The organism is Pseudomonas sp. HN11, assembly GCF_021390155.1.
Classification (GTDB): Bacteria; Pseudomonadota; Gammaproteobacteria; order Pseudomonadales; family Pseudomonadaceae; genus Aquipseudomonas.
The window spans coordinates 1-114,324 of record NZ_CP089985.1 but is presented as its reverse complement, the minus strand read 5'-3'; the positions used below and the strand labels follow the sequence as shown (position 1 = coordinate 114,324).

Below are 114,324 nucleotides of genomic sequence, written 5' to 3'. Positions count from 1 at the left end.
CTTGGGCGACGCTATCCCAGCCGGTAACCGCCTGGAACTGTTCCTCGGCGCAGCCATCGGAGCCATCACCTTCTCCGGTTCGGTGATCGCCTTCGGCAAACTGTCGGGCAAATACAAGTTCCGCCTGTTTCAGGGCGCACCGGTACAGTTCGGCGGCCAGCACAAGCTGAATCTGGTGCTCGGCCTCGCTACGCTGGGCCTGGGCCTTGCGTTCATGTTCACCGGCAACCTCACGGCCTTCGCGCTGATGCTGGCCATGGCCTTCGTGCTTGGCGTGCTGATCATCATCCCGATCGGCGGCGCGGATATGCCTGTGGTCGTTTCGATGCTCAACAGTTACTCCGGCTGGGCAGCAGCGGGCATCGGCTTCTCGCTGAACAACTCGATGCTGATCATCGCCGGCTCCCTGGTGGGCTCCAGCGGCGCGATCCTGTCGTACATCATGTGCAAGGCGATGAACCGCTCCTTCTTTAATGTACTGCTCGGCGGTTTCGGCAATGCGCCGGATGCGGGCGCAGCGGCTGGCTCTAAAGAAGCACGCCCGGTCAAATCCGGCTCGGCCGACGATGCAACCTTCCTGCTGACCAACGCCGATACCGTGATCATTGTCCCGGGTTATGGCCTGGCGGTGGCGCGAGCACAACACGCGCTCAAGGAACTGACCGAGAAGCTGACTCACCACGGCGTCACCGTGAAATACGCGATCCACCCGGTGGCGGGCCGTATGCCTGGCCACATGAACGTGCTGCTCGCCGAGGCCGAAGTGCCTTACGACCAGGTGTTCGAGATGGAAGACATCAACTCCGAGTTCGGCCAGGCCGACGTGGTGCTGGTGCTAGGCGCCAACGACGTGGTCAACCCGGCAGCCAAGAACGATCCGAATTCACCGATCGCCGGCATGCCGATTCTCGAAGCGTTCAAGGCCAAGACGATCATCGTCAACAAGCGCTCGATGGCCAGCGGCTACGCCGGCCTGGATAACGAATTGTTCTACCTGGACAAGACCATGATGGTCTTCGGTGATGCCAAAAAGGTCATCGAAGACATGGTCAAAGCCGTCGAGTAACACTGCTTCAGCGCAATACTCGAAACCCCGGCCTGCGATAGGCTGGGGTTTTTTATTACCGTATGAAACCCGACCAAAGGCTCTAAATCGCTGCCTGGCATTCGACCATGGTAGCGGGCCGAATTTTTTTGAAGTCACTAAACTGCGCACCTTGCTTCCGTAGCCTGAGATAACAATCCATGTACCGTGATCGTATCCGCTTGCCTTCGTTGTTGAACAAGGTCATGAGCGCGGCAGACGCCGCCGCACTGATCAAGGACGGCATGACCGTCGGCATGAGCGGCTTCACCCGTGCCGGTGAAGCCAAGGCCGTCCCCCACGCTCTGGCCGAACGGGCCAAGACTTCCCCACTGAAAATCACCCTGATGACCGGCGCCAGCCTGGGCAATGACCTGGACAAGCAACTGACTGAAGCGGGCGTGCTGTCGCGACGCATGCCGTTTCAGGTCGACAGCACCCTGCGCAAGGCGATCAACGCCGGCGAGGTGATGTTTATCGACCAGCACCTGTCGGAAACCGTCGAGCAACTGCGCAACAACCAGCTCAAGCTGCCGGATATTGCCGTGATTGAAGCGGTCGCGATCACTGAGCAAGGCCACATTGTGCCGACAACCTCCGTGGGCAACTCGGCCAGCTTTGCGATTTTCGCCAAGCAGGTGATCGTCGAGATCAACTTGGCGCACAACCCGAACCTGGAAGGGCTGCACGACATCTATATCCCGACGTACCGGCCAACCCGTACGCCGATCCCGCTGGTGAAGGTCGATGACCGGATTGGCAGCACTGCGATTCCGATCCCACCGGAAAAGATCGCCGCGATCGTCATCACCAACCAGGCCGATTCCGCCTCGACCGTGACGCCACCCGACAGCGACACCCAAGGCATCGCCAATCACCTGATCAATTTCCTCAAGCAGGAAGTCGACGCCGGCCGCATGACCAACAAACTCGGCCCGTTGCAGGCCGGCATCGGCAATATCGCCAACGCAGTGATGTGTGGCTTGATCGAGTCGCCGTTCGAAGACCTGACCATGTATTCGGAAGTGTTGCAGGATTCGACCTTTGACCTGATCGATGCGGGCAAGCTGAGTTTCGCTTCGGGCAGCTCGATCACCTTGTCCGAACGGCGCAATGCCGACGTATTCGGCAACCTGGAGAAGTACAAGGAAAAACTGGTACTGCGCCCACAAGAGATCTCCAACCATCCGGAAGTGGTGCGTCGTCTGGGCATCATCGGCATCAACACCGCGCTGGAGTTCGACATCTACGGCAACGTCAATTCCACCCATGTCTGCGGCACGCGGATGATGAACGGTATTGGCGGCTCCGGAGACTTCGCGCGCAACGCGCACTTGGCAATCTTCGTGACCAAATCGATTGCCAAGGGCGGGGCAATTTCCAGTGTGGTGCCGATGGTCAGCCATGTGGACCACACCGAACATGACGTCGACATCCTGGTCACCGAGGTGGGGCTTGCGGACCTGCGCGGCCTGGCGCCACGGGAAAGGGCCCGGATGATCATCGATAACTGTGTGCACCCAGCTTACCGGGAGGCCCTGAACAGTTACTTCAACGCTGCGTGCGCCCTCGGCGGGCACACGCCGCACATTCTGCGAGACGCACTGAGCTGGCATATTAACTTGGAAGAAACCGGGCATATGCTCAAGGCGTGATTGATACAGAGCCGAGCTGATGCGAACACAGTTTCATCAGCCCGGCATCCTCAACGGTATTCCTGCAAAAAACTGTACTGCTGTACCGGTCATTTCCTACCGAAATATCCTACGCACCACTTCTAAAACACCTATTTCGCACCAATTAAGTGCATACAGGTACAGTTGCCCCATTTCTGTACAGTACAGCACCTATAAACAGTTAACTGGCCCCTCACAATACAGGCGAACTGTATCTAGAGAGTCTTGTGCCGGAGGAGGATCATTGGCATCAGTTAAACCACTACCTAATCCCGCCACAAGCGGAAGGATGTCATCATGGAACGTACACTCAGTTCCGAACTGTTCTCTGAAAAAGCTGTAAACAACCAAGCCGCCATGCCTCTGCGTGTTCTGGCCAACCTGATGTTGTGGCAGCGCCGCATTTCCAGCCGCCACCAACTGGCTCGTCTGGATTCGCGTCTGCTGGCTGACGCAGGCATCAGCGAAGCTCAACGCTACGAAGAGCTGAGCAAGCCGTTCTGGCGCTGATTTAGCGCTCGCTGGCCCTGACCTACCGGGTCCACCGCCAGCACCCTGATTTGTCAAAGCAAAGCCCGCCCCGGGAAATCGGAGGCGGGCTTTGTTGTTTACGGGGTTAGGGTTTACAACGAGAAAGCAGCGGCTTTTACGAATACAGGTACAGTTAATAAAAAACCAACCTTAAGCAGTACACTTTGGCTTCTCTATAATTTGATAGGGCTTTCCAAACCATTCTGGCGTGACTAGGCAGTCAAGACGCTTCCCGAACGGATAAACGGCGGCTTAATATCCGGTCACCACGTGGCGAACCGCGTAGTACAGGCGTCTGATCCCAAATGGCTGCCCCTGCGCCACCTTATCCGTTCATCTACAGGAGTCATCCCATGTCCCGTCTTCGCCTGCTGAGTGCCGCCGCCCTGTTGACCCTGGCCGCCAACGCCAACGCGTCCAGCTTCATCGTGACCACCGACTCCATCGTTGGCGCGTTGAAGGCCACCTCCGACGCCAGCTCCGATGCCACTTCGTCCCTGCGCGACAACAAAGTCGTGCGTGCAGCCCGTGACGACGCCGCCAGCTTTGTCGCCACCGAAGGCGCCATTCGTGGTGTGAAACTGGAAAGCGCCCTGGCACAGATCCGCCAACAAGCGCCGCAACTGAACACCGCGACTGACGCACAGCTGGCCCAGGCCATCCTGGCTATCTGAGTGCAGGGCTGATACCTGGGCGCTAGCTCTCGCCCGGGCATTACGCTAGCCTTGGCGCTCGTTTTCAGTTGTCGAGTCCCATGGCTTTTTCCTACCGCCTTTTACTAGTACCTGTATTGCTTTGCGCCGCCTGGTCGCCCGAGGCTTCGGCCTTCGACCTGACAACCCAAAGCACCGTCGTCAGTGCGTACGCCACCAGCAAGGTGACGTCCGCGCCTTTCGACAGAAAAGTGATAATGGCCGCCCAGGATGACGCTGCCGCGTTTATCGCCACTGATGGCCAATGGCGGGGTGCACGGCTGGAGTCAGCGCTGGATTATCTGCGCCGTAGCCAACCAAAACTTAACGCCAGCGACCTTGAACTGGCACAAGCAATTCTCGTCCAATAATCATCTTTGTATTTCCATCTTTGTATTTGGAGTCATCTCATGCGTAGCCCGCTGATCGCTGCCACTCTAGGCCTGCTGTTGTTGGCCGACGTTGCCCAGGCGCAAACCCTGGTGGCCACCAGTAACATCATTGTTCGCGCCTCTGGTCGCACTATTGATTTCACCTCGGACACCACCACCTCCATCCGCGACTCCAAGGTCGTGCGCGAAGCCCACGACGACGCTGCCAGCTTCGTCGCTACCAACGGCGGGATCCGTGGCGCACGCCTGGAAGCCGCCTTCGATACCCTGCGCACACGTCTGCCGGAAGCCCGCGACGCCAGTGACCAGACTCTCGCCGAAGCTATCCTCGCACTGTGAGGCGCATTGCCGCCTGGCTCCTGGCCGGGGCTGTGCTGCTGTGTGCAAGCGCAGCCCAGGCCGGCCTGCAACTGCGGCTCAAGACCGATGGCTTGAGCCCGGCTGAACAGCAGGCCAGCCAGGCGTTGCTCGATGAAGCGATGCGCGCTTTGCCGCCACGCTTCATCGAGCAGTTGGACCGGCGTATCGATGTCGGCTGGACCGACAAGATGCCCGAGAACGCCTACGGGCAAGCCTCCCTGGTGTCCGAGCTGGACCTCAACCGCAACCTGCTCGCCAGCCTGACCGACGGCAGCGCCGCCACCCAAAAAACCAATCGCCCCCACGGCACCGTGCGCCGGGAAATGCTTGCCACCGTGCTGCATGAACTGACCCACATCTATGACCGTGCGCGCCTGTGGTCCAAAGAAGATCGCGCGCTGATCAACCGTTGCAGCCGCCAGAACAACCTCACTGGCCTGATCGGCCTGCCTGATCAATGTCGTGGCCAAAACGGCCGACGCTTCACCCTCAGCGATGACCCGCGTCTGCTGGACCTTGCCGGCTGGCCGCAATACGTCGGTCGCCGCGGCGAGCGTGAACAAAACAACCATCAGGTCGCCCGCAGCCCGGACATCTACGAAACTACCAGCCCGTTGGAATTCGTCGCGGTCAACATGGAGTACTTCCTGCTTGACCCGAGCTACGCCTGCCGCCGCCCCTCGCTGTTCCGTTACTACAAAGAACACTTTGGCTGGGCGCCGCCGAATCAAGACGCCTGCGCCAACACCTACGCATTCCTGAACGCCGGCAACGATTTCGCCAAGACGCCGCTGGGCCATGTGGATCCGGAGCGCGTCTACGAAATCGATTACTTGCTGGCCGAAGCCAACCAGAACCTGGTGAGCCGCTGGGGCCACAGCATGTTGCGCCTGGTGATCTGCGCACCAGGTCGCCCGCGTGGGCCGGACTGTCGGCTGGACCTGGACCAGCACCTGGTGTTGTCCTACCGCGCGTTCGTCGGCGACGTACAGCTCTCAAGCTGGGACGGACTGGTCGGCAAGTACCCATCACGCCTGTTTGTCCTGCCGTTGGCGCAAGTGATCGACGAGTACACCAAGACCGAATTGCGCGGCCTGGCCTCGGTCCCTTTGAAACTGACCCGCCAGGAAATCAACGACACCGTCGAGCATACCGCCGAAATGCATTGGAGCTACGACGGCAACTATTTCTTTATCTCCAACAACTGCGCGGTGGAGAGCCTCAAGCTGTTACGCAGCGGCAGCGCCAACCCGCAACTGACCGGCCTGGACAACATCACCCCCAACGGTTTGCTCGAAGTGTTGAGTGCCCGCGGCCTGGCCGACACCAGCGTGTTGGACGACAAACGCAGGGCATTGCGCCTGGGCTATCACTTCGACTCCTTCCGCGAGCGTTACCAGGCCATGTTCGATGTGCTGCGCAAACACTTGCCGATCAAACAGACCCAGGTCGAAGATTGGCTGGCCCTCAGCGCGGAGGAGCGCCGACAGTGGTTCGGCCAGGCCGACCTGCGCACCAGCGCCGCATTGTTGTTGCTTGAGCAGGCAAGCTTTCGCAAGCAGTTGATGCTGGCCCAGGACGAAGTCAAACAACGCTACCTCGGTGCCCGCGAGCTGAAAAACGGCGGCATGGAAAAGGCCAACGCCACGCTGCAACAGATCCTCGCCAACAGCGGCTTCCTCAGCCGCCCGGCGGAACTGCTGGGCAGTGGCGGCTATGGCCTGCCGCAACCTTCGGAGGCCACACGCCTGGAATCGGAAAGCGCCGAACGCCAGAAGCAACTGCAATCGCTTACCGGCGAACTGGATAAAGAGGTGAGGGCGCTGCTGGAGCCTTCCCGCTCCGCCGAAATTGCCGCCTGTGAAGCCAACCTAAAGCTGGTTGGCGAGCATTTGCGGACGTTGCACAAAGCGGCTGGCGGCCTGGAGCTCCCCTGACATTTTGCAGTAAAGACCGTCAAATGTGGGCTTGCTCGCGAATGCAGGAATGCAGCCTGCCAGTTGATGATGCATCGACTGATACTCCGCTTTCGCGAGCAAACCCGCTCCCACATTTAGATCTCCATACATCCAAAGACTGCGCGTCTACCCTCCATCAGCTGTTTGCTCAGCGAAAGCTGGCTGAAAGCTTACCCGTCTAGGATCGCCCCACTGCCGGCAATAGACCGGCTGTTAACAACAACAATGGTGATTCCCGATGTCCGCCCGTACCCGCCTGTTCGCCCCAACTCCACCCGTACGCCTCGTGCCTTTCGTTCTGCGCTGACCCCCACCCGGTTCGCCATTCCCTAGCCGCGCTACGCCTGGAGTATTCCTATGCTGACTTTCCTTGGCTTTGCCATGGTCATCACGTTCATGTTCCTGATCATGACCAAGCGCCTGTCCGCGCTGATCGCCTTGATCATCGTGCCGATCCTGTTCGCGCTGTTCGGCGGTTTTGGGCCGCAAATCGGTCCGATGATGCTTGCGGGCATCACCAAGCTCGCACCGACCGGCGTGATGCTGATGTTCGCCATCCTTTACTTTGCCTTGATGATCGACTCCGGCCTGTTCGACCCGGCCGTGCGCAAGATCCTCAAGATGGTCAAGGGCGACCCGCTGAAAGTATCGGTCGGCACCGCCGTGCTGGCCCTGGTCGTGTCCCTCGACGGTGACGGCGCTACCACCTACATGATCTGCGTCGCCGCCATGCTGCCGCTGTACCAGCGCATCGGCATGAGTCCGCGGATCATGGCCGGCCTGATCATCCTCGCCGGTGGCGTGATGAACATGACCCCTTGGGGCGGCCCGACCGCCCGCGCTGCCAGTGCGCTGCATGTGGACCCGTCGGACATTTTCGTGCCGATGATCCCGGCGATGGTGGCCGGTGTAGTCGCGATCCTGGTGATCGCCTATATGTACGGCAAACGTGAACGTGCGCGCCTGGGTGAACTGCACCTGCAAGGCGATGAGATCGACCACAGCGAAATCAGCGTGTCGCAATTCCCGGACGCCCGCCGTCCGAAACTGATCTGGTTCAACGGCGCCCTGACCTTCGCCCTGATGTGCACACTGATCGCCGGCCTGTTGCCGCTGCCGGTGCTGTTCATGGTGGCGTTCAGTATCGCCATGATCGTTAACTACCCGTGCCTGCAGATGCAGAAAGACCGCATTGCCGCCCACTCCGGCAGCGTACTGGCGGTCACCGGCCTGATCTTCGCCGCCGGTATTTTCACCGGCATCCTGTCGGGCACCGGCATGGTCGATGCCATGTCCAAGAGCCTGCTGGCAGTCATCCCTGATGCATTGGGCCCGTACCTGGCGGTAATCACGGCACTGGTGAGCATGCCGTTCACCTTCTTCATGTCCAACGATGCGTTCTACTACGGCGTACTGCCCGTACTCGCCGAGGCCGCCAGCCACTACGGTATCACCGCCGTGGAAATGGCACGCGCTTCCATCGTTGGCCAGCCTGTGCACTTGCTCAGCCCACTGGTTCCTTCGACTTACCTGCTGGTCGCCCTGGCCGGTATCGAATTTGGCGATCACCAGCGCTTCACCCTGAAGTGGGCAGTGCTGGTATGCCTGTGCATAATGGTCGCTGCATTGCTGATGGGGATTTTTCCGCTGTTCAGCACTCTATAATCGTACCGACTCATTCACCGCGCGGCGCTGCAGCTTGCGCGGTTTAACACTTGCTCAAAGGAATACACATGGAATGGCTGACCAATCCGGAAATCTGGATTGCCTTCTTCACCCTGACGGCCCTCGAGATCGTCCTGGGCATCGATAACATCATCATGATTTCGATCCTGGTCAGCCGCATGCCCAAACACATGCAGGCACGCACCCGGATCTTCGGCCTGGCGCTGGCCATGGTCACCCGTATCCTGTTGCTGCTATCGATCACCTGGGTGATGCAACTCACCGCCGACCTGTTCGTGGTCTTTGGCCAGGGTATTTCCGGTCGCGACCTGATCCTGTTCTTCGGTGGCCTGTTCCTGCTGTGGAAAAGCTCCCAGGAGATGTACCACGCGCTGGAAGGCGAGGACGAAAGCCACGACGAGCCCAAGGGCGCCGGTGGCAAGTTCATCTACACCATCATCCAGATCGCGATCATCGACATCGTGTTCTCCCTGGACTCGGTCATCACTGCCGTCGGCATGGTTTCCCATGTACCGGTCATGGTCGCCGCGATTATCGTGGCGGTACTGGTAATGATGCTGGCCGCCGGCACCATCAGCGCGTTCATCGACAAGCATCCGTCGCTGAAGATGCTGGCGCTGTCGTTCCTGCTGGTCGTGGGTACCGTGCTGATCGCCGAATCCTTCGATGTGCACGTGCCAAAAGGCTACGTCTACTTCGCCATGGCGTTCTCGCTGGCGGTGGAAGCGGTGAACATCAAGATGCGTACTGCCATCGCGAAAAAGAAAAAACAGCAGGATCCTGTGAAACTGCGCAAGGACATCCCAGGTCAATAAACGTGACCCGCTGCTGACAAGGGGCTTTCGAGCCCCTTTTTTTCATGCGCAAAAAACTGATTTCATGACAGTTTTGTTTCAATCCCCACTTTAGCTATGCGATGCTGGCGTAGAGCCCATTCGCCAACTACAGCTTAACTACAAGACGTAGAACGGCACGCGGCAACTTTCCTTCGCTCCTGCTGGAGCGCACCCACACGGGGGGCCGAGCATGCTGACCTTGCTCAATCTGCTTTCCGCCGTGACCCTGCTGATCTGGGGCACGCACATCGTCCGTACCGGCATTTTGCGGGTCTACGGTTCCAACTTGCGCCAAGTCATCGGGCAGAACATGTCCAAGCGCTGGCTGGCGTTTATCGCCGGTATCCTGGTGACGGCCATGGTGCAGAGCAGCAACGCCACGGCAATGCTGGTGACGTCCTTTGTCGGCCAGGGCCTGATGGGCCTGATGCCTGCCCTGGCAACCATGCTCGGCGCCGACGTCGGTACCGCGCTGATGGCGCGGGTGCTGACGTTCGACCTGTCCTGGCTGTCGCCGCTGCTGATCTTTCTCGGGGTGATTTTCTTCCTGTCGCGCAAACAGACGCGGGCAGGACAATTGGGACGCGTGGGGATCGGTCTCGGGCTGATCATCCTGGCGCTGCAACTGATCGTCGAAGCCGCCGGGCCCATCACCCACGCCCAAGGCGTGAAAGTACTGTTCGCTTCGTTGACTGGAGACATCCTGCTCGACGCCCTCGTCGGCGCTCTGTTCGCGATGATTTCCTACTCCAGCCTGGCGGCCGTCCTACTCACCGCTACCTTGGCGGGCGCCGGCGTGATCGGTTTGCATGTGGCGATCGGCCTAGTGATCGGTGCCAACATCGGCAGCGGCGTACTGGCCTTTCTCAGCACCAGCATGCAGAACGCCGCAGGGCGCCAAGTCGCGCTGGGCAGCTTGCTGTACAAGTTGATCGGCCTGTTGCTGATCATCCCGGTGCTGGACCCGCTAGTGCTGTGGATGGATGGTTTGGACTACAGCGCCCAAGGCATGGTCATCACCTTCCACCTGCTCTACAACGTCAGCCGTTGCCTGATTCTGTTGCCCACCATCGGCCCGATGGCAAAACTGTGCGCCTGGCTGCTGCCCGAGCGTGAAGAGATCAACGGCAAAGCCAAGCCGCGCCATCTGGACCTGACGGCACTCAGCACCCCAAGCCTGGCCCTGGCCAACGCCGCCCGTGAAACCCTGCGCCTGGGCGACCTGATCGACAACATGCTGACTGCCATGCAGGAAGTGCTGCGCGGCAAACAGACCGCCATCACCCAGGAAATGCGCAGCCTCAGCGACGACGTTGAGTCACTCTATAGCGCGATCAAGCTCTACCTGGCGCAAATGCCCCGCGAGGACCTCAGTGAGCAGGACAGCCGGCGCTGGGCCGAAATCATCGAGCTGTCGATCAACCTGAAACTGGCCGGCGACCTGATCGAACGCATGCTGCGCAAAGTTCAGCAGCAGAAAACTTCCCAGCGTCGCCAGTTTTCGGAAGTGGGCCTGGAAGAACTCACTGGCCTGCACAGTCAGTTGATCGCCAACCTGCGCCTGGGCCTGTCAGTGTTCCTCAGCGCCGACCCGGAAAGTGCCCGCCAATTGCTGCGCGAAAAACGCCGATTCCGCGCCCAGGAACGCCGTCTGGCCCACGCGCACGTGAGTCGCCTGCAGAGAAAAATCGTACAGAGCCTGGAGACCAGCTCCCTACACTTGGAGCTGATTGCCGACATGAAACGCCTCAACTCGTTGTTTTGCAGCAGTGCTTATGTAGTGTTGGAAACGTCCGACACCGGCGCGCTTTCCGCCGAAGATATTGCCGACATCACACATTCGCCCTGAACGTACGATGGCCTGTGAAGTCAGTTAAAGCTGACCTCACTCGCCAGGAAGCTTGTTATGCGTCGCCTGTTATTCGCCTGCCTGCTCATGGGGTCTGCCCATGCCTTTGCCTTTGACCGCCTGCAAGTCGAGGGCTACACCTTGCCCAACGGCCTGCAATTGCTGATCAAACCGGGGACCGAACGCGGGCATGTAGCGATCCGCCTGGTGGTGGGCGTGGGCCTGGACGACTTCAGTTGCGAGGACAAAGAACTGCCGCACCTGCTGGAACACCTGCTGTTCAGCGGCATCGACGGCGGCGGTGAGGGTGAACTGGAAGATCGCATGCAGGCGCTGGGCGGGGAGTGGAACGCCTACACCAGCAACGCCGACACCACCTTCGTGATCGAGGCACCCGCGCAAAACCAGCGCAAGGTGCTGGACCTGCTGCTGGCGATCATCACCCGCACCGAATTGACCGACGCCAATATCGACGCCGCCAAGCGAGTGGTGGAGCGCGAAGATGGCGGCCACTACTCACACCTGCAACGCCTGCTGGACCGCCAAGACCTGGGCCACTCCGCCAGTAATCAACTGGCCGTCGAGCTGGGTCTCAAATGCGCCGAACGCGCCGAGGTCGGCCACCTGACCCGCGACCAGTTGGAGAACCTGCGCAAAAACTGGTACGCCCCCAACAACATGACCCTGATCATCGTCGGTGATCTAGATAAACTGCTGCCGGCCTATCTGGAACGCACCTATGGCCAGCTCGAGCCGGTCGATCCCACGGAGCATCCGGCACTCCCGGAAATACAGCACGCAGCCGCCAGCCACCGCGAACTGATCCATGGCTGGGTCGGCGACGGCGCCAAGTTGCATTGGCTGTTCCCGGAGCCGGTACTGGACGACGGTCATGACGAAACCTACGACCTGCTCAAGGACTACCTCGATTGGGCGCTGTACCGCCAACTGCGCCTCAAGCACGGTTTGTCCTACGGCCCCTGGAGCGAACGCGAAGTCCTCGGCGGCGTCGGTTTCCTCAGCCTGAATGCCGACTTGGAGCGGGAAAATCTCCCCGAAGCCGAGCAGGTACTCCAGGACCTCAAGGCGCAACTGCTCAAGGACGGCCTCGACCCGGCGGTATTCGCCCGCCTGCAACAAGCCGCCATCGCCCGCCAGGCCTGGGCCGTACAGGGCAACAGCGCGTTGGCCGACTATTACTGGAGTGCATCCGGCGACTACAACAACGGGCATTTCAGCGATCCGGTCAAACGCATCAAGGCCGTGAGCCTGGACCAAACTAACCGGGCCATGCGCCAAGTGTTCAAGCAGCCGGGCTATTGGCGCATCGAGAAACCGTTGCTCAGTTACGATCTGTTGAGCTGGATCGGCGCCGGCCTACTCGGTCTGATTGCCATTGTGTTGATCGGCGTGCGGCTTTATCGCAAACGGATCGCGTAATGACGCAACGGACGACGGGCTAAGACGTTATTCTGTCTAGGATTTTTTCCTACAAAGACTGCGAACCGCCAGATGCCAAACCTGACCCACGTAATCCAGCGCATTCTCGAGCTGATGAAGCGCTACCCAGGGGTGATTGCACTCGGCGGCTTTATCTCGGGTGTGGGCAGCTTCATCCTGGTTGACCGCCAACAGGGCATGGCCAGCTGGATCGCGGTGATCATGCTGGTGAGCTGGCTGTGGCTGATGTTGGAAAACAGCTTCACCCAGCTGTTTACCAAAGTCTTCAAGCGCGAAATCCCCGAACCGCTGCTGCGCTACGCGACCCAGATGATCCATCAGGAAAGTCTGTTTTTCGTATTGCCGTTCTTTTTCATCACCACGGCGTGGAACAGCGGCCAATCGATTTTTACCGGCCTGCTCGGCGCGGCGGCGCTGGTGTCGATCGTCGACCCGCTGTACTACAAATGGCTGGCGCCCAAACGTTCACTGTTCCTGGCGCTGCACACCTTCACCTTGTTCGCCGCACTGCTCACCGCGCTGCCGATCATCCTGCACCTGACCACCGCGGAGAGTTACAAACTCGCGTTAGGCGTGGCCATGGCCTTGTCGATTCCAAGCCTGGCCGTGAGCATGCCGCTGCGCAGCCTTAAAGGCTGGGCGATGTTACTCGGGGTCACGGCCGCCATTGGCTGCGCTGGGTGGCTCCTGCGCAGTTGGGTGCCACCGGCCACATTGTGGATGACCGAAGTGGCCATCAGCACTCAGTTGCAAGACCGCACGCCGGGCGACGATCTCAAGGAAGTCAGCGCCGCCCAACTGCGCAGCGGCGGGCTGTACGCCTACACCGCGATCAACGCGCCGCGCGGGTTGGATGAGCGCATCTACCACGTGTGGCAATTCAACGGCAAAGAAGTCGACCGGATCGCCTTGGATATCCACGGCGGGCGCAAAGAGGGCTATCGCGCCTGGACCCACAAACAGAACTTCCCCGGCGACGCCGTGGGACGCTGGCAGGTGAGGGTGCTGACCGAAGACGGGCAGGTAATCGGTGTGCTGCGCTTCAAAGTCACGGACTCAGCACAAACGGACAACCCAAAGTAGGCAGGTTCGTGCTATTACGTAGGAATTGTGGATAGCCAAACAAGCTCGGAGCTTATGACCCCCCCTACGACGGCCGGTGCAGCCCACCTCGACACGTCCACCACCCCGCCAAAGTTGAGGATTACGGGGGACTGGACGCTTGCCCACTATGCCAACCTGAAGAAGCTGTCGGACAAGCTCGACGGCCAATACGACGCTGGCGCGCGCATCGACCTCAACGGCCTCGGCGCCCTGGATACCGCCGGCGCATCGCTGCTCGTGGAATTACTGGGACCAAGCCGCATCGAGCAATCCGCCGAACAGACCGATTGCAGCCTGTCTGCCGCTGACCGCGCATTGCTCAAGACCGTCTACCGCTCCCTGAATGATTTTTGCGTGCCGGACAAGGCGCCGGAAGAAGCCGCTGGCATTCAGGTGCTGGCGCGCATCGGCCGGGCGGTGGACACCGTCTGGCAGGACAGCAAGAAACTGCTGGGTTTTATCGGCCTGATCCTCGAAACCTTTGCCCGCGGCATGTTCCGTCCCAAGCGCTGGCGCATCACGCCCATGGTCGCGCATATCGAACAGACCGGCCTGGACGCTGCGCCGATCGTGGCCTTGCTGACTTTTTTGGTGGGCGCGGTGGTGGCGTTTCTCGGCGCCACGGTGCTGGAAAGCTTTGGCGCCACCATCTTTACCGTCGACTTGGTAGCATTCTCTTTCCTGCGCGAATTCGGCGTACTGCTCACCGCCATCCTCATGGCCGGTCGTACCGCCAGTGCCTTTACCGCGCAAATCGGCTCAATGAAGGCCAACGAAGAAATCGATGCGATCCGCACCCTGGGCCTGGACCCGATGGAGCTGCTGGTGTTGCCGCGCGTGCTGGCGCTGCTGGTGGCGCTGCCGATGCTGACGTTCCTGGCGATGCTCTCGGGGATTGTCGGTGGCGGCGTGGTCTGCGCCGTGGCCCTGGATATTTCGCCGGCGATGTTCCTCTCGCTGCTGCAATCGGACATTGGCGTGCAGCACTTCCTGGTGGGCATGGTGAAAGCGCCGATCTTCGCGTTCCTGATCGCCGCCATTGGCTGCCTGGAAGGCTTTAAGGTCAGCGGCAGTGCCGAGTCGGTGGGCGCTCACACGACCTCCAGCGTGGTGCAATCGATTTTTGTGGTGATCGTGCTGGATGCGGTCGCTGCGCTGTTCTTCATGGAGATGGGCTGGTGAGTCATCTACACCGAGCGCCCGCCGAGGCGGTGATTGAAGTGCGCGGCCTGTGCAATCGTTTTGGCAGCCAGAGCGTGCACGAGAACCTCGACCTGGATTTGTACAAAGGCGAAATCCTCGCCGTGGTCGGCGGCTCCGGCAGCGGCAAGTCGGTGCTGCTGCGCAGCATCGTCGGCCTGCGTCGCCCCAGCGAAGGTGAGGTGCGGGTGTTCGGCAAGAACCTGCCGCGCCTGCCGGAACATGAGCGTTCCCTGGTGGAACGGCGATTTGGCGTGTTGTTCCAGAAGGGCGCGCTGTTTTCCTCGCTGACCGTCACCGAAAACGTCGCGCTGCCGTTGATTGAACACGCCGGCCTCAGCCGCCGCGACGCCGAGCACCTGGCCGCAGTCAAGCTGGCCCTGGCCGGGCTACCACTGTCAGCGGCCGACAAGTACCCGTCGTCGCTGTCCGGCGGCATGATCAAGCGCGCCGCTCTGGCCCGCGCGCTGGCGCTGGACCCGGACATCCTGTTCCTCGATGAACCCACCGCCGGCCTCGACCCGATTGGCGCGGCGCAATTCGACCAACTGATCCTGACCCTGCGCGATGCACTGGGCCTGAGTGTGTTCCTGGTCACCCACGACCTGGACACGCTGTACACCATCACCGACCGTGTGGCGGTGCTGGCGCAGAAAAAAGTGTTGGTGGCCGACGCCATCGATGTCGTCTCGGAAACGGACGATGCATGGATTCACGAATATTTTCACGGCCCCCGTGGCCGCGCGGCATTGGATGCCGCTCAATCGCTAGACGAGGTATGACATGGAAACTCGAGCCCATCATGTGATGATCGGTCTGTTCAGCGTGATCGTGGTGGTCGGCGCGATGCTGTTCGGCCTGTGGCTGGCCAAGTCCAGCGTCGACAGCGCCTTCCAGGATTACGAAGTGATCTTTAACGAGGCAGTCAGCGGCCTGTCCCAGGGCAGCGCGGTGCAGTACAGCGGGATCAAGGTGGGTGATGTCACCAGCCTGCGCCTGGACCCTAAGGATCCGCGCCGCGTATTGGCGCGCATCCGCCTGGCCGGGCAGACGCCGATCAAGGAAGACACCCAGGCCAAGCTGGCACTGACCGGTATCACCGGCACCTCGATCATCCAGCTCAGCGGTGGCACACCGCAAAGCGCCGAGCTCAAGGGCAAGAACGGCGAGCTGCCGCAGATCATCGCCTCGCCATCGCCCATCGCGCGCCTGCTGAACAACAGCAACGACCTGATGACCAGCGTCAACCTGTTGCTGCACAACGCCAACCACCTGTTCTCCCGCGAGAACGTCGAGCGCCTGAGCAACACCTTGGACAACCTGCAACAGACCACCGGCGCCATCGCCGACCAGCGCGGCGATATCAAGGTGGTGATGCAGCAATTGATGCAGGTAAGCAAACAGGCGAGCGCCGCTCTTGAGCAGACGACCGTGCTGATGCGCAACGCCAACGGCTTACTCAACGAACAAGGCAAGCAGGCTTTCGGCAGTGCCGAGCAGGCCATGAAATCCCTTGAACACAGTACCGCGACCATCAACACCTTGTTGACAGACAACAAGGACTCGGTAAACAGCGGCATGCAAGGCCTCAACGAACTGGCGCCGGCCGTGCGCGAATTGCGCGAAACCCTCGGTTCGCTGCGCGCCATCTCCCGCCGACTGGAAGCCAACCCCAGCGGTTACCTGCTGGGCAGCGACAAGAATAAGGAGTTCACGCCATGAAGCGTGCTTACCAAATGATCGCCCCTGTAGCTCTGGCGCTGGTGAGCGCGTGCTCGATCCTGCCCAAGGCCGACCCTTCGGACGTGTATCGCCTGGCCGCGGCGCAGACCGCCAGCCAGGGCGCACCGGTCAGTTGGTCACTGCGTGTGAACAAGCCGCAGACCAGCGAATTTCTCGACAGCCCGCGCATTGCCGTGGTGCCCAAGGGTGACTTGATCAGCAGCTATGCCAACTCGCGCTGGAGCGACCCGTCGCCGGTGCTGCTGCGCAACCGTTTCATGGATGGCTTCCAGCGCGATGGCCGGGTGACGCTGCTGAGCACCGACGATACCAATCTGCAGTCCGACTATGAGCTGGGCGGGCAATTGCAGGCGTTTCAGAGTGAGTATCACGGCAGTGCGCTGGAAGTGGTGATCCGCCTGGATGCGCGGCTGGTGCGCGGCAGTGATCAGCGGATCGTGGCCAGCCGACGGTTTGAGGTGAGGCAGCCGGTGAGCGACACCAAAGTGCCGGCGGTGGTTGCCGGGTTTGGGCAGGCGGGGGATCAGTTGAACAAGCAGGTGGTGGATTGGGTGGTGCAGCAAGGCAATACAGCGCCGAAACGCTGAGGGCCTCTTCGCGAGCAAGCCCGCTTGTGTCTTGAGACAGGATTAAGCTGAAGGTGAGAGGGTGAGTGGCAAGCTGAATGCCCGAAGTGCTTAAAGCACGTGTGGGAGCCCATGCTGCCACTCACTTCTCCGCTCTGGACATGAGCCCGAACAGTTGAACGAGCCCACCTCGAACAGTTACAAGCGTGGGCCAAGCCAGAGCGCTCTCACTTTGAGTGTAAGAGGGTTTGGCTATGTTTTCCTATCCAGCAGGCATTGATGTTTCCAAGGACAGCCTTGAGGCTCGAGTTAATCTGATTGACGTTGGGGTAAGTTGCGCTAACGCCGAAGATGATTTCCCTGGGTTGATTGGGTGGCTATTGCTTCACCAGGTCGGTCGCGTGCTGTTGGAGGCCACTGGCGGTTACGAGCGCAAAGTCATGAAGGCGCTCCAGGCTGCGGGCCTCAACTGCATCAATCCCCGTCGAGCCAAGAGTTTTTCCACGGCGATGGGCCAACAAGCCAAAACCGACCCGATAGATGCAAAGTCCCTTGCGCAGTTCGCAGCGGTACTCGACTCGCCTAACAGCCGAATCACCAGCCCGAAACATGACGAGTTGCGCGCGTTAGTCCAACAGCGAGAAAACTTTATTCAGCAGAGAGACGATGACAAAAGGCGCCTGAAAACGGCCTCATGTGACGTAGTAAAGCCAGCGTTGCAGAGTCATATCGACTACCTGATCAAAGCTGTGAACGCGATAGACCAGTTGATTCGTCAAAGCGCCAACGTGCTAGACCACGAAAAAGTCGAACGCCTGTGTTCAGTTAAGGGCATCGGGCTCATTACGGCGGCTAGCCTTATGGCATACCTGCCGGAGTTGGGTGAGGTTGGCAAGCGTCCGATCGCGGCCCTAGCGGGCCTCGCGCCGTATAACAACGACAGTGGGAAGCACATAGGCGCGCGTCACATTCGTGGCGGAAGGTTTTCCGCACGTCGCTCGCTATACATGGCCTGCTGGGTAGTCATTCGGGACCAGCCTGAATTCCAGGCCCGCTATAAAGCACTGCGTGGCAAAGGAAAATGCGCAAAAGTTGCGCTAATCGCATGCATGCGTGTTTTGTTAATCCGGCTGAACGCAATGCTGCGTGATAGGACTGAATGGAAAGAACACGCTGCCTAGATCGGCAGCGATGTGTCGTTGAAGGTCACACGGCTTGAAGCTGTGGGAGTTTGGCTGTCTTTGAAATCGATGGCCAAGTTATGGTCATCAAGACAGTTGCTCCCACATTCGACCACGTTTATCCTGACGAAACACGGTCGAATGTGGGAGCCGGCTTGCTCGCGAATACGGTCGAAGCCTCAACCAAAGAACCAGTAGCACACCGCAATAGCCGCCACGACGCCGGCCAACTCCGCCAGCAACGCACACCCCACGGCATGCCTGGCGCGCTGGATCCCCACCGACCCAAAGTACACCGCCAACACATAGAAGGTGGTCTCGGTACTGCCCTGAATCGTCGCCGCGACCAGCGCCGGGAAGCTGTCCACTCCCTGGGTCTGCATGGTCTCGATCAACATCGCCCGTGCGGCGCTGCCGGAGAACGGCTTGACCATCGCAGTCGGCAAGGCGTCGACAAAGCGTGTGTCCATGCCGGTCCAGGCGATCACATGGCGAATGCCTTCAAGGCCCAGGTCCAGTGCGCCAGAAGCACGCAATACACCTACGGCACACAGCATCGCAACAAGGTAGGGCAGCAGGTTCTTCGCAACGTCGAAGCCTTCTTTGGCCCCTTCGACGAACGCCTCGTACACCTTCACCTTACGCAGCGCACCGATCACCAGGAACAACATGATCAAGCCGAACAGCGTGAGGTTGCCGAGGATCGACGACAAGCCAGCCAGCGCCGTCGCGGAAAGGGTCGCCAACAACGCCATGAAGCCGCCCAACACCAGTGCGCCCGGAATCAGATAGGCCAGCACCACCGGGTCCCACAGCCGCAGGCGCTGCATGATCGCCACCGAGAGCAGGCCGACCAGCGTTGAGGCGCTGGTCGCCAGCAGGATTGGCAGGAATACCAGCGTAGGGTCCGCCGCACCTTGCTGCGCGCGGTACATGAAGATGGTCACCGGCAACAGCGTCAGCGAAGACGCGTTAAGCACCAGGAACAGGATCTGCGCGTTACTCGCGGTGTTGGGGATAGGGTTGAGTTCCTGCAGCGCCTTCATGGCTTTCAGGCCAATCGGCGTGGCCGCGTTATCCAGGCCCAGGCCGTTGGCGGCGAAGTTGAGGGTGATCAACCCTATGGCGGGGTGGCCGGCGGGCACTTCCGGCATCAGGCGGCGGAACAACGGCCCGAGGGCCTTGGCCAGCCAATCGACGATCCCGGCTTTTTCGGCAATGCGCAAAAAGCCCAGCCATAGCGTCAGGGTGCCGAACAGCAGCACCATCACTTCCACCGACAGTTTAGCCATGGCGAAGATGCTTTCGACCATCGCTGCGAAAATCCCGGCGTTACCGCCGACCAGCCATTGCGCCAGTGCCGACACCATTGCCACGACAAAGAAGCCAAGCCACAGGCCATTGAGCATCAGTTAACCCCCTCGAAGAATGCAGCGAATGATAGCGGGGCTGGCAGAAACGACAAACCCGGAATTATTCCGGGGTTTGTCTTAGCGCTGTGGTGCTATCAGCTGCGGGTCGCTTGGGCGACCGGGGCGGCTTCCTTGCTGCGCCAGTGTGGCAGCGAGTTCCAATAGCGCTCACCCTTGGCGTCGTCGTACATGCCTTCCCAGCGGGAGATGACCAACACGGCCAGGGCGTTGCCGATCACGTTCAAGGCGGTACGCGCCATATCCATGATGCGGTCGACACCGGCGATGAATGCCAGGCCTTCCAACGGAATGCCCACGCTGCCCAGGGTCGCCAGCAGTACCACGAAGGACACACCCGGTACACCAGCGATGCCTTTGGAGGTGACCATCAGGGTCAATACCAGCATCAGTTGCTGGCCGATCGACAGATCAATGCCATACAGCTGGGCAATGAAGATTGCCGCAATGCTCTGGTACAGGGTCGAACCGTCAAGGTTGAACGAGTAACCGGTCGGTACCACAAAGCTGCAGATGGCCTTTGGCGCGCCGTAGGCTTCCATTTTCTCGATCACGCGCGGCAGTACGGTTTCAGAGCTGGCGGTGGAGTAGGCCAGTACCAGCTCATCCTTGAAGATGCGCATCAGCTTGATCACCGAGAAGCCGAACAGGCGGGCGATCAGGCCGAGGATCACAAAGGCGAAGAACAGAATGGCCACGTAAACCAGGATCACCAGCTTGGCCAGGGGCAGCAGCGAGGCGAAGCCGAAGTTCGCGACGGTCACGGCGATCAGTGCGAATACGCCGATCGGGGCGTACTTCATGATCATGTGCGTGACTTTGAACATGCTCTCGGACACACCCTGGAACATGGTCACCAGCGGCTCACGCAGCTCAGGCTTGAGGCTCGACAAGCCCAGGCCGAACAGCACCGAGAAGAAGATGATCGGCAGCATTTCACCACGGGCCACGGCGGCAAAGATGTTCGACGGGATCAGGTTGAGGATGGTTTCGATGAACGCATGCTCATGCTGCACTTCGGCGGCAGTGGCGGTGTATTTGGAGATGTCGACGGTACCCAGGGTACTCATGTCGATGCCAGCGCCCGGGTGGAAGAGGTTGGCCAACAGCAAGCCGACCACAATGGCGATGGTGGTGACGATTTCGAAGTAAAGGATGGTTTTGACGCCGATACGCCCAAGTTTCTTCGCGTCACCGACACCGGCAATGCCGACGATCAGCGAGGAGATCACAATCGGGATCACGATCATCTTGATCAGGCGGATAAAGATATCGCCCGCTGGCTGCAACACATTGCTGATCCACCAGGCCTTTTCAGCACTGAAATGGTTGAGCACTGCACCGATTGCGATCCCCAGCACCAAACCGATGAGGATCTGCCAGGCGAGGCTTAGCTTTGCCTTCTTCATGTCATTACCCTTACTTCAAGTGAACTTAAGGCAAATGCGCCAGCCGCAACGCTCGAAAGCGAAAAAGTGTGTGCATCTGCCTCCATGGAAGGTCACCGCAGCGTGGCCGAAATGGCTTACTGGCAGGCGAAAAAAGGCGCAACTATTCCCATGCAGGGGAGCGGCGTCTAATGCCGTAAACGCCTACCCCATGCCGAATCGGCATGGCCTTTTCTCATAATAACTGCCCGAACGGTCAGTTCAAATGTGACATTTTGCCCGACAAACATGCCGTGAACCTGCCAAACCCGGCTCGCTCAGAGAATCAGGACGTCTGTGGTGAGCTGGCAGAAATGCCTGAGAATTCCGTTGTTTAGTGTCGGAAATATCCTATTGGCCGCGCTGGATTTTATCGATAGATGGTCGGCCCGAAACACCAAGTAATGGTTTGAAGGGCGCAATAAAGAAATTGGCGGCTATAGGAGGTATAGGAAGAGGGGATATAAGCTCGCCGCAGGTTCGCAAGCCGTAGACTTGTGAACCTGCGTCGCAGCTTTTCGCCTGACCCGGCCCTTGCGCAGGCACTCCCTGTACCCGTAGGTCACGCCGATCCTAATCGATCAGAACAACCCGGCCCCTTGGTCATGCACCCCCCTTGGCGAGCGGTGCAAACAGAAAGAAGCGAGTGGGCTTCTTTCTATGGACGCAGGTTCCGCAGACGACAGATGCGTCAAACGGAACCTAATACCAATTCGGATCTTTCTTCAGCTGCTCCATGAGCAACTTTTGCATGCCTTCGTCCGGCTTACCAATAAAGCGGTAATCGGCGTGGCGCGTCGGCGACTTGTCCGCCGGCAGGCCGGCTGGGACTTCTACCAACATGGCGTAGGCATCTTCCTTGTCGAGGCTGAAAGCAACGATCAGGCGTTTGTTCAGGCAAGTATCTGCGGTTTCGCAGAGGGGCCCGACCAAGTACTTGTCGCCGTCTTCTTCCACGGCATTCATCTGTTCAGCCGTACCTGACAGGTTCATTACCCATTCCGGCAGGCGCTCTTCCTTCTTCACTACGCTTTGCCAGGTTTCGCGGTATTGCGGGTCCGCGCTGAGCAATTCATTGGCTCGGGATTGGCCGTCATTGGCGGCCATCGCCAAGCCGCTGCCGCCCAAGAGCAGGGCGGCAGCAATAGCTTTAAGGAACAGAATGGTCATGTTCAGCCTCGGCCGCGACGACCAAAGAAGAAGGAAGCGATGAACATCACCAGAAAGACCACAAACAGAATTTTTGCGATACCCGTGGCGGTGCCCGCGATACCACCAAAGCCCAGGACTGCAGCCACAATGGCGATGATCAGAAATGTGATTGCCCAACTCAACATGGTGATTCTCCTTACGCTTCTATTAGAGGTAACAGCGGTAGTGCCGTGCTGCCGCTAAACGCGAGCAGCTCGTTGGTGCCTAGAACACCCAACGCTCTTGGGATGGCAGTTCACTCAGGGCGGATGCCTGGTCAACCATCCGCAACTGCGGGGCTGTTGCATCGGCAGCGACACTGCCAACGGAACGGAAATGGGTTTGGGTCATGGCCGGACGTTCAAACTGGGGGATCTGCTGCTGACTCTGCTGCCAATGTTGCAACTGCTGGCCGCCAATCAACGTGACTATCAGCGCCAGGCTGGCACACAGACCTTGCTGCAAGCGCAGTGGCGATACACGCAATTGGTTGAGGCTTTGGCGAGTCATGCTGCTGTTCTCCCGCATTTTGATTATTCGTTGGGAGGGGTATTGCAGAGTGCATGCCAGTTTTTTTACAAAATAAAACTCAATAAAATCAACAAGTTAAATATTATCGATCAAACCAACCCCCAGCATCCTGCACGATGCCTCCCTGGACGCCGTGCGAAATGCACGATAGCCAACGGTCGGATGAAGGGATAGAAAGCAGATCGGGCGTTGCCGAAGGGCAAGATGGCATGAAAACGCTATCAGCCGGGGCTTCGTACGAAGCGATGCAGATACCTGCACGACGTTGCCTTTTATCGATCAGAATAAACCATGCAACTTGCCCGATTATTCCGGGACTAAACACCATCATTCATAGTTTAAGGAGCGCGGGACAGATGGAATCAGCCAAGGAACTTCAAGGCCGCATTCTTTTAGTGGATGACGAATCCGCGATCCTCCGCACCTTCCGATATTGCCTGGAAGATGAAGGCTACACCGTTGCCACCGCCAACAGCGCGGCCCAGGCCGATGCCTTGATGCAACGCCAGGTATTCGACCTGTGCTTCCTCGACCTGCGCCTGGGCGAAGATAATGGCCTGGATGTACTGGCCCAGATGCGCATTCAGGCGCCGTGGATGCGCGTGGTGATTGTCACCGCCCATTCGGCGGTCGACACCGCCGTTGATGCCATCCAGGCCGGCGCGGCCGATTATCTGGTCAAGCCTTGCAGCCCTGATCAACTGCGCCTCGCCACCGCCAAGCAACTGGAAGTGCGCCAACTCTCCGCGCGCCTCGAAGCCCTTGAAGGCGAAGTACGCCAGCCGAAAGACGGCCTCGATTCCCACAGCCCGTCGATGATGGTGGTGCTGGAAACTGCGCGCCAGGTGGCCGGCACAGATGCCAACATTCTGATTCTGGGCGAATCCGGCACGGGTAAAGGTGAACTGGCCCGGGCTATTCACGGCTGGAGCAAGCGCTCGAAAAAATCCTGCGTCACTATCAACTGCCCGTCGCTGACGGCAGAGCTGATGGAAAGTGAGTTGTTTGGTCATAGCCGCGGTGCGTTTACCGGTGCCAGTGAAAGCACCTTGGGTCGCGTCAACCAGGCGGACGGTGGCACGCTGTTTCTCGACGAAATCGGCGACTTTCCACTTACATTGCAACCCAAGTTGCTGCGCTTTATCCAGGACAAGGAATACGAGCGCGTCGGCGACCCGGTCACCCGCCGCGCCGATGTACGCATCCTGGCAGCCACCAACTTGAACCTGGAGGACATGGTGCGCGACGGTCGCTTCCGCGAGGACTTGCTGTACCGCCTCAACGTGATCACCTTGCACCTGCCGCCGTTGCGCGAGCGTAGTGAAGACATCCTGACCCTGGCTGACCGCTTCCTCGCACGCTTCGTCAAGGAATATGCCCGACCGGCACGCGGCTTCAGCGATGAAGCACGTGAAGCGCTGCTCAACTACCGCTGGCCGGGCAATATTCGCGAGCTGCGCAACGTGGTTGAGCGCGCGAGCATCATTTGCCCGCAGGAGAAGGTGGAGATCAGTCATCTGGGCATGGCCGAACAGCCGGGCAACAATGCTCCACGCATTGGCGCGGCGCTGAGCCTGGACCAGTTGGAAAAAGCCCATATCGGCGCCGTACTCGCCACCAGCGATACCCTCGACCAGGCAGCCCGCACCCTGGGCATCGACGCGTCGACCCTGTATCGCAAACGCAAACAGTACAACCTGTGAGCTGTACCTTATGAAGTTAGCGATGAAGCTGCGTACCCGGTTATTCCTGAGCATCTCAGCGTTGATCACCGTCGCCCTGCTGGGTTTGATCCTGGGCCTGGTCAGCGTCATGCAAATGGCCAAGACCCAGGAATCCCTGATTCGCAGCAACTTCATCACGTTGGACCTGGGGCTCAAGCTGCGTCAGAGCCTGGGCGATCAATTGATCATGATGCTTGAGGAGCGCCCCGACCCCGATGCACTGCAAGCCTCCAAGCAGCGCTACTTCGACCTACTGGACCAAGGCATCGCCCATGAACAGCGCGATAATAGTGGGACCGGATTCAGCCAGGCCCGAAGTCAGTATCAGGATCTACTGGATGCGTTTGACGAATCCCAGCAACCGACGCCTCCTCCAGGCGCCAAGGAAAAGCTCACCGAAACCTTCAATACGCTGCGTAATGGCCTGATCAACGAGCATAAGCAGGCACTGGAAAACATCAGCAACAGTGAGCACAAGTCTCGCGAGCGCGCTTTGCTGATCGCCGGCTTGCTGGGGTTGGTGGGGCTTGCGGTGCTGATCATCGGGTTTGTCACAGCCCATGGCATCGCCCGGCGTTTTGGCGGGCCGATCGAAGCGCTGGCCAAAGCCGCCGACAAGATCGGCCAGGGCGATTTTGAAGTGACGCTGCCGATCTCGTCCGCAGCAGAGATGAACCAACTGACTCGCCGCTTCGGCATCATGGCCGAAGCTTTGCGCCAGCATCAGGCGACCAATGTCGATGAACTGCTGGCCGGTCAACAGCGCCTGCAAGCCGTACTCGACAGTATCGACGATGGCCTGCTGATGATCGACCGTCAGGGCCGCCTGGAACACCTCAACCCTGTGGCTCAGCGACAATTGGGCTGGGATGAGGAAAGGCTCGGTCAAGGTCTTGGGGAAGCCCTGGTGCGCCCCGAACTGGATGAGCAGCTGCAACTGGTACTGCGTGGCGGCAATCTGGAGCGGGCGCCGGACGATCTGGAAGTGGAAGTCGAAGGTGAATTGCGCCTACTGACTTACAGCCTGACCCCCGTGAGCCATACCCAGGGGCATATCCTCGGCGCAGTGATGGTGCTGCATGACGTAACCGAACAACGCGCCTTCGAACGGGTGCGTAGCGAGTTTGTATTGCGCGCCTCCCATGAGCTGCGTACGCCGGTGACCGGCATGCACATGGCGTTCGGGCTGTTTCGCGAGCGTGCGAAATTTCCGGCGGAGTCCCGTGAAGCGGACCTGCTGGATACCGTCAATGAAGAGATGCAACGCTTGATGCAGTTGATCAACGACCTGCTCAACTTCTCGCGCTACCAGAACGGCCTGCAGAAGCTCACCTTGGGACCGTGCGATGTGAATGATCTGCTGGAACATGCGCGTGCGCGCTTCGTCGAGCCGGCCAAAGCACAAAACATCGAATTGCTGGTAGAAGCTCAATCCGACCTGCCTCGGTTGTATGCAGATCAGGCACAGCTTGAGCGGGTGTTGGACAACCTGCTGGGCAACGCGCTGCGTCACACGGCGACCGGTGGCCAGATTCGCCTGCAAGCGCGCCGCCATGGTGAGCGAGTGATTGTCAGCGTCGAAGACAATGGCGAAGGCATCGCTTATGGGCAGCAGGGACGGATCTTCGAACCCTTTGTCCAGGTGGGCCGCAAGAAAGGCGGCGCCGGCCTTGGCTTGGCGCTGTGCAAGGAAATCGTGCAACTGCACGGCGGCCGCATGGGTGTGTATTCGCGGCCGGGGCAGGGTACTCAGTTCTATATGGCGCTGCCGCTTTAAGTTCGGTTCAACGCCCGCAGGATTGCAGCGCTTTCCGCATCCGGAGTGCCGTCAAACAGCGATGGCCGGAAATGCATCTGGAACGCCGCAATGACATGGCGCGTGGCAACATCCAGCTCACCGGTCTGAGGCGTCTGGTAGCCCAGACGGGCCAATTCTTCCTGGAACCAGGTAATGCTCGGCAGTTGCGTGGCGTATTGCACCTGGAATCGTGCTACGGCCTGAGCATCCGGCCAAACACCTAGCCCCTCTGCGGCCAGGCGTTTCCAGGGAAACAAGGGGCCTGGGTCCAACTTGCGCAGGGGTGCGATGTCACTGTGGCCAATGATGTTCTTGGGATCGATGCCGTTGCGCTTGCTGATGTCTTTTAGCAACACCACCAGGGATTTAACCTGCGCTTCAGAATAGGGATACCACAAGCGTCCTGTTGGCGTGTCCGTGTAGCCAGGGTTCACTATTTCGATACCGATGGAGCTGGAGTTGAGCCAGGTGCGGCCCATCCATTCGCTTTCGCCGGCATGCCAGGCGCGCTGGCTCTCATCCACCAGCTTGTAGATGGTGCCGGAGGCGTCGTCGCCGATCAGATAATGGCTGCTGACCTGGCCGTGGGTAAGCAAAGCCAGGGAGCGTTCAAGGTTGGTGGAGGTGTAATGGACAATCACGAACTGCACGCGGTTGTCGTGATTCATCGAAGGATGGCGGGTGTCCAGGCGCGGGCCGCTGGCGCAACCTGCGAGCAGAAGAAACACAAACGCGAAGTACAAGGATTTCATGGCGGAAGACATTACACTGAAGACGATAATGCAACAGTGTAACGTACCGTTTGCGACCCAGCCGTCAAATTACAAAATGGAACATCTTTTAGGCGGCCTGCACCTGATTGCGCCCCGCCGCCTTGGCTCGGTACAACGCTTCATCGGCACGCTTGAGCGCCATGTCACTGCGCTCTCCCGGCTGGAACTGCGCCACGCCCATTGAAACGGTGATCGTCACCGGCTCGCCCTTGAAGTGAAACGGGCACGCTTCAATCGCTGCACGCAACACTTCGCCCGCCGCCAATGCATCCGTCAGGGATGAGTTCGGCATCAACAACACAAACTCTTCACCACCAAAGCGCGCGATAAAATCGGTCGGACGCAGGCGCTTGCGCAGCACGTTGGCGATGATCTTCAGCACCTTGTCGCCAGCCAGGTGGCCGTAACCATCGTTGATGCGTTTGAAGTGATCCAGGTCAAGCATCGCCAGCGACAGGCTGTTGCCGCGCTGGTGCCAGGCGTTGACCTCCTGATCCAGGCGCTCACTCCAGGCTGCGCGGTTGGACAGCCCAGTGAGCGGGTCGATCAGAGCTTTCTGGCGCTGCACTTCCAGGTGCTCGCGATAGCCCTGAGCTTCCTGCTCCATATTGGCGACGCGCTCGGCCAAGCCTTTCAAACGCGCCGCGGTTTCCTGCTCGCGCTGGTCGCGTTGCTGCTGGTGCTCGTCCATGGTGCCGAGCAGGCCTTCAAGATGGCTTTCCAATACGTGCTTGAGGCTGTCCAAGTCAGCCGCTTCCTGCATGCTGCTTTGCAGGCCATCGACCTGTTCGCGGATCTGCGTGTCCAGTTCGCGCGCGGCGGAACGGCTATCAGCGTGGCCATCGCTGGCGACCTGCAAATGCCCCTGGAATGCTTCGAGGCGCTCGTTGAGTTGCTTTAGGTAAGCCTCGAATTCATGCTGGCCACTGTCGGTGATCGCCAGCATCAACACGGCCAAGTCGTCGAGGATCGGCAGCAGTTCGTACCAGTTCAGACCATGGGCCAGGCGCTCGCGCATGGCTTCTGCCTGGGGCCGGTGGCGCTCGGGCAACGAGAGTTCTTCCAGCAGACCAAGCAGGGTGTCCTCGATGTGCTTGGCCACGGAACTGTAGGAAGGCTCCGGTGAATCGGGTAAGGCATAGGTGCCATCCGCTTGCAGCTCGTCGGGATCAGGCTCCTCCAGAACCGGAGGAAGCGACAGGCTGCCGATGACGGTCTCATCCAGCGTTTTGACCTGAACGTCAGGCGTTTCGATGAAGGCCGCGAGGGCGCTTTCCGGTGCCGGCTCTTCGACTTGAGGCTCAGGCTTAACGCGCACTACAGGCGTATCGACGGGTGCGGTTTGAGGCGGGGCTTCGTAGACGAATATTTCGCTGGAGGCTTCGGCAACCTTGGCGGGCGCTAGGGGCTCAATGACAGGAGCGACCGTTTCTTGAGGCTGCGGTGCAAAGGCACGCAACGCTTGCGTCAGTTCCTCGGATTGCTCGGGCGGTTGCGGCTCGGCAGTGACTGGCTTGGCTGCCACAGGCTGTGGTACGGGGCGGGGGGCCGCCTCGTTCTCCACCGCCTCATTCGCGACTTCCTTGGCACCAAACAAGCGCTGTAAAAGCCCTGGCCCCGGACGCGGGGTTTCGCCGTCGGGCTCCAGGTTATTCAACGCCAGACTTTGCAGGCCGCTCAATTCGCTGAGCAACAACGGTATTTCACGTGCCTGGCTGACGCGACCGTCCAACTGCTTGGCAAACGTTTTGAGCGGCCGAGCCACCTCACGGGGCAGCGGCAGTTTTTGCAGTTGAGTGACCAGTGAAGTCAGCGCGGTGCTGATCTGGTCGACCCGGGTTTCGCGGCGCTGCTCGGAATCGAGCACGGCTTTTTCCAAGCGCGGCAGCAAGGCGGCGAGGGCGGCGTCCATATCATCGGTGCGGACAACGTCGCGCATTTCCTTCATGCATTGGTCAACCGCGCGGTCAGTGCCTTCAGCGGCCAAAGTGCTACGCACCAGCCCACGGCGCAGCAGGTCGAGACGGGCGGCCCAACGGCGCTCGAGTTTTTCTTGTTGCTCGATACTTTTAAGGTATTTCTCTTTCCAGCGCTGGGCGTCGTCGCTCATGCAGGAGGTCCGCTGGTGCCTGGGCTCAACGCGGGTAATGCATCAGCCGTGAGCGAACCCGGCAGACGAATCTCTACCGCGACCGGCAGGTGATCGGAGATGGGCTGCGCCAGCACCTGCACACTTTCGAGTGTAAGGGTAGGACTGAGCAGAATATGGTCTAGACAGCGTTGCGGACGCCAGCTGGGAAACGTGGCTTCGGCTTGCGGCGCCAGCAGCCCGAGGTCGCGCAACGGAGAATTCTGCAACAGGTCGCTGGCGTGGGTATTCATGTCACCCATCAGCACCTGGTGTTTGTAATTGCCGATCAGTTCTCGGATGTAGGCCAGTTGCATGGTGCGGGTGCGGGCACCGAGCGCCAGATGCATCATCACCACCACCAAGGCCTCAGGACCTTCGCCAAACCGCACAAGGATCGCCCCCCGGCCCTTCGGGCCCGGAAGCGGGTGATCTTCGATAGCGGAGGGCTTCAAGCGGCTGAGCACGCCATTGCTGTGCTGTGCCAGGCGACCGAGGTTGCGATTGAGTTGCTGATACCAATAAGGGAAGGAACCCAGCTGGGCCAGGTGCTCCACTTGGTTGATATAGCCGGAGCGCATGCTGCCGCCGTCGGCTTCCTGCAAGGCGACCAGATCGAAGTCGTTCAGCAGATTGCCGATCTTCTGCAAGTTGCCGGCACGCCCATTGTGGGGCAGCAGATGCTGCCAGCCACGGGTGAGGTAATGCCGGTACTTTTCGGTACTGATACCCACCTGGATGTTGAAGCTCAACAACCGCAAGCGGCTATCCGGCGGCAAACCTGTGGATTCCAGGTGATGTTCGTTGACCCGCGGATCATGCAGGCCAACCACACGTTCGGTACCCCAGCGGCGCATGACGGGCCCCTTACTTGGCTGCGCGCTCTTTGGCGATCAGTTGGTCGGCAACATTGAGAGTCTGCTCAGGACCACCGGAGGTGCCCAGGTCGAAACGGTATTTACCATTGACGATCATGGTCGGTACGCCCTGCACGCCATACTTCTGCGCCAGCTCTTTAGCCTGTTTGATCTGGCCCTGGATCGCGAAGGAGTTGAAGGTGGCCAGGAACTTGTCCTTGTCGACACCTTGGGTGGCCACGAAGTCAGCCATTTCGTCTGGTTTGGTGAGGCGCTTGCCCTGCTTCTGGATCGCGTCGAATACCGCGTTGTGGACCTTATGCTCTACACCCATGGCTTCCAGGGTCAGGAACAGTTGGCCGTGGGCATCCCATGGGCCGCCGAACATGGCCGGGATACGCTTGAAGTTCACGTCCTTGGGCAGTTTCTCAACCCATGGGTTGATGGTCGGTTCAAAGGCGTAGCAATGCGGGCAGCCGTACCAGAACAGCTCTACCACTTCGATCTTGCCGGGTTCCGAAACCGGAACCGGGTTGGCCAATTCGACGTAGGTTTTACCGGCTTCAAGCGGCACGTCGGCAGCTTGTGCGGTCATGCCGAAGAGGCTGGCAGTGACGAGAGCGGCGCTGAGGATCAGTTTACGCATGCTTTACTCCTGGACAAATAAAGTCGCCTCACGCGACCTTTGTTGTGACAGGTCTACGCGGGCATGAGTTCGTTAGTGTAACGGCACCGGCCACAAAAAAGGGCGGCCTGGGCCACCCTTTTTATGCTTGCATCAACGGATTAATCGAGTGTTAACGTTGCATGCACTTTAGTGCAGGCCCTGGATGTAGCTGGAGACCGCCGCAATGTCTTCATCACTCAGCTTGCGGGCGATGGTGCGCATGATCGCCGTGTCGCCGTCGTTGGCTCGTCCTGCTTCTTCCCTACGGAAATCGGTCAGCTGTTTGGCGATGTAGGTCGCGTGCTGGCCGCTCAGGTGCGGGAAACCGGCGGCGGCTATACCGGCGCCATTAGGCGAATGGCAGCCGGTGCAGGCAGGCAGGCCTTTTTCCAGGTCGCCGCCGCGAAACAGTTTCTCACCACGGGCCACCAGTTTCGGATCAGCAGCTCCCACACTGCCCTTCTGGCTGGCAAAATACGCCGCGAGGTCTGCCAGGTCCTGATCACTGAGGTTAGTCAGCAAGCCGGTCATTTCCAGGACCGTACGCTTGCCATCCTTGATGTCGTGCAGTTGCTTGGTCAGGTAACGCTCACCCTGGCCGGCCAATTTGGGGAAGTTCGGCGCCGGGCTGTTACCATCCGGTCCATGGCAGGCACCACATACGGCGGCTTTCGCTTGACCGGCAGTGGCATCACCTTTGAGGGGGCCCTCTGCAGCGACGGCGGCGCCTGTGATGCCCAAGGTCAACAGCAGACTCACGATCAGTTTGTTCATCAGCTAATCCAACTACGGCTAAGGGGTTTAAGAGTTATCTACCGGGTTTACTCACCATCAACTCAATGATGGCCTGGTAATCCTCAGTACTGCAGTCCATGCACAAACCACGCGGCGGCATCGCCTTGAAACCCTGGGTCACGTGTTGCACCGGCGTGACCACATAAACTCGGTTGTACACCGCCTCCAGATCCTGTGTAGCCTGAGCGCCGTAAAGCGGAACCAGGACACCGAAGCGAACAACCATCTGGTCATACGTCGACCATTTCAGGGTTTGAGAGCGTTTTGCGTTCTAATGCGCAATAAAGGTCTATCGCTCCCGTGAGCCTTATCCTTCGCTGGGACAAAGCACACACAAAATCTGCGGCATTATATACTGGCGCTACTGAAACGGAAACGACACCGCTTGCCGCACCCTTTTTCGGCACCGCCCACATCGGAAATCTCATGCAACTCAAGAATCCCATCCTCGGTCTGTGCCAACAGTCCACCTTCATGCTCAGCGCCGCCAAAGTTGACCAATGCCCCGATGACGAAGGTTTTGAAGTCGCCTTTGCCGGCCGCTCCAACGCCGGTAAATCCAGCGCGCTGAACACCCTGACCCACGCCAGCCTGGCACGCACCTCGAAAACCCCGGGCCGCACGCAACTCCTCAATTTCTTCAAGCTAGACGATGATCGGCGTCTGGTCGACCTGCCGGGCTACGGATACGCAAAAGTCCCTATCCCGTTGAAGCTGCACTGGCAGCGCCACCTGGAGGCTTACCTGGGTGGCCGCGAGAGTTTGAAGGGTTTGATTCTGATGATGGATATCCGCCATCCGATGACCGACTTCGACCTGTTGATGCTTGATTGGGCCGTCGCCAGCGGCATGCCGATGCACATCCTGCTGACCAAGGCCGACAAGCTGACCTACGGCGCGGCCAAGAACACGCTGCTCAAAGTGCAGTCAGAAATCCGTAAGGGTTGGGGTGATGCGATCACTATCCAGCTGTTCTCGGCGCCAAAACGCATGGGCCTGGAAGAGGCCTACACGGTGCTGGCGGGCTGGATGGAATTGGCGGACAAGGGCGCGGAGCTGGCGGAATAACTTTTTTGCAGGCAAAAAAAACCCCGGACTTCGTATGGGGAGGGGAAGTTCGGGGTTCAAGTTCCGGACCGCTAGGGCGGGGTCCAGATATCTGCCAACACTTAACACAACATAGGAGCATTGAAGGGCTTCACCACCCATTCAGTTACTCTGAGTAGCAGTTCACAGGTTAAGTTCCGGCAGGTTCGAAAAACTATTCGAAATACCTGACAGCGATTTCCGCACTAAAGCACTCTGCCACCACGCAATGTGGCGGCAGAGCCCGGAAATCAGTGGGCTTCGTCCCAGTTATCGCCCACGCCCACCTCCACCAGCAGCGGTACGTCCAACTGCGCGGCAGCGCTCATGTGCTCGCGAATCTTCTCGCTGACATCTGGTACCAGATCCTCACGCACTTCCAGTACCAATTCGTCGTGTACCTGCAGGATCACCTTGGCATCCAGGCCTGAGTCGGTTAGCCAATTGTCCACCCGCACCATGGCTTTCTTGATGATGTCCGCCGCGGTGCCCTGCATCGGTGCGTTGATCGCGGTGCGTTCAGCGGCCGCGCGCTCCTGAGGCTTGTTGGAGTTGATATCCGGCAAATATAGACGACGGCCGAAGAACGTCTCGACATAACCCTGATCAGCCGCCTTGGCACGGGTGCGCTCCATATATTCGCGAACCCCGGGATAACGGGCGAAATACACATCGATATACGCCTTGGCCGTTTTGGTATCGACGCCAATGTCCTTGCCCAGCTTCTGCGCGCCCATGCCGTAGATCAGGCCGAAGTTGATCGCCTTAGCGCTGCGGCGCTGATCCGAAGTGACCTCGCTCAGCTCGACTTTGAACACTTCGGCGGCCGTGGCCGTGTGGACGTCCAGGTTGTCGCGGAAGGCATTCATCAGGCCTTCGTCCTTCGACAGATGCGCCATGATCCGCAGTTCGATCTGCGAGTAGTCCGCCGCCAGCAGTTTGTAGCCCTTGGGCGCAACGAACGCCTGACGGATTCGCCGACCTTCGGCAGTACGCACCGGGATGTTCTGCAGGTTCGGATCACTGGACGACAACCGCCCGGTCGCCGCCACCGCCTGGTGATAGGACGTGTGTATCCGCTTTGTGCGCGGGTTGATCTGCTCCGGCAGACGGTCGGTGTAGGTACTTTTCAGTTTGCTCATGCTGCGGTAGTGCATCAGCACCTTGGGCAGCGGGTAGTCATCTTCGGCCAGCTTGGCCAGCACTTCTTCAGCCGTGGAGGCCTGGCCCTTGCCGGTTTTTTTCAGTACCGGCAGGCCGAGTTTTTCGTAAAGGATCGCGCCGAGCTGTTTGGGCGAGCCAAGGTTGAATTCCTCGCCCGCGATCTCGAACGCCTGGCGCTCCAGCTCGACCATCTTGTTGCCCAGCTCGATGCTCTGGATGCCCAGCAGATCCTTGTCGACCAGCGCGCCTTGGCGCTCGATACGGGCCAATACCGGCACCAACGGGATTTCGATATCCGTGAGTACACTCGCCAGGCTCGGGATGGCGGACAGTTGTGCAAACAGCTCCTGATGCAGGCGCAAGGTAATATCAGCGTCTTCCGCCGCATACGGACCAGCCTGCTCCAGCGCGATCTGGTCGAACGTCAGCTGCTTGGCGCCTTTGCCGGCGATGTCCTGAAAGGCGACGGTGTCGTAGTCCAAATACTTCTTGGCCAGGCTGTCCATGTCGTGGCGGGTGGCTGTGGAATTGAGCACATAGGATTCGAGCATGGTGTCGAAGGCGATGCCGCGTACGTTAATGCCGTGCGCCGGGTCGCCACCGATGGCGCAGTTGGCCAGGATGTTCATGTCGAACTTGGCATGCTGGCCGACCTTGAGCTTGGCCGGATCTTCCAGCAGCGGCTTGAGGGCCAGCAGCACGGTGTCGCGATCCAACTGCTGCGGCGCGCCGATGTAGGAATGGGTCAGCGGAATGTAGGCCGCCTCATGGGGCTGGACGGCGAAGGAAACACCCACCAACCGCGCCTGTTGGGCGTCGATACCGGTGGTTTCGGTATCGAAGGCAAACAACGACGCCTCGTTGAGCTTCTTCAGCCAGATATCGAATGTCGCCTGGTCGAGGATGGTCGTATAGCTCGCCTCTATCGGCACCACTGCTTCAATGACTGCCTCAACAACAGGAACCACATTAAGCTCTACACGCTTGGCATCGCGCTGGATCTCATCAAACCAGCTCTTGAACTCCAGCAGCGTGTACAACTCCAGCAGCTTTTCGCGATCCGGCTCGATCAGGTGCAGGTCATCCAGGCCGACGTCCAATGGCACATCACACTTGATCGTCGCTAGCTTGTAGGAAAGAAATGCACTCTCCCGATGTTCTTCCAGCTTGGCCGGCAGCGTCTTGGCGCCACGGATAGGCAGGCTCGGCACGATATCCAGCTGTTCATAAAGCTCTTTGATGCCGCCGTTCACGCCTACGAGCAGGCCGGATGCGGTCTTAGGGCCAATGCCCGGAACCCCTGGAATGTTGTCGGACGAATCGCCCATCAGCGCCAGGTAGTCGATGATCTGCTCGGGAGCGACGCCGAATTTCTCCTTTACGCCTTCAATGTCCATCGCGCTACCGGTCATGGTATTGACCAAGGTAATGTGCCCGTCGACCAACTGCGCCATGTCCTTGTCACCGGTCGAGATCACTACCGGACGACTGGCAGCCGCACTGCTGCGGGCCAGGGTGCCGATCACGTCATCGGCCTCGACGCCTTCGACGCAGAGCAGCGGGAAGCCCAGGGCGATTACGCTCTGGTGCAGGGGCTCGATCTGCAGGCGCATATCATCGGGCATGCTTGGGCGGTTGGCCTTGTACTCGGCGTACATGTCATCGCGAAAGGTCCCACCCTTGGCGTCGAACACTACCGCGAACGGACTGTTCGGGTACTGCTTGCGCAGGCTTTTGAGCATGTTCAACACGCCCTTGACCGCACCCGTGGGCAGGCCTTTGGAGGTGGTCAGCGGTGGCAACGCGTGGAACGCGCGGTACAGATAGGAAGAACCGTCCACCAGGACGAGGGGTGCTTGGCTCATGAGCAGAATCAACCTTTTCGGCGGGTCAGGCGCTAGAATAGCCGGACCAATGACGACAAAGGGACAAGGTTATCATGCGTACAGTGAATCGCCTGTTGTTGACCGGCTTGATTGCATTCCTGCCGCTGGCTGCCACCGCCGCCGACAGCGCGCCCTCGGGAGACCCGGATGTCACCATCCGCACTGAAGGCGACAAGGAAATTCGGGAATACCGCCAGAACGGTTTCCTGTACGCCATCAAGGTCACTCCGAAGGGAGCGCCGCCATATTTCCTGGTGCGCGCGGACGGAACCGATGCGAACTTCATCCGTTCTGACCAGCCGGATATGCTGATACCGTCATGGAAGATTTTCGAATGGAAATGATTTCTTAACTTAAATTGGCGCCGCGCACTGCGGCGCCCGTACTGGCAGTTTTAACCATGTCTGTGTTCACCCCCCTGGCTCGGCCCGAGCTGGAAACCTTTCTCGCCCCTTACGGCCTCGGCCGCCTGATCGACTTCCAGGGGATTGCCGCCGGTAGTGAAAACACCAATTTCTTTATCAGCCTGGAGCAGGGCGAGTTCGTCCTGACCCTGGTTGAACGCGGTCCGGTCGCGCAAATGCCGTTCTTCATTGAACTGCTCGACGTGCTCCACGACGCCAATCTGCCCGTGCCCTACGCCCTGCGCACAACCGACGGCGTGGCCTTGCGCGAGCTGAAAGGCAAGCCGGCACTGCTGCAACCGCGCCTGGCCGGCAAGCACATCAAGGATGCCAACGCCCAGCACTGCGCCCAGGTGGGTGACCTGCTGGGTCATCTGCACCTGGCCACACAGGGCAAAAAGGTGCTGGAACGCAAGACCGACCGCGGCCTGGACTGGATGCTCTGCGAGGGTGCGCAGCTGATTTCGCACCTGAACGACGCACAGCAGCGCCTGCTGCAGGACGCACTGACCGAGATCGAAGCCCACAAGGCTCAGATCCTCGCGCTGCCACGCGCCAACGTTCATGCCGACCTGTTCCGCGACAACGCGATGTTCGAAGGCACGCACCTCACTGGCTTGATCGACTTTTACAACGCCTGCTCCGGCCCGATGCTGTACGACGTGGCAATTGCCCTGAATGACTGGTGCTCGGACGCCGATGGCGTGATCGATGGGCAACGCGCTCGGGCATTGCTGGGTGCATATGCGGGGCTGCGGCCGTTTACCGCCAAGGAAGCGCAGCTGTGGCCGACCATGCTGCGCGTGGCGTGTGTACGGTTCTGGCTGTCACGCCTGATCGCGGCGGAGTTGAATGCCGGGCAGGATGTTTTGATTCATGACCCGGCGGAGTTCGAGCGTCGGTTGATGCAGCGTCAGCAAGTGATTGTCCAACTGCCGTTCGCGCTCTGAAGCACAACTCAGTTAGAGAATGTGGGGGATTGAGTCACCTGTCAGAGTGACTCCAGGCAACCCGCCAAATCGTTGCCCAACTTCTCCAACACCTGCTCATAACCCTGAGCGGTAGCCGGGGTATAGCCGCCCAACGCATCCAGTTCCGCCAATTTCACCGGCAAACCGGAGACCAGCGTCTCAGCCAAACGCGGACGCAACGGCGGCTCACTGAACACACACGTCTTGCCGACTTCCTGCAAACGCGTACGCATCGCAGCCACGTGCTGGGCGCCGGGTTGTACCTCGGCGGCAACGCTGAACACACCAGTGTGCTGGAGGCCGTAAGCGTCTTCGAAGTAATCGAAAGCTTCGTGGAACACGAAGTAAGGCTTGCCATCGATCGGCGCCAAGCGGGCTTTCAGACGAGCGTCCAGCGCATCGAGGCGCTCTTCGAAGGCCTTAGCGTTGCTCTGGTACCGCGCGGCATTGGCCGGATCGGCGGCAGCCAGGTCAGCCGCCATGCGCGCAGCAATCACCCGAGCATTCACCGTCGACAACCACAAGTGCGCATCCAGGCTGCCCGGGCGGTGATCGTGGTCGTGTTCGTCGGCTTCATCGGCGTGTGAGTGGCTATCCTCGGCAAAACGACGCAGCTTCATGCCTGGCAGATCCTGCACTGCCACTGTGGCGGCCGTACGACCTTTCAACACGCGTGGCAGGAAACTCTCCATATCCGGGCCGATCCAGTACAGCAGGTCCACCGACTGCACGCGCCGTACGTCGGATGGTCGCAACGCATAGTTATGGGGCGACGCACCGGGGGGCAACAACACCTCGGGAACCGCCACACCGTCCTGCACAGCAGCGGCAATCAACTGCAATGGCTTGATGCTGGTCAGCACCTTGACCTCGGCCTGAGCGGCGCCAGTAATGAACAAACTGGTGACAAATACGACAAAAACGGGAAAAAGTCGGGACACGATGACCACTCAATGGCGTAGGAACGGGTAACATAATAACGTCTCTATCAAATATCTGTCGCCGCTCATGCCTAAAACACCGCTTGCCAGCCGTCCCCACGACCACTCTCACTGCGTGCATACCGCGCTGTCGGAGGCCGACACCCTGTGCACACAGAAGGGGTTGCGCCTGACCGCCTTGCGTCGCCGCGTGCTGGAACTGGTGTGGCAGAGCCACAAGCCGCTGGGCGCCTACGACATCCTCGGCGTGCTCAGTGAGCAAGACGGCCGTCGCGCAGCACCGCCGACCGTGTACCGCGCACTCGACTTCCTGCTGGAAAATGGCCTGGTGCACCGCATCGCCTCGTTGAACGCCTTCGTCGGCTGCAGCCACCCGGAACACGCGCACCAGGGCCAGTTCCTGATCTGCCGCGAGTGCCACGCCGCCATCGAGCTTGAACAAAAAAGCATCAGCGACGCCATCATCAAAAGCTCTGCCGATGTCGGCTTCCGGGTCGAAGGGCAAACGGTCGAAGTGGTCGGCCTGTGCTCGGGCTGCCAGGGGGCTTGATGAGCAACGCGTTAATCCGCCTGGAACAGGTCGGGGTCACATTCGCCGGGCAACACGTGCTGGATAACATCGCACTGAGCGTGGAGCCGGGACAGATCGTCACCCTCATTGGCCCCAACGGCGCCGGCAAGACCACCCTGGTGCGCGCCGTGCTCGGCCTGCTCAAGCCCGATACCGGCAGCGTGTGGCGCAAGCCCAAGCTGCGTGTCGGTTATATGCCCCAGAAGCTGCACGTTGACCCGACACTGCCACTTTCGGTATTACGATTCCTGCGCCTGGTACCGAGCGTGGACCGTGCCCGTGCGCAAGCGGCGCTCAAGGAAGTCGGCGCCGAACAGGTGATCGACAGCCCCGTGCAAAGCATCTCCGGCGGCGAAATGCAGCGCGTGCTGCTGGCCCGCGCCCTGTTGCGCGAGCCGGAACTGCTGGTGCTGGATGAGCCCGTGCAAGGCGTCGACGTCGCCGGCCAGGCCGAGCTGTACAGCCTGATCACCCGTCTGCGCGACCGCCACGGCTGCGGCGTGCTGATGGTGTCCCACGATTTGCATCTGGTAATGAGCACCACCGACCAGGTGGTGTGCCTCAACCGTCACGTGTGCTGCTCCGGCCACCCGGAACACGTCAGTGGCGACCCGGCCTTTGTCGAGTTATTCGGCAAAAACGCCCAGAGCCTGGCGATCTACCACCACCATCACGACCACGCCCACGATTTGCATGGTGCCGTGGTCGACGGCCCCGCCGCCCCTCACACCCACGTTCATGGAGATAGCTGCAAGCATGGCTGATTTTCTGCTCTACGCCCTGCTGGCAGGCTTGGCTTTGGCGTTGGTGGCGGGCCCGTTGGGCTCGTTCGTGGTCTGGCGACGCATGGCGTACTTTGGCGACACGTTGTCGCATGCCGCGCTGTTGGGCGTGGCCATGGGCTTCTTGCTGGATGTCAGCCCGACCATTGCCGTCACCGTGGGCTGCCTGTTACTGGCGGTGCTGCTGGTGACCCTGCAACAGCGCCAGCCGCTGGCCTCCGATACCTTGTTGGGTATCCTGGCGCCCAGCACCCTGTCCCTCGGCCTGGTGGTGCTGAGCTTCATGCATGAAGTGCGCATCGACCTGATGGCCTACCTGTTTGGTGATCTGCTGGCGATCAGCCCCACCGATCTGGCCTGGATACTCGGCGGCAGCGCGGCCGTGCTGGTGTTGCTGGTGGCCCTGTGGCGCCCGTTGCTTGCAATCACAGTGCATGAAGAACTGGCCACGGTGGAAGGTTTGCCCGTGCCGAGCCTGCGCATGGCCCTGATGTTGTTGATCGCCGTGGTGATTGCTGTCGCGATGAAGATTGTCGGCGTATTGTTGATCACGTCGCTGCTGATCATCCCTGCAGCCGCTGCCCAGCGCCATGCCCGCTCTCCGGAGCAAATGGCGATCGGCGCCAGCCTGCTGGGGATGCTTGCCGTGTGCGGGGGCCTGGCGTTGTCCTGGTTCAAGGACACGCCGGCCGGTCCATCGATTGTGGTCGCGGCCGCCGCCCTGTTTCTGCTGAGTTTTGTCCTGCCCCGTCGAGGGGTGTAGACTTGCTCGCTTTTTGCGCAAATAGAGAGTCGCAGGAATGAAGCTGTTCACCTCCCGTTATCTGCTCCTTGCCGCATTTTCCCTGCTGCTGGGCGCCTGTCAAAGCACACCGCCCGCCGCTCCCGAGGCGCCGGACGCGCGTGCCGTGACCATCGCACAGCTGGAGCAAAACCTGGCCAGCAGCGAGTTGGCAACCGCCGAAGACCAGTTGGCGGCACTGCAAGCCCAGTCGCCCAACGACCCGGCGCTGGAAAACTATCAGCGCCAGTTGGCGGAAGCCTACCTGCAGCGCAGCCAGATTGTGCTGCAAAAGGGTGATGTAAACGCTGCCGCTACCGCTCTGAGCCGTGCCCGTGCCTTGATGCCCAAAGCGCCCGCGCTGACCGGCGGCGTCAACAGCGCCATCACCCATGCCCGCAAAGTCGAGCTGGATAAAGCCGAAGAGGCCCTCAAGGCCGCCGAAGCCAAGCCCGCCGCCAAGGTCATCGACCCGGCAGCGCCAAGCACCACCGTGGCACTGAACCTTACCGATATCGAAGCACTGCGCCATCAACTGGATGCCATCGCCACCGACGTGGTGAATTACCAATGTGATGTGAGCATCCAGGCACCGCGCACAGAGGATTACCCGTGGCTGGCCACTTTGCTGACCAAACGGGTGAAGCGAATTGATTCGGGGTATGACCTGAAAATTCACCGGCAGATCTTGAAACACATTCCGGCGCAGGTTGTGCTGATTCCGCGCAAGGCGGAGTAAGAATAGAGGGTCGCTCCCACCCTCTGGGAGCGACCCTTTTAACGCTTAAGCCGGAATCGCCTTGGCCTTAGGCTCACGATCCCAAACCCGATGCTGGGCAATCGCCGCGAAGAACGCCTTGAACGCCTTGGCATCCCCGCCCACGATCAAGCCTGCATCCGCCTCAAGCTTGAGCACGTCCAGCAACTGCTTGGCCTCACCGGCCAAAGTAATTGCCTTCAGGTGTTTGTAGGCCTCCAACACATAATGCAGTGCAACACCGTCGCCACTCAACGCTTTTACAGAGTCCGCGCCGCCCGGTACGAATACCGCATCAAACGCAATCGACGGCATGCCTTCCATGGACGCATCCACCGGCAGCGATTTGCCATCCGCCGTGGTGACCGGTGCCGAGGTTGGCCCCAGCAACTTGGCATGCGCGCCTTCTGCTGCGAGCGCTTTTTTCATCGCGTCGATGGCAGCACCGTCAACTCCGTTTGCTGCCAGGATCGCCACCTTGCGGGTCTTGATATCGCCCGACAGCAAGTTTACCTGGCTCAACGCCGGGGACTCTTTAACCGAAGTCTCACGTGGCGCTACTGTGCCTTTGCTCGGCGCCGGCAGACCCAGGTTCTGCGCAACGCGCTTGGCCAGCTCCAGGTCGATATTGGCGAGAATCTCGTTCACTTGACGCGCACGGATATGCTCGCGCTCCACCTTGCCCAGCTCAAAGCTGTAGGCCGCAATGATGTGCTCTTTCTCGTGGTGGCTCATGCTGTTGAAAAACAGCGTCGCCTGGGAGAAGTGGTCACCGAAAGATTCACTGCGCTCACGTACCTTGTTGGCGTCGACACGTTCGTAATAGGTTTCAAAACCGCCATCGGTCGGGCCTGCCGGCGTTTCTTTCGGCCAACCGCCGTCAATCGAGTTCGGCTCATAAGCCGCGCGCCCCTTATCAATCACCGTGCGATGCTGGGCATCACGCTGACCATTATGAAAAGGCGCTACAGGGCGGTTGATTGGAATCTCATGAAAGTTCGGCCCACCAAGACGGCTGATCTGCGTATCCGTGTAGGAAAACAGACGGCCTTGCAGCAGCGGGTCGTTGGTAAAGTCGATACCCGGCACGATGTGGCCAGGGCAGAAAGCAACCTGTTCAACCTCAGCGAAGAAGTTGTCCGGGTTACGGTTAAGCACCATCTTGCCCAGCGGAGTAATAGGCACCAGCTCTTCGGGGATGATCTTGGTCGGATCGAGCAGGTCGAAGTCGAATTTATGTTCGTCTTCCTCTGCAACGATCTGCACGCCCAACTCCCACTCGGGGTAATCGCCACTTTCAATCGATTCCCACAAGTCACGACGGTGGTAGTCCGTGTCTTTACCCGCAAGCTTTTGCGCTTCGTCCCATACCAGGGAGCATGTACCGACCTTTGGCCGCCAGTGAAACTTAACAAAGCTGGACTTGCCTTCGGTATTAATCAGTCGAAAGGTGTGCACGCCAAAACCCTGCATGGCGCGCAGGCTTTTCGGAATGGCGCGGTCAGACATGGCCCAGATCACCATATGTGCAGATTCGGGCTGTAACGACACGAAGTCCCAGAATGTATCGTGGGCCGAGCCGCCTGTAGGAATCTCGTTGTGCGGTTCCGGCTTAACCGCGTGTACGAAGTCGGGAAACTTGATCGCGTCCTGAATGAAGAACACTGGCATGTTGTTGCCGACCAGGTCGAAGTTGCCTTCGTCAGTGAAGAATTTCACGGCAAAGCCCCGTACGTCTCGCACTGTATCGCCAGAGCCGCGCGGCCCCTGCACTGTCGAGAAACGGGCAAACACCGGAGTCTTGTGGCCCGGGTCACGCAGGAACCCGGCCTTGGTCAGCGCCGAATGGTTCTCGTAGGTCTGGAAGTAACCATGGGCACCTGTGCCCCGCGCATGCACGATGCGCTCAGGGATGCGTTCATGGTCAAAATGCGTGATCTTTTCACGCATGATGAAATCTTCGAGCAGCGATGGCCCGCGCGCGCCGACCTTCAGGCTGTTCTGGTTGTCGGAGATCTTCACCCCCTGGTTGGTACGCAGGGCTTGGCCGGTAGCGTCGGAGCGGAATTCTTCCAAGGCCTCTAGCTTGGCGTTGGTGTTCTTACGGTCCAGGGTGTCGGTTCCGGCGAGTTCGCTCTTTGGGTTTTTCGTACTCATCAGTCAAAACTCCTTATTCAGACCCAGGCACGGCACCCGGGAATCGCATTGCTTTAGTAGTGACTGATAGGGTTTTGGGCCGTTCCTTTTTTATGACCTTTGATCGCGTTATTGCCAAATCGCTGGTTGAATACGAAATAAATGCTAAGAAACGCTATACGGACAGGCTAAAATGCGCGCCCGGCTAACCGCTGATCCCTTTTCCATGCGCCCCACAAGGTTCGCTACGTGATCGAGTTTCAAAACGTCCATAAAACCTACCGCGTCGCCGGTAGGGATATTCCTGCGCTGCACGCCACCAGCCTGACCGTCGAGAACGGCCAGGTGTTTGGTCTGATCGGTCATTCCGGCGCGGGCAAAAGTACACTGCTGCGCCTGATCAACCGCCTCGAAGAACCGAGTGGCGGCCAGATCAGGGTAGACGGCGAAGAAGTCACCGCCCTGGACGCCAATGGCCTGCGCCGTTTCCGCCAGCAGGTCGGGATGATTTTTCAGCACTTCAACCTGCTGGCCTCCAAGACCGTCGCCGACAACGTGGCATTGCCACTGACGCTGGCCGGCGAATTGTCGCGCAAGGACATCGACCTGCGTGTCGCCGAATTGCTCGCCCGTGTCGGCCTGTCCGATCACGCCAGGAAATACCCGGCGCAGCTGTCCGGCGGCCAGAAACAACGCGTCGGCATCGCCCGCGCCCTGGCAACCAAGCCAAAGATCCTGCTGTGCGACGAAGCCACCAGCGCCCTCGACCCGCAGACCACCGCCTCGGTGCTGCAACTGCTGGCCGAGATCAACCGCGAGTTGAAACTGACCATCGTGCTGATCACCCATGAAATGGACGTGATCCGCCGCGTCTGCGACCAGGTGGCGGTGATGGATGCGGGTGTGATCATCGAGCAAGGCTCGGTGGCCGAGGTGTTCCTGCACCCCAAACACCCGACCACCAAGCGCTTCGTGCAGGAGTCCGAGCAGGTCGACGAAAATGAACAACGCGACGACTTTGCCCACGTACCAGGTCGTATCGTGCGCCTGACGTTCCAGGGTGATGCGACCTACGCGCCGTTGCTGGGCACCGTCGCCCGCGAAACGGGTGTGGACTACAGCATCCTCGCCGGTCGTATCGACCGCATCAAAGACATCCCTTACGGGCAATTGACCCTCGCCGTCACCGGTGGCGACATGGAAGCCGCGTTTGCGCGCTTCACCGCCGCTGACGTCCACATGGAGGTCCTGCGCTAATGGAAGTCCTGTTGAGTTTCTTCGCCAATATCGACTGGTCGGAAATCTGGCTCGCCACCGGCGACACCATGACCATGCTGTTCGGTTCGCTGTTCTTCACTGTGGTACTAGGCTTGCCGCTGGGCGTGTTGTTGTTCCTGACCAGCCCGCGCCAACTGTTCGAACAGAAAGGCCTGTATGCGCTGCTGTCGCTGATTGTGAATATCCTGCGGTCGCTGCCGTTCATCATCCTGTTGATCGTGATGATCCCGTTCACCGTACTGATCACCGGCACCTCGCTGGGCGTGGCCGGCGCAATTCCGCCGCTGGTCGTGGGCGCAACGCCGTTCTTTGCACGCCTGGTGGAAACCGCCCTGCGTGAAGTGGACCGCGGCATCATCGAAGCCACCCAGTCCATGGGCGCCAGCACGCGCCAGATCATCACCAACGCTTTGCTGCCCGAGGCCCGTCCCGGCATTTTCGCGGCGATTACGGTGACGGCGATTACACTGGTGTCCTACACGGCGATGGCCGGTGTGGTCGGCGCCGGTGGCCTGGGTGATTTGGCAATCCGCTTCGGTTACCAGCGTTTCCAGACTGACGTGATGGTGGTCACCGTGGTGATGCTGTTGATCCTCGTGCAAATTCTACAAACCGTCGGCGACAAGCTGGTGGTGCACTTTTCTCGAAAATAACGGCCATTGCCGGTCGCATGCCGGTACATGCCCGAACAAGGAGCTTGTTGGATGAAAAAACTACTGGTTGCTTTCGCCGCCGTTGCCGCGTTTTCCGCCCACGCAGAGACCATCACGGTCGCTGCTTCGCCGGTGCCGCACGCACAAATCCTGGAATTCGTGAAACCTGCGCTCGCCAAAGAAGGCGTCGACCTGCAGGTCAAGGTCTTCACCGATTATGTGCAGCCAAACGTACAAGTCGCTGAAAAGCGCCTGGACGCCAACTTTTTCCAGCACCAGCCGTACCTGGATGAATTCAACAAGGCGAAGGGCACTCACCTGGTGAGCGTCGGCGCCGTGCATTTGGAACCCCTGGGTGCCTACTCCAGCAAGTACAAGAAGCTGGACGAGCTACCAAGCGGCGCCAACGTGGTGATTCCGAACGACGCTACCAACGGCGGCCGCGCCCTGCTGCTGCTGGCCAAGAACGGCCTGATCACCCTGAAGGACCCGACAGACATCCTGTCGACCATCAAGGACATCACCAAGAACGACAAAAACCTGAAATTCCGCGAACTGGAAGCCGCCACCCTGCCGCGCGTCCTGACCCAGGTCGACCTGGCGCTGATCAACACCAACTACGCGCTGGAAGCCAAGCTGGACCCGTCCAAGGACGCACTGGTCATTGAAGGTAGCGACTCGCCTTATGTGAACATTCTGGTGACCCGCGAAGACAACAAAGACTCGGACGCCGTGAAGAAGCTGGTTGCAGCCCTGCACACGCCTGAAGTGAAGAAATTCATCGAAGAGAAGTACAAAGGCGCAATCAAGCCGGCGTTCTGATCCAACTCGATCTCCCACACATTGGAGATCAAAAAATGTGGGAGCGGGCTTGCTCGCTCTCACATTTGTTTTGTGTTGTTGGCTGGGTTGGCGTCCGGCTTATTTACGCTGCAACAGCACCGGCAGTTGAACTACAAGCTTCTGGTTATTCAACGGCGCACGGATGAACCCACGCTGGGTCCCATCAGGCCCGATCAGCGCCAGATTGCCGCTGTGGTCGACGGTGTAGTTGGGTTTGCTGGTATCGGCCGGAATGAACGGAATGCTCACCGCATTCGACACCTTTTGCACATCCTCCACATTCGTGCCGGTCAGGCCCTTGAACTGCGGGTCGAAGTAGCCCAGGTACTGCTTCAGTTGGGTCGGCGTGTCACGGTTCGGGTCGACGCTGACCAGGATCACCTGCAACTTATCCACAACGTCCTTGGGCAGTTCGCTCTTGATCTGGCGCAGCTGGGCGAGGGTGGTCGGGCAGATGTCCGGACAGAAGGTGTAGCCGAAGAACAGCAGGCTCCACTTGCCTTTCAATTCGTTGACCACCACCGGCTGGCCTTCCTGGTCTGTCATGGTCACTGGCGGCAACTGACGGCTTTGCGGCAACAGGATGATACCGGCGTCGATCAAGGCGGTGGGGTCGCCCTGGCCTTTGCCCGAGAGCACTTTATTAACGGTCAGGCCCATGATCAATGCCACCAGGGCCACTAGAATGAAGACAGTTTTTTGAGTTCGAGTCATAGGTTCAACAGTAGGTAGTGGTCGAGGAGCAGCGCGATGAACAGCAGCAGCAAGTACCAGATAGAGTACTTGAAGGTGTTGATCGCCGCGTGCGGCCGACCGCCACGGTACAACACCCAAGCCCATTGCAGAAAGCGTCCGCCCAATACCAACGCACACGCGAGGTACAGCAGGCCGCTCATATGGATCACATAGGGCATCAGGCTCACCGCCAGCAAAGCAAAGGTGTAGAGCAGGATATGCACCTTGGTGTAGTGCTCGCCGTGGGTCACCGGCAACATCGGGATATCCGCCTTGGCATATTCCTCCTTGCGGTGAATCGCTAGCGCCCAGAAGTGCGGCGGGGTCCAGGCGAAGATGATCAGCACCAGCAGCAGCGGCTCGGCGCTGACATGCCCGGTGACCGCGACCCATCCCAGCAGGGGCGGTGCAGCGCCGGCCAGGCCGCCGATGACGATATTCTGCGGCGTCGCACGCTTGAGAAAGCCGGTGTAGATCACGGCGTAGCCGAGCAGCGAAGCCAAGGTCAGCCAGGCTGCCAGCGGGTTGGTGAACGCCAACAGCAGCGTCAATCCCGCAACAGCCAGAAACAATGCAAACGCCAGCGCCGCCAGCGGCGACACACGGCCTTCCGCCAACGGCCGCTTATGGGTGCGCGCCATCACCGCGTCGATCCGCCGATCCACCACATGGTTCACCGCCGCCGCGCCGCCCGCGCACAGGGCAATCCCCAGGTTGCCGAACACCAGCACCGTCCACGGCACGCCCGCACGGGTCGCCAGGAACATCCCCACCAGCGAGGTGATGAGCATCAGCACCACCACTTTCGGCTTGGTCAGCTCCAAGTAGTCACGCCAGATCGCCTGGCCGTGACGCGCGCCGATCAAGGTCGCCATGGCATCTCTCCTTTAAGTGTAATGAGGCCCGATACGTGTTTGCGCGGGATAAAACGCCAACCGAACGGCTGTTGATTACGCACGCGGACCAGGCTGGTGCGGGCGTGGTAATTGACCAGCACCAGACTCAGCAACAACGTAGCGCCCCCGGCGTTATGGCCTACAGCCACCGCCAGCGGCAGCCCGAAAGTCACATTGCTCAGGCCCAGGCAGATTTGCGCGGCCAGGGCAATCAGTAGCAAGCCGGCCAAGCGCGTCATGCCCACCGCGCGTAACTGCCAGGCCAGGCCGAGCAACACCAGGCTGACGATGACGGCACCGATGCGGTGGGTCAGGTGGATGGCGGTGCGTGCCTCGCTGTCCAGTTGCCCGCCCAAGTAGTTGGGGCCGATGTGCTGAGTGAGATGAAAGCCGTTGGCGAAATCCGCTGCCGGCCACCATTCGCCATGGCACCTCGGCAAATCGATACAGGCCACCGCCGCGTAGTTGGAGCTGACCCAGCCGCCCAGCGCAATTTGACCGATCACCAGCACCAGCCCCGCCGTCGCCCAATATTGCAGACGCTTGGGTACGATCAAGGCGGGCAGCACGCCGGACAAACGCAGGGTCAGCAGGAACAGCAGGCTCAAGGTCGCAAAACCGCCCAATAAATGCCCCGTCACCACCTGCGGCCATAACTTCAACGTCACCGTCCACATGCCAAACGCCGCCTGGGCAAACACCACCGCCAGCAGGAAGAGCGGCAGCTTCACCGGCTGGCCGGGATCACGTCGATGGCTCCACGAGCGCGCGGCCAGCAGCAAAATCAGCAAGCCCAAGGTGCCAGCGAAGTAGCGATGGGTCATCTCGGCCCAGCCCTTGTCGGCCTCCACCGGCGTGTCGGGGAAATGCAGCTCGGCATGGGCCAACTGGGCTTCGGTCTTGGGTACGCTGATGAAGCCGTAGCAGCCCGGCCAGTCCGGGCAACCCAGTCCGGCATGGGTCAGGCGGGTATAAGCCCCCAGCAGCACGACGATCAGCGCCACCAAGGTGGCAAACAACGCGAGGCGAAATCCAGGTTTGGCCATGACGATGCCCTTATCCGATGTTCGACAGTTTCAACAGGTGGCGCAGGTCGTTGAGCACATCCTTGCCCTTGACCTTGGCGTCATAGCGCAGCACCAGGTTGCCGTGGGGATCGACGATCCACAGCTGCACGTCGCCAGGCGCGGCGGTGTGTTTGGTGAAGGCCGACAGGTCCAGCGGATAGCGTTGCAGTTGTGGGTACTCGACTTTCAGCTTGGCCTCGTACTCCGCGCTTACCGCTTGCGCACTGGCCAAGGCATGGCTGGCGCGGGAGGCATCACGACCCAGGCTGATTTGCAGTTGGCGTGCGAGGTACACCAGTTGCTGGCAATCCGCTGCACAGGCAGTGGGCGCGGTCACCAGCAGTTGCCAACGCTGCTCATCGGCCTGTACGCCAATGTCAGCGCGGGTCTGGCCATTGCCAATCATCTCGCCATGGTAGCTGCGGCTCTCCGGGACCCAGAACTGCAGCTTGTACATGAACGTTGCCAACGCCATCGGGCCGATCACCATCATCAGGATCAGGATCAACTGCCAACGGCCTTTGCGCCGATCCGGTGCGTCAGACATGTTGAGTGGATTCGTGGCCGCTCCCATGGGGCTTCTCCTTTTTGTTGTGCCATCCGAGGTAGAGGTAAAGCGCTAGCAGTGCCAGCGACAGGGCGAACCATTGCACGGCGTACGCCACGTGTTTTTCCGGGCCCATGGCCACGATGGGCCAGGTGGTTTCGTAGGTGCCGGGGCCGCCTTCGGCCCGCAACTCGTATGCGAAACCACTGCGGCCCAATTCAGCCCAAAGGGCGCCAGGATGCAGGGCAGTGAGCAGACGCGGCCATTGCCCGCCGTCTGGGTCAGCGTGTAGCTGGAAGGTTTCGCCGGGTGCGACGTACACCCAGGCATCCAGGTTCAAGGGCTGCTCAGGGGTACTGAAAACGGGTGGCGTGCGCCGGTCCGGCCAGGGCAGCCAGCCACGGTTGAGTAACAGCCATAGGCCGCTGGCCTGGTCGTGAAAAGGTTGCAACAGTTCTACGCCGGCCTTGCCGTCGCGCATTCGGTTGTCGAGGAAAACGCTGTGTTCAGCATCGAGCTGCCCGCGCAGCCGCACCCGGCGAAAAGCAGGGTCGGCCATATCGTTGAGCTGTGCGCTGCTGATCGGATCAGCCGCGCGCCGCTCGGTATAACTGTCCACCAGCAACTGTTTTTCGTGGCCACGGGACAGTTGCCAAAACCCCAGGCCCACCATCAGCGGCAGCAGCGCCAGCACCACTAATGTGGGTGCGATCCCTGGCCGAAAGCATTTCATGGCGCTGGCTATACTTGTTTTCATTGCCCGCCCATCCCATTGGAGCCAGACCATGCTCAAAGCCGCAATTGCCCTGATGCTGATCGCGACTGTCGTGAGCCTGTTCAGTGGCTTGTTCTTTATGGTCAAGGACGAGGGCAACTCCAACCGCCTCGTCACTGCCTTGACCGTGCGTGTGGTACTGGCCGTGATCACCGTGGCACTGATCGCCTGGGGCTTTTTCAGTGGCCAACTGGTTTCTCATGCGCCGTGGTAAGGCGCCTCACAGCACATAGACGAAGAAAAACAGCCCGATCCACACCACATCCACAAAGTGCCAATACCAACTGGCCGCCTCGAAACCGAACTGGTGCTCGGCATTGAAATGCCCCTTGAGGATGCGCATCAGCATCACGAACAGAATGATGGTGCCGATGGTGACGTGGGCACCGTGGAAGCCGGTCAGCATGAAGAAGGTCGCGCCATATACGCCGGAACCCAAGGTCAGGCCCAGCTCTTTATAAGCGTGGATGTATTCCTCGGCCTGGAACCCGAGAAACGCGACGCCCAGTAATACGGTGATCGCCAGCCAGAGCTTCAACGCCCCACGATGGCCTTTGCGCAAAGCGTGGTGAGCAATGGTGATAGTCACGCTGGAGCTGACTAGCAGGATGGTGTTGACCAGAGGCAAGCCCCACGGACTGATCGTACCTTCAGGCGCCGGGTACATTTTCGGATCAGGGTTGTTGAGCAGTGGCCACGCAAACTCGAAGTTCGGCCATAGCATGTGCGCGATGCCTTTGGGGCCCTCACCGGCCAACGCAGGAGCGGACAGGTGGCGCACGTAGAACAGCGCACCAAAGAACGCAATAAAGAACATCACCTCGGAAAAGATGAACCAGGACATGCCCCAGCGGAACGAGCGATCCATTTGCGAGCTGTACAAACCGGCGCGGCTTTCCTTGATCACTGCACCGAACCAGCCGAACAACATGTAGGCGAGCAACAGGCCACCGACGAAAAAGATCCACGGGCCGTGGGATTCCGCCCGCGCGGCCTTGAGGTCGTTGAACCACAGACCCAGCCCGTACACCGTGATCAACAGGCCAAACGTGGCAATTATTGGCCATTTGCTTTGCGCTGGTACGTAGTACGTATCATGAGACGACATGTATTCGCTCTCCTGATTGAGGGGGCAAACAGTAGCTAGCCGCCGCTGTGGGCAGCCACCGGCGGTTGGCGCGCAGTGATATCAAACAGCGTGTACGCCAGGGTCAGATGCTTCACATCCTTGGGCATGTCGCGGTCGACAATGAAACGCACCGGCATCTCGATGCGCTGGCCCGGTTGCAACACTTGCTGGGTGAAGCAAAAGCACTCGGTCTTGTGGAAGTACATCGCCGCTTCCGCCGGTGAAATGCTGGGTACGGCCTGGGCGGTCATCGGCTTGTCGGTGGGGTTGTGGGCCACGAACAGCATCTCGGTCACCGCGCCCGGGTTCACCACCACTTCGTCAGCCTTGGCATAAAAATCCCAGACCATGTCGATGGCGTTGGTGGACAAAAACTGCACGCGCACCTGGCGTGACGGGTCTACCACCTGCGATCCCTCATACTGCCCCGCCGTCTTGCCGTTGATGCCGAACGCCTTGCACATCACGTCGTAGATCGGCACCAACGCAAAGCCGAAGGCGAACATCGCCACCACCAGGATCAGCAGGCGGGTGACCAGGCGCTTCGTGGGCATGGACTCAGACATGGCAGTCTCCCGTCATCCTGTTCACTTGACCTCCGGCGGCGTGGTGAAGGTGTGGTATGGCGCCGGCGAAGGGATGCTCCACTCCAGGCCTTCGGCACCCTCCCACGGCTTGGCCGGTGCGGGTGTACCGCCACGGATGCACTTGATCACGATGAACAGGAAGAAGATCTGCGTAGCGCCGAACATGAACGCGCCAATCGAGGAGACCATGTTGAAATCAGCGAACTGCAAGTTGTAGTCCGGCACCCGCCGTGGCATGCCCGCCAACCCAACGAAATGCATCGGGAAAAACGCCATGTTCATGCCCACGAAGGACAGCCAGAAGTGCAGCTTGCCCAGGGTTTCGTCGTACATGTGGCCGGTCCATTTCGGCAGCCAGTAGTAGGCCGAGGCGAAGATGCCGAAGATGGCGCCGGGCACCAGCACGTAATGGAAGTGGGCCACTACGAAATAGGTGTCGTGGTACTGGAAGTCCGCGGGTGCAATAGCCAGCATCAACCCGGAGAACCCGCCGATGGTGAACAGGATCACGAAGGCCACGGCAAACAACATCGGCGTCTCGAAGGTCAGCGAGCCTTGCCACATGGTGCTGACCCAGTTGAACACTTTGACCCCCGTGGGCACGGCGATCAGCAGCGTGGCGTACATGAAGAACAGCTCGCCCACCAGCGGGATACCCACCACGAACATGTGGTGCGCCCACACGATGAACGACAAAAACGCGATGCTCGCCGTGGCGTAGACCATCGAGGTGTAGCCGAACAGCGGCTTGCGCGAGAAGGTCGGGATGATCGAGCTGACGGCACCAAAGGCGGGCAGGATCATGATGTACACCTCCGGGTGACCGAAGAACCAGAACACGTGTTGGAACAGTACCGGGTCACCGCCGCCAGCCGCACTGAAGAAGCTGGTGCCGAAGTGGATATCCATCAGCATCATGGTCACGCAGCCCGCCAACACCGGCATGACCGCGATCAGCAGGAACGCGGTGATCAGCCAGGTCCAGACGAACAGTGGCATTTTCATCAACGTCATGCCCGGCGCACGCAGGTTGAGGATGGTGGCGACCACGTTGATCGCGCCCATAATCGAACTGATGCCCATCAGGTGGATGGCGAAGATGAAGAACGTCACGCTTTCCGGAGCGTAGGTGGTGGATAGCGGCGCGTAGAAGGTCCAGCCGAAATTCGGCCCGCCACCCGGCGTGAACAGCGTCGATACCAGCAGCAGGAACGCCGCCGGCAGCAGCCAGAAGCTGAAGTTGTTCATGCGCGGCAAGGCCATGTCGGGCGCGCCGATCATCAACGGGATCATCCAGTTGGCCAGGCCGACAAAGGCTGGCATCACCGCGCCGAACACCATGATGAGCCCGTGCATCGTAGTCATCTGGTTAAAGAACGCCGGCTCGACGATCTGCAGGCCAGGCTGGAACAGCTCGGCGCGGATCACCATGGCGAACGAGCCGCCGAGCAGGAACATGGCAAAGGCGAACCACAAGTACATGGTGCCGATGTCTTTGTGGTTGGTGGTCAGCACCCAGCGCATCAAGCCCTTGGCGGGCCCGTGGGCATGGTCGGCGTGACCATGGTCATCGATCACAGCGCTCATGGCCGTTCTCCTGCAAGCGAGTGGGCGGGGCGGGTCGAGGTAAGCGCCTTGAAAGAGGTCATTTGCTTTCCGCCTGCTTGATGGCCAGCACGTCTTTAGGCGTGACCATGTCGCCTTTGTTGTTGCCCCAGGCGTTGCGCTCGTAGGTCACCACGGCGGCGATATCCACTTCCGAGAGTTGCTTGCCGAAGGCCGCCATCGCGGTGCCGGGTTTGCCGTGGTAGACGATGCTCAAGTGATCAGCCGCGGGGCCGGTGGCGATTTTCGAGCCCTTGAGCGCGGGGAACATCGGCGGCAGGCCCTGGCCTTCAGCCTGGTGACAGGCTACGCAGGTGGTGTGGTAGACCTTGTCGCCACGCGCGACCAGCTCTTCCAGCGTCCACTCTTTCGAGGTCAGTTCCTTGAGCTTGGCGGCCTCTTCCTTACGCTCGCCGAGCCAGGTTTCGTAGTCAGCCTTGGACTTGACCTCCACCACGATGGGCATGAAGCCGTGGTCCTTGCCGCACAGTTCGGCGCACTGGCCGCGATAGATGCCGGGCTTCTCGACACGGGTCCAGGCCTCATTGACGAAGCCGGGAATAGCGTCACGCTTGACCGCAAAGGCCGGAACCCACCACGAGTGGATCACGTCGGCAGCCGTCACCAGAAAGCGCACCTTGGCCCCCACCGGCAATACCAGCGGCTGGTCGACTTCCAGCAGGTAGTGTTCGCCCTTGGTCGCCTGATTGTGGATCTGTTCGGCGGGCGTGGCGAGGTTACTGAAAAACTCCACGTCCTGGCCCAGGTATTTGTAATGCCACTTCCACTGGTAGCCAGTAACCTGGATATCGATATCCGATTCACTGCTGTCGTAGATATTGATCAGGGTCTTGGTGGCTGGAATGGCCATCGCGATCAGGATCAGCAAGGGCACGACGGTCCAGAGAATTTCCACGGTGGTGCTCTCATGGAACTTGGCCGCGACCTGGCCCGTGGACCGGCGATGAACGATCATCGACCAGAACATCGCGCCAAACACGATGATGCCGATCACCACACAGATCCAGAAAATGGTCATGTGCAGGTCGAACACAGCGTGACTGACTTCTGTCGCCCCTGGCGCCATATTCGTTGTCCAGGCGGCATGTGCCTGGCCGAATACTGACCATAACAGGAGGCCCATCCAAACGTGTGGATGTCGCATCATTGCGGGTTCCCCTTATCGTTCTTGTTATCCCGCCGGTTTGCACCTGCGTCGAAGGGAGCGGCTTCCATACTGCTTACAACCGCCTGGCCTTGCCTGCTTATGCAGTCTGGCGTCATCAGCTAATCGCGTACAAATCCGAGTATAGACAGGCTCTGCAACCCCGCAATGTGTAGGGGCAAATGAGTAAAAATGACTGTTCAGGACCAACAAAACCGGGGGCGGAATCGTTTATCCGACGAACGATGGCAATTCGATATAACGCGGGCGCATAACCATGAAATAATTATGACAAATGCGTCTTAGGCGCTCGTATAAACGAGCTACCTTATCCTCTCCCTTTTCCTACGCTTGTATCACTGGAGCTTTCATGAACACCGCCGCATTGCGCGAGCAGATTTCCCGTGCCCATCAACACGAAGCCAGCACGGGCCAGCTTGCCCAGCAACTGGAAAAACAATTGCCGCACCTGCATTCGGCCATCTCCCTGGCTGACGGTGATCGCAACATTGTCATGACCCGTTTTGTCACCGCCTATATCGACCTCGTACCGGATTTGCTCGACGCCGCCAACGACGTGGCTCGCGAGGCCGGTATCGAAAGCCAGATCAAGCCGGTGCTGAAAATCGCCGAGCATTTCTTCCTGCAACCGCCCGCTATCCTGGCCGGTCACGAAGGCCTTGACGGGCTGCTGGACGAGGCCTACCTGGCACATCGATTGGTTGAAGAGGTGAACGATCTGTATATCAAACACTTTGGCCAGCCTTTGATCCCGGCGGATACCACGGTGGCTAACCTTATCGCCCACCAGTTGATCGGCGAAGCGTTCGCCAACAAATTGGATGAAGCCGTGCATTTGGCGGTGGACGAGATGCTCAACGAGGACAGCTTTGCGCTGGAGTCGGTAGAGGCCTACCGCGAGACGCTCAAGAGCCCGGACACGGAAGCTGCGTGGAAGCGCTGGCCGTGCCTGTCGCGGCAGTTGGGGGTTGAGTTGGCGTTGGATCAGCCGGCTTGATTTGCTGGGTCGCAAACGATCAAATGTGGGAGCCGGGCTTGCCCGGCCCCCACAAGGCTATGAGATAGTCAGGCTGGCGCGGAGCCGATTCCCGTCGTCGTTCTGACCCGACCTTCCAGCCTTCGCTTCAACCCGCGCGCTTCGATCACCAGCGTCGAACCCTTGGCCGCATTGGCACGTCCCCATTCCTCCAGCAACTCCAGGCAGGAATGGTCGATGTAACTCAAATTGCTCAACGGCACATGCACAGTGGTCCCCGCAGGCACCGTTGCCAGGACCTGCGTCAGAGCGGGCACCTTCAGGAAGGTCGCCGCCCCTGTCAGACGCAGCTCCATCTCTCCTTCCTGGGGCAAATCGATCAGGCTTACCTTCAGGCGTGAAGCCTTGAACGCCAGCTTCACCAGCGTCAATCCGAAGCCCACCAGCACGCCGGTCAGCAGGTCGGTGAAGATGATCGCCAACGCCGTGGCGGCATAGGTAAACATCGGCATCCGCCCATAGCGCCCCAGAGCCTTGAAGGCCTTGATGTCCACCAGCTTGATCCCGGTGTACACCAGTACACCCGCCAGGCTCGCTACCGGGATGCTCTGCAGCACGCTCGACAGCAATAACACGAATGCCAGCAGCCACAGGCCATGGAACATTGCTGAAAAACGCGTGGTTGCACCGGCCTGTACGTTGGCCGAGCTGCGCACGATCACACCGGTCATCGGCAAGGCACCGACCAAGCCGCAGAGCATGTTGCCTACACCCTGGGCGGACAATTCCTTGTCAAAATCGGAGCGCTGGCCGCTGTGCATACGATCAACCGCCGCGGCGGAGAGCAGGGTTTCAGCACTCGCAATAAAGGCTACCGCGAAAGCGGCGATCAGCAGTTGCGGGTCGGCCAGGTTCAGCAAGTCACTGGGGCGCAACCAATCGATGGCGTCGGCGAGGTTTTCCGGTACTTCCACACGCTTGACCTGCAACGCCAGCACCAGGCTCACAACGGTAGTCAGGCCCACACCCAGCAAGGCGCCCGGCACGAATCGCAGGCTTTGTGGGCGCAATTTATCCCAGGCGTACATCACCAGCATGGTCGACAAACCAAGCAATCCCGCCTGCCAGCCCAGGCCGCCGCCCAGGGTCGGGATGGCCTCAGCCAATGCCGCCGGGAAACCCGCCAGGTTATCCAGCCCGGAAGGCTTGGGCGCGCCGTCGAGCATCACGTGAATTTGGGATAGCACAATCAGCACACCAATCCCCGCCAGCATGCCGTACACCACCGCCGGCGCCGTGACGCGGAACCAGCAGCCCAGCCGCAAACGCCCGGCGACCAGTTGCAGAAAGCCCGCCAGCAACAGGATCGGCCCGAGCATCAACATGCCGTGCTGGCGCACCAGTTCAAATACCAATACAGCCAAACCGGCAGCCGGACCGCTGACCTGTAACGGCGAACCCGCCAGCCAACCCACCACCAGGCCACCGATGATACCGGTGATCAGTCCCTTGGCGGGCGGCATGCCGGAGGCGATCGCGATACCCATGCACAGGGGCAGGGCGACCAGAAACACAACCACGGAAGCGAGCAGCTCTCGTGGCAATACAGCTTTCAATTGAGCAGCACGCATAATGACTCTCCCAAGGCATTTACCGGGCGCGGCAAAGCCCGGCTGCGTCCATGGCAGCCACCGCTTTACCCGGCAGGGAAGTGTTTTAGAAGCGCGCTTTAGGCGTCGCGCAAGGGATCGGCCCGTCGCCGCCCAACGGTCGGAACGCCGACTGGTCGGCATCGTAGGCGCGGATTTCGCTGGTCTCGATGTTGTAGATCCAACCGTGGATATACAACTGACCATTGGCCATGCGCGAAGCCACGGAAGGGTGGGTACGCAAATGCTGCAGTTGGGCGATGACGTTTTCTTCGGTCAGCACCTTCATGCTCTCACCTTCATTGGCACAGTCGCAGTTGTCCTCGACCATGGACTTGGCAACCTCGGCGTGTCGCAGCCAGGCCCTTACGGTTGGCATTTTCTCCAGGCTGGCGGGGTTGAGGACCGCACGCATGGCGCCGCAATCGGAGTGCCCGCAGACAATGATGTGCTGCACGCCCAGTGCAAGTACGGCGTACTCGATGGCCGTGGAAACACCGCCGTTCATCTGCCCATAAGGCGGTACGACGTTACCGACGTTACGCGTCACGAACAGGTCGCCCGGCGAGCTCTGGGTGATCAGCTCAGGCACGATGCGCGAGTCGGCGCAGGTAATGAACATCGCCCGTGGGCTCTGGGCGGTGGCGAGCTTCTTGAAGAGTTCTTCCTGCTGGGGAAAGACGTCGTGATGGAAATGCAAAAAGCCGTCAACGATATGCTTGATCGCTGCATCGGCGGTTTCCGCCACCTGAGGGGCTGAAGCCGACGCAGCCAAAGGCTGTTTATCCTTGTCACTCATGATTCATCCTCTTGATTAATGCAGGGGAGTTTTCAGGTCAATTCGACGCCGGGCTAGAAGAACAGTTGCAAAAGCCATAAAACCGGGCCGCCGAATCATCAGTCATTCGCTGAACAAGGTAACCATCGAAACTTAACTCAACCTGAATGAACCGCTCTAGATCGAGGGTTTCATTGATGTCAAAACGCGACCATTCCTACAAAAATTTCGCATTTCACCTCTTCAGTCTACAACAAAGCAATCTGTCTGCCCGGTGGGCAAAATGCGGTGCAATCCAGATTGAAACCTTCCCGTCGATCGAGCCCCAGACGCTTGACCGCCTTGCTGAAGCGTTGAGCCAGCAAATCGGCAAACGGCCCTTCACCGCGCATGCGCACGCCGAAGCGGCTGTCATACACCTCTCCACCACGCACCTGGCGCACCAGGCTCATCACATGGGCCGCGCGCTGCGGGTAATGCGCCGCCAGCCACTCCTCAAACAGCGGCGCCACCTCCAGCGGCAGGCGCAGCATCATGTACGCCGCACTTTGCGCGCCGGCGGCATGGGCTTCGGTCAGCAAACTCTCCAATTCACTGTCGTTGATCATCGGGATCATTGGCGAACACAACACGCCCACCGGAATTCCCACCTCACGCATAACCCGAATCGCCCGCAACCGCGCCTTGGGCGCCGCCGTGCGTGGCTCCAGGATGCGCTTGAGTTCATCGTCCAGGCTGGTGAGGCTGATCATCACCGCCACCAATCGCTGGCGCGCCAGCTCGGTGAGCAGGTCCAGGTCGCGCAGAATCAGCGAGCCCTTGGTGATGATGGTCACCGGGTGTCGATAGCGCAGCAGCACTTCGAGGGTTTGTCGGGTAATCCTGTACTCGCGCTCGATCGGCTGGTAGGGGTCGGTATTGGAGCCCAGGTTGATCGGCGCGCACACATAACCCGGCTTCGACAGCTGCTGCTCCAGCACATCTGCTGCGTTGGTCTTGGCGATCAGCCTGGTTTCGAAATCCAACCCCGGCGACATGTCCCAATAAGCATGGCTGGGCCGCGCATAGCAGTAGATGCAGCCATGCTCGCAGCCGCGGTAGGGGTTGATGGAGCGATCGAACGGCAAGTCCGGCGAATTGTTACGGGTGATGATGCTCTTGGCCGTCTCGATACGCACTTCGGTGCCCTGGGTCGGTGGCACTTCCTGAAACCAGCCATCGTCCTCGGCTACGCTCACCGTAGGCGCAAAGCGATTATGCAGATTGGTGGCCGTGCCCCGGCCACGGGGCGGCAGCGGAGTAGACATAAAAGTGCCTCGACACTGTTTTTATATACAGTATCGAGGTGTAAAGGTTCTGACCAGTGCCGTTTGGCGGTCAGGCAAGGCTTAGTGTTTTTGTGTCACTTGCCCCAGGTCATCGCCAGAGGTGGTACGCATATCGTTCTTGCGCAGGTCCGTCACTTGACTGGCCTTTACTGGCGCACCCTGATTGCCCCAGCTGCCACGGATAAAGCTGACCACATCTGCCACTTCCTGGTCCGATAGACGCCAGGCGAATGCCGGCATGGTGAAGGTCGACGGCGCCGCGTGGGTTGCTGGCAAGGTGCCACCGTTCAACACAATGTTGATCAACGACGTGGCATCCGCCGTCTGCAATACCGGGTTGCCCGCCAGCGCCGGGAACACCCGCGTGTAGCCATGGCCGTCGGTACGATGGCAGGCCGCGCAGTTGTCGATGTACACCGAGGCGCCGCGCTGGCTGTCATCACCCTTCCATAATGCCTCGGCCACTTGCTTGTCGTACGCGTGCGATCGGTCCTTGGGATCCACCGCTGGCAGGCTTTTGAGGTAACGGGCGATAGCCGTCAGGTCATCTTCCGACATGTACTGCATGCTGTGGACGACAACGTCGCTCATGCCACCAAACACCGCACTTCGATCGCTGCGGCCAGTCTTGAGGAATTGCACCAGCTGCTCCTCGCTCCAGCTACCGAGACCGTCCTTGTGGTCACCGCGCAGGCTCTTGGCGATCCAACCTTCCAACGGCGCGCTGCCCGACAAGAAGGCGTTGCCGTCCGCAGCACTCAGGGCTTTTTCCTGCATGGTCAACGCCCTCGGCGTGTGGCACGCGCCACAATGGCCAAGGCCTTCCACCAGGTAGGCACCCCGGCTGGTCATCGGATCGGCGGCGGTTTGCACCTGATGCTCCTCGACTGAAGGTGCAAACATCCAGCGCCATGCCGCCAACGGCCAGCGCATACTCAGGGGCCACGGTATGTCGCTGTCCTTGTTCTCCTGGGCGACGGGCTCGACCCCCTTCATGAAGTACGCATACAACGCCTGCATATCGCTGTCGCTGACACGCGCATAAGACGGATAGGGCATCGCCGGGTAAAGCGTACTACCGTTCTTGGCGACGCCATGGCGCACGGCCTTGTCGAAGTCATCGAAGCTGTAGTCGCCCAGTCCGGTCTTGTCGGGGGTGATGTTGGTGGAATAGATCACGCCGATGGGGGTTTCCATCGGCAGGCCGCCGGCAAAGGGTTTGCCACCCTTGGCGGTATGACAGGCTACGCAGTCACCCGCGCGGGCCAGGTATTCACCTTGCTTGATCAGGTCAGTTTCAGCGGCGCTGATAGAGCAACTGCTGAACAGTGCGAAGGTCGCGAAAACAAGTGCTTTCATGGTCATCGCTCCTTATGCCTGAACCAGTGGGCCGGGGTTTTTCAGGTACTGCTCGCGGATTGCCCGCGCCGACCAGTAGGTCAACGCCGCCACCAGGCCTGTAGGGTTGTAGCCCAAGCCTTGTGGGAAAGCGGAGGCGCCGGGGACAAACACGTTGTGTACATCCCAGCACTGCAGATAACGGTTCAACGCACTGGTTTTCGGATCGGTGCCCATGATCGCGCCACCGTTGAGGTGGGTGGTCTGGTAGGACGCCGTATTGAAGTGCTCACCGACCTTTTTGCCGAGTACGGCAATCGCCTTGGGGTTCATCGCCTCGGCAACCTTGCCCATTTTCTCGACCATGAAGCGGTTCATCTTGATGTCGTTTTCCTGCCAGTCGAACGTCATCCGCAGCAACGGCTGGCCGTAGGCATCGCGGTACACCGGGTCCAGATCCAGGTAGTTCCCCCGGTAGGATTGATGGGCTCCGTGGGCATCCATCGACACTTGGTGGGTGTAGTAGTCGGCGGTGGCGCGCTTCCACGCGCTGCCCCAGGCCGGGGTGCCCGGCGGGTTGGACGTACCGGCAATCGGTCGGCTGCCGGCCTGGTTGACCCACATCGGCGAACCGCCCACAAAGCCATGGGGCCCGTGATCGAAGTTGTCAGCGTTGAAGTCATCGATGGCAACGCCGTTGCCGCCCGCGCCGATGAAGTTGTTGGTGTGGGTATCCTTGTCGAAGAACGCCTTGATGGTGGCCATGTTCTGGTAGGCAAAGTTCCTGCCCACCACGCCCTCGTTGGTAATCGGGTCGTAGGGCTTGCCGATGCCCGACAACAGCATTAACCGCACGTTGTGGAACTGGAACGCACCGAGGATCACCAAATCCGCCGGTTGCTCGCATTCCCGACCTTGGGCGTCGATGTAGGTCACACCGGTAGCCTTGCTTTTGGTGCTGTCGAGATTGACCTTGAGTACGTGGGAATTGGGCCGCAGCTCGAAGTTCGGCACCTGGCGCAACGCCGGCAGGATATTCACGTTCGGCGAGGCTTTGGAATACATGTAGCACACGTAACCACTGCAGAAACCGCAGAAGTTGCATGGGCCCATCTGCGCACCATAAGGGTTGGTATAAGGCCCCGAAGTATTGGCTGATGGCAGGTTGTAGGGTTTGTAACCTACCTCGATAGCTGCTTTCTGAAACAGTTGTGCGGAGACGGTGTTCTTCTGCGACTCCAGCGGGAACGGGTTGGAGCGGTCCGGTGCATAGGGGTTGCCGCCACGGCCTTCGCCGACCAGCTGACCCTTGACGGTCCAGGCCTGGCCGGAGGTGCCGAAGACTTTTTCTGCGTAATCAAAGAATGGTTCCAACTCTTCGTAGCTCACGCCGAAGTCCTGGATGGTCATGTCTTTGGGAATGAAGTGTTTGCCGTAGCGTTCCTCATAGTGGCTACGCATGCGCAACTCGATTGGATCAACCCGAAAATGCACGCCCGACCAGTGCAGCCCTGCGCCGCCCACGCCGTTGCCCGGCAAGAACGCGCCCAACTGACGGTTCGGCAGGGCAACGTCATTCACGCTGTGGCGAATGGTCACCGTCTCCTTGGAGATGTCCTGAAAGAGTTTTTTACGCACGCTGTAGGTCAACTCGTCGATGACCTGGGGATAGTTGCCGTCCGGGTAAGTGTCCTGCATCGGACCGCGCTCCAGCGCTACCACGTTGAGGCCTGCTTCCGTCAGCTCTTTGGCCATGATCGCGCCGGTCCAGCCAAAGCCTACGATCACTGCGTCTACTTTCTTCATGATGGTCGCCACGTTTATGCCCTCTCGCCGCGGATGGAAACTGCCGGGAAGGGGTATTGCTCGTTGCGTTCAACCCAGTCCATGAAGTCGGCACGGGCGCCGGGAAAGCCGATCATGGTCCAGCCGACCATGCCTTTGTTACCGCCGTGGATCGGGTCGCAAAAGAACCCTTCCTTGGTGTTTTGCAGCAGCAGGTTGAAGAAGATTTTCGGCGGTACGTCATCAAAGTGCGCAGCCACTTCACCGCCGCCAGCCTCAAGACGGCGCAGCATATCGTCTCGGGTAGCGCTGTCTTGCGCAGCAAAAGCTTTACCATTGAACGCTTTCGACCATGCATCCGTCGCGGCAATGCCCAGGCGATAGATCTCTTTGGGTACCAATTTGCTCTGCCAGCCCATCTCTGGCGGTGCGTCGGCATTGAACGGACCTTGCATGAACCACAGCGCACCACTGGCGTATGGCGTATTCATCTGGCGGTCGATGTATTCCGGTGCGCCAGCTTCCAAGGCACCCGGGCCTTGCTCATCGGCGGGGATCAGGCGCTCGACGGCGGCGTTGATAAACGCCCATTCCTCGGCCGTGAAATAAGTAGGCTCATAGGCCTTTTCACTCACTGCAGGCTTGGCCGGAGCGGCCCGTGCCGGCTCAGGCGTCGCCATCAGCATCGAGCCGCCAAGGCTGGTGCTGGCAACCGTGACCACCGGGATCAAGGTCAAGGATTTGCGCAGAAAGTCACGCCGGGGGTTGTCTTGTTCTTGATCAGACATGGTGGCACCTCATCATATGGTCACGGGTTTGTCCGCCGCTTCTGGGAGCAACGTGATGTGTATCAAGCCAGTGGAATGGAACACACTGGCAAACAATAGTTATAAATGATAGCAGCCTAAGAATCAGGGCGAATCGAATCAGCGACAAAAACACCAGGGCAGACGAGGTGTTCACTTTTCTTTGACAAACACCTCACGCCGTATTGAACCCCGGCTGGGCGATTCTGCGAGCCATCAGCCATTTCGCTTCTGGATCGCAAAGCCCATGTTCAACACTCGATTGCTCGCTGCCCTGGGCCTGGCACTTATGGCGCTGTTCACCGCCGTTCACGCCCAGGCCGATGAGACCTTCCATCCTCTCGCCGGAGTAGGCCCAGACCGTGGGCAAGCAGTTCAACCTGCACCAGATGACGCCAACACTCTACCGTAGCGCTTTGCCGGATAACCGCGCGCTCCCCGAATTGGCAAAACTCAAGATCGGTACGGTGATCAACTTAGGGCTTCAAGGACAGCATTCGCTACATGATGAAGGCGGATATCGAAAAAATACGCCCAGCGTTGGCAAACGGCGATTGCAGCACCAGTGCATTTGCACTGTGCTCGATGAACGACTGGCTGAAGCCGGCCGCAAGCGGCAAACAGATTATTCCTGTACTCCCAGAAAGAACGCCGAATTGATAGGTGTGTTTGCAGGTAAACACATCACCAATCGGCGTTCCTGTCTTTGAAAACGTCGGATCAGTAAAAACTTAAATCTTACCGGGAACCTTAACGCCTCCGCCTCGACCATCGGATTCAATGGCGATGTGGGTGTTGTTACCCCAATTGCTAAATTCCTCTGCGTGATCCTGTATCTGAGATTGCTTCTTCAGGGCCTCCTTACCACGGTCCGGAAGGTCAGACGGTACAGGGAATGCCTTGCCGTGCTTTATGGCTTCTGCCATTTCATGGGTTTTCTCAAGGGCCTGCTCCTTGAGATTAACGCCGTAAAAGCCGAGTACCAAGTCAAGCGGAGCGATACCTTCCGGGCTTTGTTTAAGTATCACGCCTCCCTTGGGAGCAACGACTTTGGCCACTTCGACTATCGGCGTGAGCGATTGATTGAAACGCGGGAATTTTTCCGAAAATTCTTCGGGGGTGTATTCAAACGATCCTCCATCCAGCGTAGAGGCATGAAACTTACCCGTCGTTGTGTCGTACCTGAAACTGGCGGGGTCCATCTTGTACTCCTCGGCCCACACCAACAGCGTACCGGTTTTGAATGCTGAATTTATCGACTGGAGCCATGGATGGAGCTTTGTCTCTGGGGGTACCTCGATATTTATGTCTTGCCCGGATTTATCAGCCTCCGTCAGGCTCCCCATTTTATCGGCGGCCGCTATAGCGACTTTGGTTTCGGCCATCTCCCTCATTTCTTTGGGAGTAGGTGGATAAGTGCCGACCGGCTTATTGAGGTTTTCAGCGTATTTCGCTTCCTTTGTCTGCAACGCCTGCTGTTGTTCTGCAAGTGCCTGCGGGCTACGCTCCTTGATTTCCGGTTGGCGATCAAACTCCTGTTCCGTCGCTAACTTCCGTCCCATTTCATTGATCTTTGCGATGTTTCTTTCTGTGGGGTCCAAACCATAGAAGCTTTGTACCAGATCAAGACCAGCTTTGTTGTCCGGATATTTTTTCAGCCTCACCCCTCCCTCCGGCGCAACCACATTAGCGACGTCAGTGATAGGCGCGAGCCCACCGCTATATTTCGGGTAAAGCTTATCGAACTCTTCAGCCGTGAACGTCAGCGTTTCTCCGTTAATGGTTCTCACGCTAAACATCTTAAGAGATGAGGAATAGTTCAAGGTGTTCAGATCCGCATCATAATTCTCAGCCCACGCCGTGAGGATCTTATTATCAAACGCAGCGTTTATCTGCTGCAGCCATGGAAACAATTTGGATTGCTGAGGGATATCGATCAGTGGAGTGGATTCGTATAAGTCCGCCTGATCCATTTTTGCCATGACGTTTCCTGTGGCTTTGGCAATGGTACTTTCTGCATCAAAAGTCTCAAAGTCAAAATCGGGACGCGATTCGACTTCAGGCGCCAACGTGCTGACGTAGGCCCTTTCTTTCTGCTCCATGGCTGCTCGGTATTTTGCAACGTCTGCTACAACGGGCAACTTCTGTTGAGCGGCACTTGGAAATTCGCCTTCTTCTTTCAATTTATTTGCGATTTCGTGATACTTATCAAGTGACTTTTCACTGGGGTCCAAGCCGTAGAAGCTTAGAATCAGATCGAGGCTGGCGCTGCCCTCTGGATATTTCTGAAGCTGGACACCCCCCTTTGGAGCAACGACTTTTGCAATCTCAACGATGGGATCAAGTGCCTCTTTATAGCTTGGGAAGTTTGAGGCAAACTCACTGGGCGTGTAACTCAGGTCTTTACCATCAAGTGTCTTGGCATGAAAAACGTTCGTTGAAGTGTCGTACCGAAGGCTGGCGGAATCTATCTTGTTGTCAACCGTCCAATCGCGCAGTATTCGGTTGGTGAACGCGGCAGACACCTGAAGCTTGAACGGATAAATCGTAGACTTTCCGGGTACGACAACTTGTGGTGATGGTCCCCTCAGATCGTCCCCTGTTTGTGCCTTCATCGTTTTTGAAGTTTCGTGTGCGAGCAATGCGTCACCTTCATACCTGTCGAACACAGCATCAAAGTCACTAATATGTTGCGCCGTAGTCATTGAAGGGTCGCCGGGGATATTCCCATATTTTTTTTCCCACTCGGTCTGCGCTTTTTTTATTTCCGTCGCTTCTTTTTCTAGCGCTTGTCCGATAGGCGTTTTTTGATGATAAACGCTGGCGTCGCGTTTCCTTCGGCTCGGGCCAGCACTATTCGCATGTTCATGATGGATTAATACTTGTTTCCTAAAGGTATCTTTCGCCTTCGTTTCTTCTGCAGTCATCCGGGACTTTGGGGTTAGCGGTTGAACAAAGCGTTGCTCAGGAACACCCTCCGACTTAGGTGTATTGCTATCCGGTCCTGGCATCAGCAGAGGTACATAATTTTTGGATTCTCTTACTACGGTCAAGATGATTCTCCTGTAGGACAAATAGCCGTAAGCATACGGAATAGATATGAGCTTACTGTGTGACTATCGCCACGCGAGGCGTTCCATAGGTCTTTGTAAACACGCATTTCATAAGTGCTTTATATTTCAGCAACCCTACAGGAATTATAGATAAATTTGCCTGGCAGTATTAAAGCTGATCACGGTTATCTTTCAGCGTAATACTTATGCGCTACTTAATAATGTTAAAGCCTATGGCTTGTCCAATAGAACAAAGCACAAACACAGCGGCCAAGTCCGTCACGAGCAAGGCGAAGCCCTGAAATGCATGACGACTATCAAATCCCGACGGACATCATGAGGTTTAGCCGATAGGGTGGGGGGTTGATCAGACCGCATACAAGCAGATGAAACAACGGGTAAATCGTCCCCCTGAGGCGGTACCCCAGGGGGGCCGTCAGTCTTTTTTCAGCTTCGGATTAGGAAAAAACTGCACCGCCTGCACCTTCGGGTCCGCCGGTGCTTTCAACGCCGTGGTATTGACCCGCGTGCCCAATTCCCTGGGCACCGACAACCCTTGATCATTCAGCGTGTCGGTATAGCCGCAGGCCACGCACTCACGGTGCGGCACGTTGTCCTCGGTCCACATCTTCAGCTTGTCCGGCTCGCTGCACGCCGGGCAGACCGCCCCGGCGATAAATTGTTTTTTGGTAATCACAGGCCCTTCACTCATGCTGCCGCGTCCTCGCTCAGGCCGCTGTGGCGCAAGAGTGCGTCGATCGACGGCTCACGTCCGCGGAAGTCGACGAACAGCACCATCGGCGCCTGGGAACCGCCTCGCGCCAGGATCGCCTCGCGGAAGGCGCGGCCAGTCTCAGCGTTGAGCACACCCTCTTCTTCAAACTTGGAGAAGGCATCCGCCGACAGCACTTCGGCCCACTTATAGCTGTAGTAACCCGCCGCGTAACCACCGGCGAAGATGTGCGCGAAGCTGTTGGGGAAACGGTTGTAGGCGGGCGGGCGCATCACCGACACCTCATCGCGCACGCCTTCCAGCACCTGGGCCACGCTGCGACCATCACCGTGGGTAGCATGCAGTTCGAAGTCGAACAGCGAGAACTCCAACTGACGCACCATCATCAGGCCGGACTGGAAGTTTTTGGCTGCGAGCATTTTTTCCAACAAGTCCTGGGGCAGTGCCTCGCCGGTTTCGTAGTGACCGGAGATCAGCGCCAGGCCTTCCGGCTCCCAGCACCAGTTCTCCATGAACTGGCTCGGCAACTCCACCGCATCCCAGGCCACGCCGTTGATACCGGACACACCGGCGTGTTCAACGCGGGTCAACAGATGGTGCAGGCCATGGCCGAATTCGTGAAACAGCGTGGTGACTTCATCATGGGTCAGCAGGGCAGGCTTGCCGCTGTCAGCCGGGGTGAAGTTGCAGACCAGATTGGCCACCGGGCTTTGCAGCACACCGTCGACCTTGCGGCGACGGTCACGTGCGCCGTCCATCCACGCGCCGCCACGCTTGTTGGCGCGGGCGTACAGGTCGAAGAAGAAGCGGCCGACGTGCTGGCCATTTTCCTTGATTTCAAACAGGCGGACATCCGGGTGCCAGGTGTCGAAGCCTTTTTGCTCGGCGATTTCAATGCCGTACAGACGTTGCACGATGGCGAACAAACCGCTCAACACTTTGTCGATCGGGAAATAGGCGCGCAGGGCTTCCTGGGACACGCTGTAACGCTGCTCACGCAGTTTTTCGCCGTAGAAACCGCTGTCCCAGCTTTGCAGATCGGCGCAGCCCTGTTCGGCGGCGTAGGCCTTGAGCTGTTGCAGGTCCTGGGCGGCAAACGGCTTGCTGCGCTTGGCCAGGTCGCGCAGGAAGCTCAGCACCTGGTCGCTGGACTCGGCCATTTTGGTGGCCAGGCTCAGCTCGGAGAAGGAGGTGTAGCCCAGCAGCTTGGCCAACTCCTGACGCAGATCGAGGATCTGTTCCATCACCGGGCCGTTATCGTTCTGACCGGCATTCGGGCCTTGGTCCGACGCACGGGTGCAGTAGGCTGCGTAGACTTCTTCACGCAGGGCGCGATCCTGGGCGTAGGTCATCACCGCGTAGTAGCTCGGGAATTCCAGGGTGATCAGCCAACCGTCGAGGCCTTTGGCCTGGGCGGCGGCCACCATTTGCGCCTTGGCCGAATCGGTCAGGCCGGTGAGGGTGGCTTCGTCGGTGACGTGTTTGGTCCAGGCCTGGGTGGCGTCCAGCAACTGGTTGGAGAATTTGCTGCCCAACTCGGACAGTTTGCTCTGCACTTCGGCGTAGCGCTTTTGCTGCTCCGGCGGCAGGTCGATGCCCGACAGGCGAAAATCGCGCAGGGAGTGTTCCAGAATGGTTTTTTGCGCCACGTCGAAACCGGCGGCTTCCGGGCTGTTAGCCAGGGCCTCGAAGGCTTGGAACAGCTCGCGGTTCTGGCCCATCTCGGTGGAGTAAGCGCTCAACGCCGGCAGGCAGCTTTCATAGGCTTCGCGCAGTTCGGGGCTGTTGCACACGGCATTGAGGTGGCTGACCGGGCTCCAGGCGGCGCCCAGGCGGTCATTCAGTTCGTCCATGGCCAGGACCAGCCCGGCCCACGTCGGATTTTTACCCTGGCTTTGCAGGATGTCTTCGATGGCAACACGGTTGTCGGCGAGGATCTGTTCGATGGCCGGCTGGACGTGCTCGGCACGGATCGCCGAAAACGGCGGCAGGTCGTAGGACTGCAGAAGCGGGTTGTTCGCGCTCACGGTTGGCACCTTGGCTGAAGAAACTGATAAGACAAAGATGGGGCCATCTTAATTACAATCAACACCCACCGCAGCTATCAGCAGAAGAGAGAGAGGCTATCGTGACCCTTCGCACCTATCAGAACCACACGCCAGCCCTGGGCGCCGGGGCTTTTGTCGATATTTCGGCGGTGGTGATCGGCGATGTCGAAATCGGCGCTGACAGCTCCGTGTGGCCGCTGACCGTAATTCGCGGCGACATGCACCGCATCCGCATCGGTGCGCGCACCAGCGTGCAGGATGGCTGCGTGCTGCACATCACCCATGCTGGCCCCTTCAATCCGGATGGCTTCCCGTTGCTGATCGGCGACGACGTGACTATCGCCCATAAAGTCATGTTGCATGGCTGCACTGTGGGCAGTCGCATCCTGATCGGCATGGGCAGCATCGTAATGGACGGCGCCGTGGTGGAAGACGACATCATCATCGGGGCCGGCAGCCTGGTACCGCCGGGAAAGAAACTCGAAAGCGGTTTTTTGTATGTCGGCAGCCCGGTTAAACAGATCCGCCCGCTGACTGACAAGGAACGCGCCTTTTTCACCTACAGCGCTGCGAACTACGTGAAGCTCAAAGACCTGCACCTGGCTGAAGGATTCGATCAATGAATTACCAAACCGTGCTGTTCGACCTGGATGGTACCCTCACCGACCCGCGCGAGGGCATTACCCGCTCGATCCAGTACGCACTCGGCAAACTGGGGATTGAAGAGCCGGACCTGACCAAGCTCGAACACTTCATCGGCCCGCCTTTGCTGCAAGCATTCATGCAGTTCTATGGTTTCGATGAAGCCAAGGCATGGGAGGCGGTGAATTTCTATCGTGAGCGTTTCAAAGTTACCGGACTGTATGAGAACCGCGTGTTCGATGGTGTGCTGGCGCTGCTGGAAGATTTGAGCGACCAAGGTCGGCAGCTGTATGTCGCGACCTCCAAACCGTGGGTGTTTGCCCGCGAGATCGCCCGGCACTTCGATTTCGCCAAACACTTCAAGGTGATCTACGGTAGCGAACTGGACGGCACGCGCACCAACAAAGTCGAGCTGATCGCCCACCTGATGAGCGAGGAAGGCCTGGACCCGGCCACCACGCTGATGATTGGTGATCGCAAGCATGACTTGATCGGCGCGCGCAGCAACGGGCTGGATTCGGCGGCGGTGGGGTATGGGTTTGGCAGTTTTGAAGAGTTGACTGCCGAGGCGCCGACCTGGCATTTTGAAACCTTGCAGCAGATGCATCAGGCGTTCCTGCAACGCTGACACTCAAGGGCGCGGCGCGACCTGAAGCTGCGCCAGCGCGGCTTTACGCTGGTCAATCGGCAAGCCGCCCATCTTCTCCACCGCTTTATAAAATCTCACCCAATCCCCACCTTCCTGCGCAAACAACGCTGCAAACGCCGGCACCCACTGGTCATACAGCCCGAACGGCAACAATCGCGCGTTGTTCATGGGCTGGTTGATCCACGCGTCATACCGTTTATCTGCGCCCCACTGGTTATCGCGCAGTCGTCGGTATTCGCTGCGCAAACGCTCGAACTCGGCCAGCTTGGCCTGACGCATCGCATCTGCGGCCAAAGGTTGGGCGTAGATTTTTTCCAAACGTTGCCGGGTATCGAGAACGAGCTGGATAAACTGATCGCGCTGCTTCGAAGCCGACAGGCTCTGCGGCGCCAGACCCCGCGCAGCACGCCATTGGCGCGTGCCTTCCTGCTCGACGAAATTGGCAAACGACTCGTTGAATTCGGTGTCGTCCTTCACATAAAACCGCTGGTGCGCCAGCTCATGGAAGATCAAAGTGGCCAGGCGCTCATCGCCCCAGTTCATCATCGAATTCATGATCGGGTCGTTGAACCAGCCCAAGGTGGAATAGGCCTCCACGCCACCGATCGACACATCCATGCCGCGCTGTTTCAACAACGCCGCCTCACCGCGCGCCGCACCCTGGTTGTAGTAGCCGCGATAGGCCACACAACCGGCAATGGGGAAGCAATGGGTTTCGGGGGACAGGGAAAATTCCTGCGTGGCGAAGACATTCCAGACCACATAGGGCCGACCGATATCCGCGTACAGCCTGTAACTTTGATTGTCCGGCAGGTGCAAATGCTCACTGGCGAACGTGCGCGCTTTTTGTGATTGCGCCAGGTGTTCGCGCAACAACGGTGGGCGAGTAGGGTCGGCAATGACCTGTGTCACCGGCTCTCGGGCGCGTAGCAGTTGCCATTGGCCGACGGCTAACTGACGGTAATAACTGACGCTGGAACAGCCGCTGAGCAGCACAACCATCAACCCTGGAAGAAAACGCCTGACCATGCCCCGACCGCTCCTGGGTAATTTGCTCGCAAGACTATCGCGCCTGTGCGGAATTTTTCCATGGCATGACGTGTTTATACTCATAAGGAGTCTGCTGCCGTCGGCGCCGGGCTCGATACTTCCTTCCCATTGAGTGCCCGCCATGCGCCAGCTTTTGCTTCCCGTTGCCGCCCTGTTCCTCGGTGCCTGCACCATCACGCCAGTGCCACCGGCGGATCCACAGCAAGCCTGGGTCGATTTCACCACGCCGACACCGGGCTCCAAGTTGGTCATGGCGCAGCGCCTGGACGGCAAGAACCTGGATGACGGACGTTTCTTCCAATTCCCGCCCGGCCATCACGAACTGATGGTGCGCTTTGATTTTGAAGTCCCGGCCGGCGGCGGTTTGGGCGGACTCAGCCAGATGATGTATCGCACCTGCTTCATGACGCTGGAATACGACCACTTCCAGGCCGGCCAGCGCTATGTGCTGGAAGGACGCTCGCTGGCCTTCACGCCGAATATCCGGTTGTATGACTCAGCGCGCCGACTGCTCGCGGAGGAACGCAGCGTTAACTGCATCTGATCAGTCGTTGTTTTTCTGGTAAACGATGGCCTTGGTGCCGTTCTCACAACTGCCGACGACCATGGCGCTGTCGTGCTTGTCGGCTTCTTCCTTGCTGACGATTTCCAGAGTGTAGGACGGAACCGCATTCGCCTGGATCTTGACCTCAATCTCTTTCCTGAGCTCTTCACAATCTTTTGGAGCGGCCACGGCCGATGTGGCCAATACACCGCAGATGATCGCCAAGGCAAAACGTTTCATGTGTGAAGCTCCCTGAATGCATTGCGCACGGGTGTGCGCCTAGGCTGCATGGTAATAGGACCACACTTACAAAACACGAGTTCTGATTTAAAGCAGATGTTTTAGCCGCCCCAAAGACCACTGTAGGAGCTGGCTTGCCGGCTCCTACAGGTATAGCGGGGTCAGTTTACGAGGGTGCCATCCAGGGTGATGGTCGCATTTAACACCTTGGACACCGGGCACCCTTCCTTGGCCTTTTTGCTCAATTCATCGAACTGTGCCTGGCTCGCGCCGGGAATTTTGGCCTTGAGGATCAAGTGCACAGCGGTGATAGCAAAACCGCCCTCGACTTGATCCAGAGTCACCTCGGCCTGGGTGTCGATGCTGTCAGCCTTGAGCCCGGCATCGCCGAGAATCATGGAAAAGGCCATGGAGAAACAGCCGGCGTGGGCCGCACCGATCAACTCTTCCGGGTTGGTGCCTTTGCCACCCTCGAAACGCGCCTTGAAGCCGTAGGGCGCTTCACGCAGGACGCCGGTTTCCGTGGAAATGGAACCCAGGCCAGTCTTCAGATCACCTTCCCAATGCGCGGATGCTTTTTTAACGATACTCATAGCGGTCTCCTCGAACGGTGGTATTGCGTCAGTAAGGGTTCTGAGGATAGTCGACCAGGCAAAGTTCATTCGTAAGAAAAACCTAGCAGCCAAGTAGGAAATTTCCCGAGTCGCTATTGAATCTCGGGTATATGCCCTCATTGCATAGGTATGCATATGAAGCGGCAGGTTTTGGTTCGTCTAAGAAGCCTGCACCCCTATTGGAGAAGCAGGCTTATGAAATCGCTGTCCGATGTAAAGTTCTCGACCCTCGACCTGGTGCCCGTGCGTGCCAACGGCAGCGCGGCAGAGTCGCTGCGCAACTCCCTGGACCTGGCCCAGCATGTGGAAAAATTTGGCTACAACCGTTTTTGGGTAGCTGAACACCACAACATGGACGGCATCGCCAGTTCAGCCACCTCGGTTCTGTTGGGTTACTTGGCTGGCGGCACCTCGACCATTCGCGTCGGTTCCGGTGGCGTGATGCTGCCCAACCACGCACCGCTGGTGATCGCCGAGCAGTTCGGCACCCTGGAAAGTCTCTATCCCGGCCGTATCGACCTGGGCCTGGGCCGCGCGCCCGGCTCCGATCAGATGACTGCTCGCGCCCTGCGCCGTGAACGTTCCGGCAGTGCGGATGAGTTTCCGGAGGATGTGGCCGAGCTGATGGCCTACCTCGGCCCACGCACACCCGACCAACGGATCATAGCGGTACCTGGCACTGGCACCAACGTGCCCGTCTGGCTGCTGGGTTCCAGCCTGTTCAGTGCGCAACTGGCCGGTGAGCGCGGCTTGCCCTACGCCTTTGCCTCGCATTTCGCACCGCGCCTGATGCATGAGGCGATTCGCGTCTACCGCAACCATTTCAAGCCCTCGGCTGTGCTGGACAAACCCTACGTGATGCTGGGTATTCCTCTGGTTGCAGCGGACACCGATGAACAGGCCGACTACCTGGCCACCTCTGTGTACCAACGCATTCTCGCGCTGATGCGCGGGCAGAGCCTGGTGCAGCGCCCACCGGTCAAAACCATGGACGGCCTGTGGCTGCCCCATGAAAAAGACGCCGTCGGCAGCTTCCTCGGCCTGGCCATGGTCGGCAGCCCGGCGAAGATCCGCGCCAAACTGGAAGTACTGATCGAGCAGACCGGCGCCGACGAGTTGATCTTCACCAGCGACCTGTACGAACACGCCGACCGGATTCATTCCTACGAGCTGCTGGCGCAGGTAATGAAGGGCTAAAAACCTCTCGAGCGAAAAAAACCGACGCCTTTGCGTCGGTTTTTTTATGTCCGCAACACGGATCAACCGCGCTTGTAGGCAATTTCCTTGGTGCCACCCTCACAGGTGCCGACCAGGGTGTGATCGCTCGGTGTAGCGCCTTTATCCACCACTTCCAGCGAATAGCCCGAAGCCCCCTTGGCGTCGATTTTCGCTGCGATTTCGCTTTTCAGCTCTTCACAAGGCTTGCCCGCCGCCAGGGCCGTGCCTGCAATGCTCAACAAACCTACCGCTAACAGGAACTTCTTCATCCGTTACTTTCCTTGCGCTGATCGAAAAGAGCGTGCCGACGCTTGTGGCATCGGCACCCATTGGTTGTAGCGCAGGTTATGGCAATCGGCCAGCCGACAAAGTTCAACCGATGCGATCAACTACTGGCAATTCGGAACCCTACCTTGAGGGTGACCTGATAGTGCGCGACCTTGCCATTCTCGATATGGCCCCGTGTTTCAGTCACTTCAAACCACTCAAGGTGCTTGATGCTCTTGTTGGCTTCGGCGATGGCATTGTTGATGGCGTCATCAATGCTGGTGGTCGACGAACCAACCAGTTCGACTTTCTTGTACGTGTGATGATCAGACATGGCGTTTCTCCTGTGGTCTCTAGTGAGCGTAGCAGTCAATGTTCGTACTGCTTCTGGCGACTGTTCGTACCCGAAAGTTCAGATTTACTGCACTTTCTGAAACGGCCGCAGTCGGTATTTACACACGCCACTCAATCACTTCAGGAGAGTCCACATGGCCAACACTTCTTTACGCAAAGCGTCGCTGGAAAGCATGGAAGCCGAGATTTCGAGCCTGCTCAAGTCTCTGGAAAGTCTCAAGGACGATGCATCCGACGAGTCGCGCAAAACCTTGAAGGCCCTGAAAAGCAATGCCGAGAATGCCCTCAGGCACTCCCGTCACCTGATCAGCGATGCCTACGAAGAAAGCAAAGTCAAACTCCGCGAAACCGGTGTTGCAACCCGGGACTACGCGCAAGAGCACCCATGGACAACAGCCGGCGTTGCTGTCGGTGCGCTGGGCCTGCTCGCGGCTTATCTGCTGTGCAAACGCGGCGATTAAACGGGTTCGCGCAGTAGCTCAGCCTTGAGCCATTGCGCCAGTTGCCCGGCGCGCCCATCTGCGGCGCGCTTGGGCAGCCAAAGCGCCAGGTGCGCCGGGGTTTCGCTGAAACCCCACGGCGCCACCAGGCGACCCGCACGCAAATCCTCGGCCACCAACGGTTGCGGGGCAATCGCCACGCCCAAGCCCGCCACTGCCGCCTCCAGCAAATAATACAAATGCTCAAACCCCTGGCCGTGTTTCAACGCGCCGGGCTCGATGTCGTGCTGCGTCGCCCAACTGGGCCAGGCTTGCGGGCGTGACGTGGTGTGCAACAGCTTTTCACCACACAAAGCCTCGGCGGGCGCCTCGCGCAAGCGTTCATAGCCGGCAAAGCGCGGGCTCATCACCGCGCCGATGCGTTCACTGGCCAGCTCATACACCTGCATATCCGCCGGCCACGGCGGTTCAGCGAATACCAACAGTGCGTCCAGGCCTGGGCGGCGCGGGTCCAGATCACCATCACCCGCCGACAGGTGCAGGCGCAGGTCCGGCAAGTCCGCGTTCAAGCGGCCCAGGCGCGGAATCAACCAGCGCGCCAGCAGGCTGCCAGAGCATCCCAGCACGAAAGGCGCATCGGCGCTGGCCTGAGTCAACTCGGCGCACACATCCCTTAACCGCTCGAAGGCCTCGGCGCTGGCATCCCGCAGTCGAACGCCCGAATCTGTGAGTTTAAGGCCGCGCCCGTCCTTGACGAACAAACTAATGCCCAGATGCTCCTCCAGTACCTTCAACTGCCGGCTGACGGCACCATGGGTCACGTGCAGCTGATCGGCAGCCTGGCTGACGCTGTTCAATCGTGCAGTGGCTTCAAAGGCACGCAGGGCATTGAGGGGGGGAAGGTCTCGGCTCATCTGTGAGTTTTCCTGACAGGTTACGGCGATCTTATCGGTTTTCAGAGTAGAACGTCAGGGGTAGAGTGGCCCTCATTGCTTTCCACACCTCTTCTTTCCTGGAGCGTCCCATGACTCAGTCCCAGACCGATCTACGCAATGGCCCAGACACCAACGGCCTGTTTGGTGCGTTCGGCGGCCGTTACGTCGCTGAAACCCTGATGCCGTTGATCCTCGACCTGGCCCGCGAATACGAAGCGGCCAAGGAAGATCCGGCGTTCAAGGAGGAATTGGCCTACTTCCAGCGCGACTACGTCGGTCGTCCAAGCCCGCTTTACTTCGCCGAGCGCCTGACCGAATTCTGTGGCGGCGCCAAAATCTACCTCAAGCGTGAAGAGCTGAACCATACCGGCGCGCACAAGATCAACAACTGCATTGGCCAGATCCTGCTGGCACGGCGCATGGGGAAAAAACGCATCATCGCCGAGACCGGCGCCGGCATGCACGGCGTGGCCACTGCCACCGTGGCCGCGCGCTTCGGCCTGCAATGCATGATCTACATGGGTACCACTGACATCGAGCGCCAACAGGCCAACGTGTTCCGCATGAAGCTGCTGGGCGCGGAAGTGATCCCCGTAGTGGCTGGCACCGGTACCCTGAAAGACGCGATGAACGAAGCCCTGCGTGACTGGGTGACCAATGTCGACAGCACTTTCTACCTGATCGGCACCGTGGCCGGCCCGCACCCGTACCCAGCGATGGTGCGCGACTTCCAGGCCGTGATCGGCAAGGAAACCCGCGACCAGTTGCAAGCCCAGGAAGGCCGCCTGCCGGACAGCCTCGTGGCGTGCATCGGCGGCGGTTCCAATGCCATGGGCCTGTTCCACCCGTTCCTGGATGACAAGAGCGTGGAAATCATCGGCGTTGAAGCGGCCGGCCACGGCATCGAAACCGGCAAGCACGCTGCCAGCCTCAACGGCGGCGTACCAGGTGTGCTGCACGGTAACCGTACGTTCCTGCTGCAGGACGACGACGGCCAGATCATCGACGCCCACTCGATTTCAGCTGGCCTGGACTACCCCGGCATCGGCCCGGAACACGCCTGGTTGCACGACATCGGCCGCGTCCAGTACACCTCGGTGACCGACGATGAGGCCCTCGACGCCTTCCACAAATGCTGCCGGCTGGAAGGGATCATTCCTGCGCTGGAAAGCGCCCACGCCCTGGCCGAAGTGTTCAAACGCGCACCGACCCTGCCGAAGGATCACCTGATGGTGGTTAACCTGTCCGGCCGTGGCGACAAAGACATGCAGACCGTGATGCACCACCTGGGTAACTCTCTACAAGAGCCAGCCAAGCAGGAGAAACACTGATGAGCCGCCTGCAAACCCGCTTCGCACAGCTTAAAGAACAGAACCGCGCCGCCCTGGTGACCTTCGTAACCGCCGGCGACCCTGGCTATGACACCTCGCTGGCAATCCTCAAGGGCTTGCCCGCTGCTGGCGCCGACGTGATCGAGCTGGGCATGCCCTTCACCGATCCGATGGCCGACGGCCCGGCCATCCAACTGGCCAACATCCGTGCGCTGGAAGCCAAGCAGAATCTGTTGAAAACCCTGCAGATGGTTCGCGAGTTCCGCGAAGACAACAACGACACGCCGCTGGTGTTGATGGGTTACTTCAACCCGATCCACAAATACGGCGTGCCGCAGTTCATCGCCGACGCCAAGGAAGCCGGCGTGGACGGCCTGATCGTGGTCGACATGCCGCCCGAGCATAACGGCGAACTGTGCGACCCGGCCCAGGCGGCAGGTATCGACTTCATTCGCCTGACCACGCCGACCACCGACGATGTGCGCCTGCCGACGGTACTGAATGGCAGCTCGGGCTTTGTGTACTACGTGTCGGTGGCCGGTGTGACCGGTGCCGGGGCCGCGACCCTGGAGCACGTCGAAGAAGCCGTGACCCGCCTGCGCCGCCATACCGACCTGCCGATCAGCATCGGTTTTGGTATCCGCACGCCGGAGCAGGCCGCGGCGATCGCGCGTTTGGCGGACGGTGTGGTGGTGGGCTCGGCACTGATCGATCACATCGCCAATGCCAAGAATGACCAGCAAGCCATCGACGGTGTGTTGAGCCTGTGCGCGGCATTGTCGGAAGGCGTGCGTAACGCCCGTCAGTAAGGCCTGCGTAACCGGTAGGTAAAGTTCCTGATACAGAGGAATCAACCCGTGCGGGCATAGCCCAAACAACAAGACCAAGGGATTTCGAACCGCGTTCGAAATCCCTTTTGTGTGTGCCCTGAGGAATGTCCGGTGAAAATGCCCAACTCCGTGATTGCTGGCCTTGGCGTGCTGATGCTTGGCGAGGTACGGGCATTGTCTATGAGATTCTGGACGGTGTGCTCAACTAAGGCTTTTCATTCAACTCGATGCGCTCGACCTTACCGACCAGCAGCACGTAAGAGAGCGCCCCGAGCAACGCCAGCACCGCGATATAGGTAATCGCCGGCGCGAACGAGTCACCACTGGCCAAAAAGCCAATCACGATCGGCGTGGCAATCGCCGACAGGTTGCCGATGAAGTTGAACACCCCACCGGTCAGCCCCAACAAGCGGGCAGGTGCCAGGGTCGAGACCAGCGACCAGGTAATCGACGCCAGCCCGTTGCCAAAAAATGCCACCGCCAGGAACGCAATCACCCACGCCGTCGAGTCCACATAGTTGGCGCCGATGATCGCCGTGGAGATCAGCAGCCCGCCGATGATCGGCAACTTGCGCGCAAAGCCCACCGACGCGCCGCGACGAATCAGCCAGTCGGAAAAGATCCCGGAACACAGCACGCCGACAAACGCCGCGAGAAATGGCAACGACGCCAGCAGGCCAGACTTGATGAAGTCCATGCCGCGATACTTCACCAGGTAGGTCGGGAACCACGTCAGGAAGAACCACAGCGTGGAGTTCAGGCAGAACTGCCCCAGGTAGATGCCCCAGAGTTTACGCTTGCTCAACACGATGCCCAGGTCGACCCAACTGAACGGCGCCTTGGCGGTTTTTTCCTGCATGTCCACCAGGCCGCCGCCTTCACGGATCAGGTCGATTTCAGCGGCGTTCGCGCCTTTGAAATCCTTCGGCTCGCGGTACACCGCGTACCAGATCACCGCCCACACAATCCCCACGCCACCGGTCGCGACAAACACCATGTGCCAGCCGAATGCATGTTGCAGCCAAGCCAGTACCGGCGTGAGGAATGCCAGCCCGACAAACTGCCCGGAGGTGTAGACGCCAATCGCTGTTGCGCGCTCGCGCTCGGGAAACCAAGTGGTGACCACGCGGCTGTTGATCGGATACGCCGGGGCTTCCAATGCACCCACTGCCATGCGCAGCACGAACAGCGCGATAAAGCTGGCGGCGAAGCCGAGCATGACGGTGGCGATGGACCATAGCAGCAGCGCCGCCGTATAGAGAATGCGCGGCGGCACGCGGTCCACCAGCCAGCCACCGGGGATCTGCATGGCGGCGTAGGTCCAACCGAACGCGGAGAAAATCAGCCCGACGTGCACCGGGTCGATCCCTAGTTCGCTGGTCAGGGCCGGGGCAGCGATGGACAGGTTGCTGCGGTCGAGGTAGTTGATCACCACGGTGATAAACAGCAGCACCATGATGAAGAAACGCTTTCTGGTAGGCGTGACTAAAGAAGCCTGCCCGGTGAAGGATTCAGGGTGCATGGGGGGTTGCCTCTTCTTATGTTTGTTGAGGGCTTGCAGGAGCCGGCATCCCGGCTCCTACAGGGCGCTTACCACTCGGCGAAGCTGCCGTCGGCATGCCGCCAGATCGGGTTGCGCCAACGGTGGCCGATGGCCGCGCGCTCGATCACGTATTCCTCGTTGATCTCGATGCCCAGGCCCGGCCCGTTGGGGATCTTCACGAAGCCCTGGTCATAGTCGAACACGCCCGGGTCGCGCACGTAATCGAGCAGGTCATTGCTCTCGTTGTAGTGAATGCCCAGGCTTTGCTCCTGGATAAACGCGTTGTAGCAAACCGCATCCAATTGCAGGCACGCCGCCAGGGCAATCGGGCCGAGCGGGCAGTGCAGGGCCAGGGCCACGTCGTAGGCTTCGGCCATGTTGGCGATCTTGCGGGTTTCGGTGATGCCGCCGGCGTGGGAGGCATCCGGCTGGATGATGTCGACGTAGCCTTCGCTGAGCACGCGCTTGAAGTCCCAACGCGAGAACAGGCGCTCGCCCAGGGCAATCGGCGTGCTGGTCAGCGGCGCCAGCTCTTTCAGCGCTTCGTAGTTTTCGCTGAGGACCGGCTCTTCGATAAACATCAGCTTGTACGGGTCCAGCTCTTTCATCAGCACCTTGGCCATGGGCTTATGCACGCGGCCATGGAAGTCGACGCCGATGCCGACGTTGGGGCCCACCGCATCACGTACGGCGGCGACGTTGGCCAGGGCCAGGTCGACTTTTTCGAAGCTGTCGACGAACTGCAGTTCTTCGGTGCCGTTCATTTTTACCGCCGTGAAACCACGGGCCACCGCTTCTTTGGCGGCACGGGCAGTGTCGGCAGGGCGGTCGCCGCCAATCCACGAGTACACGCGGATCTTGTCGCGCACCTGGCCACCGAGCAGGTCGCTGACCGACACACCGAGGGCCTTGCCCTTGATGTCCCACAGCGCCTGGTCGATGCCGGCGAGGGCGCTCATGTGCACCGCGCCGCCACGGTAGAAGCCGCCGCGATAGAGCACGGTCCAGATGTCTTCGATATTGCGTGGGTCTTTGCCGATCAGGTAGTCGGACAGTTCTTCAACAGCAGCCGCCACAGTGTGAGCGCGGCCCTCGACCACGGGCTCACCCCAGCCGGTCACGCCTTGGTCGGTTTCGACCTTGAGGAAGCACCAGCGCGGCGGGACGATAAAGGTCGTCAGTTTGGTGATTTTCATCTGTTATCTCTCTTATAGATGCGGCGCCTGTGGGCGCAAGGCTTGAAGTCAGTTCAGGGTTTTCCAGGCGGCGACATAAGCCTGGGCACGGCTCGCTACCTGATCCACTGTCATACCCGGTTTGAACAACCCGGAACCCAGTCCAAAGCCTTTGGCGCCAGCGTCGGTGAATACCTGCATGTTGTCCGGGGTGATGCCGCCGACCGGCAGCAGCAAGGTGCCTGCCGGCAATACCGCCAGCCACGCCTTGATCACCGACGGGCCCATTTGCTCGGCGGGGAACAGCTTCAACACGTCGGCGCCTTCGGCCAATGCGGCGAAGGCTTCGGTCGGCGTGGCCACACCCGGCGACAGGAACAGGCCTGCGGCTTTGGCGGCACGCAACACCTTGGCATCGCTGTGGGGCATTACAATTACCTGGCCTCCGGCCGCCTTCACCTGCTCGACCTGCTCAGGCGTCAACACCGTGCCGGCACCGATCAGGCAATCGGCGGGCAGGCTGTCGCGCAGGGTGCGGATGCTGGTGTAGGGGTCGGGCGAATTGAGCGGGACTTCGATCACACGAAACCCGGCTTGGTACAGCACCTGGCCGACGGCCTCGGCCTCGTCCGGGCGAATGCCACGCAGGATGGCAATCAAACCGTTTTGTGCGAGTGCTTGCTTGAGCATGTCAGGCCTCCGATACAGGTTGAGTGAGCCCGGCCGCTACGGCCAGTTGCCACAGGCCACGCTCGGTGGCTTCCTGTGCCAGGCTGACGTGGGCAAAGCCGCAAAGGGCGAGGGCGCGTTGATAGCGGGCGCAGAGGGGAGCGGCGCCGACCAGGATGATTGGCTTGTGTTTGGCGCTGTCGGGCAGGCCGGCGAGTTCATGGCCGATGAGCAAGCCGGACAGGTAATCGGGCTGCTGGTCAGGGGCGAGGTCGGCGGTGAGTCCCAGGGTGCGGGCGCTGAACAGGGTGGACAGCACGCCGCGCTGGCCGTCTGTGGAGCGCGCCACGTGTACGCCTCGATCGAAGGCTTCGGCCTGAAATTGTTCGGATTGTTGCTGGGTGCGTCCGAGGATGCTGTGTTTGCTCAGCACGGCAAACACCTCGCCGGTCATGAACGTGTCGAAATGCGTGATGCAACCCTCGACCACTTCGACCCACTTGGAATGGCTGCCGGGCAGGCCGATCAATACGTCGGCGCCCAACCCTTGCAGCACGCCCAATACTTGGGTTTCTTCGCCGCGCATCACGTTGGGCAAGCCAACCTGCTCGATCACGCCCGGCACGATGTGCACGTCCACGCCGCGCAGGCTGTGCACCCGATGCAGCGCCTGGCCCAGGCTGGCGACATCGACCGGGGTATTGCGGTAGGCCGCTTCGCTCCAGCCCTGGGCGCTGCCGACCATGCCACAGGCGATCACCGGCAAACCCGGCTTGGCGTCGAGCCAATCCCCACACGCCGCATCGAACGCCAACTCGAAGCCGTTATCGCAACGCACACCGGCGATGTCCCGGGGCTCGCTGGGCAAATGCATGATGCCCCAGGCCAGCGAGCGCTGTTCCAGCACCACGCCGGCGGGGCCGAGTTTATAAGCACGAAGGGAGCTGGTTCCCCAATCGAGCGCGATCAATTGCGCCTGCATCGCTTCACCTGAGTTCTGAGCGGATGCAGCGAATATAAACCTACGCAGGCGCAAGTCTCAATATATAAATATCAATCCCATATTTAGGGACAGGCTTTAAGACAACGCTGACAAGTTCAGTTCCCGCATCGCCCCCATCCAGACCGCATAGTCGGTGTGGTCCTTCAGGTCATCGCCGGTTTCGGGATGCAGGAATACCACCAGCCCATTGCGGTGGATTACCAACCACGGCAGCACCACGCCGATGTATTCGGGGTCGAACGCCAGCTGACAGCTCCAATCGGGGTGGGGACCCACTGGCCGCTCGTGCACACGGCCCATACGCAGTGGAAACAGTTTGGCGGCGTCTTCGCACAGGGTGCGCGCCTGTTCGATAGTGCTGGCGTCGAAGTAGATATGGGCGTGGTAGCCCTTGATACGTTGCATGACGGACTCCGGATCCAATATGCGCCAGATGCTAGACCGCAATGGAGGGCAGGGCCAGCCCGGTCAGCGACTGCGCGCTGCTGGCCTGCTCGGCCACCAGCCAGTCGACGAAGCGCTCGACCAACTGCCCCCGGCGTTTGCGTTGGGGCTGCACGACGTAATAGCCGAAGCGCGAGATCACGGTGTCATTGATCGGGCGACACAGCCAATTCTGTTCCAGCAGGTTATCCACGAGATGGCGCCAGCCGATGGCCACGCCTTGGCCGGCAATCGCGGCCTGGATCAGCAAGGTGTAGTTGTCGAAGCGCAGTTGCCCTGGGGTGGGCGCACTGGAAATGCCCAGCTCGCGAAATACGCCACTCCAGTCGAACCACTGGCTGTTGTTTTCCTGGCGCAGGTGCAGCAAAGGGAAATCGTGCATATTCTGCACAGTCAGCGGCGTGGCCTGTTCCTTGAGCCACTGCGGGCTGCACACCGGGAACACTTCTTCGTTGAACAGCCAAAGGCTGTCGCCCTGCTTGAAACGGCCGTCGCCAAACAACACCGCCACATCAATGTCGCTGCGCAGGGTGGCGTGATTACGCTCGCTGGTCACCAGGCTTACATCGACCTGAGGGTTGGCCTTATGAAAACGATGCAAACGCGGCATCAGCCAATAGGCGGCGAAGGCGAAGTCGGTGGCGACGTGCAGCACTTCATGCTGGTCCTGCTGGGTGATGAGGCTCAAGCCCTGGTTGATCCCCTGCAATCCGCCTTGCACATGCTCGAACAGCAGGGCGCCGGCGTCGGTCAGTTCGATCCCACGGTAGATGCGATCAAACAGACGGACCGCCAACTGTTCTTCCAGGCGCTTGATCTGCTGGCTGATGGCCGGTTGGGTGGTGCCCAATTCCATCGCGGCGGCGGTAAAGCTGCGATGACGTGCGGCGGCTTCGAAGGTACGCAGCAAATCGAGGGACAGGTCACCGAGCGCTTCATACATAAGCTGTGTTTATCCTAGACATTGCTTTTCATGGGCTTTACCCCACTTTTCATGGACTGCATGCTCATTCGCATAAACACTGCCTATGGAATGCCGATAGATCATGAAGCGCAAGAACATTCTTTTCATCATGGCCGATCAAATGGCCGCGCCGATACTTCCGTTCTACGGTTCTTCGCCTATCAAGTTGCCCAACCTGAGTCGCCTGGCCGAGCAAGGCGTGGTGTTCGACGCCGCCTATTGCAACAGCCCGTTGTGCGCGCCGTCGCGCTTCACCCTGGTGAGCGGCCAGTTGCCCAGCAAGATCGGCGCCTACGACAATGCCGCCGATTTCCCCGCCGATGTGCCGACCTATGCCCACTACCTGCGCCGCCTCGGCTATCGCACCGCGCTGTCGGGCAAGATGCACTTCTGTGGTCCCGACCAGTTGCATGGCTACGAAGAACGGCTGACCAGCGACATCTACCCCGCCGACTATGGCTGGGCGGTGAACTGGGATGAACCGGACGTGCGCCCCTCCTGGTATCACAACATGTCGTCGGTGCTGCAAGCCGGGCCATGCGTGCGCACCAACCAGCTGGATTTCGATGAAGAGGTGGTGTTCAAGGCCCAGCAATACCTGTTCGACCATATCCGCGAAGACGGTGCTCAGCCGTTCTGCCTCACCGTATCCATGACCCACCCCCACGATCCGTACACCATTCCCAAGCCGTTCTGGGACCTGTACGACGACGCCGATATCCCTTTGCCGACAACGTCCGCGCAAGCCGATCTCGACCCGCACTCCCAGCGCCTGCTCAAGGTCTACGACCTGTGGGGCAAGCCGCTGCCTGTGGATAAGATCCGCGATGCGCGCCGTGCCTACTTCGGCGCCTGCAGCTACATCGACAGCAACGTCGGCAAGCTGCTGCAGACCCTGGAAGACACCGGCCTGGCCGATGACACTATCATCATCTTCTCCGGCGACCACGGCGACATGCTCGGCGAGCGCGGCCTCTGGTACAAAATGCACTGGTTTGAAATGGCCGCCCGCGTGCCGCTGCTGGTCAGTGCGCCGGGGCAGTTCGCAGCAGGCCGCGTGAGCAAAGCCGTGTCCACCGCCGACCTGCTGCCGACCCTGGTGGAACTGGCCGGCGGCGAGCTGGACCCGCGCCTGCCTCTGGACGGCCGTTCACTGGTCCCGCACTTGCAAGGGCAGGGCGGGCATGACGAAGTGTTTGGCGAGTACATGGCCGAAGGCACCATCAGTCCGCTGATGATGATTCGCCGGGGCGCCTACAAATTCATCTACAGCGAAGACGACCCCTGTCTACTGTTCGATGTACACAATGACCCACGGGAGCAGGAAGACCTCAGCCAGTCGCCGCAACATCAGGCGCTGTTTGCTGCCTTCCTGGACGAGGCGCGGGCCAAATGGGACATCCCGGCGATCCACCAACAGGTGCTCGCCAGCCAACGCCGCCGCCGTCTGGTGTTTGAAGCACTGACCCAGGGCAAGCTGAAGAGCTGGGATCACCAGCCACTGGTGGACGCCAGTCAGCAATACATGCGCAACCATATCGACCTCGACGACCTGGAGCGCAAGGCACGTTATCCACAACCCTGCCAAAACCAATAAAACAGAGGGAAGGCCATGCAAAAGTTAACTGTGATGCTGAGTATGTTGGCGCTGGGCAGCGCCAATGTTTACGCAGACGCCAGTTGTGAGACGGTAAAGATGGCTGATCCTGGCTGGAGCGATATTGCGGCCACCAATGCCATCACCGGTTTTTTGCTGACGGGCATGGGCTACAAACCCAAGGTCGACACCCTGGCGGTGCCGATCACCTTTGGCGGGCTCAAGGACGGCCAGGTGGATGTGTTCCTGGGCAACTGGATGCCAGCGCAGCAGGGTTTTTATGACAAGTTCGTGGCCAATGGCGACGTAGTTCAACTGGCGAAAAACCTCGACGGCACCGAGTTCACCCTCGCTGTGCCCGACTATGTGTGGGACGCCGGGGTGCATGACTTTACCGACCTGAACAAATTTGCCGACAAGTTCGACAAGAAGATCTACGGCATCGGCTCCGGCGCGCCGGCGAATATCTCGTTGCAGGAGATCATCAAGAAGAACGACTTCGCGCTCGGTCAGTGGAAGCTGGTGGAATCTAGCGAACAGGCGATGCTCGCCGAAGTGTCGCGGGCGGTTAAGAAGCAGAAGTTCGTGACTTTCCTTGGCTGGACACCGCACCCGATGAACGTGCAATTGAAAATGCACTACCTCAAAGGCGGCGAGAAATATTTTGGTGACACCGGCAGTGTGTATACCTTGACCCGCAAGGGGTACGCACAAGCCTGCCCGAACGTAGGAAAACTGCTGACCAACCTGAGTTTTACCCAGGAGATGGAGAACAGCATCATGGCCGAGGTGGCCAACAACAAGGCCAGCAATGCCGATGCGGCGAAGGCGTGGATCAAGGCCAATCCGGCGGTATTGGATAAATGGCTGGAGGGCGTCAAGACCGTGGATGGCAAGGATGCGCTGGCAGCCGTAAAAGCCAAGCTCTAAAGGCCTGATGCAATCCAAATGTGGGAGCGGGCTTGCTCGCGAAGGCGTCGGATCAGTTGAGTAAATGTAAACTGACACTCCGCTTTCGCAAGCAGGCCCGCTCCCACAGGGACCGATATGTGCTGATACTCTGCGCTAAACCTTTCTACCCGAGTCTGCGATGCCCCGGCCCAACCGCCACACACTCTTCCCCTTCCTCGCCTGGCTCCCGCGTCAGACCCGCGCCAGCGTCGGCCGGGATGCGATGGTGGGCCTCAGTGGCGCGATTCTCGCCTTGCCGCAGTCAATTGCCTACGCACTGATCGCCGGTCTCCCACCCGAATACGGCCTGTACGCCGCGATCATCCCGGTGCTGATCGCCTGCCTCTGGGGTTCCTCCTGGCACCTCATCTGCGGCCCCACGGCGGCGATTTCCATTGTGCTATACGCCAGCGTCAGCCCCTTGGCCGTGCCGGGTTCGCAGGACTACATCACCCTGATCCTGCTGCTCACCTTCCTCGCCGGTGTTTTCCAGTGGCTGCTGGGTATGTTGCGCTTTGGGGCGCTGGTGAATTTCGTTTCCCATTCGGTAGTGCTCGGTTTCACTCTCGGTGCCGCCGTGGTGATCGCGCTGGGACAATTGCCCAATCTGCTGGGGCTGGATTTGCCGAGCCAGGCCACGGCGATCAATAGCCTGCTGGCACTGGTCCATCACAGCGGCGAATGGAATCATGCCTCACTCATCCTCGGGCTCGGCACCTTGCTGGTGGGCGCACTGCTCAAATACCTTGTGCCACGCTGGCCGACCCTGTTGATCGCACTGGCGCTCGGTAGCCTGGTGGCGTGGCTGTGGCCGGCAATGTTCGGGCATGTGGCGCTGGTCAGTTCGTTTATCGGCAAACTGCCGCCGTTCAGCCCGTTGCCCATGGACCTGGATGTGATCTTGCGCCTGCTGCCGAGCGCAGTGGCGGTGGGCATGCTGGGGCTGGTGACCAGCCTGTCGATCGCCCGCTCGCTGTCGGCGCGTTCGCAGCAATTGCTCGACGCCAACCAAGAGGTTCGTGCGCAGGGCTTATCCAATATCGTTGGCGGATTTTTCTCCGGGTATTTGTCAGCCGGCTCCTTTACCCGCTCCGGCCTCAGTTATGAGGCGGGCGCCTGTTCGCCATTGGCGGGCGTGTTTTCCGCGCTGTGGGTGGCGCTGTTTGCGCTATTTGGTGCGGCATTGATCGCCCATATTCCGATCCCGAGCATGGCCGCCAGCATCTTACTGATCAGCTGGGGGCTGGTGGACCGTCGTGGCATTCGCGCGTTATTGCGCGTCAGTCGCGCCGAGTTCGTGGTGATGAGCCTGACCTGCGTCGCCACCTTGCTGCTGGAGCTGCAAACGGCAATTTACGCCGGGGTGTTGGCGTCGCTGTTTTTCTACCTCAAGCGCACCTCGCAGCCACGGGTTCAGCAATGGCGTGATGGTGATGAGGACGTGCTGCGAGTAGGCGGTTCGATCTTTTTCGGCGCCAGCCACTACCTGCAAGTGCGCCTGCAAAGCCTGCAGGGCGAACGGGTGGTGATCGAGGCGCAACAGATCAACTTTATCGACTATTCCGGGGTGGAAATGCTGCACCAGGAGGCGCGGCGCTTGCGTGGGTTGGGTCGAAGTCTGACGCTGCGCCGGGCAAGGCCGCAGGTGGTGGAGGAGTTAAAAAAACTGGAAGGACCTGACAATTGCCCTATCAATTTCCAGGATTGAACAGAATTAAAATTGTGGGAGCGGGCTTGCTCGCTCCCACATTTAGTTCTGTATCAGCCCAGCTGGCGGCGTAGTTCAGCCAATACGGGCGCCGAGTCCGGGCGCACGCCGCGCCACAGGAAAAAGGCTTCCGCCGCCTGCTCCACCAGCATGCCCAGGCCATCCATCGCCACGGATGTGCCTTGTTCAGTGGCCCAGCGGCAGAACGCCGTCGTCTCCTTGGCGTACATCATGTCGTAGCAAAATGTCTTGCCCGGTTCGATCAGGCTGCCGGCAATCGGCGGTACATCGCCTGACAGGCTGGCGGACGTGGCGTTGATGATCACGTCCACCGGCTCACGCAACCAGTCGAAACCACTGGCGGAGACCGGGCCCAGGTCGTCGAACAACTCGGCGAGCATTTCGGCCTTTTCCACCGTGCGGTTGGCGATGATCAGCGAGGCGGGTTGCTCGGCCAGCAGGGGTTCCAGCGCGCCACGTACCGCGCCACCGGCACCCAGCAGCAGGATGCGCTTGCCTTGCAGACTCAACCCGGCATTGATCGTCAGGTCGCGCACCAGGCCGGCGCCGTCGGTGTTGTCGCCCAACAGGCTGCCGTCGGCCAGTTTGCTCAGGGTGTTCACCGCGCCCGCGCGTTGGGCGCGTTCGGTCAAGGTATTGGCCAAACGGTAGGCGTCTTCCTTGAACGGCACAGTGACGTTGGCGCCACGGCCTTGCTGAAAAAACTCACGGGCACAGCCGGTGAAATCCTCCAAGGGCGCCAGCAAGGTGCTGTAGTCCAGTTGCTCGCCGGTCTGCTCGGCGAACATTCGGTGGATCAATGGCGACTTGCTGTGGCCGATTGGGTTGCCGAACACGACATAGCGGTCCATCAGACAGCCGCCTTGGACACGGCAAGGCCCAGCCAGTCACGGTCCTGCAGGAAGTAGTCGGTGAGGCGCGCTTCTTCGCTGCCGGCCTCGGCCTTCCAGTCGTAGCTCCAGCGTACTTGCGGCGGCAGGGACATCAGGATGGACTCGGTACGGCCGCCCGATTGCAGGCCGAACAGGGTGCCACGGTCGTAGACCAGGTTGAACTCAACGTAGCGGCCACGCCGAAACTCCTGGAATTCACGCTGCTGCTCGGTGTAAGCGACGGCCTTGCGGCGTTGCACGATCGGCAGATAAGCGTCGATGTACGCATCGCCGATGGCGCGGATGAAGGCGAAGCAGGTGTCAAAGTCCCACTCATTCAAGTCATCGAAGAACAGGCCGCCGATGCCGCGTGGTTCGTTGCGGTGCTTGATGTGGAAGTAGGTATCGCACCAGGCCTTGTAGCGCGAGTACACGTCCGGTCCAAATGGCGCACAGGCCTGCTCGGCCACACGGTGCCAGTGGATGCAGTCTTCTTCGTTGCCGTAGTAAGGCGTAAGGTCGAAACCGCCGCCGAACCACCACACCGCCTCTTCGCCTTCTTTTTCAGCGATGAAAAAGCGAACGTTCGCGTGGGAAGTCGGTATGTGGGGATTGTGCGGGTGTATCACCAGCGACACGCCCAAGGCCTCAAAGCCACGACCCGCCAGCTCCGGACGATGCGCGCTGGCGGACGGTGGCAAACCGTTGCCAAACACGTGGGAAAAGTTGACGCCGCCTTTTTCGATCACCGAACCGTTTTCGATCACACGGGTGCGCCCACCGCCGCCGGCAGGCCGGGTCCAGGCGTCTTCGATAAAGCGAGTGTCCGTCTCGAAGGTTTCCAGGGCGCTGCAAATACGGTCTTGCAGGTCAAGCAGGTAGGCCTTTACAGCCTCGGTGCGGGTAGTCATGGCATCACCTTGAATCGGGCAAAGCTACGCGAGGCCATTGGGCGTCGGCGGCAAATGGGTGCACAGGATACCACTGCACCCGGTGGCGCCGCAGTTGACGAAGATCAAGCTTAGGAGTGGGATAGTGGGCTACGCGAATTCGACCCAAGGAGAAGGCAGATGGCAAAACGTATCCAGTTTAGCGCCCATGGCGGCCCCGAAGTGCTTGAGTATGTGGACTACACGCCGGTAGAGCCCGGCCCGCAGCAGGTTCGCGTGCGTAACGAGGCGATTGGCCTGAACTTCATCGACACCTATTTCCGCAGTGGCCTGTATGCGCCGCCGGCGCTGCCATCGGGATTGGGCGCAGAGGGCGCCGGTGTGGTCGACGCGGTCGGCAGCGAAGTCACTCAATTCAAGGTCGGCGACCGCGTGGCCTACGGCAGCGGCCCGCTGGGCGCCTACAGCCAACTGCATGTGCTGCCCGCCGCCAACCTGGTGCACCTGCCGGACGACATCAGCTTTGAACAAGCCGCCGGCGCCATGCTCAAGGGCCTGACCGTGCAGTACCTGCTGCGCCAGACCTATGAGCTGAAGGGCGGCGAAACCATCCTGTTCCATGCAGCGGCCGGTGGCGTCGGCTCCCTGGCCTGCCAATGGGCCAAGGCCCTGGGCGTTAAGTTGATCGGCACGGTCAGCTCGCCGGAAAAGGCCGCGCTGGCCAAATCTCTCGGTGCCTGGGAAACCATCGACTACAGCAAGGAAAACGTCGCACAGCGTGTGTTGGAATTGACCGACGGCAAAAAAGTGCCAGTGGTGTATGACGGCGTCGGCAAGGATACCTGGCTAACGTCGCTGGACAGCGTGGCGCCGCGTGGGCTGGTGGTGAGCTTCGGCAATGCGTCAGGCGCGGTGGATGGGGTGAACCTGGGGATCCTGGCGGCCAAGGGCTCGCTGTACGTCACCCGACCGACCTTGGCGACCTACGCGAACAACCCGCAGAACCTGCAGGCGATGGCGGATGACCTGTTCTCGATGATCAAGAGCGGCAAGGTGCGCATTGATATCAACCAGCGGTATGCGCTGGCGGAAGCGGCGAAGGCGCAGACAGAGTTGTCGGGGCGGAGGACTACTGGGTCGACCATTCTCCTGCCATAAGGCTATGGATCTCCAGGGTCAGTGAGGACCTCTTCGCGAGTAAGCCCGCGCCTACATTTGAATGGGTTCACAAATCAAAATGTGGGAGCGGGCTTGCTCGCGAAGGCCACAACTCGGTCTCAGGAAGGCCGCACCACTTCGCCCGTCACCAGATCGCGAATCAGGCTCGGGTTCTTGCGTCCACCCAAGGCACCACCCAACACCAGGTCTACCTGGCCACGGAAATACTGCTCCACGCGAATCCGCGAGCGTGCGGCCGGGCGGCCTTGTGGGTTGGCCGAGGTAGAAATCAACGGCCCCACCAGCGAACACAAGTCCCGCACCAGCGGATGGTCAGTCACCCGCAGCGCCACGGTGTCGTGCACACCCGTGACCCATTCCGGCAACAAGTCCTGATGGGGCACCAGCCAAGTGTTCGGCCCTGGCCAGGTGCTGGCCATGCGGTCGATCCAGTCCTGTGGGAAGTCTTCGAACAAAAAGTCGAACTGACGGATGTTGTCCGCCACCAGGATCAAGCCCTTGTCCACCGAACGGTTCTTGATGGCGAGCAAACGGTCCACTGCTTCTTCGTTCCACGGGTCGCAGCCCAGGCCCCAAACCGCTTCGGTTGGATAGGCAATCACCGCGCCTGCGCGAATTTCTCGTGCGGTTTCCAGCACACGCCACCGGTTGACCATTGTTCACTCTCCAGAATAAAGCTCTGCGCAGTTTACCGATCTTCCTTACAAAACCTAGCGGCGCGCAAGCCAGCGCCCGCTTTCGCAGATGACCTGGCCTTCCAGCTCCAGTTCGGTAAGCGTCGCCAGCACCTGGGACAACGGCCGTCCGCTGGCAATCGCCAGGGCCTCACTGGTGTGGGGCGCCGCGTGCAGCAGCGCCACCATCGGATGGACAACTGGCATCGGCGCCGGCCGCGACAGTGCCTGCCAACCACGTAAACCTTCCAGGATGTGCTCGATAGTCTCCACCAGTACCGCGCCATCGCGGATCAACTGATGACAGCCCTTGGCGCCAGGGTGATGGATCGAGCCCGGAATCGCATATACCTCTCGCCCCTGCTCCGCCGCCAGTTTCGCCGTGATCAGCGAGCCGCTGGCCATGCTGGCTTCCACCACCAGCACGCCCAGGGACAGGCCACTGATGATCCGGTTGCGTCGTGGAAAGTTACCTGCCTGGGGCGGCGCGTCCAGGGGAAACTCGGAAACCACGGCGCTACCTTGGTCAATCATCGCCTCCGCCAGCCGTCGGTTGCGTTGTGGATAAAAATTTTCGAGCCCAGTGCCGAGCACCCCGATCGTCTGGCCGCCCACATCCAATGCCGCCTGATGGGCAGCGCCGTCGATTCCTAAAGCCAAGCCACTGGTGATGACAAAACCAGCGCTTGCCAAACTACGAGAAAAGGCAGCCGCCGTGTCCATGCCGGGACGCGATGCACGACGGCTGCCAACCATCGCCAGTTGCGGTTTTTCCAGGATTGCAGGGTCACCGGCGACGAATAACAGAGGCGGTGCGTCATCAATCTGGGCAAGCAGTTCGGGGTAGTCCGGCTGGTCCCACATCAGCAATTGCTGGCCTGGGCACGCCAACCAGGCCAATGCCGCGCTGGCACCGTCGCGGATTTCATGGCTGCGCCGGGCATCGGCGCTGATGGCCGGTAGTCCAAGTGAACGCCAGGCACTGGCAGGCGCGCTAATGGCTTTTGAGGCAGAGCCGAACGCTTCGATCAACAAGCGAAAACGTTTCGGACCTAGTTCCGGCAGCCTGTGCAAGCGTAGTCGGGCCTCCAGTTCTGAGGGGGATATTTCGTGGTTGTTTGTCGGATACATCTGATCTTCCTTGACCGGAACAAGCTGTGGATAACTCTGTTGGTAACTTATTTAGCAGGCTATTTATTGTGTTTGATGGGCAGTCTCGAATCGGTCCATCACAGCCAGCGGTCGTGAGGCATTGAGGACCAGCCCGTAACTGAGTTTTTCGTAGGTGCGAAACACAAGCAGGGTGCCCGCGCGTTCATCAGGAAGTTTTGTCGAAGCACCCGTGAGGGTGTCGCGGACGGTGGCGCCGGTTTTGATCACACTGAGCAGTTGGCCCTCGACCAAGCCATCGCGACGCCCCTTGTTCAGAGTTATGGCATCGAGCACCCCAATCTGGGTGACGCCCTTGGGAATATCGATGATTTGTCCTTCAACGAAGGGCGCTGCTGGCGAGATCGCAAGGGCTGCCGGGTCGACGGGAGGTTGCACCCGTAGCAGGCGGTCACCGGGTCGCACCTCCTGGGTAACGCGCTGCACGGCCAAGGTGGTGAGGTCGCCAGCGGTGACGAAACGGGCGGTGCCGATATCGTAGGCGTTGATCCCCAACAGCTCTCGGGTTTGCGGGTCGGTGTAGGCCTTGCCGCGTCGGAAGATTCCGTAAATGGGCTGGGAAGGGTCCAGATTACCCCTCGCATGCACCCGCTCGTCATTGGCGCCAAGCACCCTGCCAGCATCGGCAGCCACAATGTACGGCGCATTATCCAGATCCTGGGGCGTATCAAGAATGCGGTTATGCAGTAAGAAGCGCTGGATGGCCTGTTGCGACAGTGGGTCCAGACGCTGGGCGGGAGGGGGCAGCAGGGCCATGGAAAACGGGGCCCACAGCAGCAAGACGAGTAGCGATTTCCTCATGGGGTGAATCTCCTTTATTATGTGCGTTCGCGTGAAAACAGCTTGGCCTTCGCGGCTTTTAAGGGTTTCACACCGGTCGTGTGGGTCCATCCCAACGCCCATTTGCCTCTACCTCACATGTGCAGCAATTACGCTTATGGCTATTTTGAACATCCTCGAATTCCCCGACTCGCGCCTGCGCACGATCGCCAAACCGGTGGCCGTAGTGGACGACAAGGTTCGTCAGTTGGTCGATGACATGTTTGAAACAATGTATGAAGCCCCGGGTATCGGCCTCGCCGCGACCCAGGTCAACGTTCATCAGCGCATCGTGGTCATGGACCTGTCGGAAGATCGCAGCGAACCGATGGTGTATATCAACCCGGAGTTCGAACCGCTGACCGACGAGATGGGCGAGTACCAGGAAGGCTGCCTCTCCGTGCCGGAGTTCTACGAGAACGTCGAGCGCCCGCTGCGCGTGAAGATCAAGGCCCTGGACCGCGACGGCAAGCCGTTCGAGCTGGTTGCCGAAGGCTTGCTGGCGGTGTGCATCCAGCACGAATGCGACCACCTCAACGGCAAGTTGTTTGTCGATTACCTGTCCACGCTCAAGCGCGACCGGATCAAGAAGAAGCTGGAAAAAAAGCATCGCCAGCAAGCTTGATGCCCTCCTTCCAAAGGCTTGCTGCGGCAAGCCTTTTTCTTTTGTGACTGCTTTTAACCGAGACCTCCCATGACCGAGCCACTGCGCATTGTTTTTGCCGGCACGCCTGAATTTGCCGCCGAACACCTCAAGGCCCTGCTTGCCAGCCCTTATGACATCGTCGCGGTGTACACCCAGCCGGATCGCCCCGCCGGTCGTGGGCAAAAATTGATGCCGAGCCCGGTCAAGCAACTGGCGCTGGAGCACAACATTCCCGTGCTGCAACCGCCGACCCTGCGCAACGCCGAAGCCCAGGCCGAACTGGCGGCCCTGAAGCCGGACCTGTTGGTAGTCGTTGCTTATGGCTTGATCCTGCCTCAGGCAGTGCTGGATATCCCGAGCCTGGGTTGCATCAACAGCCATGCCTCTCTGCTGCCACGCTGGCGCGGTGCGGCGCCGATCCAGCGCGCCGTGGAAGCTGGCGACAGCGAAAGCGGCGTGACCGTGATGCGCATGGAAGCAGGCCTGGACACAGGCCCTATGTTGCTCAAGGTCACCACCCCGATCACCGCCCAGGACACTGGCGGCAGCCTGCATGACCGCCTTGCCGAGCTTGGCCCGCCCGCTGTCATCCAGGCCATCGCCGGTCTGGCTGTCGGCACTCTGGAAGGTGAAGTGCAGGACCACAGCCTGGCCACCTACGCCCACAAGTTGAACAAAGACGAAGCGCGCATCGACTGGAGCCGCCCAGCCGTGGAGCTGGAGCGCCTGGTGCGCGCCTTCAACCCTTGGCCGATCTGTCATAGCACACTCAACGGCGAAGCCATGAAAGTGCTGGCCGCCACCTTGGCCGACGGAAAAGGCGCTCCCGGTGAGATTATCGGCGCCAGCAAGGACGGCCTGTTGGTTGCCTGCGGTGAACAGGCGTTGTGTCTGACCCGTCTGCAATTGCCCGGCGGCAAAGCGCTTAATTTCAGCGATTTGTTCAACAGCCGTCGTGAGAAATTCGCCATGGGCACCCTCCTCGGGGCCGCCCAATGAACCCACGTCTGGCCGCCGCCAAGGCTCTCGCCGCCGTCCTGAATGGCAAGGCTTCGCTGAACAGTTCGTTGCCAACCCAACTGGACAAGGTTGAAGACCGCGATCGCGGTTTCACCCAGGACCTGGCCTTTGGCACGGCACGCTGGCAGCCACGCTTGTCGGCGCTGGCGACCAAGTTGCTGCAGAAGCCGTTCAAGGGGGCCGACGCGGATGTCGAGGCGCTGCTGCTGGTGGGCCTTTATCAACTGCTCTACACCCGCGTGCCCGCTCACGCCGCTATCAGCGAAACGGTCGGGTGCGCCGACAAACTGAAAAAACCCTGGGCCAAGGCCCTGCTCAACGCCGTGCTGCGCCGCGCCCAACGCGAAAGCGAAGCGCTGCTGGCCGAGTTGGAACATGACCCGGTTGTGCGCACCGCCCATCCGCGCTGGCTGCAAAAATCCCTGAAGGCGTTCTGGCCTGAGCAATGGGAAGCCATCTGCGCGGCGAACAATGCGCACCCGCCGATGATCTTGCGGGTCAACCGTCGTCATCACAGCCGTGATGCGTACCTGCAATTGCTCACCGACGCCGGTAACAACGCCACACCGTGCGTGTACAGCATCGACGGCATCGTGCTCGAAGCCGCCACTGATGTGCGCAGCCTGCCGGGCTTTGCCGAGGGCTGGATCAGCGTGCAGGATGAAGCCGCGCAACTGGCCGCCGACCTGCTCGACCTGGCACCGGGTCAACGTGTGCTCGACGCCTGCTGTGCGCCGGGCGGAAAGACATGTCACATCCTGGAAGTCGAAAAAGACCTGGCCGGTGTGGTCGCCGTCGACCTGGAAGCCAAGCGCCTGGTGCGCGTGCGCGAGAACCTGGCGCGCCTGGGTCTCAGCGCCGAGCTTATCGCCGCCGACGGCCGTGACACCGCCACCTGGTGGGACGGCAAACTGTTCCAGCGCATCCTGCTCGATGCACCGTGTTCCGCCACCGGCGTAATCCGCCGCCACCCGGACATCAAGCTCACCCGCCAACCCGACGACATCGCCGCATTGGCCGTGCTGCAAGGCGAGCTGCTCGACGCGATGTGGCCGACTCTGGAAGTCGGCGGCATCCTGCTCTACGCCACCTGTTCCACCTTGCCGACCGAGAACACCGAGGTGATCCAAGCCTTCCTCGCCCGCACCAGCGGTGCCCGGGAGCTGGACCTCGCCACCACGGCCGGCATCAAGCAGCCCCACGGCCGCCAATTGCTCGCGCAAGAAGGCGGACACGATGGCTTCTACTACGCCAAACTGATCAAGATCGCCGCCGCGCGCGGCTGAATGGTTTTAAGGGAGTGACCGGATGAAAATCATCATCCTTGGGGCAGGGCAGGTCGGCGGTACGCTGGCCGAACATTTGGCCAGCGAAGCCAACGACATCACTGTGGTCGACACCGATGCCGAGCGCCTGCGCAACCTTGGCGACCGCCTCGACATCCGTACCGTACAAGGCCGCGCATCGTTCCCGACGGTATTGCGCCAGGCCGGTGCCGACGATGCTGACATGCTGGTGGCCGTGACCAACAGCGACGAAACCAACATGGTCGCCTGCCAGGTCGCCCATACCCTGTTCCACACCCCGACCAAAATCGCCCGCGTGCGCGAAGCGGCCTACCTGACCCGCGCCGGGCTGTTCGACAACGACGCGATTCCCGTCGACGTGCTGATCAGCCCGGAACAAGTGGTGACCCACTACATCAAGCGCCTGATCGAAATTCCCGGTGCCTTGCAGGTGATCGACTTTGCCGGCGGCAAGGCGCAACTGGTCGCGGTGAAGGCCTACTACGGCGGCCCGCTGGTGGGCCAGCAACTGCGCCAACTGCGCGAGCACATGCCGAATGTGGAAACCCGCGTAGCGGCGATTTTCCGGCGTGACCGCCCGATCCTGCCCCAGGGCGATACAGTGATCGAGGCCGACGACGAAGTGTTTTTCATCGCCGCCAAGGCGAATATTCGCGCGGTCATGAGCGAAATGCGCCGCCTCGACGAGACCTACAAGCGCATCGTCATCGCGGGTGGTGGGCAGATTGGCGAACGCTTGGCCGAAGCCATCGAAAGCCGTTATCAGGTGAAGATCATCGAGATGAGTCCGGCACGTTGCCGGCATTTGTCTGACACTCTCGACAGCACCGTCGTACTGCAAGGCAGCGCTTCGGACCGCGACCTGCTGATGGAGGAGAACATCGCCGATGCGGATATTTTCCTGGCCCTGACCAACGATGACGAAGCCAACATCATGTCGTCGTTGCTGGCCAAGCGGCTGGGGGCGAAGAAGGTGATGACCATCATCAACAATCCCGCCTACGTGGACCTGATCCAGGGCGGCGATATCGACATCGCCATCAGCCCGCAGTTGGCCACCATCGGCACCCTGCTGGCCCACGTGCGCCGTGGCGATATCGTCAGCGTGCACTCCCTGCGCCGGGGCGCGGCGGAAGCCATTGAGGCGATTGCCCATGGTGACTCGAAGTCGAGCAAGGTGATCGGCAAGGCCATCCGCGATATCGGCTTGCCACCGGGCACCACCATTGGCGCGATCATTCGTGATGAAGAGGTGATCATTGCCCACGACGATACGGTGATCGAAACCGGTGACCATGTGATTCTGTTTCTGGTGGACAAGAAACATATCCGCGATGTGGAGAAACTGTTCCACGTGGGGTTGAGCTTTTTCTGATTAAGCGGAGAGAACCGATGCTGGAGTCCCTGGAAAAAATGCTCGCCAAGGGTGTGGATAATTCCCTGCTACGGTTTGGTCTGGGCAAGGGTTATCTGGACTTGAGGGACAACGCCAAGGCGGCGGAGCATCTGCAGAAGTGCGTCGAGTTCGATCCGAAGTATTCGGCGGCATGGAAGTTGTTGGGTAAAGCGCAGCTGGGGCTGGAAGATCGTGCAGCGGCGCGGCTGGCGTGGGAGAGGGGCATCGAGGCGGCCCAGGCCCATGGCGACAAACAGGCCGAAAAAGAGATGGCGGTGTTTCTGAAGAAACTCGACCGCCAGGCTTAAGCGGATCCAAATGTGGGAGCAAGCCTGCTCCCACACTGGTTTTGCGTCGACCTTAAGTCAGTCGCGAATCAATACCACCGCTCTTCACCCGGCGGGCGTTTCTTGAAGCGCTTCATGCTCCACATGTACTGGCTCGGATAAGCCCCGACATACCGCTCCACCACCTTGCTCATCGCCGCGCAGGACGTGGCGGTGTCGGTGCTGTACATGTCTTCCGGTGCCGCTTCCAAAATCACTTTGTAACCCGAACCGTCCGGCAGCCGCAGCGCATGCAGGAACACACCCACCGCCTTGTGGCCCGCCAGCATGTTCGGCACGAATTTGCTGGTCAGCGCCTGGGTGGCAAAGAACGGCACGAAGATCCCGGCCGATTCCGCCGGCTCCGGGTCGGCAGGAATACCCACCTGTCCGCCCTTGCGCACTTCCTTGATCACGCTGAGGATGCCTTCCTTGGTCGACGCCGCCACCCGGTTGCCCAGTTGCACGCGTTGCCTGCGCAGCAATTCGTCCACCGCCTTGAGCTTGGGCGGGCGGTAAAAAATAATTGGTTTGCATTGGCTGCAATAGAAGTGGTTCAACACTTCCCAGTTGCCCAGGTGGCTGGTGATGCCGACCACGCCTTTGCCCGAAGCCAGGGCTTCGTGCAGCACTTCCAGGCCTTCGACTTCACGCACCAGGTCGATGGAGCGCTGGGCCGGCCAGATCCAGGCGCAGGCGCTTTCGGTCAGGGACTTGCCGATGTCCATCAGGCTGCGGCCGACCAGCGCTTCGCGCTCAGCGGGGTCCATGTCCGGGAAACATTTGGAGAGGTTGATCCGCACGGTATCGCGGGAACGGTTGGGGGTTTTCCACATGATCCAGCCAATGGCCGTGCCGACGGCCTGGACAGCGCGCCATGGCAGCAGGGCAAACAGCCGGAGAGCGCCTACCAGCAAGGCGCCTTTAAACTTTTCCACAGGTCACTCCTGATCGTGTGTGGTGCGCAAAGTCGGCATTCTAACCGGCGTTGGCCAAGTCCGCGTAACGGTCGCAGTCCTGAGTGTGGTCCATGACCATGCCCGAAGCCTGCATGAAGGCGTAGCAAATGGTTGGCCCGACGAAGGTGAAACCGGCTTTTTTCAGGGCTTTGCTCATGGCTTCAGCCTCCGGTGTAATCGCCGGCACTTCGCTGCGGTCCTTGAAGTGATTGACCTTGGGCCTGCCGCCAACGAAGGACCAGAGCAACCCCACCGGGTCCTCCAGTGCCAGCCAGGCGGCGGCATTGCGCCGGGCGGCATTGAGTTTCAGGCGATTGCGCACGATGCCCGGATCCTGCATCAACGCTTCGATCTCTTCATCGGTAAGACGCGCCAACCGTTGTGCATCAAAACCAAACAAGACCTTTCGATAATGCTCGCGTTTGCGTAAAACGGTGATCCAGGAAAGGCCCGCCTGGAACCCTTCGAGCAAAAGCAACTCGAACAAACCCTGCGCATCGCGCAGCGGCGTTCCCCACTCCTGATCGTGATAAGCCATGTACAGCGGATCTTCAGAACACCAAAAGCAGCGTGGCATAAGGCTCCAGGGAGTGGTGGCGGGGCCGAATCGGGTATACTCCCGCTCTTTAAATCGCAGCCCAAGTAACAGGTGAATTTCGTGAGCCAGCCTACGCCAGCCGTGCGTACCTTCCAAGACTTGATCCTCGCCCTCCAGCAATACTGGGCCGAGCAAGGTTGTGTGGTACTTCAGCCCTACGATATGGAAGTAGGCGCCGGCACTTTCCACACCGCTACATTCCTGCGGGCCATCGGCCCGGAAACCTGGAACGCCGCTTATGTGCAGCCCAGTCGTCGCCCGACTGACGGCCGCTACGGCGAAAACCCGAACCGTCTGCAGCACTACTACCAGTTCCAGGTGGTACTGAAGCCGAACCCGGACAACTTCCAGGAACTGTACCTGGGCTCGCTCAAGCACGTGGGCCTGGACCCACTGGTCCACGATATCCGTTTCGTCGAAGACAACTGGGAATCGCCGACCCTGGGCGCCTGGGGCCTGGGCTGGGAAGTCTGGCTCAACGGCATGGAAGTCACTCAGTTCACGTACTTCCAGCAAGCGGGTGGCATCGAGTGCTACCCGGTGACCGGCGAAATCACCTACGGCCTTGAGCGCTTGGCCATGTACCTGCAAGGCGTGGACTCGGTCTACGACCTGGTATGGGCAGACGGCCCATTCGGCAAAGTCACCTATGGCGATGTGTTCCACCAGAACGAAGTGGAGCAGTCTACTTACAACTTCGAACACGCCAACGTCGACAAGCTGTTCGAACTGTTCGACTTTTATGAAAGCGAAGCCAAGCGCCTGATCGAACTGGACCAGCCGCTGCCGTTGCCAAGCTATGAAATGGTGTTGAAGGCGTCCCATACCTTCAACCTGCTGGATGCGCGCCGTGCCATCTCGGTAACCGCGCGCCAGCAATACATCCTGCGTGTACGCACCCTGGCGCGTTCCGTCGCCCAAGCCTACCTGCTGGCTCGCGCCAAGCTGGGCTTCCCGATGGCAACCCCGGACCTGCGTGATGAAGTGTTGGCTAAGCTGGAGGCTGCACAATGAGTGCTCAAGATTTCCTGGTTGAACTGGGCACCGAAGAGCTGCCACCCAAGGCACTGAACACCCTGGCCGACGCGTTCCTGGCCGGTATCGAAAAAGGCCTGCAGACTGCTGGCCTTAAGTTCGAAGCGAAGAAAGTCTACGCCGCGCCACGTCGCCTGGCCGTGTTACTGACCGCGCTGGAAACCCAGCAGCCGGACCGCAGCATCAACCTCGACGGCCCACCGCGCCAGGCGGCTTTCGACGCCGAAGGCAATCCGACTCAAGCCGCACTGGGCTTCGCCAAGAAGTGCGGCGTAGAGCTGAGCGAGATCGACCAGAGCGGCCCGAAACTGCGTTTCAGCCAGGTCATCACCGGCAAGCCGACCGCCAGCCTGTTGCCGACCATCGTCGAAGATTCGTTGAACGACCTACCGATCCCGAAGCGCATGCGCTGGGGTGCTCGCAAGGAAGAATTCGTACGTCCGACCCAGTGGCTGGTGATGTTGCTCGGTGACCAGGTCATCGACTGCACCATCCTCGCCCAGAAAGCCGGTCGTGATTCCCGTGGCCACCGCTTCCATCACCCGCAAGCTGTACGCATCACTTCGCCGGCCAACTACGCCGCCGACCTGCGTGCTGCTTACGTGCTGGCCGATGCCAACGAACGTCGCGAGCTGATCAGCAAACGCACCGAAGAGCTGGCTCGTCTTCAAGAAGGCACCGCCATCGTGCCGCCAAGCCTGCTCGACGAAGTGACCGCGCTGGTCGAATGGCCGGTGCCGCTGGTGTGCTCGTTCGAAGAACGTTTCCTCGACGTGCCGCAAGAAGCCCTCATCACCACCATGCAGGACAACCAGAAGTATTTCTGCCTGTTGGACGTGGACGGTAAGTTGCTGCCGCGCTTTATCACCGTGGCCAACATCGAAAGCAAGGACCCGCAGCAGATCATCGCCGGTAACGAGAAAGTCGTTCGTCCGCGCCTGACCGACGCCGAGTTCTTCTTCAAGCAAGACAAGAAGCAGAAGCTGGAAGAGTTCAACCTGCGCCTGCAGAACGTGGTGTTCCAGGAAAAACTCGGCAGCGTCTACGACAAGGCCGTACGGGTCTCCAAGCTGGCCGCCTACATTGCGCCACGCATTGGCGGTGATTCCGCCTGGGCTGCGCGTGCGGGCCTGCTGTCCAAGTGCGACCTGGCCACCGAGATGGTTGGCGAGTTCCCGGAGATGCAGGGTGTTGCCGGCTACTATTACGCCCTCAACGACGGCGAACCGGATGATGTGGCCCTGGCGCTGAACGAGCAGTACATGCCACGCGGTGCCGGTGCTGAGCTGCCAAGCACCTTGACCGGTGCAGCCGTGGCCATCGCCGACAAGCTGGATACCCTTGTGGGTATCTTCGGTATCGGCATGTTGCCCACCGGCAGCAAAGACCCGTACGCCCTGCGCCGTGCGGCCCTGGGCGTGCTGCGTATCCTGATCGACAAGAAGCTGGACCTCGACCTGACCCAGGCCGTGGTATTCGCTGTCGGCCAGTTTGGCGCCAAGGTCAAGCAAGCCGGCCTGGCCGAGCAAGTGCTGGAGTTCGTGTTCGACCGCCTGCGTGCGCGTTATGAAGACGAGGGCGTGGACGTGTCGGTGTACCTGTCGGTACGTGCCCTGCAGCCGGGTTCTGCGCTGGACTTCGACCAGCGCGTACAAGCCGTGCAGGCCTTCCGCAAATTGCCGGAAGCCGACGCCCTGGCCGCCGTGAACAAGCGCGTGTCGAACCTGCTGAGCAAGGCCGAAGGCCTGGGCAATGCCGACGTCGACCCTGGCCTGTTCGCCGACGCCAAGGAGTTCTCGCTGAACTCGGCCATCGCCAAGGCTGAAAACGCGGTGAAGCCGCTGATCGCTGAGCGTAACTACGCTGAAGCATTGGCGCGCCTGGCGACCTTGCGCGAGCCGGTGGATGCGTTCTTTGAAGCGGTGATGATCAATGCCGACGATGCCGGCGTGCGGAAAAACCGCTACGCCATGCTGGCGCGTCTACGCGGTTTGTTCGTCAATATCGCTGACATTTCGACGCTGAGCTGACCATGTTGAAACTGCTGATTCTCGATCGGGACGGGGTGATCAATTACGACTCCGACGCTTACATCAAGTCGGTGGCGGAATGGATTCCACTGCCCGGCTCGATCGAGGCCATCGCGCAGTTGAGCAAAGCCGGCTGGACGGTGGCCATCGCCACCAACCAGTCCGGTATCGCCCGTGGTTACTACGACCTCGTCACCCTGGACGCCATGCACGCGCGCTTGCGCACATTGGTGGCCGAACAGGGCGGTGAGGTGGGGTTGGTGGTGTACTGCCCCCACGGTCCGGATGAGGGCTGCGATTGCCGCAAACCCAAGCCTGGCATGTTGAAAACCATTGCAGAACATTACAAGGTGCCCTTGGCTGGGATATGGTTCGTCGGGGACAGCCTCGGTGACCTGGAGGCGGCCAAAGCCGTCGACTCTCAGCCAGTTTTGGTTAAGACCGGAAAAGGCGAAAAGACCCTGGCGAAAAACCTGCCGGTAGGCACCTTGATTTTTGACGATCTAGCGGCCGTTGCCGCAGAACTTATCAACAACTAGCCGCCCTCGACTTCCTGAACAAGGATTGCTCGGGAGTGCGCTTTTAGCAGGCGGGCATTGTCCCGCAACGGTAAATGCCGCCATGTCGATCTTGCAGGCCATCAGAACCTTTTTCTTTTACCTGCTGCTGGGCACCAGTTCGTTTCTCTGGTGCACCCTGAGCTTTTTTATTGCGCCCTTCCTGCCGTTCAAGACGCGCTATCGCTTTATCAACGTTTATTGGTGTCGCTGCGCGTTGTGGCTGACCAAGGTGTTCCTGAACATCCGTTTCGAGGTCAAAGGTGCTGAAAATGTGCCGGACCAGCCCTGTGTGATTCTGTCGAACCATCAGAGCACCTGGGAGACGTTCTTTCTCTCGGCGTATTTCTCGCCGTTGAGCCAAGTGCTCAAGCGCGAGTTGCTGTATGTGCCGTTCTTCGGCTGGGCCATGGCCATGTTGCGTCCGATCGCCATCGACCGTGATAACCCCAAGGCCGCGCTCAAGCACGTGGCCAAGAAGGGCGACGAGCTGCTCAAGGATGGTGTTTGGGTGCTGATCTTTCCGGAAGGTACACGTGTGCCCTACGGCACGGTAGGCAAGTTCTCACGCGGTGGTACAGCGTTGGCGGTCAATGCGCACCTACCGGTGCTCCCGATTGCGCATAACGCAGGTAAGTTCTGGCCGAAGACGGGCTGGGCCAAGCGCGAAGGCACCATCACCGTGGTAATCGGGGAACCTATGTACGCCGACGGTGAAGGACCACGTGCCATTGCAGCGCTGAATGACCGTGCCCAGGCATGGAATGAAGCACAACAAAGAGCCATGGGTTCGCTGCCGCCGAAGCCTGTTGTGGTCGATACACCGGCCATCTGAACATCTGTGGATAACCTGTGTACGGTTTGTTGGCGAATCGCCTTTTTTACCTTATAAGTTACTGATTTAACTGCATATTTCCCAAACTCATAAAATCGCGGAAAAGGTGCATAAGTTTTTTCCGCATAAAAAAACCGGTCCTTGCGACCGGTTTTTTATGCACAGCGGAAAAGTACGTTTTTTAGTCTTCCAACAACGGCAGTTGAAGGCTGAATGTGGTGCCCTTACCCGCCACGCTTTCGCAACTGATGCGCCCGCCGTGGCGCTCAACCACGGCCTTGACCATCGTCAATCCCAACCCAAGGCCTTCGCTGCCCTGAGCTGAATCGAAGCGACGGTATTGGCTGAACAGCTCAGGCAAGTCCTCTGCGGCAATCCCAGGGCCCTGGTCGCTGATACGACATTCCAACCAGCCTTGCTCGCTACTATGCCCCAACCTGACAGTCGTCCCGGCAGGCGAGTACTTGATCGCGTTTTCCAGCACGTTAAACAATGCACGGGTGAGCATCGACTGATCAGCCGAGACCATACCTTCGTCAGCTTCATCCAAGTCGTGGACCAAATGAATCCCCTTAAGCTGGGCAATCAGAGCCACTTGGTCAAAGGCATCCATGACCAACATGGCGAACAGCGTCTGCTGGAACTGGTAACCATCAGCCTCAGCCTTCGCCAGTTGCACAAAAGACTCGGTGAGGCCCAGGGCACGGCGAACCTGCTGTTCGATCTGGGCAAAGACCGCAGACTCGCCGTTGTGCACATCCAGCAGCGCAAGGATCGCTGAATGGGGTGCGCGCAGGTCGTGAGAGAGGAACCGCAACATGGTCTCGCGGTGTTGCTGGGCTTCGCGCTCCTTACTCAGATCCGTCAGGCTGAGCAGCCAACCGAGGGCGACATCGCCTTCAGCGGGCAGCAAGGGCGCAAGCTCCATTCGCAGGCTGCGTTGGTGGATGTCCCGGAATTCCACAAGATCCAGTACTGAGAGGGCAGGGCGCACGCCGTTGTGCAGCGGCGGGTAGCCCAGATCGGCCAACTGCTCCAGCAGGTTATAGGTAACCAACTCATTACCGAATACTTCCCGTGCAATGCGGTTGGCCAGCAGAATATTGCCACTTGTGTCGGTAATCAGCGTAGCCACTGGCAGGCACTCCAGGCCATCGGCCATAAAGCGCCGTGTGTCACGGGTACGGCTTACGGCTTGCTCCAGGGCAAAGATACGTGCCTGGAGCACGTCGCCCTTGCTGGCGGGTGCACGGCGGCGTTCGGGCAGGACTTTGGGTTCGTTGTCCAGACGTGCCAGTTCCCAGCCGAAGTAGGCGAGGATCACACTGAGACGGCGCCAGTTCCAGATCAGATAACTGAGCAGCAAGCCGATCAGGCAGGCCGCAGGTGACCACCAGTGACCCAAGCGCAGCAACGCCAACGAACCGAGCAACGCAACGGCCATGCAGCCAAGGGTCATCCACAACGCGTAGCGCGGACGATAGAGCAACAGACCCAGTAGTAACGCCACCAGCGAGGTTGCCATCAAGGCCGCGAGCCAGCTTGGCAAATCAACGATGCTGCGACCTTGTAGCAAACCATTGAGCACGTTGGCCTGTATCTCCAAACCCGCTGTGGTGCCAACCGTGGAAGACAGAGGCGTGACGAAACGTTCGCCCATGCCTGAAGCCGTCGAGCCGACTAGAATCAAGCGGTTACGTAGCAGCTCGGGAGCGACTTCACCACGTAGGACGCTGACATAGGACACACTGGAGAAATGCGTGTGTGACGCGATAAAGGGGATACGAATGGCATGTTCGCGATGCCAATGCGGTGTGACCGATGGCAGAGGTACACCCGGCATCTCAGACAGCCCGCCACTCATTTCATAGCCCAACCAAGCCAATTGCGGCGCCATGGTATCGGCCGGGCCCTCTCGCAGGTAGAGGCTGCGGACCACGCCATCGCTGTCCGCTTCAACATTGATGTGGCCCACGCCTTTGGCGCATTTGAGCAGCGGCATCATTTGTGCGTCCGGTTGGCTGTAATTCGCAGCACCTTCACGCACCAGAGGCAGAAAAACATTGCCAGCGTTGCAGACCGCCTCGGCCAAGCGTTTGTCATTGATGGGGTCACCGGGCTCACTGGAGATCACATCGAACAGAATGCCCGTGGGTTGTGCGGCGCTCAGGCGGTCGATCAGGTCGGCATGCAAGCTGCGTGGCCAAGGCCAACGGCCAAGCTTTTTCAGGCTGGAGTCATCTATCGTCACCAGCAGGATGCGTGGATCGACTGGCAGTGGTGTGAGGCGACGCAGGCTGTCGTACAGCGGATGGTTCAAGGCCAGACCCGTGCTCAGCGACAGGTAGGCGGTGATAGGCAGCAGCAGCAGACCTATCCACAACCACTCGCGCACCAAGCCGTGGAACAGGCGCTGAGCATGGGTGGGTTGACGTTTTTCGGTTTTGCCCCAGAGCATCATTGGTCAGCATACCTGGGCAGTGGGTGGGTAGTAGAAGATGTCATAGACCCGGTTACTTCCTCAATGCCATTTTCGTCGAAGGCCGACAGGCCGAGGCATTGAGCCCAGTGAAGCTTATTTTCGGCGTGCTGGAAAAGTTTTCCGGCTTGATGATCATAAAGGCTTTCTCAGTGCATACCCTCCTGATCAATACCGCACGGGAGTTTATGGCAACGCATGCGTCAGCTCATCCTTTTCCTTAGGGTCAGGAGCCGGTATCTTTCCCACAGTGGTATCGAGGACTTTCAATGGGTTAACCGCTCATTGATCCCAGCGTATAGAGAGATCCGAGGGGTCGATAAATCTGCGCACAATTCTTCAGATTCAACGACCGGCCGACGGCTGCCGTACTTTTCTAATGAAGGACCCACCCATGCGTGTCGCAATACTGGATGACGAACCCGCCGAACTGCGCCGGGTGGAACAGACACTGCGACAAATCCCGAGCACCGCCGAACAGCCCTGGACCCTGCATTGCTTCGAACGCGGTGAAGACCTGCTGCGCCAACTGCGCCGGGAAACCTTCGACTTGCTGATACTTGACTGGCAACTGCCAGATATCAGCGGCATCGCATTGTTGCGCTGGGCCCGCGAACACATGGAATCCCCACCGGCCGTCATCATGCTCACCAGCCGTGATGCCGAGAGCGACATCGTCACCGCGCTCAACAGTGGCGCGGATGATTACGTCAGCAAACCTTTTCGTCCAAATGAATTAAAGGCACGGGTCACTGCGGTGCTGCGTCGGCATGGCCTTCAGAAATCCGCCAACCATGAAGTGCAGAGTTTCAATGACTTGACCTTTGATGATGCAGAGCTGACCGTGACCCGCGCAGGAAAGCCAATCAACCTCACGGAACGTGAGTACCGTCTGGCTAGTTGCCTTTTTGCCAACCTCGCGCGGCCACTGTCTCGCGAGTACCTCTACGAGCGATTCTGGACCCATGAAGAAATGGTGTCGTCGCGGCCGCTGGATACACATATCTACCGGCTAAGAAACAAACTGGGTCTGACCGCGGATCGGGGTTGGCAGTTGTTGACCATCTATGGGTATGGCTACCGGTTGGAGAGTGTGGCGTCCGCTTCTGAAGGCTAATACATTGATGTTCCACGTGGAGCATTTTTAAAATCACGATTTTCTACCCATAAAAAAGGCCAACGTTTAAGCGTTGGCCTTTTTGGGTTGGCGGGCTTAACCAGGATCAGAAGTCCAAGTTGGAAACCGCCAGGGCATTGCTCTCGATGAAGTCACGACGAGGCTCAACCGCATCACCCATCAGGGTGTTGAAGATCTGGTCCGCGCCAATGGCGTCTTCGATGGTCACACGCAGCATGCGACGCTGTGCTGGGTCCATAGTGGTTTCCCACAACTGATCCGGGTTCATTTCACCCAGACCTTTGTATCGCTGGATGGTGTGCCGCTTGGTGCTTTCCGCCATCAACCAGTCGAGGGCTTCCTTGAACTCCTTGACCTGCTTCTTGCGTTCGCCACGCTGAATATAAGCGCCGTCGTCCAACAAGGTGCTCAGTTGCGCCCCCAGAGTGACCACGGTCTTGTAGTCATTGCTGCCGAAGAAATCACGGTTGAAGGTAACGTAGTTCGACAAGCCGTGAGAGATCAGTTCGACCTCTGGCAGCCACACATTACGTTCACGGTCTTCACGCAGGCTGGCTTTGTACACCAGGCCAGACTTCTCGACGGTACGCAGGCGCACCTCGTATTGAGCCAGCCAATCCTGCATCGCTGCGTGGTCGCCCAGCTGCTCCAGGCTGACGGCCGGCAGGTAGATGAAGTGCTCGGTCAGCTCCTGAGGGTACAGGCGCGACAGACGCTTGAGGGTCTTCATCACCATGCGGAAGTCGTTTACCAGACGCTCCAGCGACTCACCAGAAATACCCGGTGCTTCGTCATTCAAGTGCAGGCTGGCATCTTCCAGGGCCGACTGCGTCATGTATTCTTCCATGGCGTCGTCGTCTTTGATGTATTGCTCCTGCTTGCCTTTTTTCACTTTGTACAAAGGCGGCTGAGCGATGTAGATGTAGCCACGCTCGATCAGCTCCGGCAATTGACGGAAGAAGAAGGTCAGCAGCAGGGTGCGGATGTGCGAACCGTCGACGTCAGCATCGGTCATGATGATGATGTTGTGGTAGCGCAGCTTATCGATGTTGTACTCGTCACGACCGATACCGCAGCCCAACGCCGTGATCAAGGTGCCGACTTCCTGGGAGGAAATCATCTTGTCGAAGCGGGCTTTCTCGACGTTGAGGATCTTACCTTTCAACGGCAGAATGGCCTGGGTGCGACGGTTACGACCCTGCTTGGCGGAACCGCCAGCAGAGTCACCTTCCACCAGGTACAGTTCGGAGAGGGCAGGGTCCTTCTCTTGGCAGTCAGCCAGTTTGCCTGGCAGGCCGGCGATATCCAACGCGCCTTTACGGCGAGTCATCTCACGGGCCTTACGCGCCGCTTCACGGGCACGCGCAGCGTCAATCATCTTGCCGACGACCAACTTGGCTTCGTTCGGGTTCTCCAGCAGGAAGTCGGAGAAGTACTTGCCCATCTCCTGTTCCACTGCAGTCTTCACTTCGGAAGACACCAGCTTGTCTTTGGTCTGGGAGCTGAACTTCGGATCCGGTACTTTCACCGAGATAATCGCTGTCAGGCCTTCGCGTGCATCGTCACCGGTAGTGGCGACTTTATGTTTTTTGGCCAGGCCTTCGGCTTCGATGTAGGTGTTCAGGTTACGCGTCAGTGCGGAACGGAAACCCACCAAGTGAGTACCGCCGTCGCGCTGAGGAATGTTGTTGGTGAAGCACAGCAGGTTTTCGTTGAAGCTGTCGTTCCACTGCAGGGCGATTTCCACGCCGATGCCGTCTTCACGCTGGATGTTGAAGTGGAACACCTGGTTTACCGCAGTCTTGTTGGTGTTCAGGTATTCAACGAACGCACGCAGGCCGCCTTCGTACTTGAACAGCTCTTCCTTGCCGCTACGCTCGTCCTTGAGGACGATACCTACACCAGAGTTCAGGAAGGACAGTTCACGAATCCGCTTGGCCAGTATGTCCCAGCTGAAGTGGATATTCTTGAAGGTTTCAGCCGATGGCTTGAAGTGGATCTGCGTACCGGTGGTTTCACTGTCGCCGACGATTTTCATCGGCTCTTTTGGAACACCGTGGACGTAGGTCTGCTCCCAGATCTTGCCACTGCGGCGCACCGTCAGGATCAGCTCTTCGGAAAGAGCGTTCACTACCGAAACCCCCACACCGTGCAAACCGCCGGAGACTTTATAGGAGTTGTCGTCGAACTTACCGCCGGCGTGGAGCACGGTCATGATGACCTCTGCTGCCGAAACCCCTTCTTCTTTGTGTACGTCTACCGGAATGCCGCGACCATTGTCACGCACGGTAATCGATTCGTCCGGGTGGATAATGATACTGATGTCGTCGCAGTGACCGGCCAGGGCTTCGTCGATGGAGTTGTCGACCACCTCGAACACCATGTGGTGCAGACCGCTACCGTCATCAGTGTCGCCAATGTACATACCGGGACGTTTGCGTACGGCATCCAAACCTTTCAGCACTTTAATGCTGGTCGAGTCGTACGTGTTTTCTTCGCTCATGCCTTCACTCCCGATGGTCGTGGGTCTGGGTGATACGGCCTTGTTCCACGTGGAACAAAGCGACTGGCGTTTCCGTCTGCCAGCCTTCCCTCAATAATTCGTGGTCTACACAGGTGATAAATACCTGGCAGCGTAATTCTTCCAACAAGCGGCATAGCGCGCGGCGGTGTTGCTCATCGAGCTCCGACGGCAAGTCATCCACCAGATAAATACACTGCCCACGCCGAGCCTGGCTAACCAGATGGCCCTGGGCGATCCGCAATGCACACACCACCAACTTCTGCTGCCCACGGGACAAGATGTCCGCGGCATTGTGAGCACCTAATCTAAGACGCAAATCAGCCCGTTGAGGGCCAGCCTGGGTATGGCCAATTTGCTGATCCCGCTGCAAGGACGTCGCGAGTACAGCACTCAGCTCACGTTCTTTGTCCCAACCACGGTAGTAACTCAGCGTCAGCCCCTCGAGATCCAGTAACTCACTCAAGGTCTGTTCAAAGACTGGTTTCAAGGCTTTGATATAGGCACGGCGGTATTCATCTATTTCGTCGCTGGCCAGGCACAGTTCACGGTCCCAGGCCGCTTGCGAAGCGGCGTCAAGTGTACCATGCCGCAGCCATGAGTTCCGCTGCCGCAGGGCCTTCTGCAGGCGCTGCCAAGTGGCCATGAAACGCGGTTCCACGTGGAACACTCCCCAATCGAGGAATTGCCTGCGGATCTTTGGCGCGCCTTCCAACAGGCGGAAACTGTCGGGGTTGATCAATTGCAGCGGCAGGATCTCAGCCAACTGCGCAGCACTGCGTGCGTTTTGCCCGTCAATGCGAATCTGGAACTCGCCGCCGCGATCACGGGATATTCCCAGGCTGCTGTGCCCACCTTCAGCGAGTTCGACCTGGCCAAACACGGTGCACGCCAATTGCTCGTACTGGATAACCGGCAACAACCGAGCACTGCGAAAGGAACGAGCGAGCCCTAGCAGGTGAATGGCTTCCAGCACGCTGGTTTTGCCACTGCCATTGGCGCCGTGGAGGATATTGATGCGGGGGGAGGGGGAGAAGGTCACCGGGTGCAGATTGCGCACCGCGGTGACCGAGACACGACTGAGGGACATCTAGCTTCTGCTGAGCATGATTACAGGCGCATCGGCATGACAACGTACGCCGAGTCGTCGTTGTCGGATTCCTGTACCAGAGCGCTGCTGTTGGAGTCCGACAGAATCAGGCGAACCTGTTCAGTGGTCATCACACCCAGAACGTCCAACAGGTAGCTCACGTTGAAGCCAATCTCCAGGGAGCCGCCGTTGTAGTCGACGCCCACTTCTTCTTCCGCTTCTTCCTGCTCAGGGTTATTCGCCTGGATTTTCAGCTGACCATTGGCCAGTTGCAGACGAATGCCACGGTACTTCTCGTTGGACAGAATCGCGGTGCGGCTGAATGCTTCACGCAGGGCCTGACGATCACCCAGTACCAGCTTGTCGCCACCTTTAGGCAGCACGCGCTCGTAATCCGGGAACTTGCCGTCAACCAGCTTGGAGGTGAAGGTGAACTCACCGGTAGTGGCACGAATGTGGTGTTGACCTAACACGATGCTGACGTTGCCTTCCGGCTCGGTGAGCAGACGTGCCAGTTCAAGGATACCTTTGCGCGGCACGATTACCTGGTGACGGTCGGGCTGGCCGATATCGGCGCGCATCGAGCACATCGCCAGACGGTGACCGTCAGTAGCCACGGCGCGGATGATGCCTTCAGACACTTCCAGCAGCATGCCATTGAGGTAGTAACGTACGTCCTGCTGGGCCATGGCGAAGCTGGTGCGTTCGATCAAACGGCGCAGCTTGCTCTGCTCAAGGCTGCAGGTCAGCGAACCCGGGCCTTCTTCCACAGTAGGGAAATCATTAGCAGGCAAGGTGGACAGGGTAAAGCGGCTGCGACCGGCCTTGACGACCAACTTAGCCTCATCAACCTTGATGTCGATGAGCGCGTCGTTCGGCAGGCTTTTGCAGATGTCCATCAATTTGCGCGCTGGCACAGTGATCTCGCCTGGCTCAGCAGGTTCTTCCAGCGCCACACGGCCGACCAGCTCGACTTCCAGGTCGGTACCGGTCAAGGACAATTGCTGGCCTTCGACTACCAGCAATACGTTGGAAAGCACCGGCAAGGTCTGTCGGCGCTCGACGACGCCTGCGACCAGTTGCAGGGGTTTCAACAGGGCTTCGCGTTGAATGGTGAAATGCATGGTCTAGTCCCTTGCCTTAATAAGCTGCGCTGGTGTCATCAAGTTGTCAGTGTACGCAGCAGGTTCTTGTAGTCCTCGCGAATATCCGCGTCGGATTCCTTAAGTTCGTTGATCTTGCGACAGGCGTGCAAGACCGTGGTGTGGTCGCGTCCGCCAAACACATCACCGATTTCCGGCAGGCTGTGGTTGGTCAGCTCCTTGGAGAGCGCCATGGCCACCTGACGAGGACGTGCCACCGAGCGCGAACGGCGCTTGGACAGCAGGTCGGAAATCTTGATCTTGTAGTACTCGGCCACGGTGCGCTGGATGTTATCCACACTCACCAGTTTGTCCTGCAGTGCCAGCAAGTCTTTGAGGGATTCGCGGATCAGCTCGATGGTGATGTCGCGGCCCATGAAGTGCGAATGCGCAATGACCCGCTTGAGTGCGCCTTCCAGCTCACGCACGTTGGAGCGGATACGCTGGGCGATGAAGAACGCTGCATCGTGCGGCAAATCGACTTTGGCCTGGTCGGCCTTTTTCATCAGGATCGCGACCCGGGTTTCCAGCTCTGGCGGCTCTACCGCAACGGTCAGGCCCCAGCCAAAGCGCGATTTCAGACGTTCTTCCAGGCCTTCGATTTCTTTCGGGTAACGGTCACTGGTCAAGATGACCTGCTGGCCACCTTCAAGCAGCGCATTGAACGTGTGGAAGAACTCTTCCTGGGAACGCTCTTTGCGGGCAAAGAATTGAATGTCATCGATCAACAACGCATCTACCGAGCGGTAGAACCGCTTGAACTCGTTGATGGCGTTAAGCTGCAAGGCCTTGACCATGTCAGCCACGAAGCGCTCCGAGTGCAGGTATACGACCTTGGCATTCGGGTTCTTCTTTAATAGGTGGTTACCCACGGCGTGCATCAAGTGAGTCTTACCCAAGCCAACACCGCCATAAAGGAAGAGCGGGTTGTAACCGTGCTTGGGGTTATCGGCGACCTGCCAGGCGGCCGCGCGAGCCAGCTGGTTGGATTTACCTTCAACAAAATTCTCGAAGGTAAAAGTGCGATTCAGGTAGCTGGTGTGCTTGAGCGCGCCTTCGACCTGCACGGTGCGCTGTTCGGCTCGGACCGGAGCTTGCTGGGAGGCAGCGCCCGCCATCGGGTCAAAACTGTCGCGGGACGGCTCTTCATTCTCTGGTGCATTTTTTTGCGCAGAGGATTTGGAGGGCGCTGGTGCAGGCGCGGGCGTACTGACAGCCGGTGCTGCCGCAGCCTGAGCTTGCGAGGCAGCCGCGGCCAATGGCGCATTCGGCGCAGCGCGAGGCGCCGAGCTACGTTTGCTGCCTATTAATAAGGAGAGCACGGGTGCGAGGCCGTTGCCATGTTCATCGAGCAATTCGAGAACGCGGCTCAGGTATTTCTCGTTGACCCAGTCGAGAACAAAACGATTGGGCGCGTAGACACGCAACTCGTCGCCTTCGGCTTCGACCTGTAGCGGACGGATCCAGGTGTTGAATTGCTGGGCAGGCAGCTCTTCGCGCAAAAGCTCTACGCACTGCTGCCAAAGTTCCACTGACAC

Annotated in this window: 107 protein-coding genes and 3 pseudogenes (1 of these 110 only partly in view); 53 read left to right on the top strand and 57 right to left on the bottom strand. The window is 59.6% G+C overall.

The features are described 5' to 3' along the window. The 17 genes from LVW35_RS00545 to LVW35_RS00465 form a co-directional block, all read left to right on the top strand. Window positions 1–1,066 carry the 3' portion of an NAD(P)(+) transhydrogenase (Re/Si-specific) subunit beta gene (locus LVW35_RS00545; protein WP_233893184.1) on the top strand. Its footprint begins 371 nt before the window's first position, so only the last 1,066 of its 1,437 coding nucleotides appear in the window; the start codon falls outside the window, past its left edge; its stop codon occupies window positions 1,064–1,066. A gap of 179 nt (window positions 1,067–1,245) precedes the next feature. Further along, entirely contained in the window at window positions 1,246–2,739 is a 1,494-nt protein-coding gene (locus LVW35_RS00540) for an acetyl-CoA hydrolase/transferase family protein (RefSeq protein ID WP_233893183.1), read from the top strand. Window positions 2,740–3,057: 318 nt separating this feature from the next. Beyond that, window positions 3,058–3,270 (top strand): DUF1127 domain-containing protein, encoded by a 213-nt coding sequence (locus LVW35_RS00535; RefSeq protein WP_233893182.1) that lies wholly within the window; start codon window positions 3,058–3,060, stop codon window positions 3,268–3,270. A 374-nt stretch (window positions 3,271–3,644) separates the two neighbouring features. After that, window positions 3,645–3,965: a DUF2388 domain-containing protein gene (locus tag LVW35_RS00530; RefSeq protein WP_233893181.1), complete on the top strand. Its 321-nt coding sequence runs from the start codon at window positions 3,645–3,647 to the stop codon at window positions 3,963–3,965. 80 nt (window positions 3,966–4,045) lie between these two features. Further along, window positions 4,046–4,354, top strand: coding sequence for a DUF2388 domain-containing protein (locus LVW35_RS00525; RefSeq protein ID WP_233893180.1), 309 nt, complete (start codon window positions 4,046–4,048; stop codon window positions 4,352–4,354). Between the two features lie 39 nt (window positions 4,355–4,393). Further along, entirely contained in the window at window positions 4,394–4,714 is a 321-nt protein-coding gene (locus tag LVW35_RS00520; RefSeq protein ID WP_233893179.1) for a DUF2388 domain-containing protein, read from the top strand. Next, window positions 4,711–6,672 (top strand): DUF7844 domain-containing protein, encoded by a 1,962-nt coding sequence (locus LVW35_RS00515; protein WP_233893177.1) that lies wholly within the window; start codon window positions 4,711–4,713, stop codon window positions 6,670–6,672. Before LVW35_RS00520 ends, LVW35_RS00515 begins: the two co-directional genes overlap by 4 nt. 378 nt (window positions 6,673–7,050) lie before the next feature. Further along, window positions 7,051–8,358: a CitMHS family transporter gene (locus LVW35_RS00510; RefSeq protein ID WP_233893176.1), complete on the top strand. Its 1,308-nt coding sequence runs from the start codon at window positions 7,051–7,053 to the stop codon at window positions 8,356–8,358. Window positions 8,359–8,426: 68 nt separating this feature from the next. After that, on the top strand, window positions 8,427–9,194 hold the full coding sequence (locus LVW35_RS00505) for a TerC family protein (protein ID WP_233893175.1): 768 nt from the start codon (window positions 8,427–8,429) through the stop codon (window positions 9,192–9,194). Between the two features lie 211 nt (window positions 9,195–9,405). Next, complete coding sequence (locus LVW35_RS00500) at window positions 9,406–11,064, top strand: Na/Pi cotransporter family protein (protein WP_233893174.1); 1,659 nt, start codon at window positions 9,406–9,408, stop codon at window positions 11,062–11,064. Between the two features lie 57 nt (window positions 11,065–11,121). Then, a complete protein-coding gene (locus LVW35_RS00495) occupies window positions 11,122–12,504 on the top strand; it encodes a M16 family metallopeptidase (protein ID WP_233893173.1) in 1,383 nt (460 codons plus the stop codon). Between the two features lie 72 nt (window positions 12,505–12,576). Beyond that, window positions 12,577–13,608 (top strand): DUF5924 family protein, encoded by a 1,032-nt coding sequence (locus tag LVW35_RS00490; protein ID WP_233893172.1) that lies wholly within the window; start codon window positions 12,577–12,579, stop codon window positions 13,606–13,608. A gap of 54 nt (window positions 13,609–13,662) precedes the next feature. After that, the gene (locus tag LVW35_RS00485; RefSeq protein WP_233893171.1) at window positions 13,663–14,811 is read left to right on the top strand and encodes an ABC transporter permease; all 1,149 of its coding nucleotides are present in this window, start codon (window positions 13,663–13,665) and stop codon (window positions 14,809–14,811) included. After that, complete coding sequence (locus tag LVW35_RS00480) at window positions 14,808–15,611, top strand: ABC transporter ATP-binding protein (protein WP_233893170.1); 804 nt, start codon at window positions 14,808–14,810, stop codon at window positions 15,609–15,611. Before LVW35_RS00485 ends, LVW35_RS00480 begins: the two co-directional genes overlap by 4 nt. Window position 15,612: 1 nt before the next feature. Continuing rightward, window positions 15,613–16,551, top strand: a complete 939-nt coding sequence (locus LVW35_RS00475) for an MlaD family protein (RefSeq protein ID WP_233893168.1) — start codon at window positions 15,613–15,615, stop codon at window positions 16,549–16,551. Then, window positions 16,548–17,159 carry an ABC-type transport auxiliary lipoprotein family protein gene (locus LVW35_RS00470; RefSeq protein WP_233893166.1) on the top strand — a complete coding sequence of 204 codons (612 nt, stop codon included), beginning with the start codon at window positions 16,548–16,550 and terminating at the stop codon, window positions 17,157–17,159. The genes LVW35_RS00475 and LVW35_RS00470 overlap by 4 nt, the downstream gene beginning before the upstream one ends. Before the next feature lie 233 nt (window positions 17,160–17,392). Continuing rightward, a complete protein-coding gene (locus LVW35_RS00465; protein WP_233891738.1) occupies window positions 17,393–18,319 on the top strand; it encodes an IS110 family transposase in 927 nt (308 codons plus the stop codon). Window positions 18,320–18,498: 179 nt separating this feature from the next. Here the strand turns inward: LVW35_RS00465 and LVW35_RS00460 are convergent, their stop codons facing one another. The 5 genes from LVW35_RS00460 to LVW35_RS00440 all read right to left on the bottom strand — a co-directional run bounded on the left by LVW35_RS00460 (window position 18,499) and on the right by LVW35_RS00440 (window position 22,877). Beyond that, complete coding sequence (locus tag LVW35_RS00460; protein WP_233893165.1) at window positions 18,499–19,728, bottom strand: nucleoside recognition domain-containing protein; 1,230 nt, start codon at window positions 19,726–19,728, stop codon at window positions 18,499–18,501. Between the two features lie 98 nt (window positions 19,729–19,826). Next, the gene (gltP, locus tag LVW35_RS00455; protein ID WP_233893163.1) at window positions 19,827–21,158 is read right to left on the bottom strand and encodes a glutamate/aspartate:proton symporter GltP; all 1,332 of its coding nucleotides are present in this window, start codon (window positions 21,156–21,158) and stop codon (window positions 19,827–19,829) included. A gap of 720 nt (window positions 21,159–21,878) precedes the next feature. After that, window positions 21,879–22,346 (bottom strand): inhibitor of vertebrate lysozyme family protein, encoded by a 468-nt coding sequence (locus tag LVW35_RS00450; protein ID WP_233893162.1) that lies wholly within the window; start codon window positions 22,344–22,346, stop codon window positions 21,879–21,881. A gap of 2 nt (window positions 22,347–22,348) precedes the next feature. Then, entirely contained in the window at window positions 22,349–22,513 is a 165-nt protein-coding gene (locus LVW35_RS00445) for a DUF1328 domain-containing protein (protein ID WP_003170804.1), read from the bottom strand. A 79-nt stretch (window positions 22,514–22,592) separates the two neighbouring features. Next, complete coding sequence (locus LVW35_RS00440; RefSeq protein WP_233893161.1) at window positions 22,593–22,877, bottom strand: hypothetical protein; 285 nt, start codon at window positions 22,875–22,877, stop codon at window positions 22,593–22,595. Between the two features lie 377 nt (window positions 22,878–23,254). Between LVW35_RS00440 and algB the strand changes: the two genes are divergently transcribed. Continuing rightward, window positions 23,255–24,601 (top strand): sigma-54-dependent response regulator transcription factor AlgB, encoded by a 1,347-nt coding sequence (gene algB / locus LVW35_RS00435; RefSeq protein WP_233893160.1) that lies wholly within the window; start codon window positions 23,255–23,257, stop codon window positions 24,599–24,601. Window positions 24,602–24,611: 10 nt separating this feature from the next. Then, window positions 24,612–26,399, top strand: a complete 1,788-nt coding sequence (locus tag LVW35_RS00430; protein WP_233893159.1) for a KinB sensor domain-containing domain — start codon at window positions 24,612–24,614, stop codon at window positions 26,397–26,399. Here the strand turns inward: LVW35_RS00430 and LVW35_RS00425 are convergent. The 7 genes and pseudogenes from LVW35_RS00425 to LVW35_RS29030 all read right to left on the bottom strand — a co-directional run. Further along, a complete protein-coding gene (locus LVW35_RS00425) occupies window positions 26,396–27,172 on the bottom strand; it encodes an N-acetylmuramoyl-L-alanine amidase (RefSeq protein ID WP_233893158.1) in 777 nt (258 codons plus the stop codon). The two genes, LVW35_RS00430 and LVW35_RS00425, sit on opposite strands and share 4 nt — an antisense overlap. A gap of 88 nt (window positions 27,173–27,260) precedes the next feature. Beyond that, a complete protein-coding gene (locus LVW35_RS00420; protein WP_233893157.1) occupies window positions 27,261–29,303 on the bottom strand; it encodes a GGDEF domain-containing protein in 2,043 nt (680 codons plus the stop codon). Continuing rightward, window positions 29,300–30,178 (bottom strand): endonuclease/exonuclease/phosphatase family protein, encoded by an 879-nt coding sequence (locus LVW35_RS00415; protein WP_233893156.1) that lies wholly within the window; start codon window positions 30,176–30,178, stop codon window positions 29,300–29,302. The genes LVW35_RS00420 and LVW35_RS00415 overlap by 4 nt, the downstream gene beginning before the upstream one ends. A 10-nt stretch (window positions 30,179–30,188) precedes the next feature. Beyond that, entirely contained in the window at window positions 30,189–30,824 is a 636-nt protein-coding gene (dsbA, locus tag LVW35_RS00410; protein ID WP_233893155.1) for a thiol:disulfide interchange protein DsbA, read from the bottom strand. A 168-nt stretch (window positions 30,825–30,992) separates the two neighbouring features. Then, window positions 30,993–31,619 carry a c-type cytochrome gene (locus tag LVW35_RS00405; protein WP_233893153.1) on the bottom strand — a complete coding sequence of 209 codons (627 nt, stop codon included), beginning with the start codon at window positions 31,617–31,619 and terminating at the stop codon, window positions 30,993–30,995. A 34-nt stretch (window positions 31,620–31,653) separates the two neighbouring features. Then, window positions 31,654–31,776: pseudogene (locus LVW35_RS00400) on the bottom strand (c-type cytochrome); the annotation flags it as partial. Between the two features lie 9 nt (window positions 31,777–31,785). Beyond that, window positions 31,786–31,874: pseudogene (locus LVW35_RS29030) on the bottom strand (cytochrome); the annotation flags it as partial. A gap of 192 nt (window positions 31,875–32,066) precedes the next feature. Here LVW35_RS29030 and yihA point away from each other — a divergent pair. Continuing rightward, window positions 32,067–32,708 (top strand): ribosome biogenesis GTP-binding protein YihA/YsxC, encoded by a 642-nt coding sequence (gene yihA / locus LVW35_RS00395; RefSeq protein WP_010207832.1) that lies wholly within the window; start codon window positions 32,067–32,069, stop codon window positions 32,706–32,708. 269 nt (window positions 32,709–32,977) lie between these two features. Here yihA and polA read toward each other — a convergent pair whose 3' ends face one another. Further along, complete coding sequence (polA, locus tag LVW35_RS00390; RefSeq protein WP_233893150.1) at window positions 32,978–35,755, bottom strand: DNA polymerase I; 2,778 nt, start codon at window positions 35,753–35,755, stop codon at window positions 32,978–32,980. A gap of 74 nt (window positions 35,756–35,829) precedes the next feature. On the opposite strand from polA, the gene LVW35_RS00385 reads away from it, so the two are divergent. Both LVW35_RS00385 and LVW35_RS00380 read left to right on the top strand, forming a co-directional pair. Next, complete coding sequence (locus LVW35_RS00385; protein ID WP_233893148.1) at window positions 35,830–36,120, top strand: DUF2782 domain-containing protein; 291 nt, start codon at window positions 35,830–35,832, stop codon at window positions 36,118–36,120. 56 nt (window positions 36,121–36,176) lie between these two features. Next, the gene (locus LVW35_RS00380) at window positions 36,177–37,130 is read left to right on the top strand and encodes a homoserine kinase (RefSeq protein WP_233893147.1); all 954 of its coding nucleotides are present in this window, start codon (window positions 36,177–36,179) and stop codon (window positions 37,128–37,130) included. A 41-nt stretch (window positions 37,131–37,171) separates the two neighbouring features. On the opposite strand, the gene LVW35_RS00375 is transcribed toward LVW35_RS00380, so the two are convergent. Continuing rightward, window positions 37,172–38,101, bottom strand: a complete 930-nt coding sequence (locus tag LVW35_RS00375) for a zinc ABC transporter substrate-binding protein (protein WP_233893146.1) — start codon at window positions 38,099–38,101, stop codon at window positions 37,172–37,174. A gap of 58 nt (window positions 38,102–38,159) precedes the next feature. Here LVW35_RS00375 and LVW35_RS00370 point away from each other — a divergent pair, with 58 nt between their 5' ends. The 4 genes from LVW35_RS00370 to LVW35_RS00355 are packed head-to-tail and all read left to right on the top strand — an operon-like array spanning window position 38,160 to window position 40,965. Then, window positions 38,160–38,642: a Fur family transcriptional regulator gene (locus tag LVW35_RS00370; protein WP_012721520.1), complete on the top strand. Its 483-nt coding sequence runs from the start codon at window positions 38,160–38,162 to the stop codon at window positions 38,640–38,642. Next, the gene (gene znuC / locus LVW35_RS00365; RefSeq protein ID WP_233893145.1) at window positions 38,642–39,427 is read left to right on the top strand and encodes a zinc ABC transporter ATP-binding protein ZnuC; all 786 of its coding nucleotides are present in this window, start codon (window positions 38,642–38,644) and stop codon (window positions 39,425–39,427) included. The genes LVW35_RS00370 and znuC overlap by 1 nt, the downstream gene beginning before the upstream one ends. Continuing rightward, complete coding sequence (gene znuB / locus LVW35_RS00360; RefSeq protein ID WP_233893144.1) at window positions 39,420–40,208, top strand: zinc ABC transporter permease subunit ZnuB; 789 nt, start codon at window positions 39,420–39,422, stop codon at window positions 40,206–40,208. Before znuC ends, znuB begins: the two co-directional genes overlap by 8 nt. A gap of 37 nt (window positions 40,209–40,245) precedes the next feature. After that, complete coding sequence (locus LVW35_RS00355) at window positions 40,246–40,965, top strand: PA5502 family lipoprotein (RefSeq protein ID WP_233893143.1); 720 nt, start codon at window positions 40,246–40,248, stop codon at window positions 40,963–40,965. Window positions 40,966–41,010: 45 nt separating this feature from the next. Here LVW35_RS00355 and katE read toward each other — a convergent pair whose 3' ends face one another. After that, the gene (gene katE / locus LVW35_RS00350) at window positions 41,011–43,140 is read right to left on the bottom strand and encodes a catalase HPII (RefSeq protein ID WP_233893142.1); all 2,130 of its coding nucleotides are present in this window, start codon (window positions 43,138–43,140) and stop codon (window positions 41,011–41,013) included. Window positions 43,141–43,368: 228 nt separating this feature from the next. Here katE and LVW35_RS00345 point away from each other — a divergent pair, with 228 nt between their 5' ends. From LVW35_RS00345 to LVW35_RS00335, 3 genes are read left to right on the top strand one after another with little or no spacing between them, the layout of a single operon-like run. Then, the gene (locus LVW35_RS00345; protein WP_233893141.1) at window positions 43,369–44,376 is read left to right on the top strand and encodes a methionine ABC transporter ATP-binding protein; all 1,008 of its coding nucleotides are present in this window, start codon (window positions 43,369–43,371) and stop codon (window positions 44,374–44,376) included. Further along, window positions 44,376–45,050: a methionine ABC transporter permease gene (locus LVW35_RS00340; RefSeq protein ID WP_099488106.1), complete on the top strand. Its 675-nt coding sequence runs from the start codon at window positions 44,376–44,378 to the stop codon at window positions 45,048–45,050. The genes LVW35_RS00345 and LVW35_RS00340 overlap by 1 nt, the downstream gene beginning before the upstream one ends. A 51-nt stretch (window positions 45,051–45,101) precedes the next feature. Then, window positions 45,102–45,872: a MetQ/NlpA family ABC transporter substrate-binding protein gene (locus LVW35_RS00335; protein WP_233893140.1), complete on the top strand. Its 771-nt coding sequence runs from the start codon at window positions 45,102–45,104 to the stop codon at window positions 45,870–45,872. A gap of 99 nt (window positions 45,873–45,971) precedes the next feature. On the opposite strand, the gene LVW35_RS00330 is transcribed toward LVW35_RS00335, so the two are convergent. The 5 genes from LVW35_RS00330 to LVW35_RS00310 are packed head-to-tail and all read right to left on the bottom strand — an operon-like array spanning window position 45,972 to window position 49,895. Beyond that, window positions 45,972–46,607, bottom strand: a complete 636-nt coding sequence (locus LVW35_RS00330; protein WP_233893139.1) for an SCO family protein — start codon at window positions 46,605–46,607, stop codon at window positions 45,972–45,974. Further along, a complete protein-coding gene (cyoE, locus tag LVW35_RS00325; RefSeq protein ID WP_233893138.1) occupies window positions 46,604–47,503 on the bottom strand; it encodes a heme o synthase in 900 nt (299 codons plus the stop codon). Before cyoE ends, LVW35_RS00330 begins: the two co-directional genes overlap by 4 nt. After that, window positions 47,491–48,570, bottom strand: a complete 1,080-nt coding sequence (locus tag LVW35_RS00320; RefSeq protein ID WP_233893137.1) for a COX15/CtaA family protein — start codon at window positions 48,568–48,570, stop codon at window positions 47,491–47,493. Before LVW35_RS00320 ends, cyoE begins: the two co-directional genes overlap by 13 nt. A gap of 10 nt (window positions 48,571–48,580) precedes the next feature. Next, entirely contained in the window at window positions 48,581–49,165 is a 585-nt protein-coding gene (locus LVW35_RS00315) for a hypothetical protein (protein WP_233893136.1), read from the bottom strand. Next, the gene (locus tag LVW35_RS00310; RefSeq protein ID WP_233893135.1) at window positions 49,131–49,895 is read right to left on the bottom strand and encodes an SURF1 family protein; all 765 of its coding nucleotides are present in this window, start codon (window positions 49,893–49,895) and stop codon (window positions 49,131–49,133) included. The genes LVW35_RS00315 and LVW35_RS00310 overlap by 35 nt, the downstream gene beginning before the upstream one ends. Before the next feature lie 28 nt (window positions 49,896–49,923). Here LVW35_RS00310 and LVW35_RS00305 point away from each other — a divergent pair, with 28 nt between their 5' ends. Next, entirely contained in the window at window positions 49,924–50,127 is a 204-nt protein-coding gene (locus tag LVW35_RS00305) for a twin transmembrane helix small protein (RefSeq protein WP_233893133.1), read from the top strand. Window positions 50,128–50,133: 6 nt separating this feature from the next. Here the strand turns inward: LVW35_RS00305 and LVW35_RS00300 are convergent, their stop codons facing one another. From LVW35_RS00300 to coxB, 4 genes are read right to left on the bottom strand one after another with little or no spacing between them, the layout of a single operon-like run. Next, complete coding sequence (locus tag LVW35_RS00300) at window positions 50,134–51,021, bottom strand: cytochrome c oxidase subunit 3 (RefSeq protein WP_233893131.1); 888 nt, start codon at window positions 51,019–51,021, stop codon at window positions 50,134–50,136. 35 nt (window positions 51,022–51,056) lie between these two features. Beyond that, a complete protein-coding gene (locus LVW35_RS00295; RefSeq protein ID WP_233893130.1) occupies window positions 51,057–51,608 on the bottom strand; it encodes a cytochrome c oxidase assembly protein in 552 nt (183 codons plus the stop codon). 21 nt (window positions 51,609–51,629) lie between these two features. After that, the gene (gene ctaD / locus LVW35_RS00290) at window positions 51,630–53,216 is read right to left on the bottom strand and encodes a cytochrome c oxidase subunit I (protein WP_233893128.1); all 1,587 of its coding nucleotides are present in this window, start codon (window positions 53,214–53,216) and stop codon (window positions 51,630–51,632) included. 58 nt (window positions 53,217–53,274) lie between these two features. After that, window positions 53,275–54,402 carry a cytochrome c oxidase subunit II gene (coxB, locus tag LVW35_RS00285; RefSeq protein WP_033899206.1) on the bottom strand — a complete coding sequence of 376 codons (1,128 nt, stop codon included), beginning with the start codon at window positions 54,400–54,402 and terminating at the stop codon, window positions 53,275–53,277. A gap of 367 nt (window positions 54,403–54,769) precedes the next feature. Between coxB and LVW35_RS00280 the strand changes: the two genes are divergently transcribed. Further along, window positions 54,770–55,417: a hypothetical protein gene (locus LVW35_RS00280; RefSeq protein WP_177004925.1), complete on the top strand. Its 648-nt coding sequence runs from the start codon at window positions 54,770–54,772 to the stop codon at window positions 55,415–55,417. A 68-nt stretch (window positions 55,418–55,485) separates the two neighbouring features. Here LVW35_RS00280 and LVW35_RS00275 read toward each other — a convergent pair whose 3' ends face one another. From LVW35_RS00275 to LVW35_RS00250, 6 genes are all read right to left on the bottom strand, one after another. After that, the gene (locus LVW35_RS00275; RefSeq protein ID WP_233893127.1) at window positions 55,486–57,027 is read right to left on the bottom strand and encodes a SulP family inorganic anion transporter; all 1,542 of its coding nucleotides are present in this window, start codon (window positions 57,025–57,027) and stop codon (window positions 55,486–55,488) included. A gap of 85 nt (window positions 57,028–57,112) precedes the next feature. Next, window positions 57,113–57,844 (bottom strand): carbonic anhydrase, encoded by a 732-nt coding sequence (locus tag LVW35_RS00270; RefSeq protein ID WP_233893126.1) that lies wholly within the window; start codon window positions 57,842–57,844, stop codon window positions 57,113–57,115. 227 nt (window positions 57,845–58,071) lie between these two features. Further along, complete coding sequence (locus tag LVW35_RS00265; protein WP_233893125.1) at window positions 58,072–59,130, bottom strand: PA0069 family radical SAM protein; 1,059 nt, start codon at window positions 59,128–59,130, stop codon at window positions 58,072–58,074. Between the two features lie 81 nt (window positions 59,131–59,211). Next, window positions 59,212–60,510, bottom strand: a complete 1,299-nt coding sequence (locus tag LVW35_RS00260) for a cytochrome c (RefSeq protein ID WP_233893124.1) — start codon at window positions 60,508–60,510, stop codon at window positions 59,212–59,214. A gap of 12 nt (window positions 60,511–60,522) precedes the next feature. Further along, window positions 60,523–62,307: a GMC family oxidoreductase gene (locus LVW35_RS00255; protein ID WP_233893123.1), complete on the bottom strand. Its 1,785-nt coding sequence runs from the start codon at window positions 62,305–62,307 to the stop codon at window positions 60,523–60,525. Between the two features lie 2 nt (window positions 62,308–62,309). Next, on the bottom strand, window positions 62,310–63,062 hold the full coding sequence (locus LVW35_RS00250) for a gluconate 2-dehydrogenase subunit 3 family protein (protein WP_233893122.1): 753 nt from the start codon (window positions 63,060–63,062) through the stop codon (window positions 62,310–62,312). Between the two features lie 265 nt (window positions 63,063–63,327). On the opposite strand from LVW35_RS00250, the pseudogene LVW35_RS00245 reads away from it, so the two are divergent. Beyond that, window positions 63,328–63,740: pseudogene (locus tag LVW35_RS00245) on the top strand (hypothetical protein). 71 nt (window positions 63,741–63,811) lie between these two features. Here the strand turns inward: LVW35_RS00245 and LVW35_RS00240 are convergent. The 3 genes from LVW35_RS00240 to prlC form a co-directional block, all read right to left on the bottom strand. Then, the gene (locus tag LVW35_RS00240; protein ID WP_233893121.1) at window positions 63,812–66,133 is read right to left on the bottom strand and encodes a hypothetical protein; all 2,322 of its coding nucleotides are present in this window, start codon (window positions 66,131–66,133) and stop codon (window positions 63,812–63,814) included. 436 nt (window positions 66,134–66,569) lie between these two features. Next, the gene (locus LVW35_RS00235) at window positions 66,570–66,845 is read right to left on the bottom strand and encodes a YheV family putative zinc ribbon protein (RefSeq protein ID WP_233893120.1); all 276 of its coding nucleotides are present in this window, start codon (window positions 66,843–66,845) and stop codon (window positions 66,570–66,572) included. Next, window positions 66,842–68,893, bottom strand: a complete 2,052-nt coding sequence (prlC, locus tag LVW35_RS00230) for an oligopeptidase A (RefSeq protein ID WP_233893118.1) — start codon at window positions 68,891–68,893, stop codon at window positions 66,842–66,844. Before prlC ends, LVW35_RS00235 begins: the two co-directional genes overlap by 4 nt. A gap of 101 nt (window positions 68,894–68,994) precedes the next feature. On the opposite strand from prlC, the gene LVW35_RS00225 reads away from it, so the two are divergent. Together LVW35_RS00225 and LVW35_RS00220 are read left to right on the top strand one after the other, a co-directional pair. Further along, window positions 68,995–69,537, top strand: a complete 543-nt coding sequence (locus LVW35_RS00225; RefSeq protein ID WP_233893117.1) for a gamma carbonic anhydrase family protein — start codon at window positions 68,995–68,997, stop codon at window positions 69,535–69,537. Then, the gene (locus LVW35_RS00220) at window positions 69,534–70,184 is read left to right on the top strand and encodes an HAD family hydrolase (protein WP_233893116.1); all 651 of its coding nucleotides are present in this window, start codon (window positions 69,534–69,536) and stop codon (window positions 70,182–70,184) included. The genes LVW35_RS00225 and LVW35_RS00220 overlap by 4 nt, the downstream gene beginning before the upstream one ends. Before the next feature lie 3 nt (window positions 70,185–70,187). Here LVW35_RS00220 and LVW35_RS00215 read toward each other — a convergent pair whose 3' ends face one another. Next, a complete protein-coding gene (locus tag LVW35_RS00215; protein WP_233893115.1) occupies window positions 70,188–71,234 on the bottom strand; it encodes an aminopeptidase in 1,047 nt (348 codons plus the stop codon). A gap of 142 nt (window positions 71,235–71,376) precedes the next feature. Between LVW35_RS00215 and LVW35_RS00210 the strand changes: the two genes are divergently transcribed. Next, window positions 71,377–71,799: a PA0061/PA0062 family lipoprotein gene (locus tag LVW35_RS00210; protein ID WP_233893114.1), complete on the top strand. Its 423-nt coding sequence runs from the start codon at window positions 71,377–71,379 to the stop codon at window positions 71,797–71,799. Here LVW35_RS00210 and LVW35_RS00205 read toward each other — a convergent pair whose 3' ends face one another. Both LVW35_RS00205 and LVW35_RS00200 read right to left on the bottom strand, forming a co-directional pair. Continuing rightward, window positions 71,800–72,039, bottom strand: coding sequence for a DUF1161 domain-containing protein (locus LVW35_RS00205; protein WP_010207769.1), 240 nt, complete (start codon window positions 72,037–72,039; stop codon window positions 71,800–71,802). It lies immediately after the preceding gene. A 161-nt stretch (window positions 72,040–72,200) separates the two neighbouring features. Continuing rightward, on the bottom strand, window positions 72,201–72,632 hold the full coding sequence (locus LVW35_RS00200; RefSeq protein ID WP_124375712.1) for an OsmC family protein: 432 nt from the start codon (window positions 72,630–72,632) through the stop codon (window positions 72,201–72,203). 216 nt (window positions 72,633–72,848) lie between these two features. Here LVW35_RS00200 and LVW35_RS00195 point away from each other — a divergent pair, with 216 nt between their 5' ends. Then, a complete protein-coding gene (locus LVW35_RS00195) occupies window positions 72,849–73,850 on the top strand; it encodes an LLM class flavin-dependent oxidoreductase (RefSeq protein WP_233893113.1) in 1,002 nt (333 codons plus the stop codon). 62 nt (window positions 73,851–73,912) lie between these two features. Here the strand turns inward: LVW35_RS00195 and LVW35_RS00190 are convergent, their stop codons facing one another. Together LVW35_RS00190 and LVW35_RS00185 are read right to left on the bottom strand one after the other, a co-directional pair. Next, on the bottom strand, window positions 73,913–74,140 hold the full coding sequence (locus LVW35_RS00190) for a DUF1161 domain-containing protein (protein WP_233893112.1): 228 nt from the start codon (window positions 74,138–74,140) through the stop codon (window positions 73,913–73,915). Window positions 74,141–74,256: 116 nt separating this feature from the next. Then, complete coding sequence (locus LVW35_RS00185; RefSeq protein WP_233893111.1) at window positions 74,257–74,472, bottom strand: dodecin; 216 nt, start codon at window positions 74,470–74,472, stop codon at window positions 74,257–74,259. A gap of 154 nt (window positions 74,473–74,626) precedes the next feature. Between LVW35_RS00185 and LVW35_RS00180 the strand changes: the two genes are divergently transcribed. Continuing rightward, on the top strand, window positions 74,627–74,953 hold the full coding sequence (locus tag LVW35_RS00180; RefSeq protein ID WP_233893110.1) for a DUF883 family protein: 327 nt from the start codon (window positions 74,627–74,629) through the stop codon (window positions 74,951–74,953). On the opposite strand, the gene LVW35_RS00175 is transcribed toward LVW35_RS00180, so the two are convergent. Continuing rightward, on the bottom strand, window positions 74,950–75,846 hold the full coding sequence (locus LVW35_RS00175; protein ID WP_233893108.1) for a LysR family transcriptional regulator: 897 nt from the start codon (window positions 75,844–75,846) through the stop codon (window positions 74,950–74,952). The genes LVW35_RS00180 and LVW35_RS00175 overlap by 4 nt on opposite strands. Before the next feature lie 110 nt (window positions 75,847–75,956). Between LVW35_RS00175 and trpB the strand changes: the two genes are divergently transcribed. Then, window positions 75,957–77,198, top strand: coding sequence for a tryptophan synthase subunit beta (gene trpB, locus LVW35_RS00170; RefSeq protein ID WP_233893107.1), 1,242 nt, complete (start codon window positions 75,957–75,959; stop codon window positions 77,196–77,198). After that, window positions 77,198–78,007, top strand: a complete 810-nt coding sequence (gene trpA, locus LVW35_RS00165) for a tryptophan synthase subunit alpha (RefSeq protein ID WP_233893106.1) — start codon at window positions 77,198–77,200, stop codon at window positions 78,005–78,007. Before trpB ends, trpA begins: the two co-directional genes overlap by 1 nt. 226 nt (window positions 78,008–78,233) lie before the next feature. Here trpA and LVW35_RS00160 read toward each other — a convergent pair whose 3' ends face one another. The 6 genes from LVW35_RS00160 to LVW35_RS00135 form a co-directional block, all read right to left on the bottom strand. After that, window positions 78,234–79,550 (bottom strand): MFS transporter, encoded by a 1,317-nt coding sequence (locus tag LVW35_RS00160; protein ID WP_233893105.1) that lies wholly within the window; start codon window positions 79,548–79,550, stop codon window positions 78,234–78,236. Window positions 79,551–79,618: 68 nt separating this feature from the next. Further along, a complete protein-coding gene (gene dgoD / locus LVW35_RS00155) occupies window positions 79,619–80,767 on the bottom strand; it encodes a galactonate dehydratase (protein WP_003170741.1) in 1,149 nt (382 codons plus the stop codon). A 48-nt stretch (window positions 80,768–80,815) separates the two neighbouring features. Next, window positions 80,816–81,436: a 2-dehydro-3-deoxy-6-phosphogalactonate aldolase gene (locus LVW35_RS00150; protein ID WP_233893104.1), complete on the bottom strand. Its 621-nt coding sequence runs from the start codon at window positions 81,434–81,436 to the stop codon at window positions 80,816–80,818. Window position 81,437: 1 nt separating this feature from the next. Beyond that, on the bottom strand, window positions 81,438–82,397 hold the full coding sequence (locus LVW35_RS00145) for a 2-dehydro-3-deoxygalactonokinase (RefSeq protein ID WP_233893103.1): 960 nt from the start codon (window positions 82,395–82,397) through the stop codon (window positions 81,438–81,440). A 96-nt stretch (window positions 82,398–82,493) separates the two neighbouring features. After that, complete coding sequence (locus LVW35_RS00140; protein WP_233893101.1) at window positions 82,494–82,823, bottom strand: DOPA 4,5-dioxygenase family protein; 330 nt, start codon at window positions 82,821–82,823, stop codon at window positions 82,494–82,496. 31 nt (window positions 82,824–82,854) lie between these two features. Next, window positions 82,855–83,805: a choline sulfate utilization transcriptional regulator gene (locus tag LVW35_RS00135; protein ID WP_233893100.1), complete on the bottom strand. Its 951-nt coding sequence runs from the start codon at window positions 83,803–83,805 to the stop codon at window positions 82,855–82,857. A gap of 103 nt (window positions 83,806–83,908) precedes the next feature. On the opposite strand from LVW35_RS00135, the gene betC reads away from it, so the two are divergent. From betC to LVW35_RS00120, 3 genes are all read left to right on the top strand, one after another. Further along, window positions 83,909–85,423: a choline-sulfatase gene (gene betC / locus LVW35_RS00130; protein ID WP_233893099.1), complete on the top strand. Its 1,515-nt coding sequence runs from the start codon at window positions 83,909–83,911 to the stop codon at window positions 85,421–85,423. A 15-nt stretch (window positions 85,424–85,438) separates the two neighbouring features. Then, window positions 85,439–86,353, top strand: coding sequence for a choline ABC transporter substrate-binding protein (gene choX / locus LVW35_RS00125; RefSeq protein WP_233893098.1), 915 nt, complete (start codon window positions 85,439–85,441; stop codon window positions 86,351–86,353). A gap of 160 nt (window positions 86,354–86,513) precedes the next feature. After that, on the top strand, window positions 86,514–88,082 hold the full coding sequence (locus tag LVW35_RS00120) for a SulP family inorganic anion transporter (RefSeq protein WP_233893097.1): 1,569 nt from the start codon (window positions 86,514–86,516) through the stop codon (window positions 88,080–88,082). 53 nt (window positions 88,083–88,135) lie between these two features. Here LVW35_RS00120 and aroE read toward each other — a convergent pair whose 3' ends face one another. Together aroE and hemF are read right to left on the bottom strand one after the other, a co-directional pair. Next, window positions 88,136–88,954: a shikimate dehydrogenase gene (gene aroE / locus LVW35_RS00115; RefSeq protein WP_233893096.1), complete on the bottom strand. Its 819-nt coding sequence runs from the start codon at window positions 88,952–88,954 to the stop codon at window positions 88,136–88,138. Next, window positions 88,954–89,886 carry an oxygen-dependent coproporphyrinogen oxidase gene (gene hemF, locus LVW35_RS00110; RefSeq protein WP_233893095.1) on the bottom strand — a complete coding sequence of 311 codons (933 nt, stop codon included), beginning with the start codon at window positions 89,884–89,886 and terminating at the stop codon, window positions 88,954–88,956. Before hemF ends, aroE begins: the two co-directional genes overlap by 1 nt. Window positions 89,887–90,045: 159 nt before the next feature. Here hemF and LVW35_RS00105 point away from each other — a divergent pair, with 159 nt between their 5' ends. Then, complete coding sequence (locus LVW35_RS00105) at window positions 90,046–91,023, top strand: quinone oxidoreductase family protein (protein WP_233893094.1); 978 nt, start codon at window positions 90,046–90,048, stop codon at window positions 91,021–91,023. Between the two features lie 119 nt (window positions 91,024–91,142). On the opposite strand, the gene LVW35_RS00100 is transcribed toward LVW35_RS00105, so the two are convergent. The 3 genes from LVW35_RS00100 to LVW35_RS00090 all read right to left on the bottom strand — a co-directional run bounded on the left by LVW35_RS00100 (window position 91,143) and on the right by LVW35_RS00090 (window position 93,689). Continuing rightward, a complete protein-coding gene (locus tag LVW35_RS00100; RefSeq protein WP_010207742.1) occupies window positions 91,143–91,700 on the bottom strand; it encodes an L-threonylcarbamoyladenylate synthase in 558 nt (185 codons plus the stop codon). Between the two features lie 54 nt (window positions 91,701–91,754). Beyond that, window positions 91,755–92,849, bottom strand: a complete 1,095-nt coding sequence (gene dprA, locus LVW35_RS00095) for a DNA-processing protein DprA (RefSeq protein ID WP_233893093.1) — start codon at window positions 92,847–92,849, stop codon at window positions 91,755–91,757. 63 nt (window positions 92,850–92,912) lie between these two features. Beyond that, window positions 92,913–93,689, bottom strand: coding sequence for a peptidoglycan-binding protein (locus LVW35_RS00090; protein WP_233893092.1), 777 nt, complete (start codon window positions 93,687–93,689; stop codon window positions 92,913–92,915). Between the two features lie 136 nt (window positions 93,690–93,825). Between LVW35_RS00090 and def the strand changes: the two genes are divergently transcribed. The 5 genes from def (at window position 93,826) to LVW35_RS00065 (ending at window position 98,384) form a co-directional block, all read left to right on the top strand. Beyond that, a complete protein-coding gene (def, locus tag LVW35_RS00085; protein ID WP_233893091.1) occupies window positions 93,826–94,332 on the top strand; it encodes a peptide deformylase in 507 nt (168 codons plus the stop codon). A 69-nt stretch (window positions 94,333–94,401) separates the two neighbouring features. Next, window positions 94,402–95,352: a methionyl-tRNA formyltransferase gene (gene fmt / locus LVW35_RS00080; RefSeq protein ID WP_233893090.1), complete on the top strand. Its 951-nt coding sequence runs from the start codon at window positions 94,402–94,404 to the stop codon at window positions 95,350–95,352. After that, window positions 95,349–96,659, top strand: coding sequence for a 16S rRNA (cytosine(967)-C(5))-methyltransferase RsmB (gene rsmB / locus LVW35_RS00075; protein WP_233893089.1), 1,311 nt, complete (start codon window positions 95,349–95,351; stop codon window positions 96,657–96,659). Before fmt ends, rsmB begins: the two co-directional genes overlap by 4 nt. A gap of 22 nt (window positions 96,660–96,681) precedes the next feature. Continuing rightward, window positions 96,682–98,055 (top strand): Trk system potassium transporter TrkA, encoded by a 1,374-nt coding sequence (trkA, locus tag LVW35_RS00070; RefSeq protein ID WP_065875588.1) that lies wholly within the window; start codon window positions 96,682–96,684, stop codon window positions 98,053–98,055. A 17-nt stretch (window positions 98,056–98,072) separates the two neighbouring features. After that, a complete protein-coding gene (locus LVW35_RS00065; RefSeq protein ID WP_233893088.1) occupies window positions 98,073–98,384 on the top strand; it encodes a hypothetical protein in 312 nt (103 codons plus the stop codon). Window positions 98,385–98,452: 68 nt separating this feature from the next. Here LVW35_RS00065 and LVW35_RS00060 read toward each other — a convergent pair whose 3' ends face one another. Both LVW35_RS00060 and tag read right to left on the bottom strand, forming a co-directional pair. After that, window positions 98,453–99,340, bottom strand: coding sequence for a lysophospholipid acyltransferase (locus LVW35_RS00060; RefSeq protein WP_233893086.1), 888 nt, complete (start codon window positions 99,338–99,340; stop codon window positions 98,453–98,455). 40 nt (window positions 99,341–99,380) lie between these two features. Then, entirely contained in the window at window positions 99,381–99,938 is a 558-nt protein-coding gene (tag, locus tag LVW35_RS00055; protein ID WP_233893085.1) for a DNA-3-methyladenine glycosylase I, read from the bottom strand. 81 nt (window positions 99,939–100,019) lie between these two features. Between tag and glyQ the strand changes: the two genes are divergently transcribed. From glyQ to LVW35_RS00035, 4 genes are all read left to right on the top strand, one after another. Further along, window positions 100,020–100,973, top strand: coding sequence for a glycine--tRNA ligase subunit alpha (gene glyQ, locus LVW35_RS00050; RefSeq protein WP_003187265.1), 954 nt, complete (start codon window positions 100,020–100,022; stop codon window positions 100,971–100,973). Further along, window positions 100,970–103,024: a glycine--tRNA ligase subunit beta gene (gene glyS, locus LVW35_RS00045; protein WP_233893084.1), complete on the top strand. Its 2,055-nt coding sequence runs from the start codon at window positions 100,970–100,972 to the stop codon at window positions 103,022–103,024. Before glyQ ends, glyS begins: the two co-directional genes overlap by 4 nt. A 2-nt stretch (window positions 103,025–103,026) precedes the next feature. Then, window positions 103,027–103,563 (top strand): D-glycero-beta-D-manno-heptose 1,7-bisphosphate 7-phosphatase, encoded by a 537-nt coding sequence (gmhB, locus tag LVW35_RS00040; protein ID WP_233893082.1) that lies wholly within the window; start codon window positions 103,027–103,029, stop codon window positions 103,561–103,563. An 82-nt stretch (window positions 103,564–103,645) separates the two neighbouring features. Then, entirely contained in the window at window positions 103,646–104,416 is a 771-nt protein-coding gene (locus LVW35_RS00035; protein WP_233893081.1) for a lysophospholipid acyltransferase family protein, read from the top strand. A gap of 181 nt (window positions 104,417–104,597) precedes the next feature. Here the strand turns inward: LVW35_RS00035 and LVW35_RS00030 are convergent, their stop codons facing one another. Beyond that, window positions 104,598–106,877: a CHASE2 and HATPase_c domain-containing protein gene (locus tag LVW35_RS00030; protein ID WP_233893079.1), complete on the bottom strand. Its 2,280-nt coding sequence runs from the start codon at window positions 106,875–106,877 to the stop codon at window positions 104,598–104,600. Between the two features lie 412 nt (window positions 106,878–107,289). Between LVW35_RS00030 and LVW35_RS00025 the strand changes: the two genes are divergently transcribed. Next, window positions 107,290–108,012: a response regulator transcription factor gene (locus LVW35_RS00025; RefSeq protein ID WP_233893078.1), complete on the top strand. Its 723-nt coding sequence runs from the start codon at window positions 107,290–107,292 to the stop codon at window positions 108,010–108,012. A 106-nt stretch (window positions 108,013–108,118) separates the two neighbouring features. Here LVW35_RS00025 and gyrB read toward each other — a convergent pair whose 3' ends face one another. From gyrB to dnaA, 4 genes are read right to left on the bottom strand one after another with little or no spacing between them, the layout of a single operon-like run. Next, complete coding sequence (gene gyrB / locus LVW35_RS00020) at window positions 108,119–110,536, bottom strand: DNA topoisomerase (ATP-hydrolyzing) subunit B (protein ID WP_010207722.1); 2,418 nt, start codon at window positions 110,534–110,536, stop codon at window positions 108,119–108,121. A gap of 4 nt (window positions 110,537–110,540) precedes the next feature. Further along, window positions 110,541–111,644 carry a DNA replication/repair protein RecF gene (gene recF / locus LVW35_RS00015; RefSeq protein ID WP_012721452.1) on the bottom strand — a complete coding sequence of 368 codons (1,104 nt, stop codon included), beginning with the start codon at window positions 111,642–111,644 and terminating at the stop codon, window positions 110,541–110,543. Between the two features lie 20 nt (window positions 111,645–111,664). Further along, window positions 111,665–112,768, bottom strand: coding sequence for a DNA polymerase III subunit beta (gene dnaN, locus LVW35_RS00010; protein WP_233893077.1), 1,104 nt, complete (start codon window positions 112,766–112,768; stop codon window positions 111,665–111,667). Window positions 112,769–112,806: 38 nt separating this feature from the next. Continuing rightward, a complete protein-coding gene (dnaA, locus tag LVW35_RS00005) occupies window positions 112,807–114,324 on the bottom strand; it encodes a chromosomal replication initiator protein DnaA (protein WP_233893076.1) in 1,518 nt (505 codons plus the stop codon).

Bases quoted from the DNA above. Each gene is read 5' to 3' on its own strand.
- LVW35_RS00540 (WP_233893183.1), top strand. From the start codon at position 1,246: ATGTACCGTGATCGTATCCGCTTGCCTTCGTTGTTGAACAAGGTCATG.
- LVW35_RS00535 (WP_233893182.1), top strand. From the start codon at position 3,058: ATGGAACGTACACTCAGTTCCGAACTGTTCTCTGAAAAAGCTGTAAAC.
- LVW35_RS00530 (WP_233893181.1), top strand. From the start codon at position 3,645: ATGTCCCGTCTTCGCCTGCTGAGTGCCGCCGCCCTGTTGACCCTGGCC.
- LVW35_RS00525 (WP_233893180.1), top strand. From the start codon at position 4,046: ATGGCTTTTTCCTACCGCCTTTTACTAGTACCTGTATTGCTTTGCGCC.
- LVW35_RS00520 (WP_233893179.1), top strand. From the start codon at position 4,394: ATGCGTAGCCCGCTGATCGCTGCCACTCTAGGCCTGCTGTTGTTGGCC.
- LVW35_RS00510 (WP_233893176.1), top strand. From the start codon at position 7,051: ATGCTGACTTTCCTTGGCTTTGCCATGGTCATCACGTTCATGTTCCTG.
- LVW35_RS00505 (WP_233893175.1), top strand. From the start codon at position 8,427: ATGGAATGGCTGACCAATCCGGAAATCTGGATTGCCTTCTTCACCCTG.
- LVW35_RS00500 (WP_233893174.1), top strand. From the start codon at position 9,406: ATGCTGACCTTGCTCAATCTGCTTTCCGCCGTGACCCTGCTGATCTGG.
- LVW35_RS00495 (WP_233893173.1), top strand. From the start codon at position 11,122: ATGCGTCGCCTGTTATTCGCCTGCCTGCTCATGGGGTCTGCCCATGCC.
- LVW35_RS00490 (WP_233893172.1), top strand. From the start codon at position 12,577: ATGCCAAACCTGACCCACGTAATCCAGCGCATTCTCGAGCTGATGAAG.
- LVW35_RS00485 (WP_233893171.1), top strand. From the start codon at position 13,663: ATGACCCCCCCTACGACGGCCGGTGCAGCCCACCTCGACACGTCCACC.
- LVW35_RS00475 (WP_233893168.1), top strand. From the start codon at position 15,613: ATGGAAACTCGAGCCCATCATGTGATGATCGGTCTGTTCAGCGTGATC.
- LVW35_RS00470 (WP_233893166.1), top strand. From the start codon at position 16,548: ATGAAGCGTGCTTACCAAATGATCGCCCCTGTAGCTCTGGCGCTGGTG.
- LVW35_RS00465 (WP_233891738.1), top strand. From the start codon at position 17,393: ATGTTTTCCTATCCAGCAGGCATTGATGTTTCCAAGGACAGCCTTGAG.
- LVW35_RS00460 (WP_233893165.1), bottom strand. From the start codon at position 19,728: ATGCTCAATGGCCTGTGGCTTGGCTTCTTTGTCGTGGCAATGGTGTCG.
- gltP (WP_233893163.1), bottom strand. From the start codon at position 21,158: ATGAAGAAGGCAAAGCTAAGCCTCGCCTGGCAGATCCTCATCGGTTTG.
- LVW35_RS00450 (WP_233893162.1), bottom strand. From the start codon at position 22,346: ATGACCATTCTGTTCCTTAAAGCTATTGCTGCCGCCCTGCTCTTGGGC.
- LVW35_RS00445 (WP_003170804.1), bottom strand. From the start codon at position 22,513: ATGTTGAGTTGGGCAATCACATTTCTGATCATCGCCATTGTGGCTGCA.
- LVW35_RS00440 (WP_233893161.1), bottom strand. From the start codon at position 22,877: ATGACTCGCCAAAGCCTCAACCAATTGCGTGTATCGCCACTGCGCTTG.
- algB (WP_233893160.1), top strand. From the start codon at position 23,255: ATGGAATCAGCCAAGGAACTTCAAGGCCGCATTCTTTTAGTGGATGAC.
- LVW35_RS00430 (WP_233893159.1), top strand. From the start codon at position 24,612: ATGAAGTTAGCGATGAAGCTGCGTACCCGGTTATTCCTGAGCATCTCA.
- LVW35_RS00425 (WP_233893158.1), bottom strand. From the start codon at position 27,172: ATGAAATCCTTGTACTTCGCGTTTGTGTTTCTTCTGCTCGCAGGTTGC.
- LVW35_RS00420 (WP_233893157.1), bottom strand. From the start codon at position 29,303: ATGAGCGACGACGCCCAGCGCTGGAAAGAGAAATACCTTAAAAGTATC.
- LVW35_RS00415 (WP_233893156.1), bottom strand. From the start codon at position 30,178: ATGCGCCGCTGGGGTACCGAACGTGTGGTTGGCCTGCATGATCCGCGG.
- dsbA (WP_233893155.1), bottom strand. From the start codon at position 30,824: ATGCGTAAACTGATCCTCAGCGCCGCTCTCGTCACTGCCAGCCTCTTC.
- LVW35_RS00405 (WP_233893153.1), bottom strand. From the start codon at position 31,619: ATGAACAAACTGATCGTGAGTCTGCTGTTGACCTTGGGCATCACAGGC.
- yihA (WP_010207832.1), top strand. From the start codon at position 32,067: ATGCAACTCAAGAATCCCATCCTCGGTCTGTGCCAACAGTCCACCTTC.
- polA (WP_233893150.1), bottom strand. From the start codon at position 35,755: ATGAGCCAAGCACCCCTCGTCCTGGTGGACGGTTCTTCCTATCTGTAC.
- LVW35_RS00385 (WP_233893148.1), top strand. From the start codon at position 35,830: ATGCGTACAGTGAATCGCCTGTTGTTGACCGGCTTGATTGCATTCCTG.
- LVW35_RS00380 (WP_233893147.1), top strand. From the start codon at position 36,177: ATGTCTGTGTTCACCCCCCTGGCTCGGCCCGAGCTGGAAACCTTTCTC.
- LVW35_RS00370 (WP_012721520.1), top strand. From the start codon at position 38,160: ATGCCTAAAACACCGCTTGCCAGCCGTCCCCACGACCACTCTCACTGC.
- znuC (WP_233893145.1), top strand. From the start codon at position 38,642: ATGAGCAACGCGTTAATCCGCCTGGAACAGGTCGGGGTCACATTCGCC.
- znuB (WP_233893144.1), top strand. From the start codon at position 39,420: ATGGCTGATTTTCTGCTCTACGCCCTGCTGGCAGGCTTGGCTTTGGCG.
- LVW35_RS00355 (WP_233893143.1), top strand. From the start codon at position 40,246: ATGAAGCTGTTCACCTCCCGTTATCTGCTCCTTGCCGCATTTTCCCTG.
- katE (WP_233893142.1), bottom strand. From the start codon at position 43,140: ATGAGTACGAAAAACCCAAAGAGCGAACTCGCCGGAACCGACACCCTG.
- LVW35_RS00340 (WP_099488106.1), top strand. From the start codon at position 44,376: ATGGAAGTCCTGTTGAGTTTCTTCGCCAATATCGACTGGTCGGAAATC.
- LVW35_RS00335 (WP_233893140.1), top strand. From the start codon at position 45,102: ATGAAAAAACTACTGGTTGCTTTCGCCGCCGTTGCCGCGTTTTCCGCC.
- LVW35_RS00330 (WP_233893139.1), bottom strand. From the start codon at position 46,607: ATGACTCGAACTCAAAAAACTGTCTTCATTCTAGTGGCCCTGGTGGCA.
- cyoE (WP_233893138.1), bottom strand. From the start codon at position 47,503: ATGGCGACCTTGATCGGCGCGCGTCACGGCCAGGCGATCTGGCGTGAC.
- LVW35_RS00320 (WP_233893137.1), bottom strand. From the start codon at position 48,570: ATGGCCAAACCTGGATTTCGCCTCGCGTTGTTTGCCACCTTGGTGGCG.
- LVW35_RS00315 (WP_233893136.1), bottom strand. From the start codon at position 49,165: ATGGGAGCGGCCACGAATCCACTCAACATGTCTGACGCACCGGATCGG.
- LVW35_RS00310 (WP_233893135.1), bottom strand. From the start codon at position 49,895: ATGAAAACAAGTATAGCCAGCGCCATGAAATGCTTTCGGCCAGGGATC.
- LVW35_RS00305 (WP_233893133.1), top strand. From the start codon at position 49,924: ATGCTCAAAGCCGCAATTGCCCTGATGCTGATCGCGACTGTCGTGAGC.
- LVW35_RS00300 (WP_233893131.1), bottom strand. From the start codon at position 51,021: ATGTCGTCTCATGATACGTACTACGTACCAGCGCAAAGCAAATGGCCA.
- LVW35_RS00295 (WP_233893130.1), bottom strand. From the start codon at position 51,608: ATGTCTGAGTCCATGCCCACGAAGCGCCTGGTCACCCGCCTGCTGATC.
- ctaD (WP_233893128.1), bottom strand. From the start codon at position 53,216: ATGAGCGCTGTGATCGATGACCATGGTCACGCCGACCATGCCCACGGG.
- coxB (WP_033899206.1), bottom strand. From the start codon at position 54,402: ATGATGCGACATCCACACGTTTGGATGGGCCTCCTGTTATGGTCAGTA.
- LVW35_RS00280 (WP_177004925.1), top strand. From the start codon at position 54,770: ATGAACACCGCCGCATTGCGCGAGCAGATTTCCCGTGCCCATCAACAC.
- LVW35_RS00275 (WP_233893127.1), bottom strand. From the start codon at position 57,027: ATGCGTGCTGCTCAATTGAAAGCTGTATTGCCACGAGAGCTGCTCGCT.
- LVW35_RS00270 (WP_233893126.1), bottom strand. From the start codon at position 57,844: ATGAGTGACAAGGATAAACAGCCTTTGGCTGCGTCGGCTTCAGCCCCT.
- LVW35_RS00265 (WP_233893125.1), bottom strand. From the start codon at position 59,130: ATGTCTACTCCGCTGCCGCCCCGTGGCCGGGGCACGGCCACCAATCTG.
- LVW35_RS00260 (WP_233893124.1), bottom strand. From the start codon at position 60,510: ATGAAAGCACTTGTTTTCGCGACCTTCGCACTGTTCAGCAGTTGCTCT.
- LVW35_RS00250 (WP_233893122.1), bottom strand. From the start codon at position 63,062: ATGTCTGATCAAGAACAAGACAACCCCCGGCGTGACTTTCTGCGCAAA.
- LVW35_RS00235 (WP_233893120.1), bottom strand. From the start codon at position 66,845: ATGAGTGAAGGGCCTGTGATTACCAAAAAACAATTTATCGCCGGGGCG.
- LVW35_RS00220 (WP_233893116.1), top strand. From the start codon at position 69,534: ATGAATTACCAAACCGTGCTGTTCGACCTGGATGGTACCCTCACCGAC.
- LVW35_RS00215 (WP_233893115.1), bottom strand. From the start codon at position 71,234: ATGGTCAGGCGTTTTCTTCCAGGGTTGATGGTTGTGCTGCTCAGCGGC.
- LVW35_RS00210 (WP_233893114.1), top strand. From the start codon at position 71,377: ATGCGCCAGCTTTTGCTTCCCGTTGCCGCCCTGTTCCTCGGTGCCTGC.
- LVW35_RS00205 (WP_010207769.1), bottom strand. From the start codon at position 72,039: ATGAAACGTTTTGCCTTGGCGATCATCTGCGGTGTATTGGCCACATCG.
- LVW35_RS00200 (WP_124375712.1), bottom strand. From the start codon at position 72,632: ATGAGTATCGTTAAAAAAGCATCCGCGCATTGGGAAGGTGATCTGAAG.
- LVW35_RS00195 (WP_233893113.1), top strand. From the start codon at position 72,849: ATGAAATCGCTGTCCGATGTAAAGTTCTCGACCCTCGACCTGGTGCCC.
- LVW35_RS00190 (WP_233893112.1), bottom strand. From the start codon at position 74,140: ATGAAGAAGTTCCTGTTAGCGGTAGGTTTGTTGAGCATTGCAGGCACG.
- LVW35_RS00185 (WP_233893111.1), bottom strand. From the start codon at position 74,472: ATGTCTGATCATCACACGTACAAGAAAGTCGAACTGGTTGGTTCGTCG.
- LVW35_RS00180 (WP_233893110.1), top strand. From the start codon at position 74,627: ATGGCCAACACTTCTTTACGCAAAGCGTCGCTGGAAAGCATGGAAGCC.
- LVW35_RS00175 (WP_233893108.1), bottom strand. From the start codon at position 75,846: ATGAGCCGAGACCTTCCCCCCCTCAATGCCCTGCGTGCCTTTGAAGCC.
- trpB (WP_233893107.1), top strand. From the start codon at position 75,957: ATGACTCAGTCCCAGACCGATCTACGCAATGGCCCAGACACCAACGGC.
- trpA (WP_233893106.1), top strand. From the start codon at position 77,198: ATGAGCCGCCTGCAAACCCGCTTCGCACAGCTTAAAGAACAGAACCGC.
- LVW35_RS00160 (WP_233893105.1), bottom strand. From the start codon at position 79,550: ATGCACCCTGAATCCTTCACCGGGCAGGCTTCTTTAGTCACGCCTACC.
- dgoD (WP_003170741.1), bottom strand. From the start codon at position 80,767: ATGAAAATCACCAAACTGACGACCTTTATCGTCCCGCCGCGCTGGTGC.
- LVW35_RS00150 (WP_233893104.1), bottom strand. From the start codon at position 81,436: ATGCTCAAGCAAGCACTCGCACAAAACGGTTTGATTGCCATCCTGCGT.
- LVW35_RS00145 (WP_233893103.1), bottom strand. From the start codon at position 82,397: ATGCAGGCGCAATTGATCGCGCTCGATTGGGGAACCAGCTCCCTTCGT.
- LVW35_RS00140 (WP_233893101.1), bottom strand. From the start codon at position 82,823: ATGCAACGTATCAAGGGCTACCACGCCCATATCTACTTCGACGCCAGC.
- LVW35_RS00135 (WP_233893100.1), bottom strand. From the start codon at position 83,805: ATGTATGAAGCGCTCGGTGACCTGTCCCTCGATTTGCTGCGTACCTTC.
- betC (WP_233893099.1), top strand. From the start codon at position 83,909: ATGAAGCGCAAGAACATTCTTTTCATCATGGCCGATCAAATGGCCGCG.
- choX (WP_233893098.1), top strand. From the start codon at position 85,439: ATGCAAAAGTTAACTGTGATGCTGAGTATGTTGGCGCTGGGCAGCGCC.
- LVW35_RS00120 (WP_233893097.1), top strand. From the start codon at position 86,514: ATGCCCCGGCCCAACCGCCACACACTCTTCCCCTTCCTCGCCTGGCTC.
- aroE (WP_233893096.1), bottom strand. From the start codon at position 88,954: ATGGACCGCTATGTCGTGTTCGGCAACCCAATCGGCCACAGCAAGTCG.
- hemF (WP_233893095.1), bottom strand. From the start codon at position 89,886: ATGACTACCCGCACCGAGGCTGTAAAGGCCTACCTGCTTGACCTGCAA.
- LVW35_RS00105 (WP_233893094.1), top strand. From the start codon at position 90,046: ATGGCAAAACGTATCCAGTTTAGCGCCCATGGCGGCCCCGAAGTGCTT.
- LVW35_RS00100 (WP_010207742.1), bottom strand. From the start codon at position 91,700: ATGGTCAACCGGTGGCGTGTGCTGGAAACCGCACGAGAAATTCGCGCA.
- dprA (WP_233893093.1), bottom strand. From the start codon at position 92,849: ATGTATCCGACAAACAACCACGAAATATCCCCCTCAGAACTGGAGGCC.
- LVW35_RS00090 (WP_233893092.1), bottom strand. From the start codon at position 93,689: ATGAGGAAATCGCTACTCGTCTTGCTGCTGTGGGCCCCGTTTTCCATG.
- def (WP_233893091.1), top strand. From the start codon at position 93,826: ATGGCTATTTTGAACATCCTCGAATTCCCCGACTCGCGCCTGCGCACG.
- fmt (WP_233893090.1), top strand. From the start codon at position 94,402: ATGACCGAGCCACTGCGCATTGTTTTTGCCGGCACGCCTGAATTTGCC.
- rsmB (WP_233893089.1), top strand. From the start codon at position 95,349: ATGAACCCACGTCTGGCCGCCGCCAAGGCTCTCGCCGCCGTCCTGAAT.
- trkA (WP_065875588.1), top strand. From the start codon at position 96,682: ATGAAAATCATCATCCTTGGGGCAGGGCAGGTCGGCGGTACGCTGGCC.
- LVW35_RS00065 (WP_233893088.1), top strand. From the start codon at position 98,073: ATGCTGGAGTCCCTGGAAAAAATGCTCGCCAAGGGTGTGGATAATTCC.
- tag (WP_233893085.1), bottom strand. From the start codon at position 99,938: ATGCCACGCTGCTTTTGGTGTTCTGAAGATCCGCTGTACATGGCTTAT.
- glyS (WP_233893084.1), top strand. From the start codon at position 100,970: ATGAGTGCTCAAGATTTCCTGGTTGAACTGGGCACCGAAGAGCTGCCA.
- gmhB (WP_233893082.1), top strand. From the start codon at position 103,027: ATGTTGAAACTGCTGATTCTCGATCGGGACGGGGTGATCAATTACGAC.
- LVW35_RS00035 (WP_233893081.1), top strand. From the start codon at position 103,646: ATGTCGATCTTGCAGGCCATCAGAACCTTTTTCTTTTACCTGCTGCTG.
- LVW35_RS00030 (WP_233893079.1), bottom strand. From the start codon at position 106,877: ATGATGCTCTGGGGCAAAACCGAAAAACGTCAACCCACCCATGCTCAG.
- LVW35_RS00025 (WP_233893078.1), top strand. From the start codon at position 107,290: ATGCGTGTCGCAATACTGGATGACGAACCCGCCGAACTGCGCCGGGTG.
- gyrB (WP_010207722.1), bottom strand. From the start codon at position 110,536: ATGAGCGAAGAAAACACGTACGACTCGACCAGCATTAAAGTGCTGAAA.
- recF (WP_012721452.1), bottom strand. From the start codon at position 111,644: ATGTCCCTCAGTCGTGTCTCGGTCACCGCGGTGCGCAATCTGCACCCG.
- dnaN (WP_233893077.1), bottom strand. From the start codon at position 112,768: ATGCATTTCACCATTCAACGCGAAGCCCTGTTGAAACCCCTGCAACTG.